This window comes from Sinorhizobium terangae (assembly GCF_029714365.1).
Taxonomy (GTDB): Bacteria; Pseudomonadota; Alphaproteobacteria; order Rhizobiales; family Rhizobiaceae; genus Sinorhizobium; species Sinorhizobium terangae.
Genome location: NZ_CP121660.1, coordinates 343,461 through 458,803, shown reverse-complemented (window position 1 = coordinate 458,803; position 115,343 = coordinate 343,461). Strand labels below are relative to the sequence as shown.

Annotated in this window: 102 protein-coding genes (2 of these 102 cut by a window edge); 63 read left to right on the top strand and 39 right to left on the bottom strand. The window is 60.9% G+C overall.

The annotated features are described in order from the left end of the window. Positions 1-238 carry the end of a hypothetical protein gene (locus tag QA637_RS20850; protein WP_153439848.1) on the top strand. The gene continues 455 nt to the left of window position 1, outside the view, so only the last 238 of its 693 coding nucleotides appear in the window; its start codon lies off the left edge, out of view; the stop codon is at positions 236-238. Positions 239-407: 169 nt separating this feature from the next. Here QA637_RS20850 and QA637_RS20845 read toward each other — a convergent pair whose 3' ends face one another. Beyond that, entirely contained in the window at positions 408-1,586 is a 1,179-nt protein-coding gene (locus QA637_RS20845) for a glycosyltransferase family 4 protein (protein ID WP_153439849.1), read from the bottom strand. 508 nt (positions 1,587-2,094) lie between these two features. Between QA637_RS20845 and QA637_RS20840 the strand changes: the two genes are divergently transcribed. After that, on the top strand, positions 2,095-2,937 hold the full coding sequence (locus tag QA637_RS20840; protein ID WP_283066639.1) for a sulfotransferase domain-containing protein: 843 nt from the start codon (positions 2,095-2,097) through the stop codon (positions 2,935-2,937). Between the two features lie 131 nt (positions 2,938-3,068). Here the strand turns inward: QA637_RS20840 and QA637_RS20835 are convergent, their stop codons facing one another. From QA637_RS20835 to QA637_RS20820, 4 genes are all read right to left on the bottom strand, one after another. Continuing rightward, complete coding sequence (locus QA637_RS20835) at positions 3,069-4,262, bottom strand: DegT/DnrJ/EryC1/StrS aminotransferase family protein (protein ID WP_283066638.1); 1,194 nt, start codon at positions 4,260-4,262, stop codon at positions 3,069-3,071. 98 nt (positions 4,263-4,360) lie between these two features. Continuing rightward, a complete protein-coding gene (locus tag QA637_RS20830; RefSeq protein WP_283066636.1) occupies positions 4,361-5,047 on the bottom strand; it encodes a PIG-L deacetylase family protein in 687 nt (228 codons plus the stop codon). 138 nt (positions 5,048-5,185) lie between these two features. Then, complete coding sequence (locus QA637_RS20825) at positions 5,186-5,875, bottom strand: sugar transferase (protein WP_283066634.1); 690 nt, start codon at positions 5,873-5,875, stop codon at positions 5,186-5,188. A gap of 55 nt (positions 5,876-5,930) precedes the next feature. Continuing rightward, entirely contained in the window at positions 5,931-7,184 is a 1,254-nt protein-coding gene (locus QA637_RS20820; protein ID WP_346283778.1) for a polysaccharide biosynthesis/export family protein, read from the bottom strand. Between the two features lie 304 nt (positions 7,185-7,488). On the opposite strand from QA637_RS20820, the gene QA637_RS20815 reads away from it, so the two are divergent. From QA637_RS20815 to QA637_RS20790, 6 genes are all read left to right on the top strand, one after another. Continuing rightward, the gene (locus QA637_RS20815; protein WP_283067290.1) at positions 7,489-8,829 is read left to right on the top strand and encodes a lipopolysaccharide biosynthesis protein; all 1,341 of its coding nucleotides are present in this window, start codon (positions 7,489-7,491) and stop codon (positions 8,827-8,829) included. 171 nt (positions 8,830-9,000) lie between these two features. Then, positions 9,001-9,204 (top strand): hypothetical protein, encoded by a 204-nt coding sequence (locus QA637_RS20810; protein WP_283066632.1) that lies wholly within the window; start codon positions 9,001-9,003, stop codon positions 9,202-9,204. 83 nt (positions 9,205-9,287) lie between these two features. Beyond that, the gene (locus tag QA637_RS20805; RefSeq protein WP_153439856.1) at positions 9,288-10,127 is read left to right on the top strand and encodes a sulfotransferase family protein; all 840 of its coding nucleotides are present in this window, start codon (positions 9,288-9,290) and stop codon (positions 10,125-10,127) included. Between the two features lie 459 nt (positions 10,128-10,586). Continuing rightward, positions 10,587-11,237, top strand: coding sequence for a response regulator transcription factor (locus QA637_RS20800; protein WP_283066630.1), 651 nt, complete (start codon positions 10,587-10,589; stop codon positions 11,235-11,237). A 186-nt stretch (positions 11,238-11,423) separates the two neighbouring features. Further along, positions 11,424-12,569: a glycosyltransferase family 4 protein gene (locus QA637_RS20795; protein WP_283066628.1), complete on the top strand. Its 1,146-nt coding sequence runs from the start codon at positions 11,424-11,426 to the stop codon at positions 12,567-12,569. 174 nt (positions 12,570-12,743) lie between these two features. Next, positions 12,744-13,689 (top strand): IS630 family transposase gene (locus QA637_RS20790; RefSeq protein WP_283064986.1). Its coding sequence is split into 2 segments (ribosomal slippage): positions 12,744-13,082 and positions 13,084-13,689, totalling 945 coding nucleotides; the frame shifts between segments, so codons are not numbered across the junction. Positions 13,690-13,863: 174 nt separating this feature from the next. Here the strand turns inward: QA637_RS20790 and QA637_RS20785 are convergent. Further along, positions 13,864-15,495, bottom strand: coding sequence for a hypothetical protein (locus QA637_RS20785; protein WP_283066626.1), 1,632 nt, complete (start codon positions 15,493-15,495; stop codon positions 13,864-13,866). Between the two features lie 564 nt (positions 15,496-16,059). On the opposite strand from QA637_RS20785, the gene rfbF reads away from it, so the two are divergent. The 7 genes from rfbF (at position 16,060) to QA637_RS20750 (ending at position 25,249) form a co-directional block, all read left to right on the top strand. After that, complete coding sequence (gene rfbF / locus QA637_RS20780) at positions 16,060-16,881, top strand: glucose-1-phosphate cytidylyltransferase (protein ID WP_153439860.1); 822 nt, start codon at positions 16,060-16,062, stop codon at positions 16,879-16,881. 14 nt (positions 16,882-16,895) lie between these two features. After that, on the top strand, positions 16,896-17,984 hold the full coding sequence (rfbG, locus tag QA637_RS20775) for a CDP-glucose 4,6-dehydratase (protein WP_283066625.1): 1,089 nt from the start codon (positions 16,896-16,898) through the stop codon (positions 17,982-17,984). A 21-nt stretch (positions 17,985-18,005) separates the two neighbouring features. After that, entirely contained in the window at positions 18,006-19,244 is a 1,239-nt protein-coding gene (locus tag QA637_RS20770; protein WP_153439861.1) for an aminotransferase class I/II-fold pyridoxal phosphate-dependent enzyme, read from the top strand. 222 nt (positions 19,245-19,466) lie between these two features. Further along, positions 19,467-20,468, top strand: a complete 1,002-nt coding sequence (locus QA637_RS20765) for an NAD-dependent epimerase/dehydratase family protein (RefSeq protein ID WP_153439862.1) — start codon at positions 19,467-19,469, stop codon at positions 20,466-20,468. Further along, on the top strand, positions 20,468-21,457 hold the full coding sequence (locus QA637_RS20760) for a glycosyltransferase family 2 protein (RefSeq protein WP_184108601.1): 990 nt from the start codon (positions 20,468-20,470) through the stop codon (positions 21,455-21,457). The genes QA637_RS20765 and QA637_RS20760 overlap by 1 nt, the downstream gene beginning before the upstream one ends. Further along, the gene (locus QA637_RS20755) at positions 21,457-21,858 is read left to right on the top strand and encodes a GtrA family protein (protein ID WP_153439863.1); all 402 of its coding nucleotides are present in this window, start codon (positions 21,457-21,459) and stop codon (positions 21,856-21,858) included. Before QA637_RS20760 ends, QA637_RS20755 begins: the two co-directional genes overlap by 1 nt. A gap of 175 nt (positions 21,859-22,033) precedes the next feature. Then, a complete protein-coding gene (locus QA637_RS20750; protein ID WP_283066605.1) occupies positions 22,034-25,249 on the top strand; it encodes a beta strand repeat-containing protein in 3,216 nt (1,071 codons plus the stop codon). A gap of 107 nt (positions 25,250-25,356) precedes the next feature. Here QA637_RS20750 and QA637_RS20745 read toward each other — a convergent pair whose 3' ends face one another. The 6 genes from QA637_RS20745 to QA637_RS20720 form a co-directional block, all read right to left on the bottom strand. After that, positions 25,357-26,208 (bottom strand): class I SAM-dependent methyltransferase, encoded by an 852-nt coding sequence (locus QA637_RS20745; protein ID WP_283066603.1) that lies wholly within the window; start codon positions 26,206-26,208, stop codon positions 25,357-25,359. A 249-nt stretch (positions 26,209-26,457) separates the two neighbouring features. Next, entirely contained in the window at positions 26,458-27,942 is a 1,485-nt protein-coding gene (locus QA637_RS20740; protein WP_283066601.1) for a pectate lyase, read from the bottom strand. Between the two features lie 99 nt (positions 27,943-28,041). Next, positions 28,042-28,965 (bottom strand): sulfotransferase family protein, encoded by a 924-nt coding sequence (locus QA637_RS20735; RefSeq protein ID WP_153439867.1) that lies wholly within the window; start codon positions 28,963-28,965, stop codon positions 28,042-28,044. Between the two features lie 404 nt (positions 28,966-29,369). Next, entirely contained in the window at positions 29,370-30,761 is a 1,392-nt protein-coding gene (locus tag QA637_RS20730; RefSeq protein WP_283066599.1) for an O-antigen ligase family protein, read from the bottom strand. A gap of 49 nt (positions 30,762-30,810) precedes the next feature. Next, positions 30,811-31,941, bottom strand: coding sequence for a glycosyltransferase family 4 protein (locus QA637_RS20725; protein ID WP_428843157.1), 1,131 nt, complete (start codon positions 31,939-31,941; stop codon positions 30,811-30,813). 272 nt (positions 31,942-32,213) lie between these two features. After that, positions 32,214-34,214: a GumC family protein gene (locus QA637_RS20720; protein WP_283066595.1), complete on the bottom strand. Its 2,001-nt coding sequence runs from the start codon at positions 34,212-34,214 to the stop codon at positions 32,214-32,216. A gap of 501 nt (positions 34,215-34,715) precedes the next feature. Between QA637_RS20720 and QA637_RS20715 the strand changes: the two genes are divergently transcribed. Next, positions 34,716-35,621 (top strand): methionyl-tRNA formyltransferase, encoded by a 906-nt coding sequence (locus tag QA637_RS20715; RefSeq protein WP_283066594.1) that lies wholly within the window; start codon positions 34,716-34,718, stop codon positions 35,619-35,621. A gap of 64 nt (positions 35,622-35,685) precedes the next feature. On the opposite strand, the gene QA637_RS20710 is transcribed toward QA637_RS20715, so the two are convergent. Continuing rightward, positions 35,686-37,017 (bottom strand): SGNH/GDSL hydrolase family protein, encoded by a 1,332-nt coding sequence (locus QA637_RS20710; RefSeq protein ID WP_283066593.1) that lies wholly within the window; start codon positions 37,015-37,017, stop codon positions 35,686-35,688. A 930-nt stretch (positions 37,018-37,947) separates the two neighbouring features. On the opposite strand from QA637_RS20710, the gene QA637_RS20705 reads away from it, so the two are divergent. The 9 genes from QA637_RS20705 (at position 37,948) to QA637_RS20665 (ending at position 49,565) form a co-directional block, all read left to right on the top strand. Continuing rightward, complete coding sequence (locus QA637_RS20705) at positions 37,948-39,303, top strand: hypothetical protein (RefSeq protein ID WP_283066592.1); 1,356 nt, start codon at positions 37,948-37,950, stop codon at positions 39,301-39,303. An 84-nt stretch (positions 39,304-39,387) separates the two neighbouring features. Beyond that, entirely contained in the window at positions 39,388-40,116 is a 729-nt protein-coding gene (locus tag QA637_RS20700) for a glycosyltransferase family 2 protein (RefSeq protein WP_153439874.1), read from the top strand. Positions 40,117-40,152: 36 nt separating this feature from the next. Continuing rightward, on the top strand, positions 40,153-41,292 hold the full coding sequence (locus tag QA637_RS20695; protein WP_153439875.1) for an NAD-dependent epimerase/dehydratase family protein: 1,140 nt from the start codon (positions 40,153-40,155) through the stop codon (positions 41,290-41,292). Between the two features lie 124 nt (positions 41,293-41,416). After that, a complete protein-coding gene (locus tag QA637_RS20690) occupies positions 41,417-42,418 on the top strand; it encodes a UDP-glucuronic acid decarboxylase family protein (protein WP_283067288.1) in 1,002 nt (333 codons plus the stop codon). An 85-nt stretch (positions 42,419-42,503) separates the two neighbouring features. Then, on the top strand, positions 42,504-42,971 hold the full coding sequence (locus tag QA637_RS20685; RefSeq protein WP_283066591.1) for a GtrA family protein: 468 nt from the start codon (positions 42,504-42,506) through the stop codon (positions 42,969-42,971). Between the two features lie 460 nt (positions 42,972-43,431). After that, the gene (locus tag QA637_RS20680) at positions 43,432-45,543 is read left to right on the top strand and encodes a polysaccharide biosynthesis protein (RefSeq protein WP_283067286.1); all 2,112 of its coding nucleotides are present in this window, start codon (positions 43,432-43,434) and stop codon (positions 45,541-45,543) included. 215 nt (positions 45,544-45,758) lie between these two features. Next, positions 45,759-46,985 (top strand): glycosyltransferase family 4 protein, encoded by a 1,227-nt coding sequence (locus QA637_RS20675; protein WP_283066590.1) that lies wholly within the window; start codon positions 45,759-45,761, stop codon positions 46,983-46,985. Between the two features lie 72 nt (positions 46,986-47,057). Beyond that, on the top strand, positions 47,058-48,140 hold the full coding sequence (locus QA637_RS20670; protein WP_283067285.1) for a glycosyltransferase: 1,083 nt from the start codon (positions 47,058-47,060) through the stop codon (positions 48,138-48,140). Between the two features lie 261 nt (positions 48,141-48,401). Then, on the top strand, positions 48,402-49,565 hold the full coding sequence (locus QA637_RS20665; RefSeq protein WP_283066589.1) for a calcium-binding protein: 1,164 nt from the start codon (positions 48,402-48,404) through the stop codon (positions 49,563-49,565). 137 nt (positions 49,566-49,702) lie between these two features. Here the strand turns inward: QA637_RS20665 and QA637_RS20660 are convergent, their stop codons facing one another. From QA637_RS20660 to QA637_RS20630, 7 genes are all read right to left on the bottom strand, one after another. Next, positions 49,703-50,638: an NAD-dependent epimerase/dehydratase family protein gene (locus QA637_RS20660; RefSeq protein WP_283066588.1), complete on the bottom strand. Its 936-nt coding sequence runs from the start codon at positions 50,636-50,638 to the stop codon at positions 49,703-49,705. 33 nt (positions 50,639-50,671) lie between these two features. Beyond that, positions 50,672-51,664, bottom strand: coding sequence for an ATP-grasp domain-containing protein (locus tag QA637_RS20655; protein WP_283066587.1), 993 nt, complete (start codon positions 51,662-51,664; stop codon positions 50,672-50,674). Then, entirely contained in the window at positions 51,661-52,401 is a 741-nt protein-coding gene (locus QA637_RS20650; RefSeq protein ID WP_283066586.1) for a PHP domain-containing protein, read from the bottom strand. Before QA637_RS20650 ends, QA637_RS20655 begins: the two co-directional genes overlap by 4 nt. An 84-nt stretch (positions 52,402-52,485) precedes the next feature. Beyond that, positions 52,486-53,295, bottom strand: a complete 810-nt coding sequence (gene cysQ, locus QA637_RS20645) for a 3'(2'),5'-bisphosphate nucleotidase CysQ (RefSeq protein ID WP_153439883.1) — start codon at positions 53,293-53,295, stop codon at positions 52,486-52,488. Next, on the bottom strand, positions 53,292-55,193 hold the full coding sequence (gene nodQ, locus QA637_RS20640; RefSeq protein WP_283066585.1) for a bifunctional sulfate adenylyltransferase/adenylyl-sulfate kinase NodQ: 1,902 nt from the start codon (positions 55,191-55,193) through the stop codon (positions 53,292-53,294). The genes cysQ and nodQ overlap by 4 nt, the downstream gene beginning before the upstream one ends. Next, positions 55,193-56,092 carry a sulfate adenylyltransferase subunit CysD gene (gene cysD / locus QA637_RS20635; RefSeq protein WP_153439885.1) on the bottom strand — a complete coding sequence of 300 codons (900 nt, stop codon included), beginning with the start codon at positions 56,090-56,092 and terminating at the stop codon, positions 55,193-55,195. Before cysD ends, nodQ begins: the two co-directional genes overlap by 1 nt. Positions 56,093-56,314: 222 nt before the next feature. Beyond that, the gene (locus QA637_RS20630; protein ID WP_283066584.1) at positions 56,315-57,544 is read right to left on the bottom strand and encodes an ROK family transcriptional regulator; all 1,230 of its coding nucleotides are present in this window, start codon (positions 57,542-57,544) and stop codon (positions 56,315-56,317) included. Positions 57,545-57,769: 225 nt separating this feature from the next. Between QA637_RS20630 and QA637_RS20625 the strand changes: the two genes are divergently transcribed. From QA637_RS20625 to QA637_RS20600, 6 genes are all read left to right on the top strand, one after another. Beyond that, the gene (locus QA637_RS20625; protein WP_283066583.1) at positions 57,770-59,008 is read left to right on the top strand and encodes an extracellular solute-binding protein; all 1,239 of its coding nucleotides are present in this window, start codon (positions 57,770-57,772) and stop codon (positions 59,006-59,008) included. A gap of 133 nt (positions 59,009-59,141) precedes the next feature. Continuing rightward, entirely contained in the window at positions 59,142-60,023 is an 882-nt protein-coding gene (locus QA637_RS20620) for a carbohydrate ABC transporter permease (protein ID WP_153439888.1), read from the top strand. Beyond that, positions 60,023-60,868 (top strand): carbohydrate ABC transporter permease, encoded by an 846-nt coding sequence (locus QA637_RS20615; RefSeq protein WP_283066582.1) that lies wholly within the window; start codon positions 60,023-60,025, stop codon positions 60,866-60,868. Before QA637_RS20620 ends, QA637_RS20615 begins: the two co-directional genes overlap by 1 nt. Then, positions 60,865-61,890 carry an SIS domain-containing protein gene (locus QA637_RS20610; RefSeq protein WP_283066581.1) on the top strand — a complete coding sequence of 342 codons (1,026 nt, stop codon included), beginning with the start codon at positions 60,865-60,867 and terminating at the stop codon, positions 61,888-61,890. Before QA637_RS20615 ends, QA637_RS20610 begins: the two co-directional genes overlap by 4 nt. Before the next feature lie 4 nt (positions 61,891-61,894). Beyond that, positions 61,895-62,830, top strand: a complete 936-nt coding sequence (locus QA637_RS20605; protein ID WP_283066580.1) for a carbohydrate kinase family protein — start codon at positions 61,895-61,897, stop codon at positions 62,828-62,830. Next, positions 62,827-63,903 (top strand): ABC transporter ATP-binding protein, encoded by a 1,077-nt coding sequence (locus QA637_RS20600; protein ID WP_283066579.1) that lies wholly within the window; start codon positions 62,827-62,829, stop codon positions 63,901-63,903. Before QA637_RS20605 ends, QA637_RS20600 begins: the two co-directional genes overlap by 4 nt. Before the next feature lie 58 nt (positions 63,904-63,961). Here the strand turns inward: QA637_RS20600 and QA637_RS20595 are convergent, their stop codons facing one another. The 6 genes from QA637_RS20595 to QA637_RS20570 form a co-directional block, all read right to left on the bottom strand. Beyond that, positions 63,962-64,783, bottom strand: coding sequence for an IclR family transcriptional regulator (locus tag QA637_RS20595; RefSeq protein WP_283066578.1), 822 nt, complete (start codon positions 64,781-64,783; stop codon positions 63,962-63,964). Between the two features lie 97 nt (positions 64,784-64,880). Continuing rightward, the gene (locus QA637_RS20590; protein ID WP_283066577.1) at positions 64,881-65,264 is read right to left on the bottom strand and encodes a RidA family protein; all 384 of its coding nucleotides are present in this window, start codon (positions 65,262-65,264) and stop codon (positions 64,881-64,883) included. A gap of 55 nt (positions 65,265-65,319) precedes the next feature. Continuing rightward, positions 65,320-66,090, bottom strand: coding sequence for an amino acid ABC transporter ATP-binding protein (locus tag QA637_RS20585; protein WP_153439894.1), 771 nt, complete (start codon positions 66,088-66,090; stop codon positions 65,320-65,322). 13 nt (positions 66,091-66,103) lie between these two features. Further along, positions 66,104-66,763, bottom strand: a complete 660-nt coding sequence (locus tag QA637_RS20580) for an amino acid ABC transporter permease (RefSeq protein ID WP_153439895.1) — start codon at positions 66,761-66,763, stop codon at positions 66,104-66,106. Positions 66,764-66,768: 5 nt separating this feature from the next. After that, entirely contained in the window at positions 66,769-67,431 is a 663-nt protein-coding gene (locus QA637_RS20575) for an amino acid ABC transporter permease (RefSeq protein WP_153439896.1), read from the bottom strand. 65 nt (positions 67,432-67,496) lie between these two features. Continuing rightward, entirely contained in the window at positions 67,497-68,339 is an 843-nt protein-coding gene (locus tag QA637_RS20570) for a transporter substrate-binding protein (RefSeq protein WP_283066574.1), read from the bottom strand. Between the two features lie 169 nt (positions 68,340-68,508). On the opposite strand from QA637_RS20570, the gene QA637_RS20565 reads away from it, so the two are divergent. Then, entirely contained in the window at positions 68,509-69,567 is a 1,059-nt protein-coding gene (locus tag QA637_RS20565) for a D-TA family PLP-dependent enzyme (protein WP_153439898.1), read from the top strand. A 31-nt stretch (positions 69,568-69,598) separates the two neighbouring features. Here QA637_RS20565 and QA637_RS20560 read toward each other — a convergent pair whose 3' ends face one another. Beyond that, the gene (locus QA637_RS20560) at positions 69,599-70,915 is read right to left on the bottom strand and encodes a hemolysin family protein (RefSeq protein WP_153439899.1); all 1,317 of its coding nucleotides are present in this window, start codon (positions 70,913-70,915) and stop codon (positions 69,599-69,601) included. Between the two features lie 264 nt (positions 70,916-71,179). Here QA637_RS20560 and QA637_RS20555 point away from each other — a divergent pair, with 264 nt between their 5' ends. The 7 genes from QA637_RS20555 to QA637_RS20525 all read left to right on the top strand — a co-directional run bounded on the left by QA637_RS20555 (position 71,180) and on the right by QA637_RS20525 (position 78,161). Continuing rightward, positions 71,180-72,103, top strand: coding sequence for a sugar kinase (locus QA637_RS20555; RefSeq protein WP_283066572.1), 924 nt, complete (start codon positions 71,180-71,182; stop codon positions 72,101-72,103). Positions 72,104-72,341: 238 nt separating this feature from the next. Beyond that, positions 72,342-73,367: a sulfate ABC transporter substrate-binding protein gene (locus tag QA637_RS20550; protein WP_153439901.1), complete on the top strand. Its 1,026-nt coding sequence runs from the start codon at positions 72,342-72,344 to the stop codon at positions 73,365-73,367. Between the two features lie 6 nt (positions 73,368-73,373). Further along, positions 73,374-74,231, top strand: a complete 858-nt coding sequence (cysT, locus tag QA637_RS20545) for a sulfate ABC transporter permease subunit CysT (RefSeq protein ID WP_283066570.1) — start codon at positions 73,374-73,376, stop codon at positions 74,229-74,231. Further along, positions 74,221-75,108 carry a sulfate ABC transporter permease subunit CysW gene (cysW, locus tag QA637_RS20540; RefSeq protein ID WP_283066569.1) on the top strand — a complete coding sequence of 296 codons (888 nt, stop codon included), beginning with the start codon at positions 74,221-74,223 and terminating at the stop codon, positions 75,106-75,108. Before cysT ends, cysW begins: the two co-directional genes overlap by 11 nt. Positions 75,109-75,123: 15 nt before the next feature. Next, on the top strand, positions 75,124-76,233 hold the full coding sequence (locus tag QA637_RS20535) for a sulfate/molybdate ABC transporter ATP-binding protein (protein WP_153439904.1): 1,110 nt from the start codon (positions 75,124-75,126) through the stop codon (positions 76,231-76,233). Continuing rightward, entirely contained in the window at positions 76,233-77,600 is a 1,368-nt protein-coding gene (locus QA637_RS20530) for an FAD-binding oxidoreductase (protein WP_283066568.1), read from the top strand. Before QA637_RS20535 ends, QA637_RS20530 begins: the two co-directional genes overlap by 1 nt. 39 nt (positions 77,601-77,639) lie before the next feature. Next, complete coding sequence (locus tag QA637_RS20525; protein WP_283066567.1) at positions 77,640-78,161, top strand: L-2-amino-thiazoline-4-carboxylic acid hydrolase; 522 nt, start codon at positions 77,640-77,642, stop codon at positions 78,159-78,161. 37 nt (positions 78,162-78,198) lie between these two features. Here QA637_RS20525 and QA637_RS20520 read toward each other — a convergent pair whose 3' ends face one another. Together QA637_RS20520 and QA637_RS20515 are read right to left on the bottom strand one after the other, a co-directional pair. Continuing rightward, on the bottom strand, positions 78,199-78,690 hold the full coding sequence (locus tag QA637_RS20520) for an RES family NAD+ phosphorylase (RefSeq protein ID WP_283067283.1): 492 nt from the start codon (positions 78,688-78,690) through the stop codon (positions 78,199-78,201). 77 nt (positions 78,691-78,767) lie between these two features. Continuing rightward, the gene (locus tag QA637_RS20515) at positions 78,768-79,139 is read right to left on the bottom strand and encodes a DUF2384 domain-containing protein (RefSeq protein ID WP_283066566.1); all 372 of its coding nucleotides are present in this window, start codon (positions 79,137-79,139) and stop codon (positions 78,768-78,770) included. Between QA637_RS20515 and QA637_RS20510 the strand changes: the two genes are divergently transcribed. After that, positions 79,138-79,299 carry a hypothetical protein gene (locus QA637_RS20510; protein ID WP_283066564.1) on the top strand — a complete coding sequence of 54 codons (162 nt, stop codon included), beginning with the start codon at positions 79,138-79,140 and terminating at the stop codon, positions 79,297-79,299. The genes QA637_RS20515 and QA637_RS20510 overlap by 2 nt on opposite strands. Before the next feature lie 24 nt (positions 79,300-79,323). On the opposite strand, the gene QA637_RS20505 is transcribed toward QA637_RS20510, so the two are convergent. The 7 genes from QA637_RS20505 to QA637_RS20475 all read right to left on the bottom strand — a co-directional run bounded on the left by QA637_RS20505 (position 79,324) and on the right by QA637_RS20475 (position 87,085). Beyond that, positions 79,324-80,106, bottom strand: a complete 783-nt coding sequence (locus tag QA637_RS20505) for a crotonase/enoyl-CoA hydratase family protein (RefSeq protein WP_283066563.1) — start codon at positions 80,104-80,106, stop codon at positions 79,324-79,326. Next, positions 80,103-80,972 (bottom strand): hydroxymethylglutaryl-CoA lyase, encoded by an 870-nt coding sequence (locus QA637_RS20500; protein ID WP_283066561.1) that lies wholly within the window; start codon positions 80,970-80,972, stop codon positions 80,103-80,105. Before QA637_RS20500 ends, QA637_RS20505 begins: the two co-directional genes overlap by 4 nt. After that, positions 80,969-82,957: an acetyl/propionyl/methylcrotonyl-CoA carboxylase subunit alpha gene (locus tag QA637_RS20495; RefSeq protein ID WP_283066559.1), complete on the bottom strand. Its 1,989-nt coding sequence runs from the start codon at positions 82,955-82,957 to the stop codon at positions 80,969-80,971. The genes QA637_RS20500 and QA637_RS20495 overlap by 4 nt, the downstream gene beginning before the upstream one ends. A 17-nt stretch (positions 82,958-82,974) precedes the next feature. Then, positions 82,975-83,358 (bottom strand): RidA family protein, encoded by a 384-nt coding sequence (locus tag QA637_RS20490; RefSeq protein WP_283066557.1) that lies wholly within the window; start codon positions 83,356-83,358, stop codon positions 82,975-82,977. 12 nt (positions 83,359-83,370) lie between these two features. Beyond that, positions 83,371-84,978 (bottom strand): carboxyl transferase domain-containing protein, encoded by a 1,608-nt coding sequence (locus QA637_RS20485; protein ID WP_283066556.1) that lies wholly within the window; start codon positions 84,976-84,978, stop codon positions 83,371-83,373. 58 nt (positions 84,979-85,036) lie between these two features. Then, positions 85,037-86,200: an isovaleryl-CoA dehydrogenase gene (locus QA637_RS20480; protein ID WP_283066555.1), complete on the bottom strand. Its 1,164-nt coding sequence runs from the start codon at positions 86,198-86,200 to the stop codon at positions 85,037-85,039. Positions 86,201-86,545: 345 nt separating this feature from the next. Then, positions 86,546-87,085, bottom strand: a complete 540-nt coding sequence (locus tag QA637_RS20475) for a gluconokinase (protein WP_153439914.1) — start codon at positions 87,083-87,085, stop codon at positions 86,546-86,548. Positions 87,086-87,260: 175 nt separating this feature from the next. On the opposite strand from QA637_RS20475, the gene QA637_RS20470 reads away from it, so the two are divergent. The 8 genes from QA637_RS20470 to QA637_RS20435 all read left to right on the top strand — a co-directional run bounded on the left by QA637_RS20470 (position 87,261) and on the right by QA637_RS20435 (position 93,568). Then, entirely contained in the window at positions 87,261-87,713 is a 453-nt protein-coding gene (locus tag QA637_RS20470) for an Lrp/AsnC family transcriptional regulator (RefSeq protein WP_283066554.1), read from the top strand. A gap of 2 nt (positions 87,714-87,715) precedes the next feature. Further along, a complete protein-coding gene (locus tag QA637_RS20465; RefSeq protein WP_283066553.1) occupies positions 87,716-88,339 on the top strand; it encodes a LysE family translocator in 624 nt (207 codons plus the stop codon). A gap of 177 nt (positions 88,340-88,516) precedes the next feature. Continuing rightward, positions 88,517-88,975: a helix-turn-helix domain-containing protein gene (locus QA637_RS20460; protein ID WP_153439916.1), complete on the top strand. Its 459-nt coding sequence runs from the start codon at positions 88,517-88,519 to the stop codon at positions 88,973-88,975. A 136-nt stretch (positions 88,976-89,111) separates the two neighbouring features. Continuing rightward, the gene (locus QA637_RS20455) at positions 89,112-90,980 is read left to right on the top strand and encodes an AfsR/SARP family transcriptional regulator (protein ID WP_283066552.1); all 1,869 of its coding nucleotides are present in this window, start codon (positions 89,112-89,114) and stop codon (positions 90,978-90,980) included. 38 nt (positions 90,981-91,018) lie between these two features. Then, positions 91,019-91,237: a hypothetical protein gene (locus tag QA637_RS20450; RefSeq protein ID WP_283066551.1), complete on the top strand. Its 219-nt coding sequence runs from the start codon at positions 91,019-91,021 to the stop codon at positions 91,235-91,237. 63 nt (positions 91,238-91,300) lie between these two features. Beyond that, entirely contained in the window at positions 91,301-92,494 is a 1,194-nt protein-coding gene (locus tag QA637_RS20445; RefSeq protein ID WP_283066549.1) for a YcaO-like family protein, read from the top strand. After that, positions 92,491-93,210, top strand: coding sequence for a TfuA-like protein (locus QA637_RS20440; RefSeq protein WP_283066548.1), 720 nt, complete (start codon positions 92,491-92,493; stop codon positions 93,208-93,210). The genes QA637_RS20445 and QA637_RS20440 overlap by 4 nt, the downstream gene beginning before the upstream one ends. 121 nt (positions 93,211-93,331) lie before the next feature. Further along, on the top strand, positions 93,332-93,568 hold the full coding sequence (locus tag QA637_RS20435; RefSeq protein ID WP_153439920.1) for a hypothetical protein: 237 nt from the start codon (positions 93,332-93,334) through the stop codon (positions 93,566-93,568). A 144-nt stretch (positions 93,569-93,712) separates the two neighbouring features. Here the strand turns inward: QA637_RS20435 and QA637_RS20430 are convergent, their stop codons facing one another. Beyond that, positions 93,713-94,669 (bottom strand): S1C family serine protease, encoded by a 957-nt coding sequence (locus QA637_RS20430; RefSeq protein ID WP_283066545.1) that lies wholly within the window; start codon positions 94,667-94,669, stop codon positions 93,713-93,715. A gap of 225 nt (positions 94,670-94,894) precedes the next feature. Between QA637_RS20430 and QA637_RS20425 the strand changes: the two genes are divergently transcribed. The 9 genes from QA637_RS20425 (at position 94,895) to QA637_RS20385 (ending at position 108,011) form a co-directional block, all read left to right on the top strand. Beyond that, positions 94,895-95,488 (top strand): ANTAR domain-containing response regulator, encoded by a 594-nt coding sequence (locus tag QA637_RS20425; RefSeq protein WP_283066543.1) that lies wholly within the window; start codon positions 94,895-94,897, stop codon positions 95,486-95,488. Then, positions 95,489-96,709 (top strand): CmpA/NrtA family ABC transporter substrate-binding protein, encoded by a 1,221-nt coding sequence (locus tag QA637_RS20420; RefSeq protein ID WP_283066542.1) that lies wholly within the window; start codon positions 95,489-95,491, stop codon positions 96,707-96,709. A gap of 339 nt (positions 96,710-97,048) precedes the next feature. Beyond that, a complete protein-coding gene (locus QA637_RS20415; protein WP_283066541.1) occupies positions 97,049-98,446 on the top strand; it encodes a CmpA/NrtA family ABC transporter substrate-binding protein in 1,398 nt (465 codons plus the stop codon). A 73-nt stretch (positions 98,447-98,519) separates the two neighbouring features. Continuing rightward, the gene (locus tag QA637_RS20410) at positions 98,520-99,593 is read left to right on the top strand and encodes an ABC transporter permease (RefSeq protein WP_283066540.1); all 1,074 of its coding nucleotides are present in this window, start codon (positions 98,520-98,522) and stop codon (positions 99,591-99,593) included. A 10-nt stretch (positions 99,594-99,603) separates the two neighbouring features. Further along, positions 99,604-101,382 carry an ABC transporter ATP-binding protein gene (locus tag QA637_RS20405; RefSeq protein ID WP_283066539.1) on the top strand — a complete coding sequence of 593 codons (1,779 nt, stop codon included), beginning with the start codon at positions 99,604-99,606 and terminating at the stop codon, positions 101,380-101,382. 4 nt (positions 101,383-101,386) lie between these two features. Continuing rightward, complete coding sequence (nirB, locus tag QA637_RS20400) at positions 101,387-103,837, top strand: nitrite reductase large subunit NirB (RefSeq protein ID WP_283066537.1); 2,451 nt, start codon at positions 101,387-101,389, stop codon at positions 103,835-103,837. 4 nt (positions 103,838-103,841) lie between these two features. Continuing rightward, on the top strand, positions 103,842-104,180 hold the full coding sequence (gene nirD, locus QA637_RS20395) for a nitrite reductase small subunit NirD (RefSeq protein WP_153439928.1): 339 nt from the start codon (positions 103,842-103,844) through the stop codon (positions 104,178-104,180). Positions 104,181-104,182: 2 nt separating this feature from the next. After that, entirely contained in the window at positions 104,183-106,840 is a 2,658-nt protein-coding gene (locus tag QA637_RS20390; RefSeq protein ID WP_283066535.1) for a nitrate reductase, read from the top strand. Next, entirely contained in the window at positions 106,812-108,011 is a 1,200-nt protein-coding gene (locus QA637_RS20385; RefSeq protein WP_283066533.1) for a siroheme synthase family protein, read from the top strand. The genes QA637_RS20390 and QA637_RS20385 overlap by 29 nt, the downstream gene beginning before the upstream one ends. A gap of 30 nt (positions 108,012-108,041) precedes the next feature. Here QA637_RS20385 and QA637_RS20380 read toward each other — a convergent pair whose 3' ends face one another. Further along, a complete protein-coding gene (locus QA637_RS20380) occupies positions 108,042-108,506 on the bottom strand; it encodes an NUDIX hydrolase (RefSeq protein ID WP_283066531.1) in 465 nt (154 codons plus the stop codon). A 108-nt stretch (positions 108,507-108,614) separates the two neighbouring features. Between QA637_RS20380 and QA637_RS20375 the strand changes: the two genes are divergently transcribed. Beyond that, positions 108,615-109,598, top strand: a complete 984-nt coding sequence (locus QA637_RS20375) for a zinc-dependent alcohol dehydrogenase family protein (RefSeq protein WP_283066530.1) — start codon at positions 108,615-108,617, stop codon at positions 109,596-109,598. On the opposite strand, the gene QA637_RS20370 is transcribed toward QA637_RS20375, so the two are convergent. Next, complete coding sequence (locus tag QA637_RS20370) at positions 109,595-110,263, bottom strand: TetR/AcrR family transcriptional regulator (RefSeq protein ID WP_283066528.1); 669 nt, start codon at positions 110,261-110,263, stop codon at positions 109,595-109,597. The genes QA637_RS20375 and QA637_RS20370 overlap by 4 nt on opposite strands. Positions 110,264-110,645: 382 nt before the next feature. Here QA637_RS20370 and QA637_RS20365 point away from each other — a divergent pair, with 382 nt between their 5' ends. The 5 genes from QA637_RS20365 to QA637_RS20345 all read left to right on the top strand — a co-directional run. Then, positions 110,646-111,209, top strand: a complete 564-nt coding sequence (locus QA637_RS20365) for a TRAP transporter small permease (protein WP_283066527.1) — start codon at positions 110,646-110,648, stop codon at positions 111,207-111,209. Between the two features lie 10 nt (positions 111,210-111,219). Then, positions 111,220-112,500 carry a TRAP transporter large permease gene (locus QA637_RS20360; protein WP_283066526.1) on the top strand — a complete coding sequence of 427 codons (1,281 nt, stop codon included), beginning with the start codon at positions 111,220-111,222 and terminating at the stop codon, positions 112,498-112,500. Positions 112,501-112,565: 65 nt separating this feature from the next. Next, the gene (locus QA637_RS20355; RefSeq protein WP_283066524.1) at positions 112,566-113,582 is read left to right on the top strand and encodes a TRAP transporter substrate-binding protein; all 1,017 of its coding nucleotides are present in this window, start codon (positions 112,566-112,568) and stop codon (positions 113,580-113,582) included. A 97-nt stretch (positions 113,583-113,679) separates the two neighbouring features. Next, positions 113,680-114,540 (top strand): shikimate dehydrogenase, encoded by an 861-nt coding sequence (locus tag QA637_RS20350; protein ID WP_283067281.1) that lies wholly within the window; start codon positions 113,680-113,682, stop codon positions 114,538-114,540. A gap of 44 nt (positions 114,541-114,584) precedes the next feature. After that, positions 114,585-115,343, top strand: the beginning of a protein-coding gene (locus QA637_RS20345) for a bifunctional sugar phosphate isomerase/epimerase/4-hydroxyphenylpyruvate dioxygenase family protein (RefSeq protein WP_283066522.1). Its footprint extends 1,131 nt past the window's final position; 759 of the gene's 1,890 nt are visible here — the first part of the coding sequence; the start codon lies at positions 114,585-114,587; the stop codon falls past the right edge of the window.

Below are 115,343 nucleotides of genomic sequence, written 5' to 3'. Positions count from 1 at the left end.
TCAACCCGATTGCGACAAAGGGCAATTCGATCTTGCCGACTGGACGATTCCGGTACCGACGCTCGGCGATGACAAAGCATCCCTTCACCAACGCTTCGGCAATGCTCCGGAGAGCGGCCTGGTTCGCTACGCTCATGAAGGAGCCAGCGCAGATGCGCAGATATCGCAGTCGCTGGTCTATCGCTTGAAGGACGGCAAGATCGATGCCGTCGCATTCACGCAGATCAAATCGAAATAGTCGCAATCAGCCGCGGCGCGATCACCCTCGCTCGATCGCGTCTCGTAAGGCCGACCGGCCGCCAGCAGGGCCGTTGCTTATTGCGGATGTGTGCCCAGAAGACTTCAGGTATTCGGGCCTCCAGGTTTGCAGACCTGCGCCGCGCAGTAGCCACGACAGGGCACCCCGATCAGACGACGTTATCAGGCACCGGCAGGTGCACCTTCGACGCCCGCTTCAGCGCGCAGGAGACGAGCCCATCCCATTTGGCGAGTATCTGCTCGGGCATGTACTTTTTGGCGCTCGCCTCCGCCCTTGCCCCCAGCCGTTCCCTAAGGTCACGATCCGCCATTACTCTTTCGAGTGACTCCGCAAGGGCTTCGACATCCTCCCTCGGGACCAATATGCCGTCGCTGCCATGCGTTATCATGGCGCGCGGCCCCCAATCGCATTCGTAGGAAACGACGGGCAAGCCCGCAGCCATCGCCTCCAGCAGGACAATCCCCCACCCCTCGTAGCGTGAAGACAGGACAAAGACGTCTGCGTTTTCGATCCAAAGCCCCGGCCGTTTGGTCAACCCCGGCATTTCCACTCGCTCTTGCAGGCCGAGGGCGTCTCGCAATGCCTCCAGGCTGCGCCTTTGATCGCCTTCGCCCCAAATCACCAATTTCCATTCCGGATGGCTGGCAGCAACCTTTGAGAATGCCTCCAACAAAAGGTCGAACCCCTTTTGGCGTGTCAGGCGGCCAACCGCGGTCAGAATGTTTTTTCCACGTCTCTTCTGCCAACCGTTAGGCAAATCGACAAAATTGGCGATCACCCATCCATTGCGGCGTATTCTCGCCGGAAAATGGTCGAGCGCACCCTGGGTCATCGTGACCAGGCCGAATGCTCGCGGATACAGGCATCTTTGGAGCCACCTCCAAAACGGCCCGAGCGGCTGCAGAGTCGGATTGTTGCGCTCGGAAACAATGACCGGAGCCGCAAAGCCGATTGTGGCCAGGAGCGTCAGGACATTCGTTCGCGTCAGAAAACTTATGACGAGGTCCGGCCGCGAGCGACGGATCGCGGCCCGAAGGCGTTGAAATCGCTGAAGCACGAGGAAGCTGGACCGCATCTTCGTAGCTCTGCGAGGAGGCACACCCAGGCGCACAACGGCAATCCTGGGATCGAAGTCGTAATAGGGCCGCGCATCCGGCGGTTCCAGTGTGATAAGCGTCACCTTACAGCCGAGCCCATTCCAGTGGTTACTGACGACGTTCACCACGTGCTCCGTGCCGCCCGCTCCAAGACCTGGAACGACAATCGTTATTCGCGCGCCGGCGAATGCCGCCAATCCAAAGGTCCGGGAATCCGCACTCTCATTCATATCGAAATGCCCTCCCCCGACTGTCCCAAGGATCGGGGCGACCTCGTCGCTTCGTGCAGACTCCATTGACCACAGTCCCCGCAGACAGGTTTTCGGCGTCGGCACGGACTCGCTCCCAGGTGCAAGTGGCGAGTGCGCTATTGGCAGGATGCAAGTTTTTCATTTCAAAATCAACTAACGGAATTGATTTTCAGAACTCTTGCTAATAGGCTCTAACTCGTTTTTGGACAGTATTTAGCGATTTTCGTAGAATCAATTTTATTTTTACCGACGCCTTCCGGCGATGGAAAAGTATCGCCTGCAGCAATGTCATAACGTATCGAATCATGCCGCAAAAGTACGGGACGAATGTTTTTCCTTTTGCGGATTGCTCCGCCCAATCCGGCAATACGCCGCTACACAAAGCTGAAATTCAAGTAAAATAGACTACATAACATTTATGGTCCCGCTTCAATCTTGGAAAGATACTTTCTCTCTTTTGGTTAAAATGCGGACTGTGGAGGACGTGATGGCTAGCATTTTCAGGCGAGTATGGCGTCGGGTGGAGAAGCGGGTACGGCTTACCGCACATGCGGCTCGAGCCGACAGTTTCCTGATTTCCTATCCGAAATCGGGCCGCACGTGGTTCCGCTATGTTCTTTCCCACTATCTCGCTGCGATCGCCGGTATTCCCGAGCCTGTAACCCTTCACAACATGTTTTCGATCGTGCCAAATTTCGACCTCGACCCGGTGCGCGGAATTCCCGGTTACCGTTTCCCTGGGGGAAAGAGCGGGATCCCGACGGTCCTTGTCAGCCATCTCGACTACAGCACAAGCCTCTTCCTCAAACGTCCGGTGATCATGATGGTCCGGGACCCGCGTGACGTGATCGTTTCGGCCTACTTCCACGCGAGCCGCCATAAGCACCGTTTCGCAGGCAGCCTTTCGGATTTCATAGCGGACCGTGACCAGGGGACGCCGGCGATGATCGACTATCTGAACCATTGGGCCGACGGTTTATCCAACCGCGCTCACTTCGTTCTGAGTTACGAGGGTCTCTCTGCCGATACAGAGCGGCAAACCGAAGCGGTCCTTGAATTTCTCGGCTGCCCGATAGATCGAAAGGCGCTAAGAGCATCAGTCGAGGCTGGACGTTTCGAGGCTATGCAGGCTCGGGAACGTGCGGAAGGCATTCCCGCTCATGACTATGACCGAAACGATGTCGAAAGCCTGCGCATGCGGCGCGGCAAGGCAGGCGGGTTCAGAGACTATCTGAACGATGCGCAAGTGGCGGAAATCGAGCGCTTGTGCGCAGCGAATCTAACGACAGCTGCCAAGCGCCTTGTCGGCCGCACCGGACTGCAGGTCTGATCGCGGCAACAGCGCGCGCATCGCGGCTCAAGCGGAACCGCTGGAAACCGAACTCTTCGCGAGACCCAGCGCTACAGCGCCTCTTTTTTGCATTCATTTGAACGCGCGGCTGTTGTGGCGGTTTCTGCAAGCTACGACGTTCGTGCGGCGTAACGCGCTTCCTTGGCGTGGCTCGCACTCGCAAGCACATCACGCATCACGTGTGCCGCCTCCTCCATCGCGGCCATATCAAGGGACGGGTCGACGAGAAACGCCAAGCTCGTCTCCCCGAGTTCCCGGGCGTTCGGCAGTCGCTCGGCCGAGCCCATGCCGATATCCGTAAATGCCTTCTCCAGATAAATCTCCGAGCAGCTGCCGCTGAAACACACGACCCCCGCCCGGTTGATCTCCGTTACGATCCGGTCCCTGCTCCAGTCCGACTTCAGGAGTTCCGGCCTAAGAAAGGTGTAGAACCGGTACCACGCATGCCGAATGCCCGAGGGCGGCAGAGGCGTACGCAGAGCGTCGATCTCCTCGGCGGCGCTTGCGAGAATGGCTGCATTATGCGCCCTGATGCCGCGCCATTGCTCAAGGCGCTGTAGTTGGCGCGATCCCAATACCGCCTGGATGGACATCATGCGCCAGTTCGTCCCGATGGATTCATGCAGCCAGCGGAAACCCGGTGGATGATGCCTGTTGTAAACGGCATCATAGGACTTGCCGTGGTCCTTGCGGCTCCAGGCCTTCTTCCACAATTCGTCATCGCTCATGGCCACCAGTCCGCCCTCGCCTCCGGTGGTGATGATCTTGTCCTGACAGAATGAGAAAGCCGCAATATCGGCGAAGCTGCCGACCGGCCGGCCATCGATTTCGGCACCATGTGCCTGCGCGCAGTCTTCGATGACCCACAGTCCCTTCTCGCGGGCGAACGCCATGATCGCCGGCATGTCGCAGGGCCAGCCGGCGAGGTGCACGGCGATGATGCCCTTGGTGCGCGAGGTCAGCTTCGCCCTGATGGTTTCGACGGTGATGTTCTGGCTGTCACGATCGACATCCGCGAAGACCGCAACCCCGCCCGCCATCGGCACAGTCGAGGCCGAAGCGATGAAGCTTCGCGGGGTAACGATCACCTCGTCGCCGGGCTGGAGCCCAAGCGCAAAGAGCGCGAGGTCGAGCGCCACCGTTCCGTTTGCAACGGCTACCGCATGCTCGACACCAAGATAGCGCTCATATGCGGCCTCGAAGTCACGGACATGCGGCCCTGTCCAGGCATTCACCTCGCCCGATCTTAGGACGGACACGACATCCTCGATTTGCTCCTCGTCGTAAACCGGCCAGCGTCCCATTCATCCCTCCAGCTCTGTATTTAATCGGTCTCCGGCCACATGCCGAAGGAGCATCGGATCGTCGGGCCAGCTATCGCGCCGGCCGGCTCCCACAAAGCTCAAATCACATGCCTAACCAGGACGAACGCTTCGGCCGCCTGGCGCATCACGGTCGCACCGCGCAGTGTGGCGAGCGCGCGCAGTGTCGCTATGGAACGCTCGTGCGGGGCTTCGCGCAGCTGCGATGCGAACATCTGCATTGCCTTCACCTTCACGTCGAGGTGCTCGGTAATGTCGACAAAAACATTTGGAAGAAATCCTGGTGATAGATACGGAGCATTCCAGTTCGTTTCCGAGAGCGTTTCGTAGGCGAGGATCAGCTTCGGATACTCTGTCTGGTGTGGTCGGCAAGCAACCAGCGCTGAAGTGAAGGTCAGCTGATGATCCATGTGCATGTCGCCCACGAACGGCACGAGCACGGTTCGGGGCGACAGGCGGCGAACGACGTCGAGCAGCGTGCTGTTGACGGTCGCGTGCGCCGTCTCCGCAAGCTGGGCGGCAGGCAAACGCAGCCACAGGGTTTCTCGCACGCCCAAAGCCCGGTGCGCCTCCCTCGCCTCGGCCTGCGTCCTGGCGATGGTCGCCGGGTCGAAAGCCGGCGGCTTTCCCTCGGTTACAACCGCTACGAAGACCTCCTCGCCCTGCGAGGCTAGCTTCGCGATCGTCCCGCCGGCGCCGAGAACCTCGTCATCGGGATGTGGAGCGACGACCAAAGTGCGCCCAAAAGAAATATGCGAAACATCCATGGGACCCCCAAAAGACCTTGCCGCCACGTATGCGCTCCCGCCTGGCGAAGAAAACATATGCCCTGGCTTTGTTAGCGGCCCGTTGTGTCCGGGGTGCCTCTGACCCCTCCGGCACCTCACCAGCTGCCGACACGCGCACTATCGCATCATCATTCGCGGCTGCTGCCCGCGAGAATGATACAAAAGGAATTCCTTAGCAACTTTTAGATGTAAATAGTTAATCCGTTCTCCGAAAACGAGTGTCTTTAGTGTCAACAAAAAAATTCGAGCATCGAGCCAAACGCCAGCGTGTCCAACATACCAAAGATCGAGCGCGATCTTCTCCTCATCCGTAAGCAGCGTATTGCCATTCACCTGAGCCCATCCCGTCATGCCGGGAGCAACCTTCGAGCGTACGCGGCCAAGCTCACCAAAGCCTGCAATAGTCGCCAAAGGAAGCGGGCGCGGCCCCACCATCGACATGTCGCCTGCGAGCACGGCAAGCAGTTGCGGCAACTCATCAAAGCGAAGTCTGCGCAACATCGCGGTCGCAGCGGTCTGTCGCATTTGGTCCGGCAACAGTGCGCCGTCCGGTCCGCGCGCGTCCGTCATCGTGCGAAATTTGGCGACGGTGATGACACGCATGCCCGCGCCGACGCGTGCCTGGGTGAAGAACAACGGCGAACCAAGGTTCGCCCAAACGACGACCGCCGTTACCGCCATCAGCGGCAGGCAGAGGACGAAAAGCATTCCGCCAAGTGCGCAATCAAGCACGCGCTTGAGATAGTATGATCCCGAGGAGGTAGGCAAACTAAAAGCGAAGAAGGCGTGCTCTCGATTTGGCTTCAAGTCAATGTCCCTTTGGCGCACGGAGCGGACTTTTCAGTATAACTTGCCGACAATCCTACATGCCCGCGATAGCCACGACGACCACGTCGCCCGGCAGCAATTCTGTCACGAGGGACGCCTGTAAACTGGTCGGTTTGCCGCCAACGGGGCTTCGACGGATCTCATAGGTATATGAGACCTGATTTTTTTTCGTTTCATCTTCGGCCACGGCGGCCATAAGCAGCATTTGCTCTTCAGCGGAGTGTTGGCTCGAAATCAGCTTCTTGATGGCAATTTCACGCTGTTGGAGCTGGGTCAAAATCTCCTTCTTCCTGTCGGCTGCGAGTTTTGCAAGTTGAAGCTTCAACTCGCTCAACTCCTGACGTGTCCGCGCAAGGGTGGCGAAGGTTTGCAGGAGCTGGGCCTTCTCGGCCGACGCGTTGTTCTCCGCGCGAGAGAGCTCGCTTTCAGTGTTCAGCCCGCGTTTTCGAAGCGCACCAACGCGCGCCACATCTTCCACGCTGTTTGCAACCACATCCCGTTGCTGCTGCACAAGCTCGTTCAGGATCTCTATTCCACCCTCGGCTTGCGCAATCCCTTCGGTGAGAATTTGCGTCTGCGATTTGTTGGCGGCGAGATCCTCTTTCAAGATTTTCGTCTCAAGCTCAATGACGCCATCAAGCGGCACGCCTTCGACATATGTGCGGGCGAACTCCGGAACGTCGCTCAGTTCGATCTTCTCGCTGGATTTCAACTGCGCCGCGAGTCTTGCCGTATAGACGGCTTCATGAACGATTTCGGCTTTTGCGGCGTCTATTTCCGAGCGGAGGCGGGCACGCGCGATAAGCCGGTCGGACGCGTTTACCGCGACGACCTGCATGCCACCTGCCAGGCCGATAGCTTGCTCGACCGTCACGCCATTATAAAAGGGAAACGAACCGGGATTCCTGACCTCGCCTAGTACGAGTATAGGCCGGAAGGTCGAAATATTGAGGGACAGCTTTGGATCGACGAGGATCTCGTGGCTCCGGTATTCCTGGCGCAGCTTATCCAAAGTCTCCGTTATCGTCAGACCCACCACCTTAACCCCGCCAATGAGGGGGAACTGTGCTTCGCCGTTGCCGGAAACAGCCACGGTTACGGGCAATTCGGCATCGTCGAGGAAGTCAAACGTCAGTACATCGCCCGTATTGAGCCGGTAGTCATCTGCATTCGCATGCGACACCAGCCCTATTGATAGTCCGACTGCCAACAGCACGACCGCAAAAACATATGCCCCCCAGGCCCGCAGAGGCAAGCTCATGGCCGCTAGCGCAGGTAATATCCCCATCGCAACCGCACCCCAAAAAGCATTAAAGAAAAGGCTGTCAAAATATATTGCGCGACTATATTCTCCCTCGCACTGTCACGTCAAAGGATTTTAGCTATTTTTTTGCGCCGGGGCTGTGATCGATAAGGCGACACTCCTCGAGGCTCATACACCAGATTGTGCGTACGGTCGCGGCAGGTGTTCTTGCCCGATGAAACCACCCCGGCAGACCAAAGATTTAACAAGGGCATCAACCACGTGTGCCACGGCCGTAGGGCGGCGTCTCTTTTCTCAGCTGGCCTCGTTGGGGGGCAGGAGGTATCGTTTGGCGATCGGGAAAAAACTGGCTAAAAATTTTAACGGTCTCAACAAGATATTCGCTGGGGAAAAAAGCCTGAGAGGCCGCCTGGGAAATATCGGGCATCTACTCACTGGGAATGCGCTCACTTCGCTATTAGGCCTCGTCGGTTTCGCCTTGACGGCGAGGGCGCTCGGTCCGTCCGATTATGGCGTCCTGGCGCTCTGCTTCACCTATACGAATGCGGTGGAACGTCTCGTAAACTTCCAGTCCTGGCAGCCGCTGATCAAATTCGGTGCGCAATCCGAGAGCACGGAAACGCTCAAATCGTTGCTCAAGTTCGGCCTCCTGCTTGACGTTTCCGCCGCAGCGACCGGATGCGCGATTGCCGTGGCGCTGGTGTGGGTCTTCGGTCCATGGTTCGGGATTTCGCCCGAGATGTCGGGGCTCGTCACCCTCTATTGCGCCATTTTGCCGTTTCAGATCTCCGGCATGCCGATGGCCGTGCTGCGCCTTTCCGGCAAGTTTCGGTCCATCGCCTATGGCCAAGTCGGTTCGAGCATTTTCCGCATAATATTGTGCGCGATTGGCTTTGCCTTCGGCGGCACTTTGCGTGATTTCGTGCTGATATGGATGGCAGCCCAGATCGTCGGCTCGCTGACCCTCGTCGGCCTTGCGCTTGCAGAGCTGCGAAAGCAGGGAATGTTGGGGGGCATGCTTACTGCGTCCGTTCGCGGTATTACCTCCCACTTTCCAGGTCTCTGGAAATTCGCAATTTCGACGAACCTGTCGCTGACGCTACGTTCGAGTGCCAACCAGCTTGACACCCTTCTCGTCGGCTACCTGGCTGACCCGACCGCCGCGGGTCTCTATCACATCGCCAAACGCATCGGCCGCATGGCACTGCAGATCGGTGACCATGTCCAGGCCGTGCTCTACCCGGATTTGGCTCGGGCCTGGGCCTCGAACGCGTTCAAGGAGTTTCATCGGGCCGTCGTACAAATGCGGACGCTCCTTCTCGGCTTCGGATTATTGCTGATTGGCGGGGTGTATTTGACGATCGATCCGGTGCTGAGACTGGCTGTCGGTTCGGAATTCGAGGCGGCGGCCCCGTTGGTCGTCGTTCAATCCATTGCCGTGAGCATGACGTTGTACGGGACAGTTACCCGCTCGGCACTCCTGGCCATGGGGCGGGAAGACCGTGTCTTGAAGGGCGTGTTCGTCGCAACGATTGCGTTTCATGCCACGGCGCTGATGCTGATCCCGCGGGTCGGCCCGATGGGCGCCAATATCGCTCATATCGTCATGGCCTTCATCTGGCTCTCGATGATGGCGGTCGCTTATCGCCAGACCTCGGCGATACGGTAGAGCTCTATGATGCGTTGCCGCGCAATTCCTGAGCACTCGCGGTCACGGCTTGCTCAACTTGCACACGTTTATTATCATGAGCTCACATTCTCTGTAATCCTTGATGCACTTTGTCCATTTCGATCGTGAGAGTTTTTTCCGCACCGCTTTTGAGTAGAAGGACGTACTTAAGTGGCTTACATCATTGATGCTGAGGAAGAAGGTCTTCTTCCTGGTCCCGGAAAAAGTGTCATAACCTTTCCCTTTGCGTGCGATCAACTGCGCGACAGCCGTTTGTTTGCGGCCGGCGTGATGCTCGCCTCTGCTCACGGGCCCACCCGAGCGCGTCGCCAGCTGCGCGCAAGAGAATTGCGAATTTCGAGCCGATCCAAATGAAGAGCGTTCGCGGCGCGTGATCTGTCGCGCTCGGCTGTGGACGCGTATCTTCAGCCCTGCGCGGGCGCTGTGAGGGGGACAACATGAAGTTGCAGGACATCGATTTCCTGATCATTGGCGCGACCAAGAGCGCCACGACATGGCTCCAGCAATCACTGCAGCAGGACCCGAACATATACATGCCGGCTCCGGAATTGCATTATTTCAGTCGTTACTATGATCGTGGAGACGAGTGGTACCTATCAAACTTCGAAGGATCGAAGGATCAACGTCTCGTCGGCGAAAAGTCCAACTCCTATTTGGACACCGAGGGCGCGGCTGAACGGATAAAACAAAAACTTCCGAAGGCGCTGCTGATCGCGCAACTACGCAACCCCATCGAGCGCGCCTACTCTGACTACTGCATGCTGTACCGCAGGGGCGAGGTCGACCGCGACATTGCGAGATATCTTGACCCGCGCAGCGGTGCCGGCGGACGCTTCCTCAACGGCGGGCTGTATTTTCAGCAATTGCAGGCCTATCTCGATCGGTTCCCGGCCGAGCAGATTCTCGTCGTTCTTTACGAGGACATGAAGATTGACGCGAGTGCACAGCTCGATCGCGTCCGAAAATTCATGAAGATAGCCAATGACCTGCCGCTTCGGCCCCTGGACAAGAAGGTCAAGGACAAGGCCGAGCCGGTGATCAACCCGACGTTGCGCCGTCTGCTGCGCCCGTTCAAGCCGATGGTGGCCCCTTTCAGGAAAAGCGCGGGCTTCAAAAAGCTGCGGTCGATCGCCGCCGCCGAAGTGCAGTACGCACCGTTGAGCGGCGAGTTGCGCGCGCGCATGAGCGATTTCTACGCCACGGAGATAGAGAAACTCGGCACGATCGTCGGCAGGGATCTGAATGGATGGCTAAGAAATGGAAGCGTTCAGCAATGACGGATGGCCAATTTTGCTGGGCGTGCATGCGGCCCATCTCTTTCGCGTGACGACTACTGCCGGCGCCTCGTAAAGTTGACGCATCGGAACTATCTGTTATGCTCAAACGTAAAGCACAATGCATGACTTTCATTTATTGTTTTCCCGGTCGCCAGCACCGATGACTGTTAATCAGCGGATTGCTTGGCGGCAAACCTTTGGTTGAACTTATTTTTTATGTCTTGGCGGAGTAACTTTTGTCATGACGAACTCACAAGGCAATTTCCCCTTGGTAAAACATCCGCTGGTGACCGTACGATTGCAGCAAATGCAACGTTGTCTCGTCGCTTTCGCCGACGTGCAAGGATCATGGGTGCAATGGGGAGGCACCCTGATGGTCGACGCTCGAGTCCGGCGACGCACCCAGCCTACGGTGCCCGTGCAATTCTCCCCGCCTGCGCAGCAGGAAGGAGCGCCAGCATGAAGCCGCCCATCCGCACAGTTATTGTCGATGATCACCCGCTGGTGATTGCGGGTGCGCGAGCCCTGATCGAGACATCCGGGGACATTCTCTGCGTCGGCGAAGCCAGGACCGGCGCCGAAGCCATGATTCAGATCAGTCAGGCCAAGCCGGATGTCGCGGTACTCGACGTGTCACTGCCGGACATCAGCGGTCTCGAACTGGCCGCAAAGGTCATAGCTAACGGTCACGCCGCTCACGTGGTGATAATGACCCCCTACCATGACCGCTCCTATGTTCAGCAAGCGCTGCAGGTTGGCGCCAAGGGATTTGTCCAGAAATGTTCGGCGGCGGAGAATCTGTTGCTGGCGATACGTTCGGTGATGCTCGGCGGACTCTTCTTCGACTCCCTGACTGCGCGCGAGGTGGCGAATTCACCCGCCGAGCGGAGCCCCGCAGCGATGGGTGCGCTGGGACTGACCGCCCGCGAACAGGCGGTCCTTCGACTGGTCGCGCTCGGATATTCGAACAAGGAGATCGGCGCCCACGCGAATATCAGCGTCAAGTCGATCGAGACCTACAAGGCGCGCGCCACCGAAAAGCTCAACTTGCGTTCGCGGGCGCAAATCGTGCACTTCGCCTTGACCCACGGCTGGATGAGCGTCAATTGATGCCAGCAAATTCACCGACCGGCAGGATCAAGGGTGTGCCAGAGGTAAACCGGAATTGGCCGCAATGCGGTTGGCCACTACTCTACAGTAAGTCCACATTGCTCACTCGGCCAAGCGATCCGACCTGAACTGTCCCCGGCAAAGTCCTTTGCGGGAGGGCCGTAGCGCAAAGCATTGGAGGTTGTCGTGCGCATAGCATTCGTCCTCTCGGGGCTCGGCGCGGGCGGCGCGGAGAAAATCGTCAATCTCCTTGCGCACCATCGCCATGCACAAGGCGATACCGTACACGTTCTCGCAGTCAACGCTGATGGCCCGAAATCCTATTTTCCCTACCACAGTGCCGTAAAGATCGAAGCGCTCGGAGTTTCGGCTCGCGCCATCCCACGCATTGCACAGGCAGCACTACGGCTGTCGAGGCTTCGACGTCGGCTGGCGGCGCTCAAGCCGGATCTTGTCATATCCTTCCTGACAAAGGTCAATGTCATGGTCGGCCTGGCTACCCGCGGGCTCAATACGCGGATCATCATGTCGGAGCGCAACAACTTCACGTCTCAGGAGACGCATTTCCTGTGGCGGCTCGCTCAGCCGGTTGCTGTCAAAAGCGCAGCGCGCTTGGTTATGCAAACTCAGGATGCCTTTCAATCGCTGCCGCCGAGCTTGCGCGGGAAAGCGGAGATTATACCCAACCCGGTCACGCTGCCGCCCGATGTTGCACGCGTTCCGAGCCAAGGCACCCGCGTCGTAGCCGTCGGTCGCCTGGAAAGGCAGAAAGGCTTCGATTTGCTGCTCGAAGCGTTCAGCCACGTGGCACGATCCGTTCCGACGGCCCAGTTGACCATATTTGGCGACGGGTCTCAGCGCGGCGCTCTCGAGCACCTCGCCCGAGAACTCGGCATTGGCGACAATGTCAAGATGCCAGGTATTACCAAGTTTCCACTCGAATGGGTTGGAGCGGGCGACATCTTCGTGCTGAGCTCGCGCTTCGAGGGCTTCCCGAACGTGCTTCTGGAGGCGATGACTGCGGGGCTACCGTCAATCGCATTCGATTGTTCGTGGGGACCGTCGGAAATTCTCAGCAGTCCGGATGCCGGTTTGCTTGTCCCCCCGGGCGATGTCGGGCAACTGAGTGAAGCCATTCTCTCTCTCATGGCCGACCCGACCCTCAGAAATAAGCTTTCCACCTACGGGTCGGCAGCCGCCTCGGCGCGGTATGCGACCTCATCTATCCTGCAGCAATGGGATAATGTGATCGCCAGATCCGTTAAACCGCCGTCGCTCAAATCGACCTATGGCGAAAGCGCTGCTCCCCCTCGTGCGGAACGCCATGCCTAGCGCATCGGCCCGAAAGTCGGATCCGATTTTCAGAAAGCACGATGCGTAGACTCAAAGAGTTAGAGCGTCCTTTGTGCGTCCTAGAGTCGGTCAGCGTTAAGCTGAATCGAAACAGGATTCCCTTTTTGTTGGGATTGTGATTCAAGATCATTGCTGGTGAGGAGGCCAGCAATGATGGCGCGACCTCTTTCTTTTGATTTACGCCAGCGCGTCGCCGCCGCTTTGGCCGGAGGCATGACCGTGCGGGCGGCCGCCTTGCGCTTTGGGATATCGGCGGCGACGGCGGTGCGGATCGGCCAGCTCGACCGGTCCGGCCGCGGTTTGGCGCCGGCCAAGATGGGGGGCCATGTCAAACCCATGCTGCGGGGCGCGGCGGCCGATGAGGTTCACCGCCGACTGGCGGCCAAAACCGATTGGACGGTGCGGGCGCTTGCCGCCGATCTGAAGGCGGCCGGGATCGATGTCTCGCATGACACCGTTTGGCGGTTCCTGCGCCGCGAAGGCAAGACATTTAAAAAAAACGCTGATCGCCAGCGAGCAGGACAGGCCGAAGGTGGCGCGCTTCCGAAGCCGCTGGAAGACCCATCAACATCGACTTGATCCGCGCCGCCTGGTGTTCGTTGACGAAACCTGGGTCAAAACCAACATGACGCGCAGCCGCGGCTGGTGTCAGCGCGGCCAGCCGCTGATCGCCAGAATACCGCATGGCCATTGGAAGACGCTGACCTTCCTCGCCGGGCTGCGTCACGACCGCATCGTCGCACCCTTCGTGCTCGACGGCCCGATCAACGGCATTGCCTTCACCGCCTGGGTCGAGCAATGCCTGGCGCCAACCCTCAACCCCGGGGATATCGTCATCCTCGACAATCTCGGCAGCCACAAGGGCAAGCCGGCGCGCAGCGCCATCCGCGACGCCGGCGCCCATCTGTTCTTCCTGCCGCCCTACAGCCCCGACCTCAATCCGATCGAGATGATGTTCGCCAAACTCAAGACCCTGCTGCGCAAGGCCGACGAGCGTAGCGTCGAGGCGACATGGCGGCGCGTCGGCGAAGTTCTCAAGGCGTTCAGCCCGCACGAATGCGCCGCCTATTTCAGGCATGCAGGATACGTTTCAACGTAGGTCTGACAGACTCTAAAGGATGCACGGCGCTGTAAGCGCGTTGCGTTCAATCGCACTCATGCGACGCCCTTTAAGTCATTGCTCTTATGCATGTCGTTGTCCCAAAACGCTGCACACTTTTGGGCGACATCCATTACAGCGCCGCGCGTCCAATCGGACGCGCGGCGCTGTAGGTCATTGCGGCGACGGCTTCAGATAAAGAACCGGGCTGCCATATCGATCCTTGAAGCCAAGGTCGGTTGAAGGCAGATAGCCATTTCGCCGCGCATAATCGAGCATCGGCCGCTCAAGCACCTCGTCGAACCCCAGCAGCAGCGCGGCCGGCGGGTCAGCCTCGAATATGGCCGTGATGCGGCCCGGCGACGTCATCCTGTACCAGGCTGCAAGCGCCGGTTCGGTGAAATCTGCGGTCCGATAGGCGAAAGGCCCTGTCGCCAGTTCCGGATAGACCTCCAGATGACCCTCAAGCGGATAGATCGGCGACAGCGTGGCCACCTTTCCTTGCGCGCGCGCCACCGCTATCCGCTGCGACATGGCGACACCAACCTCGTGAACCCGCGTCACCGTCCACCGGTCCGCCCGGAAAGCTGTTCCGACATACTGGGCAAGACGCGGCGCCTCTATCGCCAGAACCACCATCGTCGCGGCAACAAACACTGGCTGGAAGCGTGTGCGCGTCTCGGGCTCAAGGCTTCCGAAAAGCAGAGCGAGCCCCAAGGGGAGACAGATCAGCGGCGGCGCGAAATATTGGGGGAAGCTCGGCGTGGGCAAGAGGCTCATGGCGGCGCTGCAAAGGAACGCGCCGGCGACAACGAGAAGCGGCCCGTTTACGATGCGGGAAAGCCGCGCTCGCCCACCGCTATCCGGTGCCTGGAGCGCCGTCAGAAAAAGTGCGACGAGAACGGAAATCACCACGGCGCAGGTCGCGGAGAACCATATGCCCTGCGCGAGCAACAGCTTCGCCACCAGCGATAAAGCCTGCTCTTCCCCAGGTGTATTTGCTGTTCGCCAATACTGCAGATGCGGACCTGTGTGATATTGCACAACATGGGCAAGGAACCTCTGCGGCGCCAGGAGCAAGGGTATGAGAATCGGTATGCCCCCCACCAGCCCTCCTGCAGCAAGCGGCGCAACGACGCGCAGAAGGCGATCCTTGAAGCGGTAAGCGCGCGGCAGCAGGAAAGCTGCGATTGCCACCGGCGGGATAAAGGCCACGGCACTGATCTTGAAGGCAGCGGCAAGTGACAGGCAGAGGCCCGCAATCGCAAACAGGAAAGGCTTGGGATGGCTCTCTCTGACGGCGAGCACGAACAGCCCGAGCCCGATGAACGCGAAAGGCAGCGGTAGAAAATTATTCGTCGCCGCCATGCCTGTCTGCGTCAGGAAGAGATCGTTCGCAACGGTGAGGACGACAACGCACCAGCTGACCAGTCCGGATCGCGTCAGCGCGTAGGTGATGGCTCCGATCGCCGCCAGCAACAACATCCATGCAAGAAACACGGAGAGCCGGCCACTGAACAGCAGATGATCCGAGCCGACGATCGCACCGACCCAATGGAAGAACCACGCCGAGCCCGGCGGATGATTGTAGAAGAAGTCCTCATAGAGGCGATGGTGATCGAGCAGCGCGATTGGCGGCACGTACAGCTGCTCGTCCTTGCGCATTTCGTAGTTCATCACGCGCAGCAGCAGGGCGAAAAGAAGCAGCGCCGAAAGAATGAAGATTGCCGCCCGATAGAGCAGTGCCCTCAGATCTGCCGAGGGGATTGCGACCTGTGATGGAGTGACCTCTTTAACATCCGTCATTCAGATTTCCCCCGACCGCAAAGACAGTCCAGTACTTGGGACATCGATCACATTTGCCGCCGGCCGCCCGCAGCCACCGCTCGCCTTAAGGAAGCACGGTCAAAGGTCTCGAGGCCCCATGGCATCCTTTTCTGTATCGAAAGCGATTCCTCGGCACCATCCCGGGTTATTCCCTACAAGGCCCTAGGGATTATCCTGACACCGCGCAGCTTGCGGATTTACGGAAGGATGGATAGCATGACCTTAAATAATGTATATTTCGAATAATCTTGGACAAGTGTAGCTTAATTACAGTCGTTTTAGTACTGAAATCTTCGTGCCCGATCGGCTTGTTCGCTTTTTTCATTCACGCCCGGGCGGATGCTTTCACAGGTTCGCTATGCGCACCCGTTTACTTCTATGATTCCTGAGGCTGGCCTTGGTTTAAGGCGAAGCGACGCAGCAAACATAACCTTGCGACCTTGCGCGTCCAAAAGGATGCAAAGGGCGCCGCCGTAGACGCGTGCACGAGACCGATTGGATGATCCGATCGGATATCCGTCGCTAAAATTGTTGGAGGCCGTCATGAAGGTCGTGCTTTTCGCAGGAGGTCTCGGATCCCGCCTCGCCGAGGAGACCGTACGCATTCCGAAGCCCATGGTGGAGGTCGGCGGCAAGCCCATCATTCTTCACGTGATGGACATATACAGCCATTGGGGCTTCAACGACTTCGTCGTCGCCGGCGGCTACAAATGCATGTTCATCAAGAACTTCTTCCACAATTTCCACTTGTCGACTGCGGATTTCACGGTCGCGCTTGGAAACGGCTCCATGGTGCTGCGCCCGGTCCATCCCCTCGACTGGAACGTGTCGGTGGTCGACACCGGCCTTTCGACGATGACTGGTGGCCGATTGCTTCGGCTGCGTGACTGGCTCGACGGCGAGACCTTCATGGCCACCTATTCGGATGGGGTCGGCAACATCGATATCCAGGCGCTGCTCGAGTTCCACCGCTCGCACGGTCGCCTGGCCACTGTCACCGCCGTGCAGCCGCCGGCGCGCTTCGGCAACCTGGAGATCGAGGGCGACAAGGTCGTCGAGTTCACGGAAAAGGTGCGCAAGCACGAGACCTGGATCAATGGTGGCTTCTTCGTCTTTGAACCAGGCGTACTGGATTACATCTCTGGGCCGTCGGATCCGTTGGAGATGGCGCCGCTGACGAATCTCGCTCGGGACGGTGAACTCTTTGCCTACAAGCACAAGGGCTTCTGGCATCCGATGGATACGGTGCGGGACCGTGATTATCTCAACGGCCTTGCGGAAACCGACGATCCGCCGTGGATGCAGTTTGACCCAAGGCCAACATCTCAGTCTGCCGCGGCTGAGTTACCGCTGGCACGATTCTAGGCGGAGCGAGAAACGTGAACGAGACGGATCTCTCGCAGATTCTACGCGGCCGCCGCGTTCTGGTCACCGGCCACACCGGTTTCAAGGGCGGATGGCTTTCGCTTTGGCTTCGCCGTCTTGGCGCGCATGTGGTTGGTATTGCCCTGCCGGCGGTCGCCCCCTCGTTCTGCTCCGCCGTTGACCTTGAGGGCCTCGTCGACGGGCGCGTCGGCGACATTCGCAGCGAGGCAGGCTTCGGGGAGAGCATTGGCGGGCAGGACTTTGACCTCGTCATTCACATGGCAGCGCAGGCCGTGGTGCGGACCTCATACGAGATGCCGGTCGACACCTATATGACCAACGTCATCGGAACGGCCGTGGTGCTCGAGGCGGCGCGCCGCATGCCGTCGTTGCGTGGCATCGTCGTTGTCACGAGCGACAAATGTTACGAAAACCGGGAATGGGTGTGGGGATACCGAGAGAGCGACCCCATGGGTGGTCGCGACCCGTACAGTTCGTCGAAAGGATGCGCGGAACTGGTTGCCGCGGCCTATCGCTCCTCTTTCTTCAGCGATCCAGGGGGTCCGCAACTTGCCACGGTGCGGGCTGGCAACGTGATCGGAGGCGGCGACTGGGGCGCCGACCGGTTGATTCCGGACCTGGTGCGTGCTGCCGAAACCGGAATACCGGCGCGCCTCAGGAACCCGAAAAACGTAAGACCATGGCAGCATGTTCTTGAGCCGCTTCGCGGCTACCTGATGTTGGCGGCCGGCCTCGTCGATGCCGGCGCGCGCTTCGCGGGGGGCTGGAATTTCGGCCCCGAAAAGGACGCAACGGTGAATGTCGGTGAGCTCGCGGAACTGGTCGTCTCTCAATGGGGCGGCCGACCGCCCGAATATATCGCCGAACGCCGGGTCGACGAACCGGCCGAGTCGGTCGTTCTGCGCCTCGACAGTACGAAGTCGCATGTCGAGCTCGGCTGGAAGCCCTTGCTCCGGCTGGACGAGGCCGTCGCAATGACCGTCGCCTGGCACCGCAGATACATGGAAGATCCGACAGACATGCGCCGGTTCTCACAACAGCAACTTGACGGATACGCAGCAGACTGGGGCCGAGCGGCCTGAACCGCAGATGGGGAGCATCACATGCGTGTCAATTATGGGCAGGCCGTTTACGGAGAAAAGGAAATAGCAGCCGTTGTCGATGCCATGCGGACGTCGACCCAGATGGGCCGCGCGGTGAGAGGAATGGAGGAGCGTGTTGCGGCGCTCTTCGCCAAGCGGCACGGCATCATGGTCAATTCCGGATCTTCGGCCAATTACCTGGCCGTGGAGATGCTGCAGTTGCCGCAAGGCGCGGAAGTCATCACCCCCGCCCTGACCTTCGCAACAACCGTCGCACCTATCGTCAGGGCGGGTCTCGTACCGGCATTCGTCGATGCGGCGGAGGCGACCTACAACATCGATGTCGACGCGATCGAACGGATGATCTCGCCCAAAACCCGGGCTGTGATGATCCCGTCACTGATCGGCAATCTTCCGGATTGGGATCGCATTCGTGCGATTGCCGATGCGCATGGGCTATTCGTCGTCGAAGACAGTTGCGATACGCTCGGCGCCACCATCAAAGGCGCCAGCACCGGCAAGCGCTCCGATATCAGCACGACCAGCTTCTACGGCTCGCATGTGATTACGGCGGCCGGAAACGGCGGCATGCTCTGCGTCAATGACGATGAGCTGGCGCGCCGCGCCAGATTGATGCGGTCCTGGGGCCGCACCTCGTCACTGTTCGTCGATTCCGAGTCGGTCGAAAATCGTTTCAACGTCGACATCGACGGCTTCTCCTATGACGCGAAATTCGTGTTCGAGGCGCTCGGCTTCAATTTGGAGCCCTCCGAGATGGGTGCCGCCTTCGGGCTTGTCCAGCTTGATAGGCTCGAAGAGAACATTGCCGCCCGGGAGCGCAACTTTGCCGCCCAGTTGGCCTTCTTCAAACAATACGAGGACTGGTTCATCCTGCCGCGGCAATTGCCCGAATCCCGTACCGGCTGGCTTGCCTTCCCGCTTACGGTGCGGCCGGACGCGCCGTTTACCAGGCGCGATATGCAGATCTTCCTCGAACGCAGGGATATTCAGACTCGCCCCGTGTTCACCGGCAACATCCTGCGCCAACCGGCAATGCAAGGCGTCAACCGCCGGGTCTCGCAGGAAGGCTACCCTGTCGCGGACGCGGTGATGCGCGGCGGGATACTGCTCGCCTGTCATCACGGTCTCACGTCAGAGCAACTCGACCATATCCATTCGTCGTTCTGCGAGTTCGCCGACAGTTTCTCGGCGAAGCCGAAGGTGCGAATACCGCTGCAGGCGGGTGCTACTGGAATCTAATGGAGCGAGGTGAGCAAGGAATATGCACAGGATTCCGCCCGCCTCTCAACTATCGGAGACAACCCCGTTCATTAGCTCGGGGCGACTCCGCGATGGCGATCCCGGCGGCACCGGAACATGGGTGAGGCGCTCAAGGAGGGCGGTAATGCTTCGCAGTTCCTGAGCGGCACGCAGGTTTCGCTCTCATGATCAAGGCGCAACAAAGCAGGCTGGTCCAAGTCGATGGCGCGTATTCTCATAACCGGTGGCGCAGGCTTCGTCGGCTCGCATCTTGCGAGGGCTTGCCTTGAGGCCGGCCACCAGGTTCACCTCATCGTCCGACCCGGCTCCGACGACAGCCGGATCCAGGACCTGCGTGTCGGTGTCATCCGACACAATTTTGACCTGCAATCAGAGACAGCGCTCAAACATTGTCTTTCTGACGCAGAGCCCGAGTGCATCTTTCACCTCGCGGCCCGTCCGCGTCGGCCGGAAGCTCCCGACTTCTCCGACGCCAGGGATGCGATGCGAGAGCAGGTGCAAGTGCTGGTCGGCTTGCTGAGCGCAGCCGCAGCCGCGCCCCGTCCTCCAAGAGCGATGATCCGGACCGGCTCGCTCGCCGAATATGGCTCCGCACAGGCGCCCTTTCAGGAGGAGACACGCGAAATGCCGGTCAACGCCTACGGCGCCGAACTCGTGGCTGCCACACACTTGGTCGGCGCTCTTCAGCGTCGCCTTCCGTTCCCGGTCATCACCGCCCGCCTCGCCCTGGTCTACGGCTCCTGGCAGTCGACCGCCTATCTCCTGCCATGGCTCGTTACCCGATGCCTGGCCGGAGAGACCTCGATGGTCCGACATCCGGAGGATCGGCGTGATCTGATCTATATCGACGACGCTGTGGGCGGGCTCCTCCGCGTGGCAGCGGCGCAGCTGCCTGGCGGCACGGTCATCAATATCGGCACCGGTTTTGCTCCGACGATGCGCGACGTCGCCCGGCTGATCATTGCCGAAACGGGCGCCGATCCGACACGCGTTGAATACGGTCCGGCGGACGGTTCGTCCGGCATTCCGGATTTCCGCGCCGTCACCGCCTTGGCCCGAAACCTGCTCGGGTGGAGCGCATCCACTCCGCTGGCGGAGGGGCTCGTGCGGACCGTCGCCTGGTATCGCGAGCACCTGCGCTTGCAGGAGCCGCAGAATCAATTGGCGGGCACATCACGCCGGGAACGAACGGGAGCTCCATAGTGGCCGACAAGAAGCCGTTGATTTCTGTCCTTGTACCAGCGTTCAACGAGGAGGCGAACGTCCGGCGAGCCTATGCCGCCATCGTGGATGCGTTCGGCGAAATGCCCGGCTACGGCTATGAGATTATCTTCACTGACAATCATTCATCGGACCGTACCTTCCAGATCCTCCAGGAGATTGCGCGCGAGGATCGCCGTGTCCGCGTCATCCGTTTCAGCCGCAATGTCGGATATCAGCGCTCGCTCCTCGTTGCGTACAAGGCGGCGACTGGCGATTGCGCCGTTCAGATCGATTGCGATCTCCAGGATCCGCCGAACCGCATACCTCAGATGGCGGCGCTATGGCGGCAGGGACATCAGGTCGTCTACGGAATTCGCCGCTCGCTCACGGATGACTGGTTCACCGCCTTCCTGAGGCGTGCTTTCTACCGATGCATCAACGCCTTGAGCGAAGACGACCTCCCCCTGAACGTCGGTGAATTCCGCCTGGTCGACAGGCGCATCCTGGATGAGTTGCGCCGGGTCGACGACACGTCGCCCTATTTGCGCGGGCTGATCAGCGCAATGGGCTTCTCCCAAATCGGTTTCGAATATGACCGCGAGGCGCGGGTGGCGGGTGAAAGCAAGTTTCCGTTCAGGGCCATGTTCTCGCTGGCCGTCGACGGCATTCTCAACCATTCGCTGACGCCGCTGCGGATTGCCTCGATGACCAGCCTGATCATGGGAACAGCAACCTTCCTGCTGCTCATCGGCTACGTCATCGGCAAACTGGTTTTCGGCCAGGAATGGCCTGCAGGTTTTGCGACGACAACGATCCTGATCCTGCTCTCCATCACGCTGAACGCGATCTTCCTTGGGATTATTGGCGAATATATCGGACGGATATTCATGCAATCCAAGCGACGTCCGACACCGATAATCGAGGCGAGCTTGAACGACGAATTCCACAGCCAGCCAGAGCATGCGCCGTCGAGAGTGGGGTCAGCCTGATGCGCAATCTTCTCGTCCGCTACACCTTCGGCCGGCAAGAAAGCATCGACAGGTTGCTGCGCTTTGCCACTGTTGGTGCGGTCACTACGACGATCGATTTCGGTCTCTTCACGGGTCTATTTGCCGCCGGCGCCGCACCAGGCCACGCTAACATCCTATCCTATTCCTGCGGCATTCTCGTAAGTTATGTTCTCAACCGGTCGTGGACTTTCCGCGCACGGCACAGTCAGATTCAGGCGTTGAAGTTCGTCCTCGGCACGCTTACCGGCCTCGTGATCTCGACCTTTTTGGTCGCGCTGCTGGCGACGTTCATCCCACCGCCTCTTGCTAAAATTCTGAGCGTTCCTGTGGTCTTCGCCTGGAACTATCTCGTCGCACTCCTGTGGGTCTTTCGGGCCTGATGGACACGCCGAAACGCGCGATGGTTTTGCGTCAATGACATGCGCGGCAAGAAAATGAACGGTGCACGAGCGCATCGCACTGAAGCATTGAGGCATTAGAGAATTAGAGCAATAGAGCGAACCCCTGCCCCCGCCCATTGCGGCTTTCAAGGGATTCCGAACGGGAGGATTTTCCATGGCAACGATCACCGGCACATCCGGAAACAACACCCTGATCGGCACGGATCAAGACGACACGATTATCGGCGCGGGCGGTGACGATCTCATTCAGGGACTGGAAGGGGCGGACGTCATCGACGGCGGCGCGGGCATCGACACGGCCGACTATCGGGAGAAGACGGCAGGGATCACCGTCACGCTCAACGGGATCAATGATGCGGTAGTGACGGTCGGCGGTGTTGCCGAGGACATTCTACGCAAGATAGAAAACATCTATGGCGGCTCGGGTGACGACACCATCACCGGCGACGCGCAAAACAACCTTTTTAGAGGCGGGGGCGGTAGCGACGTGCTTGACGGCGGCGCCGGCAACGACACGGTCGACTATACCGACAAGACGACGTCGGTCGTGGTCACCTTGGGGGGCGCGACACCTACCACGGTGTTCGTCAACGGTCTCGCCGAGGACACCATCAGCAACTTCGAGAACGCTTATGGCGGCTCGGGCGATGACATCCTGACCGGCAATGGTCAGGCCAACACCTTACGCGGCGAGGCCGGAAACGACACCCTTGACGGCGGCGGTGGCGACGATTCCCTCTTCGGCGGCGCCGGCAACGACACGGTCGACGGCGGCGCCGGGGTCGACACTTTTGATCTCCGGGAGAAGACGGATGCGATCGTCCTGACGCTCGACGGCGCCAATGACTCCACTGTCTTTGTTGGCGGTGTTGCGGAGGATACGATCCGCAACATCGAGAACATCGTCGGCGGATCGGCGGGCGACACGCTCACGGGCGATGCCGGCGCCAACAAGCTTTCGGGCGCGCGCGGCAATGATTGGCTGCGGGGCGGCGACGGGGCCGATATCCTGGACGGCGGCGAGGACATCGACACCGCCGATTACAGCGACAAGACAGCCGCCATCGCCGTGACGTTGAACGGCAGCGGTCTGGCCACTGTAACCGTAGGCGGAGTCGCCGAGGACACGATTGCGAAAATCGAAAGCATCGTCGGCGGATCGGCGGGCGACACGCTCACGGGCGATACTGCCGCCAACACGTTCCGCGGGGGTCTCGGTGCCGACGTGTTGGATGGCGGTGACGGCAGCGACACCGCCGATTTCAGCGACAAGACTCAATCCGTTGTCATCTCACTCAACGGTGCTACCAACGCCGTCGCGACTATTGGCGGAACGGCAGAGGACACGGTCCGCAACATCGAGAACATCATCAGCGGATCGGGCAACGATCAACTCACCGGCGATGCGGCCGCGAACACCTTCCGCGGCGGCCTCGGTGCAGACGTATTGGATGGTGGTGCCGGCGTCGATACGGCCGATTATAGCGACAAAACGGCGTCCGTGGTCGTCAGTTTGGCCGGCGCGAACGCCGTCACGGTGTCCGTCGGCGGCGTTGCGGAGGATACGCTTCGCAACATTGAGAACATCATCGGCGGCTCGGGTAACGACGTCCTCGCAGGCGACGGTTCTGCGAACGTACTCGATGGGGCGGGCGGCAGCGACACCGTGGATTATTCCGCGTCGACCAAGCAGATCGCGGTCACGCTCAACGGCTCCAACAACTCAACAGTCCTCGTCGGCGGTATCGCAGAGGACACCATCCGCAACATCGAGAATGTAACAGGTGGCGCCGTCTCAGACGTCATCACCGGCGACGCGCAAGCGAACGTCATCAATGGCGGCGCGGGCGGCGACCTTCTCAAGGGTGCAGGTGGCCTCGACGTCATCGACGGAGGTATTGGTTCCGATACGATCGATTTCAGTGACAAGACCGCCGCGGTGGTCCTGGCGCTGGCGGGGACGGCCAACGCCATCGCAACAGTCGGCGGCGTTGCCGAGGACACGGTGCGCAACATCGAGAACGTATTCGGGGGTGCCGGCGCAGACGTCCTGACGGGCGACGCCGGCAGCAATACGCTGCGCGGTGGCGGGGGCACCGATAGTCTCGACGGCGGAGCGGGTATCGACACAGCCGACTATAGGGACAAGACGAAGTCCATAGCTGTTACGCTCGACGGCGCCAACGCCGTGACCGTCAAGGTCAACGGCGTGATCGAAGACACGATCCAGAACTTCGAGAATATCTCCGGTGGCTCCGCCGGTGATACACTCACCGGTGACAGCCAGGCCAATGCACTGCTCGGCAATGATGGCGGCGACACCCTGAAGGGCGGCCTGGGCAAGGACGTGCTGGACGGCGGCGACGGCGCGGATACGGCCGACTACCTGGAGAAGACCGATGCAATCAACGTCAGTCTCAACGGCACGGCCAATGCGAGCGTCTTCGTCGGCGGCATAGCCGAGGACACCGTCAGAGGCATCGAGAATATTTTATCGGGATCCGGCAACGACACGCTCGTCGGCGATGCCGCAAACAATCTGTTCCGGGGCGCGCTTGGATCTGATTTCATCGACGGTGGCGCGGGCGCCGACACCGCAGACTATCGCGAGAAGAGCGCCGCAGTCCGGGTGACCCTCAACGGATCGAGCGACAGTTTTGTTTTCGTTGGGAACACCGCTGAAGACACCATCCGCAACATCGAGAACGTGTTTGGTGGTAAGGGCAATGACACGCTGACTGGTGACGATCTCGCTAACCGGCTCGACGGCAATGACAACAAGGACCTGCTCACAGGTGGCGGCGGAGTGGACACGCTCGATGGCGGCGCGGGCGTCGACACGGCAAGCTATCGCGACAAGAGCGCGTCGGTCTCCGTCACCCTCAATGGCGCCACGACTGCGACCGTCACGGTTGGAGGCGTGGCCGAGGATACGGTCCGCAACATCGAGAATGTCTGGGGCGGGACCGGCAACGACACTCTCAATGGCGACGGGACCGCCAATCTCCTTTCGGGCGGCGGCGGAAGCGATGCCCTGTTCGGGGGCTCGGGGGCCGACACCTTCCAGTTCGATTTCGCCCTGGGAGCGACGAATGTGGACACGATCTCGGATTTTGCCCCGGAGGATACGCTCGCCCTGTCCGCAAGCGTCTTCACGGCGCTGAACCCCGGCTTTCTCGCCAGCGCGCAATTCTACGCCGCGGCCGGGGCAACCACGGCGCAGGATACGAACACCAGGATCATCTATGATACGGTCACCGGCTCGCTCTATTACGATGCCGACGGCAGTCTTTCCGGTGCCACAGCCGTGAAGTTCGCCGCACTGTCGACGCATCCGGGCCTGACATCAGGAGATATACTCGTCGTGTAACGAGCGCTGCTGGACCCATGCGTCAGAGGCGGAGTTTATTTTTCGATCCGTGCTGGCGCGGCAAAACGGGGCGGAGCAAACAGCCATTGCTGCAGACGTGCCTAAGTTCAGGAGGCGCGGAAATCCAGCACGAGCTTTTCGATCTCTGATCCCCCGCCCACGCGCTCCAGTACGGCGAACGAGCCGTCCTCCTTGAGTTCAAACAGCGTGCCGGCATTCTCCTGCGCGCGGTTCGTGCGCGCAATCATGACCAAGGCACCCGGACCGCGGAGATAGGAATGGATATTCCCAATTGCGGTCCGGATCTGATCCGGGGAAAAATAGTTTGTATTCAGAATGTTGGCGGCACGCACCAGATCAAACCGCCGGACAAAGTGCTGTGACCGACGCATGATATCATTTTCTTCGAATTCTATTTCCCCATTCGATGGCAATGATCGGGTAATCATTTTCACTGGCCTGCTCATCCCGGCCCTTATGCGCGAACGCAGGCGCGGGCGAAGCAGCTTGCGGCCAAGGACAAGTGGAATGAAAGCCAGCGTCACGTAGTCCAGCCTTCGGACCCATGGACGAATTATGATGCCCGAGACGTCATATTGCAGCGGCCACCCCTCCGGATCGCACAGAATTTTAAGGCCCGGCCCCAGTTCAACGATGTGCGCCTCGATGAAGAGATCCGTTGCCGTGATGCGGGCAGCAGCGCCACACCCCTTCAAGAAGCTGGCGAGTTCCACAGTCGTCAACCCCGTGGAAACCCCCACATCCAGCACTTCGTGAAGCGAGCGCGTGCGCTGCTCGATAAGCGGCCGAAACGCGACTTCCAGCTCACGAAAGCGCGAAGGCCGCGTCAGCTTAAAGGTGCCGTTTCGCATCTTCAGCTTGGCGAAGAAGGCAGATTCCGACGCCGAATCGATCGTATCGGCGCTTGATGAATAGAACTTGCTGGCACTCACGGTCATGGCTTGCTAATCCGTCTTCAGGACAAAATCATGCAGCAATTCAAAGTACTACAGCGGCCTTTGCGCGTCCGATTGGACGCGCGGTTCTGTAGATATCATCACCTGTACTCATAAGCGTCTCCGCGCGCCCTCAACGCGCCTTTTCAAACATTTGCGTATACCAAGATCCACTGCAGCATAATCGGAAAATCACTGTCAGAAAGGGCGATGTTGCAGCGAATAAGGAGAGGATCTTAGGCCGCAACCAAATCATTCTTCATCCAAGGGCAATTTGACGTCGCCGCCTCCGCTATCACCGGCCATGAAATGGAGAAACTCCTCCAGGTTTGTCCATCCGTCATTGTCCGCATCTTGCGGGCCATCATTGGCATCTGCCGCATCCATGCCATTCTTGACTTCCCAATCGTCTGAAATGCCGTCCATATCACTGTCTTGGTAAGGCACCCCAGCGGCAAGGTCCGGCCATCCCCCGACGTCCTCCGGATCTGTTTCGAGCAATCGTCCGCGGCGATTTTTGACGTCCTCAATAATGCGTCGGTCGACGGCATCGCGTTCCGGCTTTGTCGCGCCGGCATTCGCCAGGACATCTTCGTAGGCACTCATCGGCGCGGAGGTGCGGATCTGGGGCGCGTCGAATGGTGCCGCCACAACAAATCGCCTCTGGCCCTCGGCCAAAACCAAGCTGTCATCCTGCCCGGATTCAGTCCGGTAGGGTTCGTCATAGTTGTCCTTGACGTAAATCGAGTGACCAAGCCCGCTTTCATTGAAGAGATGCACCATGTGGTCGTTTCGCAACTTCTCTCCTGCGATCTTGTAATTGCCGACGACGTTCGCCTGGATATGCGCCCATTCATCGCCAAAGCTCACGACGTACTGCCACTCTGGCGAGAAAAATACATTATTCACAACATCGGCAACCGCTCCGGCATTTTTCATTTTGATCTGCGGATTTCTGTATTTGCCGAGAGCAAAAAGCGAGTGGTGCACAGAGACGTTGCCACCCTTGGTAAACAACATATTGCGCGCGCGATTCTCTTTCCCCGGCCCACCTATCAGGAGCGGCTCGCTCGTAATTCCCCACTGCCACGTGAAATTGCTGGCATCTTCTGAATCGATCGTCTCATCCGATCCCCAACTGGCAGAGATATGATCGAGCATGATGTTTCTCGCCGCCTCGGTGTACATTCCGAGGCTCCCGGAACAGCAGGCTTTACGCGTATGTGGACCAGCGCGCAGGCGAACGTGTCTTATGATCACGTCGTTGGTCACGATTTCGATTGAAGGACGTATTTGTGTCCGACCGTTGCGGATCGCGATGCCTCCGCCCGGTGCCGTCTCTCCGGCAATGGTCAAAAATGGATTTCGAACAACCAATGATCGCTCGCGGAGAACAATGGTACCGCCCGTGCGAAAGATGCAAATGCGCGGCCCGGACGCTTCGATGCAGTCACGCAGGGAACCTGGACCGGATTCTTTCGTGTTGACGACATAGATCACCTTCCCCCCTCGGCCGCCAAGGGAGCCGGCACCGAAGCCTTCGGCCGTGGGAAAGGCGCGTTGTCTACCGTCGGGAAGCTTGGGTGAAAGAGGCCCCTCGAGCGCCGTTGCGGTCTGGGCAACAGCCTCCCCTGGATGCCCGATACACAATGCGCAGAGCAGCCCCGCCAACATCAAGAAGCGGGCGACCGTGAAAGGAAATACGCTTACACTACGCGACCGAATATTTACCTTCATGCTCTCATGCCACCAAATCGAAGCTGAAATTCAATCTTGCCCGAGTGCAATTGCCAGCGCAGGGGCGATGACTTTCGCCGAAGACATAATCCGCATTTCTCAAAGATAGCCGTAGCGCCTGAGCATCCAACCGCCCAATCGCTGAAAGGAAGCTTGCTGACCGGATGGCATGCGTGTTCGCCACGTCTCATCTTTATTGAGTGCGATCGATGCATTCATGCGTAATCGGTTCCCTGCGACTTGGTGTCCTGGCCCCATGGAACCGCCGCTTTGAAGAGTTGAACCGATCTGGCTTAGATCAAGCTCAAGAAATGTCCCGATTTGCTGCATGATCCCGACAGGATCAGATGCAAAATCCTCGTATCTTACTCGCATGACCTTTTGTGGGCCCAGTTTTCGCAGGAGGTATTCGACTGCGAGATTCACGATGCTCCATCGCAAAGCGGTCCTGAATACCGACTTTGGCTTGATTTCCTTCTGCAATCCTGATTTTTCGTCACGCTGATAGCCCTTGAGCAGCGACCAAGCCACACCGCGCCCGTCGCGCACCAGGTGGATGACGCGCATGTCAACTCCCGGGATCTGCGCAAGCGCCATCGCTCTCCCCGGCAACTTCGAAGAGTCGACAACCATCTGCTTGCCCGACGACGACAGCATCTCATCAAATAGACGCTTTGTATGAAGTGCATATGGCGAAAACTGCCTTCCGAGACCAATGCCACTAAGTACTTTAAAGAATACCGGCAAGCCTTCAAATTTCTTTTGAAGTGCGCAATATTCTGACATGAACGTCGGATCGCTATCCTTCGACCACTTTTGCAAGACTGTGCTCCAGACGGCACAATCGCGAATTGGATGGCCGCACGCACAATATTCATTCCGGCGCCACACGTGCCGCGTGAGACACGTTATCTCCCCCGCGCCCACCACCACAGGATGTTGTCCCAAGGCAATATCGAGAAGGGTTGACCCGCTACGTCCGTAACCTGCGATATAAACGATGCGCGTTGCTTGCGTGGGCATCCTATAAGCCTTCCATCTCCTAGTGCTTTATCTTGAGGTTGAGTCTGGCTTTCGTCTTGTGCGGGTGTGTATGCGCGGTGGAACAAGGGTCACGCTCGCCAACTAATCACTGCTCCGGCGAACTGCCCAACAACCCAATATGCTTGGCCATTGACCTCCGGTATCGAAGGAAGATCCCTATCATTGTCACTAACGATCCAGGACATCGACTGTCCTCCCAATCGTTACGCCCGGCGCTGTCCCGCATTAAGTTGGCAGGAACAAAGTGATCACAACCTCGTTTGACAATCGGATCAACGCCTGAACGACGGCCCCGAGCGGCCGCGATGAAATAAGAAAAAACATCTCAATAATAAACGCTTGATCGTCAGCAACAGTCCGAGTTACCGCGACTATGGGCGAGGTTACTTCATTCTCCTGTCTTCGCCAACCTTAGAGATGCGGTGAAGGACGCTTTTCTGCCCGACTTTAGTGGCGGAGCGGATCGGTGTTTGTGTCTTGTGCTGAACGTATCTTGCCCGCGACCCGCCGGGGCGCGTGGGTATAGCCCGCCGCAGTTGTGCAAGGCCGAGTCCAAGGCACAAAAAAACTGGTATTGTCCAATATCTCGCATACATGTGCGGATTGAACAAAGCGATCGTGAGAAAGACAATGACAGTTGTCACCATCGCGGCAAGTACGTGTTTATCTCCACCGTCTCTTCGGATTCCCACCGCAAGCAGTACAGCGACACCCGAAAACAACATCCAGCCGACAAGCGCGAGCAATCCGCCTTCAACCCAAAGAAGAAGATAAAGGTTGTGAACGGGCGCAGTTTGCACACTTCTCTCTCGGAATTGGTCGGCTCCAACTCCTACGAACCAAATCTGCTCATCGGAGATCATCTGAACAGCTTCTTCCATAAGTGCTGCTCTTGAAACGAAGGTTCCGGCTTCTGAGATGTCGCCGGAGGAAATAGCGTCCAAAACGCGCGTTTGGAACGCTCGGGGCAGCATATCTTTGCTGCCAAATAGCGCCAACGCTCCAAGAAGAATGGCCGCTCCAAGTGTCAGGCGTAACAGCAATCGAGGGGTTGAAATGAACGCAACGAAAACGGTCAAGCAAATCGCCATCACAAACAGCCCGCTGTTGGAGCTTGTCAGAACAACTGTAACGATGAACAGTGCAACTATCGGCAAGGCCAAGTAAGACTTGAGTCGGCCTGAAGACCAGAAAAAGAGAAGAATTGGCATTGTCAGCCCGTTCATCGCCGCGGCCAGATTCGGATTTCGCAGCACGGTCGCCAGGCGCTTCCCGCCCGTCACCACGCCCCTTCCTTCTCCTGGTACATACCCGACCGCGTAGAATGTAAATATACCATGAATATCGATGAGAATTATGCTTGCCAGGAAGATCGCGGCCAGCCGATACGCTTCCTTTGGATCGTTTCGGACCAGGATCATCATCAAAAACAGGTAGGCGAAGAGATACTGCGCCGTCACAATCAGTCCTCGATCAGGACTGTTATGGAAAAGGCTGCCAATCATCATCCCGACGAACAGAAGCATGAACGCGACAAGCCAAAGTGTCGTTGCCTGCTCGAGCGGTTTGTTTAAGATCCGTCCGCTGATCAATAGAAGGAAAAGGCTCAAGCAAAAGAAGAAATCGCTAAACGTAAAGAAAAGATCAGAAAACCGCAACGTCGCGTACGGCGCCAAAAAAACAGCCACGTAGACGACAGCGCGCTCAATCGCCGCCAAGCGAATGTGCAAATTGCGGGAATGGCCCCCGGTATATGGTTGAGCGGCCTCTGTCACGCCTCCCTCCGACGCTGTAACTGTCGCTTCGTACAAGATACCCGATCGATCACGGATTATCGACCTGCGCTCGCGAAGCGCTGAATCCATTGATACCTATGAGTTCCTCGTAGACTGATGTAATTGCATGCACGTGCCGCTCGACACTGAAGCGCGCCCGCGCTTCGACGCGTGCTGTCTCCACGATGTGTTCGTGGCAGGCAGAATTGTTGAACAGAGTTAAACAGGCTTTGGCGAACTCATCCGGATCATCCGGGCGAACGAGCATGCCGGTCTCGCCATCTTCGACGACTTCTGGATTTCCACCTGAGTCGGCCGCAATCACTGGTGTGCCCAGCAACATCGCTTCGACAAGAGTTCTTCCCAGAGGTTCGTTGACGGCTGTTACCAGAAGGGCATCGAGCCCCGCGATCCAGGGTTCGCTCGGATACCGAAAGCCCATAAAGTGAATGCAATCCGCAACTCCAAGTGCTTCGGCTCGCGATCTTGCAGCGTCGTCGAGCCCATTAAGTGCGTTCCCGAAAAACAGTCCTGCAAACTTCACTTGCGGCGCCAACCGCTTTAGGGCAGCCAAAGCTTCTACAAACAAGATAGGCCGCTTGCGGTCCACCAGGGTTCCCACATATCCGAGGAGCTTTGTCTCGGGCGAACAACCAATTGCCGCTACAACATTGCTCCGAGCGGCTTCGCGTTCGACGCAGACCATCTTCATCACGTCGAATGGGCTATGAACGACACTGCACTTGCCTGCTGCCGAAAAAAGGCCAGGTCGAGGCGACGCAAATTTTGATACAGCCACGACACGACTGGGGAGCCAGGGAGCGACGCGTCGCAATCCGAACGAATATGCATCGCCGCGGTGATGCCAGAGATGCTTGGATCCTGCGAGTCGTGCTGCAAGTCCCCAGACGAGATGCGCACGGCCGTCATTTGTATGCACTATTGCGGCATTTCTCGCTCTCAGAAAGCTCACAAGCGCAGGAAGGCTTCGCGCGACGTTCACGGCTGCGGCGCCATTGCGCGCGCCCGCCCGCTCCAAACGGTTTATGACGGGAGCGGCTTCAAAGTCGATCCCCTCGCGGCGAAAAAGTTCTGCAACTGGCCCGTCCACATCATGAAGAACAACCAACGGCAAAAAACGGGAATCGGGAAGATTTCGTATCAATCCAAGTGCGGACATATGGCTTCCGCCGACAAAATCTCCTATGAAGGGGAAACATACAACTGCCTTCTGGCCGCATTTCGTCATGCTAATCATTCTCCATGCGAGCACTTCTCAAATGCAAGGTGATTATGGAAGTAAGGTTCTTTTCTTTTCTTTCCTAATGGCCTTAATATATTTTTAGATATTTCTGCGCGCATTCGCACCGGCTCACCTGCCCCATCGTCCCCAAGCTATGCGGCCTGCTATCGGCCGATCAAAGGCGAGACCAAATTCTTGTGAGAACGGTTCTAACGGACGTGCGATGAAGAATTGAGCGAGTCTCGCGCCGGAGGCGTGGGAGCGGTGTTCACTTCTAATTCTGTATCGGCGCCACTGAAAGTTTCGCCATTTCTGCGACGATTTTGAATCCAACCGCCGGCCGCCGGAATGCGTTTGGAAGTTATGACAAAGCCTCCGTAGTGATGGCTCTTGTGAACTTCGGGATTGACCTGGTGAATTACAGTGCCGATCAAAGGCGCATGATTCATCCGGAGCTGCGACACACTATCGAGCAACTGCTCTTCTGTAGTCTTGCCCCAAGACACCAGCAAAATCACCCCATCAACAAAAGGCGAGAGCCAGTTTGCATCCCCAGAGGTGAGGACCGGCGGAGCGTGAAGCACAATGAATTCGTACCCGTTCTGTCTGAGGGCCAATATCAGCTCACAGAGTTTTTCGGAGTCTAGCGATCTGAATGGCTCCATCATTACGGGCGTCGCGTCAATGAAGCCAAAAGCAGGCAAAGTCGGAATTGTCTGCACCACGTCCGCCAGGGAAGCTTCATTTCTAAGATAGCGTTCAATCAATTCCGGCGAGCGTTCCACGCTTTTCAGATACGGAACGTTGTGTTGATGGAAATCGAGATTGACGAACACGGTAGGGCGCCCGTCTGCTGCAGCGGCAGTTGCGATACCCCAAGCCGTCGAGGCGTTCGCAACGTCCTGAAGGCAAGAGGTCACCATGACAACGCGATGCGGTTGTTTCACCTCAGAATAGCGGCAGGCCATATAGACTGACCGCTCTGCCTCGGCACACGTAAAGTTGCTCCAGTCTGGAATGCACGAGGACCGCTTGGTGCCGGGCAGATGCTTCGGAACCTTTGGTATGTAGCCCAGGTTGGGCAACCGCAAAAGTTGCGAGGTTCGTTGCCCGCTCCGGATTCGCGTGTCGGCTGTCTCCAAAAGGAGCGCGAGCAAAAAGGCCAGCAAAGTGGATCCGGTAAATGCCGCCGGGATAATAATATTGGGCTTAGGAAATGATGGTGAATTTGGAACCTCCGCCGCTGACACAATCCGTGCACTCGGCTTTAGAGATTCGGCCTCGAGGTCCGACAAAATACGCTGAACCTCGTCTTCGATCATATTGCGAACACCCGCGATTTGCGAATCTGCATCGATCATCTGAGGATGGTTCTTGCCAAACTTGGCGGCGAGCTCGGCTCGATTCTGCTGTAACCGGGCCTCTTCATTCCGCAACGTTATCAAGAGCGGTTGCGTCATGCTCTGACGAAGAAAAGCAACGGCGCCACCGGTGTTTAGCGCACGTTCCTTGTCTGCAATCCGCTCATACTGCTTGAATTCGAGCGACGCTTCGACGTAGAGGCTGGCAATCGTATTTGCGAGTTCTTGAGCAACTTTAGGATTGTTGTTTGTTACAGTGATTCTTACGGCGAGGCTCTCGCCAGTCCGGCTGACAGTAAACTGGGACAGTACCGCGGAGATCGCGCGATCCCGTTGCGTTCTTTCATCCGGCGGAGGCCTAACGGAATCACGCGGCCTCTGGGCTCCGATGATCCCCGCGAAATATCTGGCCAGCCGGTCGCCGAGGCTTTCCGGCCTTTTGCCGCTGCGGGCAAACGGGTTGAAGTTCGGATCATCGATGAGATTCAATCGATCGACAATACGACCGGCAAATTCCCGTGATTGCAGAACGTCCATCTCGGTTTCAGCCGCCGAGCGATCGCGCTCAAGCGACGTCAAGGATGCGTCGGTGGCAAACGGCCGAACATCTTTCCGTTCCAGCACCACTTCTGAACTGGCGGTATAGGTTTCGGGAAGCGTGTACGATGCAATCGCAGCCAGCAAAGTGCAGAAGAGAACCACTGACGCGATAAGCCAAATACGCCTCTTGATCAGGGCCCAAACATCTAAAAGGCCTATCGTATGCCCACTCCTCTGAGCGGCAAATTCAACACTTTCTCGGTAATGAGCGCGAGCAGATAGGCTGCCATCCGGAACGAATGTCGTCATGGAAACCTTCAAAAATAAAATTTTTCTCTATTCGGTTAGCTTAGTAAAATATTCAATACGGCGCAATAACTCAGTTTGAAGTTGTTAGCATCGCATTTTACGACATCGGTGTCACGCCTAATCGGCTTCACGTCCGGCGTCCTGTGCGGCGAAGGGCTTAAAGGCGCTCCCGTGACGGCCTCAGAATAGCGCGCGGCGCATTATTCGCAAGGATTGACTTGAGCTGTCTCTCCATTGCTGACGGCTTCGAATGGCACTGCTGCGGTCTGCCGCCCCGCAAGCCGACGCTCTTCGCACAGCAGATACCTGGTCACCAGCTGCGGCAAAGCTAGTCGACAGGGAAAGGAGTTCGAGGAGTTCCGATCGCGAAGAAACTGGGCACTTCTGCGCTGGACAGCGCTGTTCTTACAGTGTTCAATGACTTAATTGTACATCACGTTGCATATTGCCCGTCCGGTTAGGACGTCCCGCGTTGTTCATTACTTTGGCCATTCTCGGATCATGCGTATCGTTTTCGTTGGTTCCGTCGAAAGCTCCAAAATCGCTTTAGAAGCGCTCATCCAGGCTGGGCGGGTTCCTGTGCTTGTGATTACGCTGCCCCCCGAGGCGGCAGGACGCCATTCCGATTTTGCCGATATAGGAAATCTGGCGCGGGCGGCCGGAAGCGCGGTTTGCTACACCACAGACATCAACAGTCCTGCAGTCCTGGAGACAATGGCATCGGTCGAGCCTGATCTCACGCTTGTCATTGGCTGGTCGCAAGTCTGCCGGCAGCCTTTTCGGGACCTTGCGCGGGAGGGCACCATCGGGTTCCATCCGGCGGCGTTGCCACGTCTGCGTGGTCGGGCGGTCATTCCCTGGACGATAATAAGGGATGAAGATGTGACCGGCTCGACGCTGTTCTGGTTGGATGAAGGGGTCGACTCTGGTCCCATTCTGCTTCAGAGGCTGTTCGCGGTCGCGGCCGACGAAACCGCACGCAGCCTCTATGCCAGGCACACAGCAAATCTCGCCGAGATGGTAGTCGAGGCGGTTGCGCTGGTTGAGACCGGTAACGCACCGCACACGAAGCAGGACCATGAGCAGGCAAGCTACTGTGCGAAGCGTACAGCAGAGGACGGCCTGATCGACTGGAATGCTTCAGCCGCCTCGGTGCTCCGCCTTATCCGTGCAGTTGGCGCCCCTTACCCCGGCGCGTTTTGCGTTTATAACGGCGAGAGGATCCGCATCGACACAGCCGTAAAGATTGAAAGCGCCGGTCGCTTTATCGGACTGGCAGGCCAGGTTCAATGCCATTCGGAACGCGGTTTCGTCGTCTTATGTGGCGATGGTGAATGCATCGATGTCCTGGCTTGGGCCTCGGCCACCGGCAAGCGTCCGCCGGTACACAGCAAACTCCGAGGATAAGCGCCTTGATGACACAGGCTCGGCGCCGGCAATAAACGCTGGAACGCTTCGCGCGATCCGCAGGTCACTTGTTCTCTACCGTTTTCTGCGTGTCTTGCGGCATCGGCGCCATGCGACGAATGATCTCCTTAGCTGCGAACCTGGCCCCATCACGGCTGAAATGGGCATCTGGCGCATACATGAGAAGCGGTTCGGGGTGGGCGCGAAGGGCCTCGAGGATATCAATAGTCATGATGCCTTCGGCCGCGGCAGCATCGAGGACCTCCCTCCTCAGCGGGTCGAAGGGCCCGTCCGACGAAAAGGGTCCGATGAAACGGTCGATCCTGGGTACGTAGACGAGTGTAAAGGAGCCGCCCCAGCTCTCGGTGAGTGCTTTCGCTCGATGCAATATTCGTCTGAAATCCGGGTTACTTGGGGTAATCTTTGGATAGACCAACCCTAGCCTCGTGAGAGTTTGTTGCAGGGCGACAAAATTGCGAAGCAAGGCCGTTTTCGTGAAGAGCTGGACACTCGTCACAGGGCTGCTCTGGCGCTCCGCCAAAATGTTTCGGGCCTGGCGCATGGTTTCTTGCGCGGTCGTCTGCGAACCATAGTCCGCATCCGGCGATATCGCCGTGCGAAGCCACGGCACTGCAAGTTCGCGCTCCAAATTCTCCCAGTCATTTCCTTCGAAGAAGACCATCATCACCTGACGGGGTCGAAAAATTTTGCCAAAACGGCCGAGCGTTGCAAGTTCGACCAGGGGACCGCTTCCTCTAATACCTATGCTCGCGGTGCTAAGGCCGCCCGCCCGCAATCTCGACGCAAGGTCCTCGCCCGGGGGCAAGCAGAAGCCCTCGACGAACGAATCTCCGAGCAGCATCAGGTCCAGCGGATGGTTATACACGTCGTCGGGATTATTGAAGCCGTACCGGTCTGCGGTATAGCTGACGACGCCGCTTTCGGACGTGCACAGCACCACTTGCGTCGACGGAAAGCCCGACAACAGCGCCTCGGAAAGTTGGTCGGTGCCGGAAAGCCGGTTCAGTCCACGAAGTGTGAAGCCCGGAACCACGTTCTTGTTGCGCTTGAGCGTTTCGGCCTGCGCTTCGCTCAGTTGGCCAAGCATACCCAACCGGACGGACACGACCGAGACCGTATGCATCGCCTCGAAGAGGAAGAGGGCTAGCAACACGCTCGAGCCACAGATACCGACAAGTGAGGAAAAGCGCGGCTTCGCAAACAGGCCCACGGCGAAGAAGGCTGCCGCCAGCAGGCCCGGGGTCAGCACGTAACGGATGAAATGCGGGGTCTCAGCTGCGAACAGTTGGTAATGCAGCAGAGCGTAGATGGGACTGGACAACAGGTACAGACCCAGAAGCGCACACACCACAAGTCCGAAATGCCGCTTTATCATGACGCCTTGTCCCCTCTCGCAAACCGTTCAGTAAGAGGCGCGCTTGCCGATCGCCGCAATCAGGCGGCGGATTTGGTCGTCTATGTTCTGACGGCTTCGGCTGATAAGAGTTTATCTCTGTACATGAATTCACATAAAATGACTGAGAATAAGATTTAGTATGGGAATTTTCTTGCGCAGCAAAATATAGCGAGTTTTGTCGATGGAGTCTCCCGAAATTGGGGAAGCCCAAGCATGATCGACGGCCTGCCCAGCAACTGCACAGTGAAACAATGGCGCGAAGCTTTCCTGAGCACACGCCGCAGCTGCTGTCGAACCACAGCCTCGGCTAGGATATATTGGGTCGTCCATTAGGCCGTCGAATATTAGGTAGTCGACATTGCCTCATGACTATGCGATTATCAAACCCGTTGAGCGGGCACTTTAGAGCCGCGCCTGTGTAATTGCATAACAAAATCGCTTTCAAGGACTGATTTACGCGCTTGGCCAATGGAGCGCCAGTATTTTTTAAGTTCGCGGGCATATCACGTGCATGACGGGGGCTTAGCGAAGATTTCGATCGATGGCTGTCACTCTGCCTGACCGGGGTTCCGGTTGTGGCAAAGAACAAAGTCCTTTGCGGGGTGAATTCTACCCCCTGTCAGCATGTTGAAGCCAAACGAACGCACCAGAAATGGGAGCGGCGGCTACATGAAGCGAGAACAACAACTGCGAGTGCAATCCGGTTCGGCGGCAACCGCCAACGATGCACTGGCTCCCGTCCATGCGAGGGCGCAACTCGTCGCGGCTATCGTCCTTTCATTGGCAGTCTCCGTGCTGTTCCTTGCAACGACGTCACGCGGAATAGGAATTCTGCCCGACTCGGTCGCATACATGCGCGTTGGAAGCGCGCGTCATTTCGCTCCTCTCTATACATGGATACTGCAATTCATGTCGCTTGCTCACGTCGATATCGTGGCGGCGGCCTGGTGGCTCAACTGGTTTCTTTATGTCGTCAATACGGTGTTGGTTCTCCGATTGCTGCTTCTCGCGCAGTTGACCCCGATCTGGGCTGCATTGGGAACGGCCCTGATCGTTGGCCATCCGGTCTTCGTCGAATTTCACTCGGTGGCAATGACGGAGCCGTTGTTTATCGCATTGACCCTCGCCTCCGCCCTCGTGTTTTTCAGGGCGATGCAAGACAACCGCGTCGCAACTGCCGCACTTGTGGGGGCGATTGTGGGCCTCGCGATGCTGACGCGGTTTGCTGCCGCTCCCCTCCTGCTGACTTTTGCAATCTTGAGGCTCTGCGCCGGCGGCGGGAGCCTTGCGAAACGGCTGGTCGATTGCGCTGTGATGGCCGGAGCGTGCGGTGCCGTTTTCGGATCATGGCTGGTCGCGAGTGAGTTGACGTCCGGGGATTCGACTGGACGTTCGTTGGAACTGCTGGGCAACACCGATCTGGCGTACTGGATTCGGACGGTGGGCGCCCTAGCGACGATGCTCCTGCCATCCGCGGCCGGGCCGGTCATTCGCCTCTTGTTCCTTGCGTTCGCCAGTGTTGTCGTCGTCTTCGTTGCCGTGAACTACGCACTCGCATGGTTGCGCCTATCCTACGCCCAACGCGCACGACCGCATGCGCTTGTGCCCGTCGTATTCAGTCTCCTTTCGATCTTGTATCTGCTGTTCCTGATACAGTCCGTCATGATTCAGTATCGACTGAGCCTCACCGGACGGTTTCTCCTGCCGCTCTATGTTTTCCTCGCACTCGCTGCCATGACTTCCTTCGGAGCGAGCAGGTCTGGTGTTGTGCGCCACCGCAAACTCGGAATTGTCCTTGCCGGGCTCGCAGCTGTGATCGGGGCCTCGAACCTCGTCCGAACGACAGTGTTCACTGCGGCAACTTATGAATCGGGCCAAGGATACGCTCACAAAATGTGGTCCACGTCGCCCGTGCTTACATCCGTGGCAAAATTGCCTGCGACTGCTGCAATCTATTCGAACGCGCCGGACCTGATCGAATTCCGCTTGAGGCACAGCGCGGCGTACCTACCCCGCCGCTTCAATCATCTTTCTGGCCGGGACGAGGCAAGCATGCCTTTTGCGCAACAGATGGACGCCATGCGTCGCCGTCTTGCGGAAGGCAACGCCTACGTCGTCTTCATCTATGGCGTGGACTGGCGAGACTACCTGATCAGCGAGAACGACCTTCTTAAGTCCATTCCGCTGATCGAGGAAGAAACTCTTGCTGACGGGCGGATCTATCGCTCGGCAGGCCGCGCAACCGAGTTGCAGGTTTCGCCGTGAAGAGCCGGCCGAGCATGGCCGAAATTGGACATTGGCTTACAGGATTGGTGCACCGAAAGGAATGTAACGGGAGTACGGACCGTCATGTTTGAGAAGAAAATTTTTATTGTTATCCCCGCATATCAGGCTGCTCTGACACTCGAAAGCGTGTTTGAGAGAATCCCGAGGGAAATTTACGAGAAAGACGTCCGAATTGTCGTCGTCAATGACGGCAGCTCCGACGGCACTGGCGACATCGCACGCAGAATTGCTCGTTCACGGCCAAACGTCGAAGTAATCGACCATCCTCAGAACAAGGGCTACGCCCAGGCGCAGAAGACCGGTTTTTCTCACGCATTGGATCAAGGTGCGGATATCGCGGCGCTCCTGCACGCCGATGGGCAATATGCACCGGAGCTGCTGCCACGTTTGCTTGCGCCCCTGGAACGGGACGAGGCTGACGTCGTTATCGGTTCGCGCATGCTCGAGCGTGGCGCTCTGAAGGGCGGCATGCCGATGTACAAGTACATCGCCAACAAAGCGCTGACTGCGATAGAAAATCTCGCTTACGGCCTTCGGGTAAGTGAATACCACAGCGGTTACATGCTCTATTCCCGCCGGTGCCTGGAAGCTATTCCCTTCGTTCGCCTCAGCGATACATTCCATTTTGATGGTGAAATGATCATGATGGCGGGTAAGCGCAAGTTACGTATCAAGGAAATCGCGATACCGACACGATACGCTGATGAAAAATCGCACCTGAAACCGGTACAGTACGGTTTTGATGTACTGAAGATCGTATGGCAGAATTACCGAGGCAAATACGAATTTTAGAGATAGCAATTTTCTTTAAACATAGGGAGCGATGTCATGAAGATACTCGTCACAGGGGGTGCAGGCTTTGTCGGCTCATTCTTATGCGAGAACCTTCACAAATCCGGACACGACATACGAATTTTTGATAATTACGAACCCCAAGTTCATTCTGGATCCCGAGGCAACCTTGACTCCCTGTTGCAGCCGAGCGGATTACCTGTGAAGGGAGTCGAGATCATTTTCGGTGACACTCGCAACCCTGCCCAACTCGACGCTGCTTTGAAGGACGTTGACGCCGTTGTCCATCTCGCCGCGCAGGTGGGGGTCGGCCAGTCGATGTACGAGATCCATCGTTATGTCGATCACAATACGGTTGGAACCGCGGTCCTTCTGGAACTGCTGGCCTCCCGCAAGCACAGCGTAAAGAAGCTGGTCGTTGCGTCGTCGATGTCGATTTACGGCGAAGGTGGAGCACGGTGCAGCCATTGCGGCGATATCACGCCGACTCTTCGTGAGGGGGAGCAAATGCGGCGTGGCGATTGGGAGGTGCGGTGTCCGATCTGTGATCGAACCGCAACGCCGATACCGACCAGCGAGACGAAGCCGGTCCTGCCGACGTCGATCTACGCCATTTCCAAGAGGGATCAGGAGGAAATGTGCTTGGTCGTCGGCAGAGCCTACGACATTCCCGCAGTGGCGCTGCGCTTCTTCAACATCTACGGTCCTCGACAGTCGCTGGGCAATCCCTATACCGGGGTCGCTGCGATCTTCTCTTCCCGTCTGCTGAACAACAATAGTCCGGTCGTTTTCGAAGATGGCAACCAGACGCGAGATTTCGTGCATGTAAAGGACATCGTACAGGCTATTTCGCTTGCCCTGGCAAAGGACGAGGCGAATGGCCATGTCTTCAATGTGGGCACCGGTCGCCCGACGTCGATTAAGGACGTCGCGATCATCCTCGCCCGGAACATGCGGCGCGATATCGCTCCCCAGATCGAGAACAAGTTCAGGGAGGGGGACGTCCGGCATTGCTACGCCGACATAAGCAAGATCCAGCGATGCCTCGGCTACAAGCCTACCGTCGAGCTCGAATCCGGCATCGAGGATCTGATCGCCTGGGCAGAAGAGCAGAAGGCGGACGACCGGTTCGAGCATGCAGCCGCCGAGTTGGCGAAAAGAGGGTTGGCCCGGTGATGGGCTCCATGAAGCTTTAGAGCGCGTTTGCGTTGGGGCGTGGATGTGGGCTCAGACTTTCGGTCGCTGGCAGGAGCCTGGTACTGCAATCCCGCTGCAAGCCGCTTCAGATGAGGTAAGCGTAATGGCGCGTCAATTTACTAATCGCGTATTGGTGACTGGAGGGTGCGGCTTCATCGGGTCGCATCTTTGCGAGCGATTGATCGAAGGCGGAGCGGACGTTCTGTGCGTCGACAATTTCTTTACCGGGTCGCGCGCGAACGTGGAGGAACTCCTTTCCCATCCGCGCTTCGAGCTGCTGAGGCACGATGTGACGATGCCCCTCTATGTGGAGGTGGACAAGATCTTCAATCTTGCCTGCCCGGCTTCCCCGGTGCACTACCAGTTCGACCCGGTGAAGACCACGCGGACGAGCGTGCAAGGGGCGATAAACATGCTCGGCCTCGCCAAGCGGCTGAAGATCAATGTTCTTCAGGCCTCCACGTCGGAAGTCTATGGAGACCCCTCCGTTCACCCGCAGACCGAGGATTACTGGGGCAACGTCAATCCTATCGGGCCTCGGTCTTGCTACGATGAAGGCAAACGTTGCGCCGAAGCCCTATTCTTCGATTACAGGCGGCAGCACCAAACGGCGATCAAAGTTGCGCGCATCTTCAATACCTATGGGCCTCGGACGCATCCGAGTGATGGCCGCGTTGTTTCGAGCTTCATCGTCCAGGCACTGCTCGATGCCGACATAACCGTCCACGGGAACGGCTCGCAGACCCGGTCCTTCTGTTACGTCGACGACACCGTTGCCGCCTTGCTGCGTTTGATGGATTCGCCGTTTGATGTGACCGGCCCCATCAATATCGGCAACCCCAACGAAATTTCCATGCGCGAACTGGCGGAACTGATCATCGATCTTACCGGATCCAGGTCGCGCATCGTGTACCGGCCATTGCCCCAGGACGATCCTTGCAGACGGCGCCCGGATATCTCGCGAGCAAAAGAACAGCTCGAATGGGCACCCAAGATCGGCCTGAAGGAGGGCCTGCTGAAAACGATCAACCACTTCAACGAGCTCCTGATGCGCCCCAGTTCCCGCACGGATCTCGGTGCCCTGTACGAGGCACATCATGCTTAGCAGACGGAGCCTGCCTGACGTCGCGGAATTGCGCGACTGCGCCTCGGACGAAGGGGCGCCACCGCCGGGTTCTCGGCTGCAATCGATGGGCCACCGGTCTGGTGAACCTCATGCCAGCGCAACACCTCGCCTTGGGCCCGACATCATGCGGCAATTATCTCTTTTGACGGGGTTTCTGAGAGCTGTTTTTGCCGTGCGCGTGCTGAGATACGCGCTTGTCGGGGGTTGCGCGGCGCTGCTGCAAGTGTGCCTGCTCACCTTGTTCATAGAACTGGCCGATATGAACGCCGTGGTGGCGTCAACGTTGGCGCTCTCGATCTCGGTCATGGTCAACTATAGTCTTCAGCACCGTGTGACATTCAGGTCGAAATCGAAGCACACCGTGGCGGCGCCACGTTTTGTCGTGCTGGCGCTCTGCACGCTGGCGGCGAACGCCGTTCTCTTCAACAGCCTTTTGGCTGTGCTGCCCTATATCGCGGCCCAGATCGTCACGCTCGGAGCGATCTTCCCCGTCAACTACTATTTGAATCGAACGTTGACATTTCGCATCTGACCGCCAATGCGGGGCTTTGCCGTTTCTTGCGAGCCGTTCGCCTGGAGGGAAACGACCAAACACCCAGCGAGCCGTTTGTCAGAAAACTATAATTGGAGGGATCCGTCCTAGACTATTTACAACCAGTTAATTACATGCTTTTTTATTACAGAATTCGAATATGCCAAGGACATTTTGCACCGTGACCTAATTAGTCGCGGTCGCTTATATTTTGTTGAAGTTAATTTATCTAGCCTCCCGAGCCAGTCAACGGGACAAGACCAATAGACCGCAACCTTCGGCCACCATCTAGTTTGTGGGGGAAAGGTGCAGGTCGTTGAGCCGGACGGTGAGGCTGACAGTTTTTCAGGAAGGGGCCTTCATGCTGCGTATACACACCGCTGCTAAGGCAGTTCGCGATCGTTTCTTGATGCTGCCATCGAAATTGCGGAGAGAAGAGGCGGGAAAAAGCACCGCCAAGATGCTGTTGGCGGTATGGGGTGCGGCGGTCGACATAGGCAGTCGACGCATCCGCGGCGCTGTTCGCAGCGTTCACAAATGTTCTACCCTGTACCTCGCCGATCTCGGATCAGCGGCCATTGCGCTCGCCGTGGCCCTGTTGTTGCGCTACGGCGTGGCCGAGCTCAAGACGAGACCGGAAACCGCCTCCGTCCTGTTATGGTCGGGCGCACAGTACCTCATCATCTGCGCACTCGTTTTTCCCTTGTCCGGACTCTACAGCCGAAACTGGAAGTACGGTTCCATTTCTGACCTTTTCATCATACTTCGCGCGGTACTCCTGACATCCCTGCTGCTTGTTTCGCTCCTATTCTTCTCCACGAGGCTGACTGACATTCCACGGACCGTCGTGCCGATGCAGTCACTGCTACTGATCGCATTCCTTGCCGCAGCACGGCTGAGTTTTCGCGCTGAGGAGATCCCGCTGGCGCGGCCCGTTTTCAGGAACGGACGCAACAAAGGGGCAGATAACGATCACCGCATACCGTTGTTGCTCGTCGGCGCCGGCGACGCGGCCGACCTCTATTTGCGGGCGCTCGCACGCGATCCCAACGCCACCTATGTGCCGGTTGCCTGCCTTGACAGGAATGAGGACCAGATCGGCATGAGCCTGCGCGGCGTACCGATTGCGGGACGCATCGAGGATTTCGAGCAGGTGGTGGCGGATTTGCAGCAGCTCAACAGGCAGCCGCGTCACGTAGTCTTCACGGAAGCCCCCGCGGCGTTCGGCGAGGAGGCATCGGATAACCTCCTGCGGTCCGCCGAAAGACTTGGGATCGCTGTCTCGCGCCTGTCGCAGATGACCGAACTCAAGCGCGCAAAGGGCGACAACCCCTACGAGCTGCGGTCCATCGAACTGACCGACCTCCTGGAGCGGCCCCAGGCGTCGCTCGACCGCGAGGCAATCGGGCGCCTCGTTCGCGGCCGGCGCGTGCTCATCACCGGGGCAGGAGGTTCGATCGGCAGCGAACTGACGACGCAGGTCGCCGCCTGCGAACCGGCGGAACTCGTGCTGATCGACAACACAGAATACAATCTTTACGCGATCGACATGGCCCTGAACGAGAACTTCCCGGCCGTATCCCGGTGGAGTTACCTCTGCAGTGTCCGCCGCAGTCAGAGGGTCGAGGAGATCTTCGCTCAGCATCGACCCGAGCTGGTCTTTCATGCAGCGGCGCTGAAACATGTGCCCATGGTGCAGTTGAATCCCTGCGAGGGCGTACTCACCAATGTCATCGGCACCATGAACGTCGCCAATGCAGCGAAGAAATACGGCACGCTCGCCATGGTTCAGATCTCGACCGACAAGGTCGTCAATTCGACGAGCGTCATGGGCGCGACAAAACGCCTGGCGGAACTCTATTGCCAAGCGCTCGACCTGAACGGTCTCGAGACCGGCCGGGGGCCGCGTTTCATGACGGTTCGTTTCGGGAACGTGCTGGGGTCGAGCGGTTCGCTGATCCCGCTCTTCAAGCGCCAGTTGGCCAGGGGCGGGCCGCTGACGGTAACCGATCCGAACATGACACGCTTCTTCATGACGATCCGCGAGGCCGTCGAATTGACTTTGCAGGCTTCCGCTTACGGTTTCGAGAAACAGCTCGGACAGGGCGAGATCTTCGTCCTCGACATGGGCGAGCCGATCAAGATCATCAATATCGCCCGCCGCATGATCCGGCTGGCCGGTTTCACGCCGGATCAGGATATCGAAATCAAGATCATCGGTTGCCGCCCGGGCGAAAAGCTCTTCGAAGAGCTGTTCGACGAAACCGACAAGCGCATCAACTCGCCGGTCCCGGGTGTCCTCGGAGCCGTTCCGGAGCCTATCCCATTGCCGACGCTGAGGGACGCCTTCGCACGCCTGCAGCGCCATTCGGAGCGGGGCAACGAGGCGGACGTCGTGGCGGTCATGCGCGAGCTGCTCCCACGATATGTGCACGATGCTGATCGCAAGCCCGCGGCCGCGAGTAAGCGCCTGCCGCGGCGGCCGAAGGACCACATCAAGGCCAAGGCGCGCGGATCGCGATCCGGCTGCCGCAAGGGCACCCGCGCAGAGTTCCGCTCTCCGGGCAGTTAAGGGATAACGGGCGCGATTGGTCAGGGCGGATCGTGCAATTGAGATGTGGTGCCTGCGATGCTGCCTTGCTCAGAAACGATGTCGCGGTCAGATTTTGCAGGCCGGGACGCGCACCACTCCCCTGGCTGCGAATACGGCCACGCCGCGAAGCAGGAGAGCCAGGCGCGGATACTCGTCTCAATGCTCGAGGTGGAGTCGAATCCGGGAGGTAGGTCTTGAACCTTGTTGAGCAGGTTTCGCGCACCGCAACCGAACAAATTGCGGGCCAGTCGGCAAGACCCGCCGACGCAGCATACCCGCCCCGGCAGAAACGCGTGATTGCCGTCGTCGCCAGCTTGACGGCATCTCTCGTGATCTTTCGGCTCGAATTGCTGAGACGGATGGTCGCCGCCGGCCATGACGTCATCGCCTTCGCTCCCGAAAACGACCAGCGAGTGGAGCGGGAGCTCGCTGAAATCGGTGTTCGCTTCGTTCGCATTCCGATGGCCCGGACCGGTCTTAACCCGCTTGAAGACATCCGCACCTTTTGGTCGCTGCGGCAACACTTCAAGCGGCTGAAGCCGGACATGGTCCTTCCCTATACGATGAAGCCGATCATCTATGCGGGCCTCGCCGCCCGGACGCTCGGAATCAAGGAGCGGTGTTTCCTCGTCACGGGTCTCGGCCACGTCTTCTCCGACGCCGGCGGTCGCTCGTTCAAAGCTTTGGCCGTTCGCCAGCTATGCGTCCGGCTATATCGATCGGCGCTCAAGCGCGCGAGGGTTGTGTTTGTCTATAACGACGCCGATGCCGAGGACATTCGCCGCTACCGGATGCTTGGAGACGGCATATCACCGACGATGATTTCAGGGTCCGGCGTCGATTTGAAGCATTTCGCCTACGCGCGAGCGCCCCGCGGCGGGCCTGTCTTCCTCATGATTGCACGGTTGCTGCGCGACAAAGGCGTCGTCGAATATATCGAAGCCGCGCGGATCGTGCGGCGCACTTTTCCTGAAGCCAGGTTCCAGCTGCTCGGCCATTTCGATTGCAATCCGACGGCAATCTCGCGCGAGGAAATCGAAGGCTGGGTGGGCGAAGGGATCCTCGAATATCTCGGCACCACCAATGACGTGCGGCCCTGTCTGTCAGCCTGCAATGTTTTCGTCCTGCCTTCCTACTACCGGGAAGGTATTCCCCGGAGCATCCTCGAGGCGCTGGCGATCGGAAGGCCGGTGATTACGACGGACCTGCCGGGCTGCCGCGACACGGTGCAGCCGGGTGTGAACGGCATGACGGTGAAGCCGCTCGACATCGTCGCGCTCGCCGATGCGATGGCGTCCTTTGCCCGCGATCCGGACTTGGCGGAAAAGATGGGCAAGCGCTCGCGGGAGCTCGCAGAGACCAAATTCGACGTGCACATGATCAATCGGACGCTGTTCGCCGGCATGCGCTTAACCGAGTGACGCGAGTTCCATGACGCAGTTGATCTACCCGTTGAGAGACGCATGGGCATCGCCGAACACAGAGCCGCCGCGATGATGATGCATGTCATTACCAACTTCACCGCCAGCGCCGGCGCCGAGACCATGCTGGCGCGTCTCCTGCGCGGTGCGACCGACGAGCGCATCATCGTCGTTTCGCTCATCGGCGTGTCGGATCGCAATCGCAATCTCGCCAACAATCCGAGAGTTATCTATGTGCCGCTGGCGGCCGGCTCCCTCGCCGCCCTTCCGGGCGCAGTCCTCACGCTCGCGCAACTCATCCGCAAGGAGCGGCCCGACGCAATCCTGTGCTGGATGTACCACGCGATGATCGCCGGCATGATCGCCGCGCGCATGGCCAGGTGTGAAGCACCGGTTTACTGGAACATTCGCCAGTCCCTGGATGATCCCGCTTCGCTTACGCGCAGTTCACGCCTCGCAATTGCGGGCGCAAAGCTGCTGTCGAACCAACCGGCCGGCATCATCTACAACAGCACGCGCGCCCTGGAGCTACATCGGGCTTACGGCTATGTAAACCGGAACATGGTTGTCATTCCGAACGGCTTCGAGTTGCCGCGGATCGGTCCCCCAGAGGCGACAACCGCCCGCCGGATCGGCATCGTCGGTCGATTTCATCCGCAGAAGGATCACGGCACATTCTTCAAAGCCGTGGCCGCTGTTCGCGACACGCATCCGCACGCACTCTTTTCTGCGGCGGGCAATGGGGTTTCCCGCGACAACCGCGCTGTCGTCGACCTGATGGCGGAAGCGGGTTTGCCGGAACATGCCGTCGATCTCAAGGGTGAGATCTCCGACATGCCTTCCTACTACCGCAGCATCGACGCCTTGGTGCTGTCTTCGAGGACCGAGGGTTTTCCCAACGTGATTGCAGAAGCGATGAGCTATGCCAAGCCGATCGTCACGACGGACGTCGGCGATGCCGCCGCCGTCGCGGGAAAGGCCGGCATTGCCGTACCTGCACGCAACCCCGAGGCACTCGCCAAGGCGATCCGCGAAATCCTTGACCTCTCGCCGACCGAATATGCCCGCTATGCGCGCACCGCCCGAGAGCGGGTCGAAAACGAGTATGCGATCAATGCGATCAGGGAAAAATATGCAGAGTTTCTAATGCATTAAAGCAGACTCTCGCATGCAATCATCGTCCATCGATTCATTGCATTTCCCGGTAAAATTGCTGAATCTTAAAGAAATGATGTTCGCTTTTCCCGTCTTGAGCGCAGTTGAGGAGCGTTGAAATATTCTAAGATAAGTAGTATCATTAACTTTTCCACTGTAAAATACTGCGTCTTCTGCGTCGATGGGCGTCTTTGAGGCTGGGATCACTTTTGCGCCCCATTCTCAAATTATCGGCCCTCCTGCAACAGCTAGGAGATGATGATGATTTTTAAAGGAACCAGTCTGTCCGACACGATCCGCGGCGCTCTCAGCGACGACGAGCTTTGGGGCTATGCCGGCGATGACTATCTCGACGGCGGAGCAGGCAACGACAAGATCTTCGGCGGCCTTGGTAACGATTACATTGTCGGCGGCGACGGCGACGACTATGCCGACGGTGACGACGGAAACGATCGCTTTGCCGGCGGCTTGGGTAACGACACACTCAAGGGCGGACTAGGAAACGACATCTTTGACGGCGGCGATGGCAGCGACATCCTGGATGGCGGCGACGGCCATGACCAGATCCTTGGCGGTCGCGGACACGACAAGATCTTTGGCGGCGCAGGCGAGGAATACATCGATGCGGGCGAGGGTGATGATATCATCTACGCCGGCTCAGGAAATGACGGGTTCAACAATCGCGTAAATCCGGCGACCGGAAAGGTCACGCAGCAGGCGGTCGGCGGCGGCGCCGGCAATGACAAGATCTACGGTGAAGAGGGCAACGACGTTCTCAAAGGCCAGTCCGGCAATGACCGGGTCGATGGCGGCATCGGCGATGACATCGTTGATGGTGGCGATGGGAACAACTACCTGGACGGCGGGGACGGGAATGACATTCTCGACTCGGAAACCGGCATAGACGAGGCCCATGGCGGAGCCGGCGCTGACAGGATCGAGGTCGGCGCCGGGAACGATCTCGCGTACGGGGACGCCGGCAATGATGCCATCTCGGGCGAAGCCGGGGACGACGTCCTCGACGGTGGCATCGGCAACGACACCGTTTTTGGTGGTGATGGCAACGACACGGTTCGCGGCGATGCGGGGAGCGACGTTCTCCTTGGCGAAGCTGGAAGCGATATCCTATGGGGCGGAGCGGATTCCGACCGCTTCGTCTTCAAGGCGACGCCGGCGCTTAGTGGCCAAGACACCGTCATGGATTTCCAGGATGGCGTCGATTTCCTGGTTATCGAAAAACTCGGGGTTACCCAGTATTCCAGCTCCGGCGCCAATGGGACCGTGTATGCCTACGACACCTCCGGCGGCGACGTGCTGATAAAGGGTCACGACTCTGCCGGTCACGCGTTTTCGATTCTCGTGGACGACCCCAACGGCACCCTCAGCGCCGCCAATTTTTCGAGAAGCGACTTCCTCTTCGCCTGATGCAGATCGGCAGGAAGCTCTGAACAACAGGAAAATTCGGAAAAAGCGGTACGCTTGAACGGGAAGTCGCCACACGGCGACTTCCCGTTCGCCGTTCAGGGCCTCACCCGGTCCTCGCCTCAGCTTCGAGCGGAGCACTATTCTTGACTGCTGGCGCTCTGGAAGTCCGAAAACCCTGTCTCTGCTTTCCATGCTTCAATGCCTTGGCGGAAAGAGCGCGGGATGTATCCTAACTGGTCAACCGCCTTTGCCACGTTCAAAGCAGCAAAACCCATCATGGTCTCATCCGACCTCGCGCCTTCAACGTTGACGAGATCCGGGTCCGCTCCAAGCGCGTCGGCGATGATTTCTGCCGCTTCCAGCGACCTGCAGGCCTGGCCGCTGCCCGCATTAAATATCCCCGCCTGTTCCTTCTCGACCGCCGCCAGAGCAAGCGAGATGACGTCGTCGACGTAGACAAGATCGACGCGATATCGTCCCCCATCCCGTATGGCCACAGGGCGCCCACTCCCGAGCGTGCGGATGAACGTCGGTATCATCCCCGAGCCATGCATACCGGGACCATAAACGGATGCGAGGCGAAGCACCGTTACCGGCATGGTGTTTGCCGTTCCGAAAGCCAGCAGGCAAATTTCCGCCGAGAGCTTGCTCGCCAGGTAATAACTGGCGCGATGCACGGGAAAGGCGGCGCTTGTCTCCGACGCCGACTCGGAAGCGGGCGTGTAAACCTGTCCCGATCCGAAAAACACAAACCGCTTCACGCCCTGCGAGGCGGCATCCATCGCGAACCGCAAGGCACCGTTGGTGTTGACCTCGAAGCATCTCGCGGCCTGACGCGGATCGCTGAAATCGGCTGGAATATAAGCGGCAAGATGGAAAACCGCGTCCGCTTGCGTCACCGCCGGCAATGGGTCACCAATCGACCATTTCTCGATCTGCAAACGAGAGCTTTTTCTCCACGTCACACGATCCGGGTCGCGCGCAAGGGCGATGACCTGGTACCCTTTTGAAAGTGCCTGACCGATCAGTCTCGAAGCGATAAAGCCTGTCGCGCCGGTAACAACGAGCTGCATCTGTGTCGAACCTCGCCTTCCCGTGCTGGCCGCCTAGACTTCTTCCTGCAGCCGCCCGGTGGCCGTGATCAATTCGCCGGGTCTTACGACGGTCTCCGACCAGTGCCGCAATATCGTCACCGGCATGATGTCCGGCTGCTCGACTGGCTCGCCAAAAAGGATATGCCGGATCGACATCTCCACCTCGTTGAACCCTGCATGGATCCGGACTGCCGTGGTGCCCGAAAACCGCGCATTGATCTCGAAAATGCGGGGAAAGCCATCGTCCAGACGAAACTGAAAGTTCGCCGGACCATAGGCGCCAAGAGCGTCGGCTGCCTCTGCCATTGCCTTGTTCAAGGCGGGAAAGGGCTCGGCAAAGGCCCTGTAGGTGTTGCCGTCCCGAAGGTCTCTTCGCATGACGATTGTCGCGCGGCATTTTCCATCGAAGGTCAGCGTGCCGGCGGTATACTCGGTCGCATCCGAGCCGACATATTTCTGGATAACGATGTCGGGCTGCTCGGCTATGGCTCGCCTCAATTGCTCCCGGTTGCGTACGACGCTGAAGCCGATTGACCTGGCGCCGACCCGGGGCTTGACGACGAGGGGAAAGCCGCACCGTTCGATCAGCGTCTCCTCATCACCCGGCAAACACGAAGGAACGAACCCCAGTCTCCGCTCCCGGAGGAACTCGGAGGTGAGCCATTTGTCGTTCGCGATCGAGACCACATGCGGCGAACTGATGATCACCTTGGTTCCGTAGGCCCTCTCGATCATCTCGCGGTTCGCTGCAAGGATTGGCAGCTCCACATCGGTTCCGGGGATGAGGATGTCGGGCCGCTCGGCACGCAGCAGCTCGCCCAGGCTGTCCAGATATTCAGGGTCCTTCGCCATCGGGACGAGGTAGGCGACATCGCCCCAGTACAGGCCGGCCGAGAGCGGGCTCGGGTCGCCGACGATTATCGTCGCCTTCAGGGTCGAACGCCGCAAGGCGCGAATGATGCCTTGCCCAAGGAGGGCGCCTGCACCCGTGATGAACACCTTCATGATCGCCCTACCCCCAGTTCAATGAGCTGATCCCTGCAGCGGCCCAATTCGCTCAACTTGTGCGCATCAGAACCGATCGAAACAAACGGGTTGACCTCTTCGCACAAGGCCAGAAATGCCGGCATATCGACGAGATACGAGGAGTTGATCTCGATCGCGATCCCCCGCTCGAGCGTCGCCGTCATCAACGCGCGAAAATATGACTCCGGAAACCGGCCATGCCGCCTCAGGCTCATGCCACCCGGGTGACCAAGCACGTCGATCGGCGCACTTGCGATCATTCCCATCGACAGCCGGAATTCGATTTCGGACGTCTCATCGAATGACAGTTGTTTGAAATCCAGATAACCGCCGTGGCCGTCCGGGAATCGGTGAACGACGCCGAGAACGATGTCGCACGCGTCAAGCACGGACTGCGACACATCCAGCCGGCCATTGTCGTCCATGGCTTTCGTTTCACAGCCGACATAGACGCGCAAATCATCAAACCGGCGCGCAGCGGAGAGAATCTCGGCCTTGAAGTCAGGAAACCACGAGGTGTCTTCTCGGACGTGCTCCGTGAAGGCAAGCTCAGCGAGACCGCGTTGCTTGGCCGTTTGCAGGATCTCAAGCGCCGTCGCCTGCCCATCGGTCCAGCTGGTGTGGACCTGCAGCTCGACATTCAAGTGCTCTCGGCTGAGATCCCGAAAACGACAGAACACAGGCTTGCCAGTGCGCGTTTTCCCTTGCCCGTCCATGCTTTACCGTGCCCTTCGCCAAATATTCCCGGTGGACGTACCAACTGTCGATTCTCCGGCCAAATACGTGAGGGCCATGGGCCTTCAGCATTGGACAGGCGGAGCGGTGGACATGTCCGCCCAGGCGATGAAATGCGGGTTTGCAAAGTCGCTATCGCTGTCCTGCCTCGTCTTGCCATAGAGCAGGCGCGAGCCATCCAACCGCACCACCGATCCGCCCGCGGCCTTCAGCACCGCATCGCCGGCCGCCGTGTCCCACTCCATCGTTCGGCCAAAGCGCGGATAGACGTCGGCCTTGCCTTCGGCGAGCAGGCAGAACTTCAGCGAAGACCCGACCGACGCAAAGTCGGTCACGCCGTGACCGGCTAGGAACGCCTCGGTCTCGAAACTTCCGTGCGAGCGGCTGGCAACGGCCGTCAGCGCGGCGCCGCGCGTCCGCACCCGGATCGCCTGCCTCTGCTCGACCTTCCAATCTTGGCAAAGGAGAAGCTTTTGCGCCCGGCCAGCATCGGCGACATAGGCGCAGCGCTGCGCAGGCGCATAGACTATGCCCGCGATCGGCACATTCCCCTCGATGAGAGCGATGTTGACGGTGAAGTCGTTGCGTCGGTTGATGAACTCCTTCGTCCCGTCGAGCGGGTCGACCAGAAAGAAGCAGCCGCTGCTGATGTCGGGAACGCGACCCGACGCCACCGCCTCTTCGGCAACGACGGGAGTGTGCGGAAAGGCGGCCGCCAGCCTGTCGAGGATGATGGCTTCGGCTCGTTCGTCCGCCTCGGTGACGGGCGACTGGTCGTCCTTGTAGGAAACATTGGGGCCGGCGTCATAAACATCGAGAATCGCCGCTCCGGCGTCGAGCGCAATGCGTTCAAGCACTTCGCAAAGGGGCGTCATTTGTCCTCCATCAGCCGGTCGAGGAATTCCTCGATCTCAAGCGCCAGATCGATCGGCTCATGGCCGACCGTCCGCAGATGCAATTCCGGATTCTCCGGGGCCTCATAGGGCGAGGACACGCCGGTGAAGTTCGCGATCTTGCCGGCGAGTGCCTTCTCGTAGAGCCCTTTCGGATCGCGCCGCGCACACTCATCGAGCGGGGTATCGACGAATATCTCGATGAACTCGCGCTCGTCCATCAGTTCTCGCGCCATGCGGCGTTCGTCGCGGAACGGAGAAATGAAGGAGACGAGCACGATCAGGCCGGCATCGGCCATGAGTTTGGCGACCTCGGCCACGCGACGGATGTTCTCGACGCGATCCTCCTCGGTAAAGCCGAGGTCCCGATTGAGCCCGTGGCGCACGTTGTCGCCGTCGAGCAGATAGGTGTGCTTGCCGCGCGCATGCAGGATCCGGTCCAGCGTGTTCGCGATCGTCGACTTGCCGGAACCGGAAAGGCCGGTGAACCAAAGCACGGCAGGGCGCTGGTTCTTCATCGCGCTGCGCGCGCCCTTGTTCACCTCGAGCGCATGCCAATGGACGTTGTCGGCGCGGCGCAGCGGGAAGTCGATCATCCCGGCGCCGACGGTTGCGTTCGTCACCCGATCGACGAAGATGAAATTGCCTGTCGACCGGTTGTCATTGTAGGCATCGAAGGCGATCGGCGTCTGCGTCGAGATGTTGCACACGCCCACTTCGTTCATCTGCAGCGACTTCGCCGCCTCGCGGATGAAGCTGTTGATGTTGACCTGGTGCTTGAGCGTCGTGACGGTCGCGCTGACGCTGTCCGTCTCGGTCCTGAGGATATAGCTGCGCCCGGGCATCATCGCATTGGCGTCGAACCAGATAACATGCGCCTGGAACTGGTCCGCCACGAATGGTCGCGAGCCGGGGGCGACGAGCATGTTGCCGCGCGAGGCGTCGACTTCGTCCGAAAGCATGAGCGTTACAGCCTCGCCCTCCCCCGCCGTCTTGAGGTTGCCGTCATAGGTGACGATCGCCTTGACCGATGAGCGTTGCCCGGATTTCGCGACGACCACCGGATCGCCGACCGAGATCCTGCCGGACGCAACCTGTCCGGCATAGCCGCGGAAATCCGCATTCGGCCGCATGACCATTTGGACCGGGAAACGGAACGGCTTCTCCCGATCGGTCGGGTCGAGTTCAACCGTCTCCAGATAATCAAGCAGAGCCGGCCCCTTGTACCAGGGCGTGTTCGCGGAAGCCGAGATGACATTGTCGCCGTAACGGGCGGAAATCGGGATCGGCCGGATACTGGCAAAGCCGAGTTCCTTGGCAAAGACCAGGTAGTCTTCGACGATCTCGTCGAATACCTGCTGGCGGAAATCGACCAGGTCGATCTTGTTGACCGCCAGCACGACATGCCGGATGCCGAGCAGCGACGCGATATATGAATGGCGCCGTGTCTGCTGCAGAATACCCTGGCGGCTGTCGATCAGGATGATGGCGAGATCCGCGGTCGAAGCGCCGGTCACCATGTTGCGCGTATATTCCTCGTGGCCGGGCGTATCGGCGACGATGAACTTGCGCTTCGACGTGGCGAAATAGCGGTAGGCGACATCAATTGTGATGCCCTGTTCACGCTCGGCCTCGAGCCCATCGAGAAGCAGGGCCAGATCGATCTCCTTCCCGTTGGCGGCGCCTGGACTGCCGACGCGGCCGAGATTTGCCAACTGATCCTCGAAGATCAGCTTCGCATCGTAAAGCAAGCGTCCGATCAGGGTCGACTTGCCGTCGTCGACAGAGCCGCAGGTGATGAATCTCAGGATCGACTTGTTGTCGTGCTCGGCCAGATGCGCCTCGATGTCATGCGGCGGCATGGTTTGAAGATACGACATCAGAAGTACCCCTCCCGCTTCTTTTTCTCCATCGCCCCGACCTCGTCCGTGTCGATCAGGCGACTCTGCCGTTCGGACGTGCGCACCGTGAGCATTTCCCGCAATATGTCCGGAAGCGTGGCAGCCTCGGATTCAACCGCCCCGGTCAGTGGGTAGCAGCCAAGCGTGCGGAAACGCACCAGGCGCTCCTCGACCGCCTCGTCGGGCTGGATCGGCATGCGGTGATCATCCACCATGATCAGCATGCCGTCGCGCTTCACCACCGGCCGCCGGGCTGCGAAATAGAGCGGCACGATCGGTATGTTCTCGCGCAGGATATACTGCCAGATGTCGAACTCGGTCCAATTGGAAAGCGGGAAGACCCGCATCGTCTCGCCCTGGCCGACCCGCGTGTTGTAGGTCTTCCACATCTCGGGGCGCTGGCGCTTGGGGTCCCAGCCGTGCTGGGCGCTGCGGATGGAGAAGATGCGCTCCTTGGCCCGCGACTTCTCCTCGTCGCGCCGTGCTCCTGCGAGCGCCGCGTCGAACCCGTATTTCTCCAGCGCCTGCCTGAGCGCCATCGTCTTCATGACGTGGGTATGGATATTGGATCCGTGCGTGAACGGCCCAATGCCCTGATCGATCCCGTCCTGATTGACATGCACCAGAAGGTTGAACCCAAGCTCGCGTGCCATCCGGTCGCGAAACTCGATCATCTCCCGGAACTTCCATTTGGTGTCCACATGGAGAAAGGGAAAGGGCGGCTTGGCCGGATAGAACGCCTTCATCGCCAAGTGCAGCAAGACCGATGAGTCCTTGCCAATGGAGTAAAGCACGACCGGGTTGGAAAACGTTGCAACGACTTCTCGAATAACATGAATTGCTTCGGCTTCAAGCCGCCGAAGATGGGGAAGAGACATGTCGCAATCCCTCTGATTTTAAATAATATAAATTCTTGTATGCGATAAAAAAGTTGCCGCCGCCACGGGTTTGCAGGCGCGACCAAATAATGAGTCCAGCAGATAAACATTGTCCCGCCGACTAGGCGGCATTTAAGCGCCATATTGCTATTATTTCAAGTAATAATAGCAATCCTGCTCTTCGCGAGGCGGGTGCGAGACGTCGGCCTCGTCCTATTCCAGTCAGACCGCACCCGCCGTGCGTGTCTTCAGGATCGCGGAAAAACGAGGATCGAAAGTCCGGCTGATCGGCTCGGCAGCGGCACCGATGGCCACCGCCCAGGGATCCGTAAAGCCCAGTTGCAGGCGCGGCATGTTGCGTGCGCGATGCTCGGCGATCGAAGGCAGCAACGGATGGATGGCCTCGATCAGCAGGCGGGCGAGGCCCGGCGGCATGCCGCCACACAGGATGATGGTTTGCGGATCAAAAATGCTCTCCAGCGCCTGAACAGCCGCCCGCAGCTCGAAGGACACGTCGCCGACCCATGCGGTGACGCGTGCGTCCGGTGCGCCGGCGCTCTCGTCGATCCGGCGATAAAGATCGGGATCGGCGGGATCGAGACCAAGGATCTTGCTGAGCGATGCAATCGAAGCGCGGTGTTCGAGCGGGGCACGCTCAATGCCGGAAGCCGCGCGCGGCTGGCTCAAGATCATGCCGATCTCGCCGGCATTGCCGTTGGCGCCGCGATAGAGCTCGCCGTTGAGGATCAGCCCGGCCCCGAGGCCATAGCCAAGATAGATGCAGATCGCCTGATCGACCCCGTGCGCCGCGCCAACCATCTTCTCGGCCGTCGCGGCCGCGGCTGCATCGTTCTGCAAGCGCACGTCAAGACCGGTGCCAACTGACAGTGTTTCCAGGAGAGGGAAATTCTGCCAGGCCGCCATCATCCAGGGATCGTCAGCGTCCGCATCGATGCCGAACGGCCCGGGCATCGCCACGCCGAGGCCGACGAAGCGATCCTCGGATTCAGGCGCGATCGCCGCCAGGTCACGACGGGTCCTGGCGATCAAATCCAGGATGGTCTTAACTCCCGTCTCCGGGCCACCGGCAGGCAGGTTCGCCTCGCCCCGCGCGAGCACGGTGCCGACCAGATCGACCGCGATCGTACGCGTGACGTGCCGGTCGATCTGCAGGCCGATCGCGAAGGCGCCTTCGGGGACCAGACGATAGGGCGTTGACGGCTGCCCCCGGCCCCTGCGCACGGCGGCGAGGGACGTAACCAGGCCGTCGCTTTCGAGCTCCTCGATGATGTTTGAAACGGTCTGCTTGGTAAGCGCCGTCGCCCGCGCCAGATCGGCGCGCGACAATTGCCCATTCAACCGCAAGGCATCGATCATCACGCGGCGATTGTGCGCGCTGGTCCCCTCCTGATTGGTCCCGCTCTTGGCCCGGATGGAGCGCATCTCGTTCATCCACAAATCCCGCTTGACACTGTTAGAATATTGGCGAAGAAATAAGTCAAGACAATTGACTTAATAGGAGGTCGCAAGAAACCTCGGGGGAACGAAGGCGGCGGTGCTATGCTGCCGCAAACGCTCCGATTGATTTGTCGACGGCCGCCGCGTTCGCGGCGGGGTTCACCGCATCCGGCGCGCCGATGAGCGCCCGGAGCTGAAAGATCGGTTATGGAGGCAACAATGTTGAAATCCACGCGCAACGCATTGCTTGGCGCCGCCCTTGTCGGAATATCCTTCAGCGACCAGGCCTATGCGGAAACGACGCTGAACGCGCTATTCATGGCTCAGGCCGCCTATAGCGAGGCCGATGTCCGCGCCATGACGGAGGCCTTCACCAAGGCGAATCCGGATATAAAGGTCAACCTCGAATTCGTCCCCTATGAAGGGCTGCATGACAAGACCGTGCTGGCGCAGGGCTCCGGCGGCGGTTACGACGTCGTTCTCTTTGATGTCATCTGGCCGGCCGAATACGCCACCAACAAGGTGCTCGTCGATGTCACCGACCGCATCACCGACGAGATGAAGAAAGGCGTCCTGCCGGGCGCCTGGACCACGGTCGAATATGATGGCAAGCGCTATGGCATGCCGTGGATCCTCGACACCAAATATCTCTTCTACAACAAGGAGATCCTGGAAAAGGCCGGCATCACCGCACCACCGAAGACCTGGGACGAGCTTGCCGAACAGGCAAAGACGATCAAGGACAAGGGACTGCTCGCAACACCGATCGCCTGGAGCTGGTCGCAAGCCGAAGCCGCGATCTGCGATTACACGACGCTGGTCAGCGCCTATGGCGGCAAGTTCATCGACGGCGGCAAGCCCGCCTTTACCACCGGCGGCGGTCTCGATGCGCTGAACTACATGGTGACGAGCTACACCTCCGGGCTCACAAATCCGAACTCCAAGGAATTCCTTGAGGAGGATGTGCGCAAGGTGTTCCAGAACGGCGAGGCCGCCTTCGCGCTCAACTGGACCTATATGTACAACCTTGCCAACGATCCCAAGGAAAGCAAGGTGGCCGGCAAGGTCGGCGTCGTGCCGGCTCCGGGCGTCGCCGGCAAGAGCGAGGTTTCGGCCGTCAACGGTTCGATGGGCCTCGGCATCACCTCGACCAGCCAGCATCCGGAAGAGGCATGGAAATACATCGTCCACATGACCTCGCAGCCGACGCAGAACGCGTATGCGAAGCTCAGCCTGCCGATCTGGGCCTCGTCCTACGAGGACGCCAGCGTGACGAAAGGCCAGGAAGAGCTGATCGCGGCGGCCAAGCTTGGCCTCGCGGCCATGTATCCGCGGCCGACGACGCCGAAGTATCAGGAGCTTTCGACTGCCCTGCAACAGGCAATCCAGGAGGCGCTGCTCGGCCAGACTTCCGCCGAAGACGCCTTGAAGACGGCTGCCGAGAACAGCGGCCTCTGAGAAGGCCAGCGTCACGTTCCGGGCCGGTCGCTCGGAACGTGACCTACACCTGCGGCCTCTTGGAAGCCCTCGGCACAACCGAAACATATGAATCGCATGAAACGGCCCTGACGGCCGCAAGGGTCTTCATCCGATGCCCGGTACCTGGATAACAACACGCGCGTGGCTCCTGATGCTGCCGCTGCTCGTGGTCATGATCGCCGTCATCGGCTGGCCATTGGTCGATACGGTGCGGCTCTCCTTCACCGATGCGAAACTCGTCGGCACTGCTGGCGGTTTCGTCGGCCTCGACAACTACGCAAAAATGGTCGGCGGGTCGAACTTCCAGCGGGCGCTGATCACAACCACATGGTTTGCGGTCGTGTCCGTCGCCGCCGAAATGGTGCTGGGCGTGCTCGCCGCGCTCCTGCTCAACCAGCAATTTCGCGGACGCACGGCGCTCAGAGCCTTGATGATCCTGCCTTGGGCGCTGCCGACGGTGGTCAACGCCACGCTCTGGCGGTTGATTTACAATCCGGAATACGGCGCCCTCAATGCGGCGCTCACGCAGCTCGGCCTTCTCGACAGCTATCGCTCGTGGCTCGGCGAGCCAGGTCTGGCATTGGCGGCGCTGATCGTCGCCGATTGCTGGAAGAATTTTCCGCTGGTGGCGCTGATCGCGCTCGCTGCACTTCAGGCGGTCCCCCGCGACATCGCTGCGGCTGCACTTGTCGACGGCGCGGGCCCGCTCAATCGCTTTCGCTACGTGATCATGCCCTATCTCGCAGGCCCGCTGCTGGTGGCGCTGGTGCTGCGCACGATCGAGGCCTTCAAGGTCTTCGACATCATCTGGGTGATGACGCGCGGCGGACCGGCAAACAGCACGCGCACGCTCTCGATCCTCGTCTATCAGGAGGCCTTCTCCTTCCAACGGGCGGGTTCCGGCGCATCGCTCGCGCTCATCGTCACGCTGCTCGTGACCATTCTCGCGGTTGCCTATGCGGCGCTGCTTCGCAAGGCGGCGGGAGCATCGTGATGGAACGCCAGAACCGGCTCTTCATCGCCTTCGTCTATCTGAGCGCGCTGCTGCTTACGATCGTCATCCTGGCGCCACTCGCCTGGCTCTTCGTCATGAGCATCTCGTCGGCCGCCGACCTTGCCGCCAAGCCGCTCAACTGGTGGCCGGACGAGATCGATCTTTCGCGCTACCGCGCCCTGCTGTCGACGATCGAGAACAGCGCCGGCGCCGCCTTCGTCGCCTCGCTGCTCAACAGCCTGAAGGTCGCCGGCATGGCGACACTCGCCGCGGTTACCGTCGCCATTCCCGCCGCCTGGGCGGTGTCGCGCACGGCCACGGTCTCCTGGTCACTCTATGCGGTGATCGCCACCTATATGTTGCCGCCCGTCGCGCTCGCGGTGCCGCTCTATATGGGGCTTGCCTATTTCGGCCTGCTCAACTCGGTGTTCGGATTGGCGCTCGTCTATCTCACCATCCTCGCACCCTTCACCACCTGGCTCTTGAAATCGGGCTTCGATTCGATACCGAGGGAGATTGAAAGCGCCGCCATGATCGACGGCGCACGGCTCGACCAGATCCTCAGGCTACTGACACTGCCGCTTGCCGCCCCGGTGATGGCGACCTCCGCGCTCTTTGCCTTCCTACTCGCCTGGGACGAATTCTTCTACGCGCTGCTCTTCACCTCCGACCTGCGCGCCAAGACGCTGACTGTCGCCATAGCGGACCTCGCCGGCGGCCGTGTCTCCGACTACGGATTGATCGCCACCGCCGGTGTGCTTGCCGCCCTGCCCCCGGTGCTGATCGGTCTTGTCATGCAACGGGCCCTGATTTCCGGGCTCACCAGCGGCGGCGTCAAAGGATGATCATGAAGGCTTCCAAGCAAAGGCCCGCCGGGCTCATCGCGATCGACAAGGAAATGGCGCGCCAGCATGCCGATGCCATCGCCTCCTATGAACAGTCGGCTGCTCTGGCGCGGAAAATTGCCGCGTCGCTGAGATCGACAGGCCGCCTCCTGCTCCTGGGGATGGGCGGCTCGCATGCGGTCGGGCGCGCCGTCGAGCCGCTCTATCGGGCACTCGGCATCGAAGCCGTGGCGATCCCGCTTTCCGAACAGCTCGGCCAGCCGTTGCCAATCGAGGGGAAGACCGTCCTGATCACCTCTCAATCGGGCGAAAGCGCCGAGGTGCTGCGCTGGTTCAAGGAGACCAATGGCGGCACGGCCGATACGTTCGGACTGACGCTGGAAGGCAATTCCTTTCTGGCGCGCACCGCGCCATCGCTGATCGGCGCCGGCGGCACGGAGCAGGCGTTTGCCGCGACCCGCAGCCTGACGATCAGTTTCGCGCTGCATCTTTCAGTCCTGGCCGCCCTCGGGGATGACCCGGCCGGCGCGCTTCACGCACTTCGCGAGCCGGAAGCCCCGGCGATCGACGAAGCGCTTGCCGCACTCGCCGGCGCGCGCGCGGTGGTCACCTCCGGCCGCAGGTTGCAGGGCCTTGCCGAGGCGATCGCGCTCGGACTTACCGAGCTGTCGCGCCTTCCCTGCTTCTCGCTAGAAGGCGGACAGCTTCGCCACGGCCCGATGGAGATGCTCGGCCCATCTGTCGGGGTCGTACTCTTCCGCGCCAGCGACCCAACGGCAGGTCTCGTGGCCGCGATGGCGAGCTCCGCTGCAGAAGCGGGCTCTCCCGTGATCGTCTTCGATGCGTCCGGCGAACCGCTGGTCGAAGGGGTCACGACCATCCGTTTCGAGCGCGCCGCAGGCCTGGCGGCGGTCTTTGCCATGTTGCCGGTTGCACAGTCGTTGATGCTCGCCTTCGCGGATGCGCGCGTCGACAATGCCGGCACGCCGGTGCGCTCCACCAAGATCACCCGGAGCGAATGACGCCATGCGCCCGCTTGCAGTCATCGGCAACGTCAACATCGACCTGATCCTCGGGCCGGCCGAGCCGTGGCCGAAGGCTGGCACGGAGATCATCGTCGATCATGACGAGCTGCGCGTCGGCGGCTGCGCCGGCAATAGCGCACTTGCCTGGGACTCGCTCGGCGTCGGCTACGCGATTGCCGCGAATGTCGGCAATGACCAGTTCGGCACCTGGCTGAAGGAGGCCTTCGGCGTGCGCGCGCGGGAATGGCCGGTCGAAACCGTGGGCACGACGCTATCGGTGGGGATTACCCACCCGGACGGCGAGCGCACGTTCTTCACCACGCGCGGCCACCTGCCGCTCTTCAGCTTCGACGAAGTTCGCACGATGCTTGACGGCGAGCGCCTTCGCGGCGGCTTTGCGCTGCTTGCGGGCTCGTTCCTGACCGACGCCCTGACACACGCCTATGACGAATTATTTGACTGGGCGGATGCGCATGACATTGCGGTCGCGCTCGACACTGGCTGGCCGCTCGGCGGCTGGACCGAGGCGAACGAGCGCAAGACCCTCGACTGGCTGAAGCGCTGCCATTGCGCGCTCTTCAACGAGGTCGAGACGACCACGCTGACCGGCGAGACTGACCCCCGCGAGGCCGCCCGTCAGCTGAAGGCAGAGATGCCGTCCGAAGCGATCGTCGTCGTCAAGCGGGGGGCCCATGGTGCGCTTGCCCTCGACAAGACCGGCGCGGAATATTCGGTTCCCGCGCCTCGTGTCGACGTCGTCGACACGATCGGCGCCGGCGATGTCTTCAATGCCGGCTTCCTGGCCGCGCTTGCCGCCGATTTGCCGCTCGAAACCTGCCTGAGGGTCGGCGTCACCGTCGCCTCCGAGGCTATCTCCACGCTGCCGCGCAGCTATGGCAAACCCCTTTCGGCCTTCGTTGAGGAGACCAGGAAATGAGCGCACTCGAAATCCGCGACATCCACAAGCGCTACGGCGAGGTGGAGACGCTGAAAGGCATCGACATCGCGCTTGAAAGCGGCGAGTTCCTGGTGCTCCTCGGCTCCTCCGGCTGCGGCAAGTCCACCCTCCTGAACATCATCGCCGGGCTTGCAGAGCCAAGCCGCGGCGACATCCGCATCGGCGAACGCTCGATCCTGGGCCTGCATCCAAAGGACAGGGACATCGCCATGGTGTTCCAGTCCTACGCGCTCTATCCGAACTTGAGCGTCGCCCGCAACATCGGCTTCGGCCTTGAGATGCGCAAGGTGCCGGCGGCCGAGCGCGAAACGGCGGTGCGCGAGACGGCACGGCTTCTTCAGATCGAAAATCTTCTCGACCGCAAGCCGAGCCAGCTTTCCGGCGGCCAGCGCCAGCGCGTTGCAATCGGGCGGGCGCTGGTGCGCAATCCGCAGGTCTTTCTTTTCGACGAGCCGCTGTCGAACCTCGACGCAAAGCTGCGCATGGAGATGCGCACCGAACTGAAGCGGCTGCATCAGATGCTGAAGACGACCATCGTCTACGTGACCCACGACCAGATCGAGGCGATGACGCTTGCGACCCGCATTGCCGTCATGCGCGACGGCCGCATCGAACAACTCGGCACGCCCGAGGAAATCTACGACCGGCCGGCATCGCTCTACGTCGCCGGTTTCGTCGGTTCGCCGCCGATGAACATTCTCGACGCGGAAGTGGCTGACAAGGCTCTGAAGATAAGCGGCTCCGAGGAGATGCTTCCGCTGCCCGCAGTTCTCAGAAGTGCCGCGGCGGCGGGCCGGCGCGTCAAGATCGGCATACGGCCGGAGGCGCTGCGGCTCGCAAGCGCCGACGCGCCGGGCGTCCACTTCAAGGCGCACGTCGAGGTCATGGAACTGACGGGACCGGAGCTGGTCACGACGGCAAAGCTCGGCGAACAGACGATCACCGCCTGCCTTCCGCCGCGCACGCGTTTTGGCGCCGGGTCACAGCAACTCTTCTCCTTCGATGAGGCGGCGCTGCATCTCTTCGATCCCGAAACGGGCGCTCGTTGCTGACGGCGTGAGAACCGCCGAGACCGTCGGCAATAATGGCGGTCTGCAACGAACCTGGACTTTAATAGCCAGTGGCTGCCCGGGTTGCTATCCGAACCGGCGGTCCGTCCTGGCTATAGCCAAGCTTCTCGGAAAGTTCCGCCGCCGCACCGATCAATACGCGAAGATAAGCATCACGATTGCGCAAGCCGTCTTCCTTGGGAGCGACGAGGCAGAGCGTCGCGATGCAAATTCCTTCAGCGTCGTACACCGGCACGGCAAAGCAATGGGTAAAGCTGTCGACGATGCTGTTGAAGGTGAAATAGCCGTCCTTCTTGGCTTCCCGGACCTGGCCGATGAAATCGGATGGATCGAGGCGCTTGCCCGTCGGCAGCACGAAATCTTCGGCCGGAATGAAATCCAGTATCTGCTCGTCGCTCATGTGGTCGACCAGCAGACGACCAGACGCGGTCCACGGAATGGCGACCGGCTCGCCGATATTGGTGGAGATGCGGAAGGGGCGGCTTCCCTCGTTCATCAGAACGACGGCATATTTGTTGCCTTCCAGTTGGCACATCTGCGCGGTCTCCCGCGTCTCCTCGGCGATCCTCGCCAACAGATGTTCGCACTCGCGCATAAGATCGAATTGCTCGGCGTAGGCCGCACCGAGGAAATAGAGCTTGCGCCCGAGAAAGACACGGCCATCTTCGCCCCGATACTCGATTACGCCCTGCCGGATCAGCAGGTTGACGAGCTCGTAGACGGAAGAGCGCGGGGCGCCGATACCCTGGGCGATTTCGTTCGGGCGCAGGGGCTGGCGTTGCAGGCGCAAAAAGTCGAGGATTTCGAATGCCCGGTCGAGACCCCGTGCCCTCCGGTTGACCGTATCTACCGCATCAGCCATAGCCATTCTCCTGCGGTGCCGGAGCACGAGTGAAAACCATGCGGGCAGAAATCCGCACTCACTTCACCCGCTCCGCAAACCCGACGCCAAGTTCACCTCATTTAGCCTTGTAGGCGACGCAGTCAACTTCGACCTTACAGTCGACCATCATGCGTGACTGTACGCAGGCGCGTGCCGGCGGGTTCTCACCGAAGTATTGCGCGTAGATCCCATTAAAGCTCCAGAAGTCGCGCGGGTCATCGAGCCAGACGCCGACACGCACGACGTCTTCAACGCCGTAGCCCGCCTCATGCAGGATCGCGATCATGTTTTCGATCGCCTTGCGGCTTTCGGCAATGATGCCGCCGTCGATGATCTCGCCGGCCTCCATGGCGACCTGTCCCGAGACGTATAGCCAACCGTCTGCCTCGACGGCGCGTGCAAATGGCAAAGCCTGCTTTCCCGCACCGGTTTCGCCCGTTCCATAACGCTTAATCGTCACAGCACTTCACTCCAATTCTGCATTTCGATTATCGGTCTCCGGTTGAACCGGCCCTTCAGTTGAACGATGAAGTTTTCAGAAAATCTGTCAGGCGCTCGGTCTTCGGTTTCAGGAACATCTCGCGCGGATTGCCTTCTTCGCCGATGCGGCCCTGATTCATGAAGATTACCCGCGACGAAACCTCGTAGGCGAAGCGCATCTCATGGGTGACGAGGAGCATGCTCATCCCGTCCTCGGCGAGCCCCTTGATCACTTGCAGCACTTCGTTGACCAATTCAGGGTCCAGCGCCGAAGTGACCTCGTCGAAGAGCATCAGCTTCGGGTTCATCGCGATGGCGCGAGCGATTGCTACGCGCTGCTGCTGGCCGCCGGAAAGCTGACCAGGATAATGATCCTTGCGCGACAGCAGCCCGACGCGGTCAAGCCACTTCTCCGCGATCGCCTTCGCCTCGTCACGGCTCATCCTCTTGACCTTGACGAGGCCGAGCGCGACGTTGCCGGCGGCAGTCATATGCGGGAAAAGGTTGAACTGTTGAAAGGCCATACCGGTGAGTGCGCGTTGGCGTGCGATATCCTTTTCCCGCTTGCGGCGGCGGACGCCGTTGACCATCTCATAGCCGATTTCCTCGCCGTCGATGCTGATCGTCCCGCCCTGGAACTCCTCCAGCATGTTGATGCAGCGAAGCATTGTCGTTTTGCCGGAGCCGCTCGAGCCGATGATGCTGATCACCTCACCCTGCCGCATGGTGCAGTCGACGCCCTTCAGTACTTCAACCGTGCCGTAGCGCTTGTGAAGGTCGCGGATTTCAAGAAGATTGTTGGTCATCGGATGCGAAGCCTCACGACGGAACAGCGGTCTTGCGCTCGACATAGCGACCGAAGCGCTCGATGCTGTAGTTGATGACAAAATAGAGAAAGCCCGCGAAAAAATAGAATTCGAGGCTCATGAAAGTGCGAGAGATTAGCTCCTGCGTACGCAGCAGCAATTCGCCGACGCCGATGATCGAGAGCAGCGTCGACGCCTTGACCATCTCGGCTGCCGTATTGACCCAGGCAGGCAGCGCCTGGCGCAATGCCTGGGGCCCAAGCACATAAGCGAAGGTCTGCGAGAACGTGAGCCCGATCGCTTTTGCAGCCTCCGTCTGTCCCTTGGGAATCGACTGCAATGCACCGCGCACCAGCTCGCCAACATGCGAACTGCAGAAGACGGCGAGCGCAAGGATGCCCGCCTGGAACGGTCCGAGTTCAACGCCGACGGTGCTCAGCACGTAATAGCTCGCCAGCACCAGTACCAGGACCGGCGTGCCGCGGATGAAGTCGGTATAGCCGCGCACCAGCCATTGCATCGGCTTGTAGCCATAGGTCAGCGCCAGCCCGACGAAAATGCCGAGCACAGTGCCGACCGCGATCGACAGGAACGATATGGAAATCGACACGCCGAGCCCCTTGATGAGCGGCAGCCGGGCAAGCCAGAGTTGATCGAGAAATGCGAAATCCATGATGGTCACCTCGGAACGGCCAGACGCCGCTCGACGACACGCATCAGCGCGGCAAGGAGCGAACAAGTTGCGACATAGAGGCAACTCGCCACGATCCAGGTCTCGATGACCCGAAAGGTCTCGACATTGATCTTGCGTGCCTCGAACGTGAGTTCCGGTACGGCGATTGCCGCAGCGAGCGAGGTGTCCTTGAAAAGCGAGATCATGGTGCTGCCAAGCGACGGCAGGACGTTGCGCAGCATCAGGGGGATGATGATCGAGGTGCGGATCTGCATCTCCGTCAGCCCAATCGCAAGGCCCGCCTCGCGCTGGCCGGGCGGCACGGCGATGAGGCCCCCACGGAACACCTCGGCAAGATAGGCGCCGGAGTAGATCGCCAGCGTCAACACAAAGCTTTCGATCTTGCCGAGGCGGACACCAAGTTCCGGAAGAGCGAAATAGCTGAAAAGAACGAGGACGAGGATCGGCGTGTTACGGATGATCGTGACATAGAGTCCGGCAGGTTTGCGCAACGCGACAGTCTTGGAAACGAGCCCGAAAGCCGCAATCAATCCGATGACGCAACCGGCAAGGATTGCCGCGAAGGCGAGGCCGAGACTGAGCGCAAGTCCTTCCAGAAGAAGGTCGAACGAGCGCCAGACGGCCGCGAAATTCAGTGAGTAAGTCATGCGCGCCAGCCATTATTGAAAGCAGGGCGAGAGGCAGCCCCGCTGGGGCCGCCTCGGCGAAGGGTTCATTTGTATTCGACCGGGAAACCGATCTGCGGCGTGGTCAGATCCTTGCCGAACCAGGTCTTGAACGACTTGGCATAGAAGTCGAATTCGACACCTGTCATCGCCTCGTGCAATGCCGTGTTGACGAAGTTCAACCAGTCTTGGTCGCCGCGCTTGACGCCACAGGCGTAGGTCTGCGGATTCCAGCCATAACCGGCATCCTTATAGCGCTCCGGGTTCTGGGTCATGTACCAGGCAAGCGAGGACTGGTCGGTGGCGGCAGCATCGGCACGTCCCGATTCAAGCGCCTGATAGATCAGGTCAACAGATTCATACTGATCGACCGTTGCCTCCGGCAGGGCGGCGTGGACCATATCCTCGGCATAGACGTTCTGCAGCACCGAAATCGTGACCGAGGAACCAGCCTCCTTGAGCGCCTTGTAGTCGGCATACTTGCCGTCCGCCTTCAGCATCAGGCCCACGCCTTCGCGATAATAAGGAATGGTGAAGGCGATCTGCTGGGCGCGCTCGCCCGTGACCGTCATGAATTGGCAGGTGATGTCGACCTTGTTGGTGGTGATGTTCGGAATACGGGCATCGGACGACTGATTGACGAATTCGATCTTCTCCGGATCCCCGAACAGCGCCTTGGCGATAATGCGGCCCATATCGACGTCGAAGCCCTGCAGCTTGTCGTCGGCGCTTTTGAAGTGCCAAGGCGCATTCGTGCTGCCGGTTCCGAGCACCAGATGGCCGCGCGCAAGCACTTCGTCGAGTTTGCTTGTCGGCTGCTGCGCGAAGCCCGGCGCCGCTGCCAGTGTGGCGATTATGAGGCCCGCAGTCGCATGAAATGTCTTGATCATCGGAGATCTCCCCTTTGTCAGTTCCCGGTGATTTTCTGTTATCCAATATAATGGACATGCGTCCTGAATACCGGATTGACCTATCAAATGCCTTGGGTCATAACTTGTCAAGCCGGATCGGCTAAGTTCGCCGCCCATCCGCCGTTGTCTGAGAGAGGAAGCCAGCCGTATGACCCTGCCGATCGAAACGCCCGCGGTGCTGGTCGATATCGAGATCGCCCGCCGCAATATTCGCGCGTTCCAGGACTACGCGAATCGCCACGGCATTCGGGTGCGGCCGCACATAAAGACGCACAAGCTTCCGCAGATGGCCGAACTGCAGCTTGAGGCCGGAGCGATCGGCATAACCTGCCAGAAAGTCACCGAGGCGGAGGCGATGGTCGAGGGCAGCGCGCAGATCAAAGATGTGCTGATCACCTACAACATCCTCGGAGCGGAGAAGCTCGCGCGCCTCGCTGAGCTCAACAAACGCGTCATCCTCAGCGTGGTCGCCGACAACCCGACCGTAATCGACGGCCTGTCGGCCCGCTTCGCCCGCGAAAACGAACCGCTGACCGTGCTTGTCGAATGCAACACCGGCGCCGATCGTTGCGGCGTGGCGACACCGGCCGAGGCCGCGAGCCTCGCCCGGCGCATAGCCGATGCACCCGGATTGCACTTCGGCGGGCTGATGACCTATCCGCCAGTCGGCGGAACGGAGCGCGTTCAAGCCTTCATGAGCGAGGCGAAGCGGCTGATCGAAGCGGACGGCATCGACGTGCCGACCGTCACATCCGGCGGCACACCGAACATGATGGAGGCGGCCGGCGCGTCGGTCGCGACCGAGCACCGTCCGGGAACCTACATCTACAACGATCGCTCGCTCGTTGCCCGCGGTGTCGCGACGTGGGACAATTGCGCGCTGACGGTGCTTGCAACGGTGGTCTCGGTTCCCGCCGAAAACAGGGCGATCATCGACGCCGGCAGCAAGGTCCTGACCTCCGACCTTCTCGGTCTTTCCGGCTACGGCCACGTTCTCGGGCGCGATGACATCAGGATCGACCAGCTTTCGGAAGAGCACGGCAGGCTCGTCTCCGACGGTCCGATCAGCTTGAAGGTCGGCGACAAGTTGCGCATCGTCCCGAACCACGCCTGCGTGGTGACCAACATGGTCGACGCGGTGCATATCGTCGAAGGCAATGAGGTGAAGTCGATCTGGCCCATCGTCGCGCGCGGCCGCGTTCTCTGAGCGTTCGCGGCGTGCCCGCCCAAGAGGCCTGTCAGCCAATTCGCGACGCGAGAAGCTTGTCGATGCGCATGCCGTCCATGTCGACGACTTCGAAGCGCCAGCCCTCGAAATCGAAGCTCTCGCCCACATGCGGGAGATGGCCGAGCACCTGAAGCGCAAAGCCGGCGATCGTGTGGAAGTCGCCCTCCGGCCGATCGTGGAATCCCAGCCTCTCGAAAGCGTCATGAGCGGCCATCATGCCCTCGATCAGCATGCTGCCGTCCTCGCGCACGATGATATCCGGCTCGACGGCTTCCGTGTCCGGCAGGTCGCCGGCAATCGCCTCCAGCAGGTCGGTCTGGGTGACAATCCCCTCGAGGCTCCCGTACTCGTCAATGATCGCGGCCAACCGGACGGGGGCGCTCTTGAACTTCTCGAGCACACGGAAGACGGCTGTCGACTCATGCAGGATCAACGGCTCCCGAATAATGCTGAGGACGTCAAGCGGTTGCTGATCGAGCAACTGGTCAAGCAGGTCCTTCTTGAGCACCATGCCCAACGGATAGTCGATGTTGCCCCGGCCGATCAGGAGCTGCTCGTGGTGACATTCCCTGATCGTCCTCAGGATCTCTTCCTGGCTGTCGTCGGCGTCGATCCAGTCGACCTCGATCCGCGGCGTCATGATGTCGGAAATCCTTCGGTCGCCGATGCTGAATATCCGCTCCACCAGTTCCTGCTGGGCGGCATCGAGAAGTCCGGCCTCCTGGCTTTCGGCGACAAGGAGCTTCAGCTCCGTCGGGGAATGCAGCGATGCCTCGCCGGCACCTGGTCGCAGACCGATCAATCGAAGCACGAGATTGCCGAGGCCGTTGAGGGCGAGGATCGCGGGGCGCAGCAGGAAGAGAAACAGCGCGAGCGGGCGGACGACGGCGAGCGCCGTGCCCTCGCTTCGCTGCAAGGCGAGGCTCTTCGGTGCCAGTTCGCCGAGCACGATATGCAGCGCAGTGATGATGACGAACGAAACCGCGACGGAAATGGCGTGTGATCCGACTGATGCCCAGGCCGCGGGCAAGACCGTCAGCAACGGCTCGACCAGATGGGCGAGCGCCGGTTCACCGACCCATCCCAGTGCCAGGGACGATATCGTGATCCCAAGCTGGGTGGCCGCCAGGTTGGCATCGAGATTTTCGACGGCATGCTGGAGCGCGCTCGCATTCATGCGCTTTTGCGCTACCAGTTCAGCCACGCGGCTGCGGCGGACGGAAACGAGCGAAAACTCGGCAGCGACGAAGAAGCCGTTCGCACCGACAAGCAGAAACACGGCCAATACCCCGAGAAAATCGAGAATACTGCCATCGGAACCGGACATGATCTCCCTTCGGGCGGTAACGCCTCGGACTGTTGAAGGTCACCAAGCGTATCACGCTCTTGCCGCCGGAGGCAGACGAGATATCCGCGTGTCGTGGGTTTGGATGGATGGACGAACGCGGCCAAAAACACCCGGGCCGCGCACGGGCATCCCTTTCGATTTCACACTAGATTTGCACCCGGGAACTTTTCTAGGATACATGGACGGCCGCTTCGCGCCTTATCATCACCGATACCTGCCTCCCCACTCATGGGACACTACCCGATGCCAAAGACATTTCTCTCGATCGGCGAATGCATGATCGAACTTTCACAGGCCGGCGACGGCCATCTCAAGAAGGGTTTCGCGGGCGATAGCTTCAATACGGCGTGGTATGCCCGCGCCTTTCTCGGCAACGACTGGCGGGTAAGCTACTTCACGGCACTTGGAACAGACAGGCTTTCCGACGAAATGCTCTCCTTCATGAACGGCGCCGGCATCGCCAGCGATCATGTGCGCCGCATCGAGGGGCGCAATCCCGGCATGTACATGATCCACCTGAAGGACGGCGAGCGCAGCTTTCAATACTGGCGGGACACATCGGCGGCAAAGCTGCTGGCCGAAGATGGAGACCGACTGCGCGCGGCAATCGATGACGCCGCGCTCGTCTATTTCTCCGGCATCACACTTGCGATCCTCTCGCCCGGCGATCGGAGCCGCCTGCTTGCGGAGATCCGCCGGGCGCGCGAGTTGGGAAAGACCGTCGCGTTCGATCCGAATCTGCGGCCACGGCTTTGGGAAAACACCGAGACGATGTGTGCTGCGGTTTCCGACGGCGCTCGCGTGGCAACAATGATCTTCCCGAGCTTCGACGACGAGCACAGTCATTTTGGGGACGCCAATCCCGAAGCAACGGCGAAGCGCTACCGCGATCTCGGAGCGGAGCTTGTCGCGGTCAAGGACGGCGAGAACGGGATTAGGATCATGAGCGCCGGCCCGGTCACGCATGTTCCTGCCCATCCTGCAAACCCTGTCAGGGACACGACCAGCGCCGGCGACAGCTTCAACGGGGCGTTTTTGGCTATGCACCTCAGGGGACAGCCCTGTCGCGACGCCGCGGCCTTCGCCGCAAAGGTCGCTGCACGCGTCATCGAGCAGCCCGGCGCCCTCATCGGATCGGACCATCTACCGCAACCAGACGCTGCCTGATCTGCGATAGCCTGGCGGCGGAGGCGAATCCGGCGGCTTTGGATATATGGCACCTTCCTAATATGCTGTGCTATTTTGCGGCCGCGCCCAACCGCAGGAGAACCAAGCGAGAAAAGAATTTCCGCAAAGACCCGATTGACGACAGGACATTTCACGAAAGGGGGACAGAGCGTCATAAGTTTGCGTTGAGATAGTCGATTAAATTGATAGTTTTATTTGGTAAAGGATGGAGGGCAATATGGGCTCGAATAGACTTACCGGAATAGTAAAACTAGCGCTTGTGGTCGGCAGTCTGCAGCTTGGCTCCGTTGGCCTCGCTCAAGCGGACACAACGATCCTGAACGTGTCCTATGATCCCACGCGGGAGCTCTACAAGGAATTCAATGCGGCGTTCGCCGAAAAATGGCAGGCCGATACCGGCGAGACGGTGACGATCCAGACTTCCCACGGCGGCTCTGGCAAGCAGGCTCGGTCCGTGATCGACGGCCTCGAGGCGGACGTCGTTACGCTGGCGCTTGAAGCCGATATCGACGCGATCGCCAAGGAGAGCGGAAAAATTCCGGCCGACTGGAAGACCCGCTTCGAAAACAACAGCTCTCCCTACACCTCGACCATCGTTTTCCTCGTTCGCAAGGGCAATCCCAAGGGCATCAAGGATTGGGGCGATCTCGTCAAGGAAGATATCCAGGTGATCACCCCCAACCCGAAGACCTCGGGTGGTGCGCGCTGGAACTTCCTTGCAGCCTGGGCCTGGGCACGAGCTGCCAATGGCGGCGACGATGGCAAGGCCCAGGAGTACGTCGCGCAGTTGTTCAAGCACGTGCCGGTCCTCGACACCGGCGCACGCGGCGCGACGACGACCTTCGTCCAGCGGGGCCTCGGCGACGTGTTGCTCGCCTGGGAAAACGAAGCCTATCTCTCGCTGGAGGAACTCGGGCCTGACAATTTCGAGATCGTAACGCCATCGATCTCGATCAAGGCCGAGCCGCCGGTCGCACTTGTGGACGGCAATGTCGACAGCAAGGGCACGCGGAAGGTGGCGGAAGCCTATCTGAACTATCTCTACAGCGACGTCGGCCAGAAACTGGCAGCCAAGCACTACTACCGGCCCTTCAAGCCGGAGCTGGCCGACCCCAAGGACACGGCGCGCTTCGCCGATGTGAAGCTGGTCACTATTGACGAATTCGGCGGTTGGAAGGAAGCTCAGCCGAAATTCTTCGCCGACGGCGGAATTTTCGACCAGATCTACAAGCCGGGACAATAATATTTCATGGCCTTTCGCAGCAGCAGGCGATGGCAGTTTCGGCAGCCGAGCGTCATTCCGGGTTTCGGATTGGCGCTCGGCGTCACCCTGTCATGGCTCACCCTCATCGTACTCATTCCGCTTTCCGGCCTCATCTGGCGCTCAAGCGGCCTCGGCTGGTCGAAATTCTTCGCGCTCGCCTCTGACGAGCGCACCGTCAATGCCTTGACGATCAGCTTCGGCACGGCCTTCGTGGCCGCCGTCATCAATCTCGTTTTCGGTGTCGTGCTTGCCTGGGTGCTCGTGCGCTACCAATTTCCCGGAAAGCGCGTCATCGACGCCATGGTCGATCTGCCGTTCGCGCTGCCGACCGCGGTTGCCGGCATTGCGCTGACGGCGCTCTATGCGCCGAACGGCTGGATCGGTTCGCTTCTCGAACCCCTTGGCATCAAGATCGCCTTCACGCCTGCCGGCATTGTCGTGGCCCTCGTCTTCGTCGGCCTGCCCTTCGTCGTCAGAACGGTTCAGCCGATCATGGAGGAAATCGACAAGGAGGTGGAGGAAGCAGCCGCAACGCTTGGCGCCAGCCGCTATCAGACCATCAGCCGCGTCCTGCTCCCGGGCCTTCTTCCGGCCGGGCTGACGGGCTTCGCGCTCGCCTTCGCGCGTGGCGTCGGCGAATACGGCTCCGTCATATTCATCGCCGGCAACCTGCCTTACGTCTCGGAGATCGCACCGCTCCTGATCATCATTCGCCTGGAGGAGTTCAACTACCCGGCGGCAACCGCGATCGCCGCGGTGATGCTGGTCCTTTCGTTCATCATGCTGCTGGTCATCAACACGATCCAGTCCTGGAGCAGACGGAGATACGGCTATGGCGCATGATGTCGGTTCCGCGTCGATTACGGCGCCGTCAACACTGGTCAAGTCAGCAACCTCGGAGACCCGGCTCGCACGTACGATCCTGATCGTGGTTGCACTCGGTTTCGTGGCGCTGTTCCTGCTGCTGCCGCTTGCCACGGTGTTTATCGAGGCGTTCCGCAAGGGACCGGCAGAGTTCGTCTCGGCGCTACGTGATGCGGAGACGTTTTCCGCCATCCGGTTGACGCTGCTGGTCGCTGCGATCGCCGTGCCGCTCAATCTCGTCTTCGGGGTGGCGGCCGCTTGGGCGATCGCCAAGTTCGAGTTCAAGGGCAAGGCGTTCCTGACGACGTTGATCGACCTGCCCTTCTCGGTGTCGCCAGTGATTTCGGGCCTTGTCTTCGTGCTGCTCTTCGGGTCGCACAGTCTGCTCGGCCCTATCCTGCAGAGGTATGGCATCCAGATCCTCTTTGCCGTGCCCGGGCTGGTGCTCGCAACTGTCTTCGTCACCTTCCCCTTCGTCGCGCGCGAACTGATCCCGCTGATGCAGGAACAGGGCACCAGCGACGAGGAAGCGGCATTGTCGCTTGGCGCCACGGGCTGGCAAACCTTCTGGCATGTGACGCTGCCCAACATCAAATGGGGCCTGCTTTACGGCGTGCTTCTCTGCAACGCCCGCGCCATGGGAGAGTTCGGTGCGGTCTCGGTCGTGTCGGGGCACATTCGCGGACAAACGAACACCATGCCGTTGCAAGTGGAAATCCTCTATAATGAGTACAATTTCGTCGCCGCCTTTGCAGTGGCGGCACTCCTTGCGCTCCTGGCGCTGGTAACGCTCGTCTTGAAGACGGCACTTGAACTTCGATACAGCGACGAGATCGCTGCCAGCCGCAGGCATTGAAAGGTCCAGACATCCATGGAAGTCCGCGTCCAGAAAATACGCAAGGAATTCGGCCGCTTCCCGGCGCTCGACGACGTCTCGCTCGATATCCGGTCCGGCGAACTGATCGCCTTGCTTGGCCCGTCCGGCTCGGGGAAGACCACGTTGCTGCGCCTCGTCGCCGGGCTCGAGAGCCCGACCGAGGGCATGATCTTCTTCGGCGACGAGGATGCGTCGAAGAAAACGGTGCAGCAACGAAACATCGGCTTCGTCTTCCAGCACTACGCCCTTTTCCGGCACATGACGGTGCTCGACAACGTCTCCTTCGGGCTCAAGGTACGGCCGGCCAACAGGCGGCCGCCAGCGGCCGAAATCCGCCGCCGGGCCCTTGATCTTCTCGATCTGGTACAGCTCTCCGGTCTCGAACGGCGCTATCCGGCCCAGCTTTCCGGCGGCCAGCGCCAGCGCGTGGCGCTCGCGCGCGCCATGGCGGTCGAGCCTAACGTGCTGCTGCTCGATGAGCCCTTCGGAGCGCTCGACGCGCAGGTACGTAAGGAACTCAGACGCTGGCTCAGGGAAATCCACGATCGAACCGGTCACACCACGATCTTCGTCACGCACGACCAGGAGGAGGCCCTCGAACTCGCCGACCGTATCGTCGTCATGAGCAAGGGCGCGATCGAGCAGGTCGGTACGCCGGACGAAATCTATGATCGTCCAGTCTCGCCCTTCGTCTACGGATTCATTGGCCAGTCGAACAGCCTCAACGTAACGCTTGCGAACGGTGAAATCTGGTTCGAGGACCGGCCGATCGGCCTGCGCGCCGCCGACGAACCGGACGGAGAGGCGACGCTCTACTTCCGCCCGCATGACGTCGAGCTCATCGATGGCTGCGGCGGCTGTCTGGCTGGCCTCGTGACGGGCAGCCGCCGCGTGGCCGGAACGCGCCATCTCGAGCTAGACCTTGGGCGGACGCAGCCCTCGGTGGAAATCGAACTGCCGCCGGAACGCGCGACTTCCACCGACCACACCCGCGTCGCCTTCCGGCCGACGAAGTGGAAGCTCTTCCGCAAGGAGGAGAAGCTGCCTGAGGTTCAAAGGACCGTCGCGACACAGACCGCCGAGCTGGCGCGCACCGGCACGTAATGTCCGTCATCGAAGAGCTCATCCGAACCCTCGGCGATGCCGTGCTGATCGGCGACCGGATCACCGAACGCCATCGCAGCGACGCGAGCCTTACCGGGCGAAGCCTCCCAAGCGCCGTGGTTCGCCCGGCGAGCACGGCCGACGTCGCGACCGCGCTCAGTATATGCAACACGCATCGTCAAAGCGTGGTGCCGCAGGGTGGCATGACAGGGCTCGCCGGCGGCGCAAACCCCGACTGCGGCGACATCGTCATTTCGATGGAGCGGCTTTCCGGTATTGAGGAGATCGATACGGCGGCCGCGACGATGACGGTGCTTGCCGGAACACCGCTTGAAGTCGCGCAACGCGCGGCCGAGGACGCGGGCTTCCTGCTGCCGATCGATCTCGGCGCGCGCGGCTCATGCCAGATCGGCGGCAACCTCGCCACCAATGCCGGCGGTATCCGTGTCATCCGCAACGGCGTCGCGCGCGACAATGTCCTCGGCCTCGAGGTCGTGCTCGCCGACGGCACGGTAGTCTCTTCGCTCAACAAGATGATCAAGAACAATACCGGCTACGACCTCAGTCAATTCTTCGTCGGGTCGGAGGGCACGCTCGGCATCATCACCCGCGCCGTGCTGCGCCTGCGCCCCTTGCCGGCCGGGCGGCTGACGGCACTCTGCGCGCTCGACAGCTACGCGGACGTCGTCGCCTTCCTGAAACGCGCTCAGCGGGCGCTTTCCGGTCTATCCGCATTCGAGGCGATGTGGGAAAGCTATTTCCGCTTCAATTGCGAGGCGGAAGGACGACAATTCTTCGAAACCGCTCCAGCTTTCGCCGCGATCATCGAGCAGGACATCCGCGGACATGACGGCGAGCGCGAGCAGTTCGAAGCTGTCCTGGGACAGGCCCTTGAAGACGGATTGATCAGCGATGCGCTGATCGCCCAGTCGGAGAAGGAGGCCCAGAGCTTCTGGCGCGTGCGCGAAGGCCATGCCATGGACAGGTTGCTGCCTTCCCTCGTCAATCTCGATGTCAGCTTGCCGATCGGCGATATCGGCCGCTTCGCCGAGGAATGCGGCAAGGTGCTTTCCGCCCGGTTTCCGTCGGCACATGTTTCCTTCTTCGGCCATGTCGGCGACAGCAATCTCCATATCGCCTTTTCCGTTCCGGACGCGGATCAAGAAACCGCGCATCAGGTCGATGGCGTCGTCTACCCGCTTGTCGCCGCGTATCACGGGTCCATTTCCGCGGAACACGGCATCGGCACGCTGAAGCGCGACTTCCTCGATCAGTCCCGCAGCCCGGCCGAACTGGACGTCATGCGCCGAATCAAGAATGCCCTCGACCCGAACGGCGTCCTCAATCCCGGAAAGGTGCTTCGCTAACGCAAGAGGCGGCGCCTGCACCAGTGAAAGGACCTGCACATGACCGACAAACAAAGCGACTCAAGATCGGCAATGGACGGAGAGCTCGGCATTCTTGCCAGACGCAAGATCGAGGCGGGGATCATCGCGCCGATCTATGAGGTCATGCGGGAGAAGATCGGTGAGGAACTCGCCCAATCCATTATCGATACAGCGATCACGCGCGCTGCCATCGACGCCGGAAAGGCCTTTGCCGCAAAAACGCCCGGCGGAACCAGCCTGCGGACGTTTCAGGAACTGCAGGATCTCTGGACTCAGGACGACGCGCTGACGATCGAGGTCGTCAAGGCGACGGACGAAGAGTTCCACTACAATGTGCTGCGTTGTCGTTATGCCGAGACCTATCGGGAAATGGGTCTGGGACATATCGGGCATCTTTTGTCCTGCAACCGCGACGGCGTATTCTGCACCGGCTATGACCCGCGCATCGCGCTTGAGCGGACGCAGACGGTGATGCAGGGCGCATCCCATTGCGACTTCAAATATCGCCTGAACAAGACCGCCGATCCGTCCTCCAAGTAAGCGTTGCGCGGACGCGGGATGCGGGTGGCTAATCCCTCTAAAGCCAGGAGGCTGGCGATTTCGGCAGCCTGCCTTCTGGATCGATGACCTCAAGGCGTGGCGCACCCGCGCCGTTCCAGCGCCAGAGCGCGACGCAGGTGCCGCCGGGCGACATGAAAGACGGGTAGATCACGCCGTGAAATTCGCGGGCCAGGAGATCGGCCTGCAGCTTGTGGGTCTGCGGCACTGCGCCTTTGTCGAGGTCGTCCCGCCATTCGCATCGGTGGATGGCATCCGTCAGGCCAAGCTCCTCAAGAACATGGGCGTCCGTGAGATCAGCCAGCCGCGCATCGTAAAGCTCGAGCCGTACGATCAGCGCCGGATGCTGCACGAAACCCTGGTTGTATTCGGCCCAGGCGGTCGAAAGTTCGCGCGCGGCGTAGATGGTCGGCATGCCGACCGGATTCCATCGGCCGCCGAAGCGCGCCGCACCCTCGCCGGAAAGCGGGACATGAGCCCAGCGCGGCACGAAGGCGCGCCAGAGTGGCATCGGCCCGGCAGGCGGCGGCTGCTCTAAGTTGGAGCGGGATGCGGACGGAAAACCGCTCACACTTTCCTCATCCGGCTCTAGGCGTAGACGCCGGCGCGAACAGCTTCCAGATAAGCGAGCACCTTGTCGGCCTTGCCTTCACCGACGAGATCGAACGCCGTCTTTCCGGCCCAGCCGGGGATCGGCTGATGCTTGAACCAGATGACGGCGCGGGCCTCGTCGCCCGCCATTTCGGACGCCATGGCGAGGATGCGGACGACCCTGCTCAGGGCGCTATCGACCTTGCGGGCGCCGCTCTTGGCTGTCAGCGTGTTCCGCGCGACGCCAATCAGCTTGGCGAGTTCGGCGAGCGTTATGCCCAGACGGTCGGCGACAAGGCGCGCCGACAGGAACGGGGAATGATCCTCCCCGAAGCGGGCGGCGGGAATGTCCAGGTTGAGGGCGACCATGGCAAAACTCGATCCTGTTTTGATCAGCGCAGGGATAAAGTATGCTCAATCCGCGATCATTTCAAGCGCAAGCTTACTGCACGTTTCCTTGAATCGTGGCCGATTCAAGCATAAAAACATGCAGCAATTCAAAGTGCTACAGCACCCTTTGCGCGTCTGATAAGACGCGCGATGCAGTAGCTCATCACGGCCAGGAGGGCGCCCGCCGGTCGAAGAAGGCGGAGACCCCTTCCCGGGCTTCCTCCGTTTCCCAGATGTCGGCAAGCTGCTCGATCGTCGCTGCGATGACGGCATCAGTGATGGGCATGCCAAGCGATCGCGCCAGGCGTTTGGCCCTTCCGACCGCTTGCGGCGCGGCGGCAAGATAGGGTGCGATTTCCGCATCGACAGCGGCATCAAGGTGCCCGCCATCGACCACGACCGTCGCAAGACCGGCGGCAAGCGCCTCCTCCGCGCCGAAAAGCCGTGCCGACATGAACAGCGGTCGCGCCCTTCCCTCGCCGATCCTGGCAACGACATAGGGACTGATCGTAGCCGGGATCAGCCCGAGCCTTGCCTCCGTCAGGCCGAACTTTGCGCCCGCCGCCACAACGACGGCGTCGCAAACGCTCATCAGCCCGATCCCGCCGCCAAAGGCATTGCCATGCACGCGGGCGATCAGCGGCTTCGGCATTTCGTTCAGCGCCTTGAACATCATCGCCAGCCGCGTCGCCTCGGCAATCCGCTCCTGCCGGTCGGCGTCGAACTGCTGGCGCATCCAGTCGAGATCGCCGCCTGCACAAAAGCTCTTCCCCTCGCCGGCGAGGATGACGACACGGACCGCCTTGTCATCGCCAAGCCGGACCGCAGCATCCGTGAGTTCGCCGATCATCGCGGCGGAAAGCGCGTTGTGCTTTTCCGGACGGGCGAGCGTCAGCCGGGCGATGCCCCGTTCGTCGACAGTGCACCGGATCGTTTGCTCAGTCATGCTGCACTCCTCAAGGATCGGGCGAAGGTCGCCGCGCGATCGAGCTTTGCAGTGTCGAGGCAGGTCGAATATCCTTTCGTCTGCAGGAAGGCATTCACCGCAAGCGTATCGACGTTACCGGCGGCGCCCGGGGCATAGGGGCAACCGCCGAGCCCTCCGGTCGAGGCGTCGAACACCCGCAGGCCGCGATCAAGGCCGACCGCGATATTTTCCAGCGCCCGGCTGGACGTGTCGTGGAAATGCCCCGCAAGCTTCGCCGCGTCGACGTCGCCAAGCACCGTCGCCAGCATGATATCGACGGCTTCGGGCGTGCCGCGCCCGATCGTGTCGCCGAGACTGATCTCGTAGCAGCCGAGCTCGGAAAGAAGGCGTGCGACGCGGGCAGTGGCCTCCGGCGCGATCGGTCCCTCGTAAGGGCACTCGACGACACAGCTGACATAGCCGCGCATCGGAATTCCATGGTGCCGGCTTGCCTCCGCGACCGGGCGGAAGCGCTCGATGCTCTCGGCAATCGAGCAGTTGATGTTCTTCTCGGAGAAAGTTTCGGAGGCGGAGGCAAAGACCGCCACCTCGTCAGCGCGGGCGGCGAGTGCGGCATCGAAGCCCCTGATGTTCGGCGTCAACGCCGCGTAGCGAACGCCGGGGCGCCGCGCAATGCCGGCCATGACCGCCGGGGCATCTGCCATCTGCGGCACCCATCTCGGGCTGACGAAGCTCGTCACCTCGATACGCTCGAAGCCGCAATCGGAGAGCAGGTCGACGAGCCGGATCTTGTCATCGGTATCGACAAGCCGCGGCTCGTTCTGGAGGCCGTCGCGCGGCGCCATCTCGACGATCGTGACATGCTGGCTTGCCGAGGATGTCATTGTGCGGCCTCCTCACTGAGCGTTACAAGGACGGTGCCTTCGCTGACCTGCGTGCCCTCGGCCACGTGCACGCTCGCGACCGTTCCCTGCCGCGAAGCCGAAAGCGTAAGTTCCATCTTCATCGCCTCCATCACCACCAGCGGCTGGCCCTTGGCGACGGTCTCCCCGGCGGCGACACGGACCATCTTGACGAGCCCAGGCATCGGCGCGACGAGTTCATCGTCGGCAATCTCCCCGCCATGTCCGCCGGACAACGCATCCGGCAGGTGAAACACAAGGTTCCGGCCATCGAGAAACAATGTCAGCATCTCGCCCTGCTGGAGGAAGCGAAGCGTTCGCCTCTGCCCGGCCACTTCCAGCCGCGCACCGTTTTCGAAGCGTTCGAGCACGAGCACCGGCAAGGTGCTCGTCCCGGCACGAACGGCGAACTGATCGCGTCCGCGCGACGCGAGCGTGACGGCCGCGCGCCCGTTCGCGTGGTCGATGGAAACCGTCCGGTGGGCGTCGCCCCAGATCTGCCAGTAGCCGAGCGAGGCCCACGGATCGCTGGAGGTCATTGGTCGGAGGACGCCGGTGGAGACGATTGCGGCCAGCGCCAATGCTTCGTCGCCCGGGTCGCTCGGCGCCACCAACCGCTCGACCGTCCGGTCGATCAGTCCCGTGTCCGGCCTGCCGGCGCGAAAATCCTGTTCGTCCGTCAGCCTGATGAGAAAATCGAGATTGGTAACAGTTCCGCCGATCTGGACCTCCTTCAAGGCCGCCTTCAGCCGGGCGAGCGCTGCCGACCGTGTCCCCGCATGCACGATCAGCTTGGCAATCAGCGGATCGTAAAAGGGCGTTATCGAGTCCCCCTGCTGCACGCCGGAGTCGATGCGCGTGTTGCTGTCCGGAAAGCTCAAGTGCGCCAGCCGGCCGGTCGCCGGCAGGAAGCCGCGGGTGGGATCCTCGGCATAGATTCGTGCCTCAAAGGACCAACCGTCTATGCTGATCTCGCCCTGCTTTTTCGGCAGCGGCTCGCCGGCTGCGACGCGCAACTGCCATTCGACCAGATCGAGCCCGGTGACCGCCTCGGTGACCGGATGTTCGACCTGCAGCCGCGTATTCATTTCCATGAAATAGAAATGGTCCGGCCAGAGGCCGTTGGTCACGTCGGCTATGAATTCGACTGTGCCGGCGCCGACATAGCCGATCGCATGCGCGGCCCTGACCGCGGCGTCACCCATGGCGCGGCGCACTTCGGCGGTCATGCCCGGGGCCGGCGCCTCCTCGATCACCTTCTGGTGCCGCCGCTGCAACGAGCAGTCGCGTTCGAAAAGATGAACGATGTTGCCGTGCCGATCCCCGAAAATCTGAACCTCGATGTGGCGGGGGCGGTTCAGATATTTCTCGATCAGGACCCCGCCGTCGCCGAAGGAGGCCTGCGCTTCCCGCTGCGCGGATTCCAGCGCCGAAGCGAAATCCTCTCGCCGCTCCACGCGCCGCATGCCCTTGCCGCCGCCGCCGGCGCGCGCCTTGATCAGCACCGGATAGCCGATTTCCGCAGCCTGGGCTGCCAGGAACTCGGGGTCCTGATGGTCGCCGTGATAACCCGGCACGACGGGCACGCCGGACTGCTCCATCAGCGCCTTGGCCGCATCTTTGAGCCCCATGGCCCGGATCGCTTCCGGTGGCGGCCCCACGAAAGCTATTCCGGCGGCTTCGACCGCCTCGGCAAAATCGGCGTTCTCGGAGAGGAAGCCATAGCCGGGATGGATGGCGTCAGCGCCGACGGCCCTTGCGGCCTCGATGACGCGGTCGATCGCAAGATAGCTTTCGGCGGCATTCGCGGGGCCGATCCGCACCGCCTCGTCGGCGAGCATCACATGAAGCGCGTCGCCATCCGCATCGGAATAGACGGCAACGGTGCGGATGCCGAGCCGCCGGGCGGTGCGAATGATGCGGCAGGCGATCTCGCCGCGATTGGCAATCAGGAGTTTGGAAAACATGCCCCTCGGTTCCGCTTCTATTCTGCCGCTACCACGTCGACTTCCAGGAGCCAGCCGGAATCGAAGAGCCCGGCTATCACAAGCGTCATCGCCGGTGCCAATGCACCGAGGTAGTCGCTGCGGACCTCGCGGTTTGCGAGGACATGGCTCCTGTCGGCGAGGTAGGTCGTCACCTTGACGATATTGTCCTTGGTCATGCCGGCGGCCTTGAGCTGAGCTTCAATGTTCAGCCAGACCTGGCGTGCCTGCGCCTCGAAGCCTTCCGGCAGGACGCCATCGGAGGTCATCGGAATCTGGCCGCTGACGAAGAGCAGGCGTTGGAAATTTTCGACACTGACGGCCTGCGAGTAGCCGCCACGCGGCTGCGGTGCATTGATCGCGTTGATATTGTCGCGTTTCATGGCCCACCTCCCCTACATCCTGAACAATCCGAAACGTGTGTCCTCGATCGGGGCGTTGAGTGCCGCCGACAGCGACAATGCGAGCACGTCCCGGCTTTTGCGCGGATCGACGACGCCGTCATCCCAAAGACGCGCCGAGGCATAGAGCGGATGGCTTTGCCGCTCGAAAAGATCGAGCACCGGTTGGCGGAAACGCGCCTCCTCCTCCTCGTTCCACGGCGTGCCCGCGCGCCGCAAGGCTTCGCCGCGCACCGTCGAGAGCACGCCCGCCGCCTGTTCGCCGCCCATCACCGAAATGCGGCTGTTCGGCCAGGTCCAGAGGAAGCGCGGTGAAAAGGCTCGCCCGCACATCCCGTAGTTGCCTGCCCCGAACGATCCGCCGACCAGCATGGTGACCTTTGGCACCTTCACTGTGGCCACCGCCGTCACGAGTTTGGCGCCATGCTTGGCGATGCCTTCGGTCTCGTATTTGCGGCCGACCATGAAGCCGGTGATGTTCTGCAGGAAAACGAGCGGGATCCTGCGCTGCGCGCAGAGTTCGACGAAATGGCTTCCCTTCAGCGCCGACTCTGAAAACAGCACGCCGTTGTTGGCGATGATGCCGACCGGTATGCCATGAATGTGGGCGAAGCCGCAGACGAGCGAGGTTCCGAAACGCGCCTTGAATTCGTCGAAACGGGAGCCGTCGACAATCCGGGCGATCACCTCGCGGATCTCATAGGGCGTTCTGAGGTCGGCCGGCACGATCCCGGCGATTTCCTCCGGATCGTAGAGGGGCGGCTCCGGCGTGCGAAGCTCGACCGACATTGGTTTTTCACGGTTCAAGCCCGATACGGTGCGCCGCGCCAAGGCCAGTGCATGCGCATCGTCGCGCGCCAGATGATCGGCAACGCCCGACAGTCGCGTGTGGACGTCGGCGCCGCCGAGGTCCTCTGCCGAGACCACTTCGCCGGTCGCCGCCCGCACCAGCGGAGGGCCGGCCAGGAAGATCGTGCCCTGCCCCTCGACGATGATCGCCTCGTCGGACATGGCCGGCACGTAGGCGCCGCCCGCCGTGCACGAACCCATGACGACGGCGATCTGCGGGATGCCGGCAGCCGACATGTTCGCCTGGTTGTAGAAGATCCGGCCGAAATGCTCGCGATCGGGAAAAACCTCGTCCTGGTTCGGCAGGTTGGCACCGCCGGAATCGACCAGGTAGACGCAGGGAAGCCGGTTTTCGGCGGCAATTTCCTGCGCCCTCAGATGCTTCTTGACGGTCATCGGGTAATAGGTGCCGCCTTTGACGGTCGGATCGTTGCAGACGATCATGCATTCGCGCCCGGCGATCCGGCCGATGCCGGTAATGAGCCCGGCACCCGGCGCGTCGCCGTTGTACATACCGTGCGCGGCCGTGGCGCCGACCTCCAGAAAGGGCGTGCCAGGATCGATCAGGGAAGCGACCCTGTCGCGCGGCAGCAGCTTGCCGCGACTGACATGGCGCTCCCGCGCCTTCTCGCCGCCGCCGCTGACGGCGAGCCGCACCGCCTCCTCGACCGTCGCGATGGCATCCGTCATCGCTGCGTAGTTGCTCTGGTAGAGGTCGGAGGATGCCGAGATATGCGATCTCAAGATTGTCATGAAGCCCTCAGGCACGGGATTTGACCAAGATGCGCGACGAACGGCAGTCGCCGTTCGTCTATTTCGTTTCCGCGAACAGCTCGCGCCCGATCAGCATCCGGCGGATCTCGCTCGTGCCGGCGCCGATCTCGTAGAGCTTGGCGTCACGCAGCAGGCGGCCGGCCGGGTAGTCGTTGGTGTAGCCGTTGCCCCCAAGCGCCTGGATCGCCTCGAGCGCCAGTGCGGTCGCCTTTTCCGCCGCATAGAGGATGCAGCCGGCGGCATCCTTGCGCGCGGTTTCGCCGCGGTCGCACGCTGCCGCCACCGCATAGACATAGGCGCGCGCCGCATTCATCGTCACGTACATGTCGGCAAGCTTTCCCTGCATCAACTGGAACTCGCCGATCGGCTGGCCGAACTGCTTGCGTTCATGGAGATAGGGGACGACGACATCGAGGCAAGCCGCCATGATGCCGAGCGGCCCGGCCGACAGCACCACGCGCTCATAGTCGAGGCCGGACATCAGGACGTTGACACCGCGGCCTTCCGCGCCGAGCACGTTTTCCTCCGGCACCTGGCAGTCCCTGAATATGAGTTCGCAGGTGTTGGAGCCGCGCATGCCGAGCTTGTCGAGCTTCTGGCCGGTCGAGAAGCCGGCGAAACCCCTTTCGACGAGGAAGGCGGTGATGCCGCGCGGGCCGGCGGCCGGATCGGTCTTGGCATAGACCACCAGTACATCGGCGTCCGGGCCATTGGTGATCCACATCTTGTTGCCGTTCAGCACGTAGCGGTCGCCACGCTTGTCGGCCTTGAGCGTCATCGAGACCACGTCGGAGCCGGCACCCGGTTCGGACATGGCGAGCGCACCGACATGTTCGCCGGAAATGAGCTTCGGCAGATATTTGGCCTTTTGCGCGGGGCTGCCGTTGCGATTGATCTGGTTGACGCAGAGATTGGAGTGGGCGCCGTAGCTTAGGCCGACGGAGGCCGATGCGCGGCTGATTTCCTCCATCGCGACGCAATGGGCGAGGTATCCCATGCCGGCACCACCATAGGCCTCGTCGGCGGTGATGCCGAGCACGCCGAGCTCTCCCATCTCCCGCCAGAGGGGCGCGGGAAACGCATTGCTCCGGTCCGTCTCTTCCGCGAGTGGCGCGATCCGTTCGCTCGCAAACCGGCGTACGCTGTCGCGCAGCGCGTCGATGTCATCGCCGAGGGCGAAACTCAGTCCACCTTGATACATGTCTTTTCTCCTCCGCATGCCTCCGGCGGCGATCTCCTCATCGCCGGCAGAAACAGGCCTCGCGGGCATCCTCCTCGATGCACGATCGCCGACAGCGCCGCGCGTCTTTCCTGACGCGCTTTGGTTCATGAATCACCGCATCGTAACGCCGCACGGCCATTGCCGCGAACGATAACATCGCGCTCGGCTAATTTCCTTCCAAAGAGCTTGGCAGCCAAGCACGATTTGAAAAGGGGAAGGCTCACCTACGGCAGATCGATGCTTTGCACCCGGCATGGGTCGCGCCCACGCGATGCCGCTATTCGAGACGGATGATGGCATCGAATCCCGAGCAATGAGCGCGCGCTACATCCTGCCGAGGGCGCCAAGCGCCTCATCGACGATTGCGTCCAGCGACTGGTCGATGTCGACCGTCACGGTCTTCGCCTCGCCGGTCGGATCTTCCAGGGTTGCGAGCTGGGTCTTCAACAAGGACGCAGGCATGAAGTGGCCGGTGCGGTGCTGCATCCGTTCCGCCAGCACCGCCTCGCTTCCATGGAGATGGACGAAGGCCAACCCCTCCGGTGCGCATTCACGCAGCTTCTGACGATAACTCACTTTGAGCGCCGAGCAGGCAACGACGGCCGGCCCCGCATTTTCCGCGAGCTTACGGCCGATCGCCGCAAGCCATGGCCAGCGGTCATCGTCGGTCAGCGGAATGCCCTCGGACATTTTCTTGATGTTCTCGGGCGGATGCAGAGCGTCCCCTTCGATGAAGGGATAGCCATAGGCCTTCGCAATCCGTTCGCCCACAGATGATTTTCCGCTTCCCGACACACCCATCACGATGATCGAGCCTGGAAATCGGTGCTCCGACACCGTGTCTTTCTGTCTCTTCTCGATCATTGTCCTGGACCTGTCTTCCCTGTCTGCTGGCGAGCAATTGCGCTTCCGCTCATAGCTTCCGCGCCGCCGGTGGGCAAGCGGCACGGCCGATCGGCGGGAGGACTGCCGCGATGCCAGAGAGGACCGCGCCAAGGAAACACTTGAATTCCTCCAAAGTTCCACGTATTTTTCTGAAATGGACGAGACGGACAGAAAAATCATTGGAATTCTTGCGGACGACGCTCGCACGTCGCTGACCGATATAGGTGCGGCGATCGACCTCTCGCCGTCCGCGGTCAACGAACGCATCCGCCGTCTGGTCGCAAGTGGCACGATCCGCCGCTTTACGCTCGACGTGGATCATCGCGCCCTTGGCCTCGAAGTTCTGGCCTTCGTCTGGATCGCCCTTTCGGCCGATGCCGATGAAGCCGAATTCCGTGCCTTCATGGCGGCGCACCCGGTCGTCGCCGAATGCCATCACGTGACCGGCTCGTGGTCCTATTGCGTCAAGATCCGCATGCCGACGCTCGGCGACATTGAGCCGTTTCTCTCGGAGCTGAAGGCACGGCGATATCTCGCCCGCAGCGAAACCGTCATCGCGCTTTCGACCGTTGCCGATAACCTCTTCACAGGACCGGAGGTCCGCTAGAGATGTCCGTATTGCTCTTCGGCAAAGGCCTCCTGCTCGGCCTAGCCATTGCCGCGCCGGTCGGGCCGATCGGCGCGCTTTGCATCAGCCGCACGCTGACGCGCGGCTTTTGGGCCGGCGTCGCCGGCGGCCTCGGAACCGCGCTCGCAGACGCCACCTACGCGATGCTTGCTGCGGTCGGGTTTGCGGCATTCGCTGCCGCGCTTTCCGTGATCGCAACGCCACTCGGCATTGTGGGAGGCCTGTTCATGATCTGGCTCGGCTGGCGCGGATTGGCGCCGAAACCCGTTGCCGCGGCCGCCGAGATCGACGCGCGCGATCTCTTTCACACGACGACCGCGACCTTCTTCCTGACGATCGCCAACCCGACGACCATCCTCTCCTTCGCCGCCATCTTTGCGGGGCTCGGGCTTTCGACGGTCGGCGAAGGAGCAAAAGGCGCAATTGTTGTCTCGGGCGTCTTTCTCGGTTCGCTCGCCTGGTGGTTTTTCCTGAGCGGCGGCGTCGCGCTTGCCAAGACGCGGCTCCCGGACGGTTTCGCCACCTGGGCGTCGCGCCTTTCCGGGCTTCTGCTTATCGGATTCGGCGCAACCGCGATCGCTTCGACGGCAATCCGGTTTGTCTGACGCCTTCGCAGTCAGCCGGCGCAGCGCATATGCCTTGTGCGCGACATAATCACGACGCAACACAATCACAAAATGTGTTTCAGCTCCCGGTTTCTGGCGCGCGCTGATTGCATCACGTCATTTATTCGAGCAAACTTATATGGACGAGGTCGAACCGTTCCGAGGAGAATCACTGCGATGAATAAAAAGGATCCCAACCCGATAGATACCTTTGTCGGTTCTCGTGTCCGAATGCGCAGACTGATGGTCGGGCTGAGCCAGGAGAAGCTGGCCGACGGCTTGGGCATCACGTTCCAGCAGGTACAGAAATACGAAAAGGGCACAAACCGCATCGGCGCGAGCCGCCTGCAGGCGATCGCCGATATCCTGGGTGTCCACCCGAGCTTCTTCTTCCAACGCGAAGACGACAAGCCGTCGGGACGGGACAGCGCCGGGGACATGCATGAATCGAACGAGATTTCTTCCTTCGTGGCCTCGAAGGAAGGGATCGCGCTCAACAGGGCTTTCCTGAAGATCGCCGATCCGGTGTTGCGCAAGAAGATCATCTCGCTCGTTGCCGCCATGGCCCAGGCACCGGATATGGAGTCGACGAGCGCGATCTCCGGGGCGCGTCGCACCGAGCCTCTGCACGGCTAGAGACCACGGCGCTGCGCGTCTTATCAGACGCGCAAAGAGCGCTGTAGCGCTTTGAATTGCTGCATGTTTTCTTAAATCGGTCGCGATTTAAGAAAACATGCAGTACAGATAACCTTACCGTCAGCGAGGGGGCCGCATGACCTATAGGTTGCAGACGCTGGGACGATTGCGCCTACTAAATGAAGCGGGGCGCGAAGTCGCCTTTCCCGAGAAGGGTCTGCTCATCCTGTGTCTCGCGATTGCCAACGGCTGTCGCGAACAATCCCGGGCGGAAATCGCCAGGCTGCTCTGGGACGGGGTCGAGTCGAGCCAGGCCTATGTCAACCTGCGCAAGACAATTTCCCGCATCACCGCGCAACAGATGGAGCTCGGTCGAACCTTCCTGACCTTTTCGCAGTCGTCGATCCTGCTCAATCCCGGAAGCTTGACGAGCGATCTCGATGCCGTGACCGACGACGGCGACGACGCCGTCGCTCGCTTCTGCCGCATTGCCACTGTGCTGCGCGACGACTTCCTGAAGGACGCGAAATCGCACGGGAGGGCGCTTGATGCCTGGATCAACCGCCAGCGCGAGACGCATATGTCCCTGCTCAGGGAGAGCCTGCTTGCCGCGGCGCCCGCCGCCGCGGGCAAGCATCGCGAACTGCTGAAGTCGGCGGCAATGCGATTGCTCGAACGCAGCCCGTCGGACGAGGAAGTCCGCAAAGTCTTGAAGGCTGCGTTGGAGTCGGATGGACGGCACCATGATGCGCAGGTCATCTTCGACAGCGTCAGCCGGTCGGTGCCGATCATCGGCAACCAACCGTCCGCGCCCGTCGAGATCCTCCCCCGGGACGACTCTCACCAGAGAAAGCCGCCGCGGCTCGTGCTGCTGCCGCCCAACTCCGAGCGTGGAGACAGCACCGCGGCGATCTTTGCAAGTTCGCTCATCGAGGACGTGACGATCGGCCTATGCGCCCTTCGCTCCGTCAGTGTCATCGCGCCCTATACCGCGGCGCAGATCGGCCTTCAGGCCGACAAGGCCAACACCTACGAACGGCATGCCATCAGCTATATCCTCGACACACGATTGACCGACGAGGGTGACCGCCAGAGCCTCTTTGCCCAGCTGATCTTCTTCGCCAACGACGAGGTCATCTGGGCCGACCGGTTCAATCTCATCGGCGATGGGCTGATGCAGTCGCGCAGGGGCATTGCGCATCGGATCGCTGCGGCTATTGCCAGTCAGATTGAACAGAACGAGGCCGTTCGTGGCTCCTATGAGGGTCACGCGGATTCCTATCGAAGCTATCTTCTCGGCCAGCGACACCTGAAGGACCTCAACCTTCCCGAGATCCGCCGCGCCCGCAAGAGCTTCAGGCAGGCACTGGGCCAACAGGCGGGTTTCGCACCCGCGATGGGCGGACTGGCCCGGACCTATTTCTTCGAATGGCTGCTGACAGCACGCAATGATCGTGAGCTGCTGAGGCTGGCCGAGCGACATGCCCGGGAGGCCGTGGTCGCCGACGAAACACTCGCCTCCGGCTATCTGGAACTCGGCGTGGTCAAGCTCTACATGCGCCAATTCGACGAGAGCGTTGAGTTCCTCGACAGGGCGGAAGCGTTGAGCCCGCACTACGCCAATGTCCTCGCCAGCTACGGCGACACCCTCGTGCAGGCGTCACGCCCAGCGGAGGGACTTCAAAAGATCAAGACGGCGATCGATCTCAATCCGATCTCACCCGACACCTATTTTTGGGCGGCGGCTGGTGCCAGCTATTCCCTTGGCCAATACGAAGAGGCCCTCGGTTACATTGATCGGATGCGGGACAGAGCGCCCGCCGACCGACTATCGGCGGCAAGCTGGGGCATGCTCGGCGACCGCAGAAAGGCGCGCCAGTTCGTGCGCAAGACATTCGATGTCCACCCGGATTTCGATCTCGACAGATGGATGGCGATCGTGCCCTTCCGCGAGGAGTGGCAGAGGGAGCATTACCGCGAGGGCTTGAAGAAGGCAGGCTTTTGAGGCGCAATTCCGCGCGAGAGCAAGAGGGGATGAAATGAATGGCTGAAGTTGTTGTTTTCGGCATTGCGGGAGAGGATCATTTGTGGCTTGCGGACCTCAAGGCGGGGACCGTCACCAGGATCGATCCGCCAAAGCAGGGCGCGCTGGCCGACGCCGACACATTGCGCAAGTCCGGGTCCACGGTTGTCAAAACAGTCAATCTGGCAGCTGCGGCAAGTTCCGCCGACGCCGTCTTCGGTGGCTACATGGACGGCTAGCCGCCGGCCATGTGCGACGGGCGGTAGACCAAGGGGGTTCCGCCCGCACGTCTCTTCAAAACCATGTCCAGCTCAATTCGCTATTCCGATCGACTCTGCCCCGCCGAAACGACCTTCGGCCGTATCGAGCCGCTTTTGCCGGAGTTCGGCATCACGCGGCTCGCGCGCCTGACCGGACTGGATTGCATCGGCATACCCGTCTGGAATGCCGTGTCTCCGAACTCAAAGTCCCTGGTCATCAATCAGGGCAAGGGCATAACGGACATCGAAGCAAAAGTTTCGGCGGCCATGGAGGCGATCGAGCGCGCCGTCGCATGCGCGCCGCGCGTGCCGGCGAGAGTTGCGAGCCGCAGCGACCTGTTGGCCGAAGGCAATCAAGCCCTGTCTCTGCCGGGGTTGATCGCGAGCGGCCAGCCGGACCTTGCCGACAACGAGCCTATCCGCTGGGTTCTCGGCCGCAACCTCGACGGCGGAGCGCCGACATGGGTTCCGCTGGAGGCCATCCTGCTCGACCGGACGGTGGAGAACTGCCGGTACTGGCAATCCTCCGATGGTCTCGCCTCCGGCAACAGTGAAACCGAAGCGGTATTGCATGGGCTCCTCGAACGGATCGAACGCGATGCGGAGGTGCTGTGGCGCATCACGCCAATAGCCTCGAGGCTTCGAAGCTGCGTTTTACCCCAGGCGCTCGGCGATGCGGTGCTTGCTGCGATGGCCGGGAAGATTGCCGCGGCCGACCTGGAGCTGCGCCTTTTCGACATCACCAGCGATGTCGGCATACCCTGCTTCACCGCCGTCATAGCCGGGAAAGACATCCTCACCGCGAAGGCGCCGCTTTTCCACCATGTCACGGTTGGACACGGCGCACATCCGAATGCAGTGAGAGCGGCAATCCGCGCCGTGACCGAGGCGGCCCAATCGAGGCTCACCTATATCAGCGGCGCGCGCGACGACGTCTATCCAGAGACATTCGTTCGCTCTTTGCCGCAGCAGACGCAAAAACTGTTCGAGGCTGTGCCGCAAGAGCGGACACGCGTCCACGCCGGACAAGAGGGGGGACCGGATGCGCTCTTGTCTTTCGTCCTGCAACGGCTGCGCAATGCCGGCATCGGTCCGGTCGTCTCCGTGCCGTTGCTTGGCGACGACCTGCCCTTTGGGGTTGTCAAAGTGTTCGTTCCGGAGCTGGAAAACCCGGAAGGCGAGCGCAAGCGCCGCTTCGGCACGCGGGCGCTCTCCTGGGCACTGGAGGCGGCGTGAAGATCGTCTTCGTCGGCCCGACCGTCCCCGATGCGCCCGAACGCGCCGGTGCGGCCTTCACGGTCCGGCCGCCGGCGATGCAGGGAGACATCTTGCGCGCCGTACGCGCCGGCGCGACGATCATCGGCCTTGTCGACGGTAGTTTCGAACATGTGGCTCCTGTCTGGCACAAGGAGATCCTGCTCGCCCTTTCAGAAGGCGTACAGGTCTTTGGTGCGGCGAGCATGGGCGCCTTGCGCGCCGCCGAATGCGCGCGCTTCGGAATGGTCGGGATCGGGGAAATATACCGCCAATATGCCGCGGGCGAGCTCGCGGACGACTCGGATGTGGCGCTGCTTCACGCTCCCGCCGAGCTCGGCTATGCGCCGCTCACGGTCCCGCTGGTCAATGTGCGCGCGACGCTTGCACGCCTCAGGCAGGGTGGCTCGATCACCGCAGCGGATGCAGCACGGATCGAGGCGGCAGCCGGGCAGATATTCTACAAGCGGCGCACATGGGCAGCGATCGTTGCCGACGCAGACCTTCCAGCGGATGGCGATCGCGTCGCGTTGGCGGCAAGGCTGCAACAGGAGATGGTTGACCAGAAGCGCGCCGATGCCCTCGCGCTTTTCGACGCGGTCCGGGCTCAGCCGGACGAACGGCGCGGCGAAAGACCCGGCTGGGCGTTCAATTCGACAACTATGTGGAAGGTTTTGCTTAATCAACCGGAGACGTAGGACGGGTCGCTTTTCCCATTCAGCGTGTGTCACGCTCGTGTCACGCCCACGGCCCGGAAGTCACGCTATATTGCTGACGAAAGCGGGTCGCAGTGACCCCCGAGTGGCACTGGGGAAAATCATGAAGCAATCCATCAAGTTACCTACCGACGTGGAAGACAGGGAGAAGGAACTTCTGGCCCTTGCCCGCCTCGTCAGCTACGCGCGAGACTCCGCCAAGACATTGAACGTCGAAGGCGTGCAGTATTGCCTGGAACTGGCTTTGGCCTCCCTGCTCCAGGAAGTCGAATACATGACCGACAAGAACGTTCTTCCGACAGTCGACCTGATGGCACTGGGCAGCCTGGGCCGCTGCTGAAATAGGGACAAACGTAGTTTCAAAGAGTTAAATCGTTCACTGTTTCAATGAGACAATGAAATGATCCGGAGAGGGGCGAGGAGCATCGAGCGGTTTCCACCGGGATCCCGCTCCATGCTCCTCGGACTCGTTGGCGTCGCCCCCTCATGATCGGGCGATGGGCACCAGGGTCCTCTTTTCGATCTTGCCCGCCACCGAAAAGATCAGGAATTCGGTCGCCTGGCCGATCCTCTCACCGTCCATCAGCCTGACGACATCGTCCACGCCGCCGACAGGCTTGCCGTCGATCGACAGGATATAGTCGCCTTCCCGAAGACCACCGCGCTCGGCCGGGCCGCCGGGTTCCAGCCGCCTCAGCCGCACCGACGTCGTCCGGTCGGTTCCGGCCGCCAGTGCGATCCTGCGCGGCAGTTCTATGGTGTCGCCGGCAATGCCGATATACGCCCGCCGGACATGGCCGTATCGGAGGATCTCGGAGATCACGAAGTTCGCCGTGTTCGAGGCGACTGCAAAGGCGATGCTCTGTGCGCCCTGGATCACGGCCGTATTGACCCCAATCACTTCGCCGCCCGACGAGACCAGCGGCCCTCCCGAATTTCCGGGATTGAGGGCCGCATCCGTCTGGATGACGTCCTCCATCAGACGCCCGTTCGCCGCCCGCATGGTGCGGCCAAGCGCCGAGACGATGCCGGCCGTGACAGTCCATTCGAAGCCCAGCGGATTGCCGATGGCGATTGCAATTTGCCCTCGTCGCAACCGCTTCGAATCCCCCAACCGCGCCCACGCGCCGACGCCCGAGTTCGCCCGTATGAGCGCGATGTCGGTGTCGACGTCGCGACCAAGCACACGACCTTCCGTCGCGAAGCCGTCCGGTGTCGTGACGCGAACGGCCTTGGAATCCCCGACGACGTGATTGTTCGTCACGATCAGCCCGTCGGAAGAAACCGCAAAGCCCGAGCCATGACCGGCCCTGCCGCCAACCCGCTCGATGCGGCTGACCGCCGGGCCGACCACATCGACCGCGCCGGCAATTGCATGCGAATAGGCATCCGTCAGCGCGCCGTCCTCGACGGGCGCTATTTCCTTGTCGATGAAACCCATGATCTCATCCTCAAACGGCGGCCACCATCGCCGCCGAACCAACGGACCGAAACAATTTGGTACTGTTGTTCAAAATAGATGGAGAGGCCTGCAGATCGGTTCAAGCCTTGGCTGGATCTGGGCACTTCGCCCACCACAATGCCTTAAATTCATGCATTTCATGACGCCGCAAAATTTTTAGGCAAACATATTGCGAAATTTGCTGCGCTGCATCATGATCGCCGCATGACCCGCCGCGACCTGATCATTCTTGTGATTGACGAGAACGCCATCCGCGCCTCGATCATCGAGGAAGGCTTGCGCGATGCCGGCCACAGCCGCGTGAGCATCGTGCACGATGTCCATGGCGTCGGGCGGGTGATCGAACGGTTGCAACCGGACGTGATCGTCATCGATCTCGAAAATCCCAACCGCGATTTGCTGGAGAGCATGTTCCAGCTCTCCCGCTCGGTAAAGCGCCCGATCGCCATGTTCGTTGACCGATCCGACAGCAGCATGATCGAAGCGGCAATCGACGCCGGCGTCTCGGCCTATGTCGTCGACGGACTGCGGCAGGAACGCGTGAAGTCGATCCTCGATATGGCGATCAGCCGTTTCAACGCCTTTTCACGCATGGAGCGTGAGTTGGCGGAAGCGCGCAGCGAGCTTGCAGACCGCAAGGTGATCGACCGGGCCAAGGGCATCCTGATGAAGTCGCGCGGCATCAGCGAAGAAGAGGCCTACAAGCTCCTGCGCACGACCGCGATGAACCAGAACCGCAAGATAGCCGAAATCGCACAGAGCCTGGTGCTCGCGGCAGGATTGCTGGAGGACCTGTAAATGGCTGCCACCGCCGACATCACCCTCGGCTTCATGCCGCTCTTCGACAGCGCCGTGCTCATTGCCGCCAGCGAAAAGGGCTTCGTCGCCGACGAGGGCCTCACGGTGCAGCTCGTCCGGGAAACCTCCTGGGCCAATATCCGCGATCGGATCGCCGTCGGCCATTTCCAGGCGGCCCACATGCTGGCGCCAATGCCGATTGCAGCCAATCTCGGCCTCACGCCCCTGTCGCTGGACCTCGTGGCGCCCTTTGCGCTCGGACTTGGCGGCAATGCGGTGACGGTGTCACGCGGTCTCTGGGAAGGCATGGTCGCTGAGGGCGCCAGGCCCGGCACCGACCCGGGCACCAACGGCGCAGCCTTGAGGCGCGTCGTCGAACGCCGCCGCGCAGCCGGCGAACCGCCGCTGCGTTTTGCCGTCGTCCACCCCTTCTCCGGCCATAACTACGAGTTGCGCTATTGGCTCGCGGGCTGCGGCATCGATCCGGAAAGCCACGTCGAGATTGTCGTCGTTCCCCCGCCGCTGATGGCCGATGCACTGTCGACCGGCGCGATCGACGGGTTCTGCGTCGGCGAACCGTGGAACAGCGTCGCGGTCGCACGCCATGCCGGACGCATTGTCACCACCAAGGCGTCGATCTGGCGGCTGAGCCCTGAAAAGGTGCTCGGTGTGTCAGCCCGGTTCGCCTCCGAGAACCGCCCCGCGCTGAACGCGCTGCTGCGCGCGCTCTACCGAAGCTCGATGTGGTGCGGCGAAAGCGCAAATCACGAAGAACTCGCGGCGCTGATGAGCAGCCCTGCCTATCTCGACCTTCCGCGCAAGATGCTGATGCCGATCCTCACGGGCCGACTGACGCTCGGCGACGGCGCGACCGGCGACATTCCCGAATTCTTTGTCCCGCATGCCAAGGGAGCGACCTTTCCCTGGCAGAGCCACGCCCTCTGGTTCTACAGCCAAATGGTGCGCTGGGGACACACGCCGCATTCGGCAGCACTTGCCGAGCGTGCGCGTGACACCTATCGGCCGGACATCTACAGACAGGCGCTGAAGCCGATCGCTGCGCCGATGCCCGGCGCCAACATGAAGGTCGAGGGCGCCCTGACCGTGGCGGCACCGGTCGGCGCTTCGGAAAAAGGGCTTATTCTCGGTCCCGACGGCTTTTTCGACGGCCGGATCTTCGACCCGGACCGCCTCGAGGGCTACCTGGCGAGCCAGCGCTGACGACCTGCTCGATTATTGTGCACTGCGCAAAATTTATTCAAGAGACAGCTTAATCGCCTCTCACCAGCGCACTGCGCTTTGGGCCCAATCACCGAAAAATCATGAGAATCCGTCCGTCCACGAAACTGGCACGGTTCCTGCATCGTGGAGAGCGTAGGGCCCTTGGGGTCCGCTCGAAATAATCGGCGTCCAATGAAGGGCGCAGAAGGCAAGGCTGCCAAACCGGGAACGCGCTCTGAACGAGGCAGAGCGTCGGACTGCGGTTTGGCAGCCTTTTTATTTGCCCCGAACGTCGCAACCGCAGGCGAGCCTCCCATCGCCGGCACACAGGAGAAAAACATGACGAGGCCTTCCACCGGAAAATTCGCGAAGTGTTCGCTCGCCGCCTGGGCGGCCGCACTCTATGTCGGCGCCGGCTCTTTCGCGTCTGCCGAGATGCTCGTGCCCGAGAAAGACGAACTCAAGCTCGGTTTCATAAAGCTCACCGACATGGCGCCTCTCGCGATCGCCTATGAGAAGGGCTTCTTCGAGGAAGAGGGGCTGTTCGTCACGCTCGAACCGCAGGCCAACTGGAAGGTGCTGCTCGACCGCGTGATAACAGGCGAACTGGACGGCGCGCATATGCTCGCCGGTCAGCCGCTCGCCGCCACCATCGGCTTCGGCACCAAGGCGCATATCGTGACGCCCTTCTCCATGGACCTCAACGGCAACGGCATCACCGTTTCGAATGACGTCTGGGCGATGATGAAGGAGAATATTCCGCTCGGCGCGGACGGCAAGCCGGCCCACCCCATCAAGGCCGACGCGCTGAAGCCCGTCGTCGATGCATTCAAGGCCGAGGGCAAGCCATTCAATCTCGGCATGGTGTTTCCGGTTTCCACTCACAACTACGAGCTTCGTTACTGGCTGGCCGCCGGCGGCATTCATCCGGGTTTCTATTCGCCGGAAAACGTCACGGGACAGATCAGGGCGGACGCGCTTCTTTCCGTGACGCCGCCGCCACAGATGCCCGCCACGCTCGAAGCCGGCACGATTGTCGGCTACAGCGTCGGCGAGCCCTGGAACCAGGCCGCCGTCTTCAAGGGCATCGGCGTTCCGGTGGTGACCGACTACGAAATCTGGAAGAACAATCCGGAGAAGGTCTTCGGGCTGACCAAGGAATTCACCGAGAAGTATCCGAACACGACCCTTGCGCTGACAAAGGCGCTCATCCGCGCCGCCAAATGGCTGGACGAAAACAACAACGCCAACAGGGCCGAGGCAGTCGAAATCCTGTCGCGCAGCGAATATGTCGGCGCCGACGCGGACGTGATCGCCAACTCGATGACCGGCACGTTCGAATACGAGCGGGGCGACAAGCGCGACGTTCCCGACTTCAACGTCTTCTTCCGCCACAACGCGACCTATCCGTTCTACTCCGATGCCATCTGGTACCTGACGCAGATGCGCCGCTGGGGTCAGATCGCCGAGCACAAGGACGACGCCTGGTACGCGGAAACGGCGAAGTCCGTCTATCTGCCCGACATCTACATGAAAGCGGCAGGGATGCTGGTCGAAGAGGGCAAGGCGGACAAGGGCGACTTCCCCTTCGGCACCGACGGCTACAAGGCGCCGACCTCCGACTTCATCGACGGCGTCACCTTCGATGCCAAGGCGCCGAACGCCTACATCGACTCCCTCAAGATCGGGCTGAAGAACGAACAGACGATATCCGGGTCGGATGTCGTTGGCGGCTGAACATCGGGCTGGCGGCGCGAAAACACCGAGGCCGCCTGTTCTCTACCAAACTTTCAACAGATGAGACAAATCGATGACTCAAGCGATCACCGTGGCTGACCCGAAACTCGCACGACGAGAGCGTCTGTTTCAGCGGATCAATAAAGCCGCCGGCTGGCTCAACGCGCTTGGCCTCGGCTGGGTGACCCCGATCCTGCGCATGGCAGCCGGCGACAATGTCGCCGAGCAGATGTCCGAGATTCGCAAGGTGCTGCTGGTGCCGCTCGCGGGCATCCTGTGCTTCCTCGCGCTTTGGGGCTTTCTTGCGCCGAAGGTTCAAACCTCGCTTGGCGCCATTCCCGGGCCTGCGGCCGTCTTCGGCCAGGCCAACGTGCTTCTGCAGGATCATTTCGTGGAACGGAGCAAGGCAACGGCTTTCTATGCCCGGCAGGACGAACGCAACGCCAAGCTCGTTGCCGATGGCAAGGCCGATCAGGTGAAGCATCGCGTGTTCACCGGCAAGCCGACCTATATCGACCAGATCACGACCTCGCTGATGACGGTCGGGCTCGGCTTCGTGATCGCGACGCTGGTCGCCGTGCCGCTCGGGATAGCCTCCGGTCTCTCCAAGACGATCAACGGTGCCATCAACCCGCTGATCCAGATCTTCAAGCCCGTCTCGCCGCTGGCATGGCTGCCGATCGTAACAATGGTCGTCTCGGCGCTTTATGTCGATCCGTCGAGCCTGCTGCCGAAGTCACTGGTGATCTCGGCCGTTACCGTGACCCTCTGTTCGCTGTGGCCGACGCTGATCAATACGGCGCTCGGCGTGGCTTCGATCGACAAGGACCTGGTGAACGTCGGCAAGGTGCTTCAGCTTTCGACCGCGACGACGATCCGCAAGCTGGTTTTGCCTTCCGCCCTTCCGTTGATCTTCACCGGGCTGAGACTCTCGCTCGGTGTGGGCTGGATGGTGCTGATCGCGGCCGAAATGCTCGCCCAGAATCCGGGTCTCGGAAAGTTCGTCTGGGACGAATTCCAGAACGGCTCTTCAGACTCGCTCGCCCGCATCATGGTTGCGGTGCTGACGATCGGTATCATCGGCTTCGTTCTGGACCGGGTCATGTATGCTCTCCAGTCCGCCTTCACCTTCTCGTCGAACCGGTAGGAGGCGCCCCATGACCGTTCTTGGCGGGACAATTCTTCAACTGAGCGATGTCTCGAAGTCCTTCGGCGAGGGAAAATCGCGCAATGACGTCCTTTCAGGCGTCAACCTCAAGGTCGAGGAAGGCGAGTTCATTGCCATCGTCGGTTTTTCCGGCTCAGGCAAATCGACGCTGATTTCCCTCCTCGCCGGCCTGACGATGCCGGATCGCGGTGCGGTGCTCTTCCGCGACAAGGAAGTGTCGGGTCCGGGGCCGGAGCGCGGCGTCGTCTTCCAATCCTATTCGCTGATGCCCTGGCTGTCGGTCCGCGCCAATGTCGCCCTTGCCGTCGATGCGGTGCATTCCGCCAAGAGCAAAGCCGAAAGGGCGAGCCTCGTTCAGTACTATATCGAGATGGTCGGTCTCGCCCACGCGACAGAGCGCCGGCCTGCGGAGCTCTCGGGCGGCATGCGCCAGCGCGTGGCCGTGGCAAGAGCGCTCGCGATGCAGCCCGACGTGCTCCTGCTCGACGAGCCGCTCTCGGCACTCGACGCGCTCACCCGCTCGAAGCTTCAGGACGAATTCGCCGAGATCTCGTCGAAGGAAAAGAAGACCATCATCCTCATCACCAACGACGTCGATGAGGCGATCCTGCTTGCCGACAGGATTGTCCCCTTGACGCCCGGTCCGAATGCCTCGCTCGGTCCCAGCTTCGAGGTGAACCTGCCGCGACCGCGCGACCGTGCGGAAATGAACTCGAACGCCGAGTTCATCCGTCTTCGCGGCGCCGTCACCGAATATCTGATGGATCTGGGCGCCGGACGAACCACCGCAGAAAGCGGCGCCGTCGCCTTGCCCAACGTCGTGCCGATCACCCAGAAACTTGCCGGCACCAAGCTGCCCGACGCCTATGCGCGAAAGGCGCGCTCCGCGATCGAAAAGAGCTACGTCGAGTTTTTCGAGGTCCGAAAGGTCTATCCGACGCCGAAAGGTGCGTTGACAGTGGTCGATGGCTTCAACCTCAAGATGAATAGAGGCGAGTTCATCTCGATCATCGGCCATTCGGGATGCGGCAAGTCGACCGTTCTGTCGATGATGGCCGGCCTCAATCCGATCTCGTCCGGCGGCATCATCCTCGATGGACGGGAAATTTCCGGCGCCGGTCCGGATCGGGCGGTGGTTTTCCAGGCTCCATCGCTGCTTCCCTGGCTGACCGCCCGCGAAAACGTCGCGCTCGGCGTCGACCGGGTCTATCCGGACGCGACGCCCGCCGAGCGCCGCGACGTCGTCGAGTATTACCTCCAACGTGTCGGCCTCGGCGATGCGATGCACCGGCTTGCCGCGGACCTCTCGAACGGCATGAAGCAGCGCGTCGGCATCGCCCGGGCGTTCGCGCTGTCACCGAAGCTGCTGCTGCTCGACGAGCCTTTCGGCATGCTCGACAGCCTCACCCGCTGGGAGCTGCAGGAAGTCCTGATGGACGTGTGGAAGCGGACCCAGGTGACGGCGATCTGCGTCACGCATGACGTCGACGAGGCGATCCTGCTCGCCGATCGGGTGGTGATGATGTCTAACGGCCCCAATGCGCGGATCGGCAACATCATGGAGGTGAACCTGCCGCGGCCTCGCTCGCGCAAGGAACTCCTGTCGCACCCCGACTACTACGCCTACCGCGAGGAACTCCTGGACTTCCTGGAAGCCTACGAAGGCGGGGCCAGCCCCGCTCCCGAACATCTCGAAGCGATCCGGGCGAAGCGCGCCGCCCGAACGATGTTGTCCGCCCAGACCCTCAAGAAACAAGCCGCGGAGTAATGGAATGACCGAGAAACTGGTGATCGTTGGCAACGGCATGGCGCCGGGCCGCATGCTGGAAGAGCTCTTCGAGAAGGCGCCCGGGCGCTATGAAGTAACGATCTTCAACGCCGAGCCGCGTGTCAATTACGACCGCATCATGCTCTCGCCGGTACTTTCCGGCGAGAAGGATTACGAAGAGATCATCATCCATGGCGACGGTTGGTACATCAAGCACGGCATCACGCTGTACAAGGGCCACAAGATCATCGCCATCGACCGGAATGCCAAGACGGTCACCTCCGACCATGGTGTGACGGAAAGCTACGACAAGCTGGTGATCGCCACCGGTTCCGTGCCCTTCATCATTCCGGTGCCCGGCAAGGACCTGCGCGGCGTCATCACCTATCGCGATCTCGACGACGTGCAGGCGATGCTGCTCGCGGCGCAGTCGCGCGAAACGGCTGTCGTCATCGGCGGCGGTCTGCTCGGTCTGGAAGCGGCTGCGGGCCTGAAAGCCCGCGGCATGGATGTCACCGTGCTGCACGTCATGCCGACACTGATGGAGCGCCAGCTCGACCCGGCCGCCGGCTACCTTTTGCAGAAGGCGGTCGAAGAACGGGGGATCAAGGTCATCACCAAGGCAAATACCAAACGGATCCTTGGCGAGGAGAAGGTCGAGGGCATCGAGCTCGACGACGGCCGCATCATCCCGGCGACACTTGTCGTGATGGCGGTCGGCATCAGGCCGAATGCCACCCTCGCCAAGGAAGCCGGGCTCGCCGTCAACCGCGGTATCGTCGTTGACGCCGGCATGCAGACCTCCGACGGAGACATCATGGCACTCGGCGAATGCGCCGAGGTTGACGGCATGGTCTACGGCCTGGTGGCGCCGCTCTACGAGATGGCGCGGGTTGCCGCACGCCACCTGACCGGTGATCGCAGCGCCGCCTTCGCCCATTCCGATACGCCGACAAAACTGAAGGTGACCGGCATCAACCTCTATTCGGTCGGCGATTTCGCCGATGGCGACGGCCGCGAGGAAATCGTGCTGCGCGACGCCACCGCCGGCATCTACAAGCGGCTGGTCTTGAAGGACAACCGCATTATCGGCACGGTGCTCTATGGGGACACCGGGGACGGCGCCTGGTTCAACGACCTGTTGAAGCGCGGCACCGACATTACCGAAATGCGCGACACGTTGATCTTCGGCCAGGCCTATCAAGGAGGGTCCCCGCTGGACCCTATGGCGGCCGTTGCAGCCTTGCCGGATGATGCGGAAATCTGCGGCTGCAACGGCGTCTGCAAGGGCAAGATCGTCTCGACGATCACCGGAAAGGGCCTGACGTCGCTCGACGACGTGCGTGCCCACACCAAGGCTTCGGCCTCCTGTGGTTCATGCACCGGCCTCGTCGAGCAACTGATGTCGCTCACCCTCGGCGACGCCTACAATCCGGCCGCCGTGCAGCCGATGTGCGGCTGTACCGAACTCGGCCACGACGACGTGCGTCGTCTCATCAAGGCGAAGAAACTGAAGACCATTCCGGCCGTCATGCAGGAGCTCGAGTGGAAGACCTCCTGCGGCTGCGCGAAATGCCGGCCGGCGCTCAATTATTACCTCGTCTGCGACTGGCCGGACGAATATGCCGACGATTACCAGTCGCGCTTCATCAACGAACGCGTCCACGCCAATATCCAGAAGGATGGCACCTATTCGGTGGTGCCACGGATGTGGGGTGGCGTGACCAATTCGAAGGAACTGCGCGCCATCGCCGACGTCGTCGACAAGTTCGATGTTCCGCTTGTCAAGGTCACCGGCGGCCAGCGCATCGACCTGCTCGGCATCCAGAAGGAAGACCTGCCGGCCGTCTGGGCCGATCTCGGCAAGGCCGGCTTTGTCTCGGGCCAGGCCTATGCCAAGGGCTTGCGGACGGTGAAGACCTGCGTCGGCTCTGATTGGTGCCGCTTCGGCACGCAGGATTCGACGGGGCTCGGCATCCGCATCGAGAAGTTCATGTGGGGCTCGTGGACTCCCGCCAAGGTGAAGATGGCCGTCTCCGGCTGTCCAAGGAATTGCGCCGAGGCCACCTGCAAGGACGTCGGCGTCATTTGCGTCGACTCCGGCTTCGAGATCCATTTCGCCGGCGCCGCGGGCCTCGACATCAAGGGCACCGAGGTCCTGGGGCTCGTCAAGACCGAGGACGAGGCGCTGGAGCACATCGTTGCCCTGACGCAGATGTATCGCGAGCAGGCCCGCTATCTCGAACGCATCTACAAATGGGCAAAACGCATCGGCCTCGACGAGATCCGCCGCCAAATCATGAACGATGCGGAGAAGCGCAAGGCCTATTTCGACCGCTTCGTCTTCAGCCAGAAATTCGCCCAGGTCGACCCCTGGTCGGAGCGCGTCTCCGGCAAGGACAAGCATGAGTTCCGGCCGATGGCGACGGTCGGTTTCAATCAGGCAGCGGAGTGAGGTGATGGAAATGAACTGGATCGCAATCGGCAATGTTTCCGATATCCCTCTGCGCGGCGCGCGTTGCGTGAGAACGCCGCAGGGCAAGATCGCCGTCTTCCGGACCGCGGAGAACGAGGTCTTCGCGATCGAGGACCACTGCCCGCACAAGGGCGGGCCGCTCAGCCAAGGGATCGTCCACGGCACCGCCGTGACTTGCCCGCTGCACAACTGGGTGATCTCGCTCGAAACCGGCAAGGCGCTCGGCGCCGACGAGGGCGAGGTCCGCACGGTCCCGGTGAAAAACGACAACGGCGCGCTTTTCATCGCGCTCGAGAGCCTGGCGCTGGCAGCGGCGGAGTAGGCATGGCGCGCGAGGTCAAGACCACCTGCGCCTATTGCGGCGTCGGCTGCGGCGTCATCGCCCGCGTGGACGATGAGGGCGCCGTCAGCGTCAAGGGCGATCCTGAGCATCCGGCCAATTTCGGCCGGCTCTGTTCCAAAGGCTCGGCACTTGCCGAAACCCTCGATCTCCACGGTCGCCTTCTCCATCCGGAGATCGGTGGCCGCCGCGCAGGCTGGGACGAAGCGCTCGATCTCGTCGCCAGCCGCTTCGCGCAAACCATTGCCGAGCACGGCCCGGATTCGGTCGCCTTCTATGTCTCCGGCCAATTGCTGACCGAGGACTATTACATCGCCAACAAGCTGATGAAGGGTTTTATCGGTTCGGCGAACATCGACACGAACTCGCGCCTGTGCATGTCGTCCTCCGTTGCCGGTCACCGCCGCGCCTTCGGGTCCGACACGGTTCCGGGCGCCTATGAAGACCTTGAGCTTGCCGATCTCGTCGTGCTCACCGGCTCCAATCTCGCCTGGTGCCACCCGGTCCTTTACCAGCGCCTTGCCGCGGCCAAGGCAAACCGCCCCGAGATGAAGGTCGTCGTCATCGATCCACGCCGCACGATGACCGCCGACATCGCCGACATGCATCTGGCGCTTGCCCCGGACAGCGACGTTCCGCTTTTCAACGGGCTGTTTGCCCATCTGGCGGCGAGCGGCGCCGTCGATCAAAACTATATCTCGGCGCACACAAAGGGCTTCGCCGAGGCCTTTGCGGCCGCTTCGGCGCTGGACCTCGCGGAACTTTCGGCGCTGACCGGACTTTCGCAGGCGCAATTGCGCGATTTCTTCCGCCTGTTCGAAACGACCGAGAAGGTCGTCACCTGTTACAGCCAGGGCGTCAACCAGTCGGCTTGCGGCACGGACAAGGTCAACGCCATCATCAACTGCCATCTCGCGACCGGCCGGATCGGCCGGCCGGGCATGGGTCCCTTCTCGCTGACGGGCCAGCCAAACGCCATGGGCGGACGCGAGGTCGGCGGGCTGGCCAACATGCTCGCCGCCCATCTCGACATCGAGAAAGCCGCTGACCGTGATCTCGTCCGGCGCTTCTGGGGCGCACCCGCGCTCGCAGGCAAGCCGGGCCTCAAGGCCGTGGACATGTTCCGCGCCGTCGCCGACGGCCGGATCAAGGCGCTCTGGATCATGGCGACGAATCCGGTTGTCTCGATGCCCGACGCTAACGCGGTCGAGGCCGCGATCAAGGCCTGTCCCTTCGTCGTCGTCTCCGACATCCTTAGTGAGACCGATACCGCGCGCCATGCCCACGTGTTGCTTCCTTCGCTCGGCTGGGGCGAGAAAGACGGCACCGTCACCAATTCCGAACGGCGCATCTCCCGCCAGCGCGTCTTCCTCCATGCTCCCGGCGAGGCCCGCGCCGACTGGTGGCAAATGGCGCAGGTCGGGCGGCGCATGGGCTTTGCGCAAGCCTTCGCCCATGCCTCCGCCGCCGAAGTCTTCGCCGAACATGGCGCGCTTTCCGGTTTTGAAAACGATGGCCGCCGCGATTTCGACATCAGTGCTCACGCGATGATCGACAAGGCGAGCTATGACGATCTCAAGCCTTTCCAGTGGCCGCAGCCGCAAGGCACGCGGCCTCGGGAGAGGCGGTTTTTCGCCGAGGGCGGGTTCTACCATGCGGACGGGCGCGCCAGTTTCATAACCGTCGACGTGTCCCCCTCCAAACGGGCAAACGATGCCTATCCTTTCACGCTCAATACGGGTCGGGTGCGCGATCATTGGCACACGATGACCCGGACCGGGAAGAGCGCCCGGCTCTCCGCCCATATCGCCGAACCTTTCGTCGAAATTCATCCGCGCGATGCCGAGAGGCTTGCCGTCGCGGACGCCGATCTGGTGACGATCGAGAGCGTCTACGGACAAGCGATCGTCCGCGCGCTCCTCACCGAGCGCCAAGCGGAGGGAAGCCTTTTCGTGCCGATGCACTGGAACGATCAGTTCGCCTCGAAGGGCCGCATCGACGCGCTGGTGCCGCCGATCACGGACCCCGTTTCCGGCCAGCCGGCGTCGAAGAACGTGGCGGTAAAGGCTACGCGCTTGGACGCCCGGGCCTATGGTTTCGCGGTCTCCGCCGAAAAACCGCAAGGTATTGATGCTGCTTACTGGGCGATCGCCAAGGCCGACGGCGGCTGGCGCCTGGAACTTGCCTTCTCCGAGCCGCAAGCAGACTGGATCGGCTGGTGCCGGCGGGCCTTTTCCATCCCGGCCGGAATCGAGCCGATCGGCTATACTGATCGTCAGTCCGGCGAACTCCGCCTCGCCTTCTTCGACAGCGACAGGCTGCTTGCCGCCCTGTTCCTTGCGTCCCGCCCCGTGGCGGTCGCCCGCAACTGGGCGGTCTCTCAGCTTCTTGCCTCGCATACCGACCTCGGCACGCGCTTCGCCGTGGCGGCGGGTCGTCCCGGCGCCGGCAGAGAGGACCCGGGCGCAACGGTCTGCTCCTGCTTCAGCGTCGGCGTCAATCAGATCACGGCCGCCATTCGCGACGGCTGCCACAGTGTCCAGGCGATCGGCGAGAGGCTTAGCGCCGGCACCAATTGCGGCTCCTGCCGCGCAGAGATAAGGGGGATCATCGATGGATGCCTTGCCGCTGCCGCTGAATGACCGGACCGCAAGGCCGTCGCAGCAACGTGTCGCTCCGCTCGCCACCCTGCCGCTGTTCTGGACTTTGAAAAAGAAGCGCGTCGTCGTCGCCGGCGGCAGCGACGCCGCCGCCTGGAAGGCGGAATTGCTGGCAGCCTGCGGCGCGGAGGTTCATCTTCATGCGCCACGCACGGAGCTTAGCAATGTCTTCCTCGATCTCTTGAGGCGCGGCGCCGCCCACGAAGACGGCCGCCTCGTCCATCACGACGAGATATGGCACTCCGGCGTCTTTTCCGGGGCCACGCTTGCGATTGCCGATTGCGACGACGACGCAGAAGCGGAGGCATTCTTCAATGCGGCGCGTGTCGCCGGCGTTCCCGTCAACGTCATCGACAAGCTGGCCTTCTGCCAGTTCCAGTTCGGCTCGATCGTCAATCGCTCGCCGGTCGTCGTGTCGATTTCGACCGACGGCGCCGCGCCGATCCTCGCGCAAGCGATCCGCCGTCGGATCGAGGCCTTGCTGCCGCCGGCAATCAAGGGCTGGGCAACGATCGCGCAGGCGATCCGCGAAAGGGTCAACGCACGACTGAAACCGGGCGCGGCGCGCCGCACCTTCTGGGAGCGGTTCGTCGATCGCGCCTTTCTGGAGACACCGGAGGAGGGTGTCGAGACGCGGCTGATGGAGGAGCTGGGTTGCCTTTCCGCGACCCGCTCTGCCATCGGCCGCGTCACGATCGTCGGCGCGGGTCCGGGCGATGCTGAACTCTTGACGTTGAAGGCCGTTCGTGCCCTGCAGGCCGCCGATGTCATTGTCTTCGACGAACCGATCTCAAACGACGTGCTCGAACTTTCCCGCCGGGAAGCAAGGCGGCAATTCGTCGGCCGGCCGGATAGCCGGGTCTCAGATGGCCGGGGCGATATCCACAATGCCATGGTTGAGCTGGTCCTGGCCGGCAAGCGCGTGGTGCGCCTCAAATCCGGTGACCCCACCGCTTCCATCGGAATGCGTGAGGAAATCCGACTGCTGGAAATCGAAGGCATTTCCGTCGAGATCGTGCCGGGGGTACAGGCCGAGCGCCGTCGCTCACGAACGGAGGTCCCGGACGAAATCGGCGGGCTCGCCAATGTCGGTATTGCGGCCGGCCTGGCCGACGCAGCCGCGACGCAGGTCGCCCACATCGCCAATCATTGACCGTGCGAGCCTTCGCCGACTTTCCGAAAGCTATTTGGGTGACAACGAGGCCTCGAGGCGATCAAGAAAAGCACGCTGGGACGCGTTTATTTTCTCCCGCGCTTCCGGCAGGCTGAACCATCCGGCGCGATCGACTTCTGGAAAGGCCTGTGTCTGGCCGCTGTGTGGCGGCCATTCCATTTCGAACATATTGCTGCGGATATCGGTGATGTCGAGATCGCTCTCGCCGGCGAAGGCGGTGACGAACTTCCCGCCTTTCTGCCGCAGCTCGCCAAGGTTCACCAAGGTCCCGTTCATCGCGACGCCGGTTTCCTCAAGGAACTCGCGCCGCGCAGCAGCCTCTGGCTCTTCATCCGAGTCATATTCCCCCTTTGGGATCGACCACGCCCCAGCATCCCTGTTGCTCCAGAAGGGACCGCCGGGGTGAACCAAGAGGACGAGAATTCCCTCGCCGTCGTATTTGTAGAGCAGGATGCCTGCGCTTCTTTTCGGCATTTGCGATCCTTTCGACGTCCGTGGCCCAAAAGGATATCATTGCTGAGCCGCATTTCGAACAGAGCGAGCGGCAATCGGGCTTATGCAACTTCAAGGAGGCTAGAGCCGATGCGCGCGATGGTCCTTGAAAGGATCGGTGAACCATTGAAAGGGGTGGAGCGGCCGCTCCCGGAGCCGCTTGCCGGCGAGATCCGCCTGCGCGTCGAGGCCTGCGCCGTCTGCCGCACCGATCTGCACGTGGTCGACGGCGACCTCCCGCGGCCGAAACTGCCGCTCGTTCCGGGCCACGAGATCGTCGGCATCATCGAAGCGGTAGGCTCCGGCGTCGATCCGGCGCGCATCGGCCGGCGCGCCGGGGTCCCCTGGCTCGGCCATACCTGCCAGCACTGCCTCTACTGCCGGTCGGGCGCAGAAAACCTTTGCGACGATCCGCTGTTCACCGGCTATACCCGCGACGGTGGCTTCGCCACCGATGTCATTGCGGATGCCGACTATGCTTTCGATCTCGATCGCGACGGCGATCCCGTGGCGCTTGCGCCCCTCCTCTGCGCCGGGCTCATCGGCTGGCGGTCACTAAAACGCGCCGGCGACGGCAAGAGGATCGGGATCTATGGCTTTGGCGCCGCCGCGCATATCATCGCCCAGATCTGCGTCTGGCAGGGCCGGCAGGTCTACGCCTTCACCCGCCCGGACGATGTGCCGGCACAGCGCTTCGCCCTCGACCTTGGCGCGCTCTGGGCCGGCGGTTCGCACGAGCCGCCGCCGGAGCCGCTCGACGCTGCGATCATCTTCGCGCCGGTCGGAAATCTCGTGCCTGCAGCACTGAAAGCAGTGCGCAAGGGCGGGCGGGTGGTGTGCGGCGGCATCCACATGAGCGATATTCCCGCTATGCCCTATGCCGTGCTTTGGGGCGAACGCGAACTGGTTTCGGTCGCCAACCTCACGCGCCGGGATGGCCGCGAGTTTTTTGCCATCGCGGCGGAAGCAGGTGTCAAGACGCACACGATCGTCTATCCGCTTGATGAGGCCAACCGTGCCCTTGCCGACCTTCGCGCCGGTGGGCTGAGCGGCGCAGCCGTACTCGTTCCCTAAGTGGGCCGGGTGGACGCAGGCCCGCCTTCCGATTTCAGGTAGCTGATGACCGCATCCGCGATCATCGAGCGGTGTCGTTCGATTGTCGCCTTTTCCGAGAGATCCCGGCGGAAGATCGTGCCGAACGTATAGCGGTTCGACACACGGAAGAAGCAGAAGGCGCTGATCAGCATGTGAACATCGATCGGATCGGCCTTGCGGCGAAAGGTGCCGTCGGCGAGACCGCGCGCGATGATCGCCTCGATCATCTGAATGACCGAGACATTGAGCTCACGGATCGCCTCCGAACGCAGCATATGCGCCGCGTGGTGGATGTTCTCGATGCTGACCAGACGGACGAAATCCGGATTGGCCTCATCGTGATCGAAGGTTGTTTCGATCAAGGTCCTCAGCGCCTTTTCCGGCGGCAGGTTGGCGAGTTCGAGATCGGCTTCGAGCGTGCGGATCCTGCGATAGGAGCGCTCGAGCACGGCGAGATAGAGCCCCTCCTTGCTGCCGAAATAGTAATAGATCATCCGCTTCGAGGTGCGCGTGCGCTCAGCGATCGCATCCACCCTGGCACCGGCCAGCCCATGCGTCGAAAACTCTTCCGTCGCTACCGCAAGGATATCCTCCTGCGTCCTTTGCGGATCGTTCTTTCTGCCATTCCCCTGCCGCTCCGCCATTTCCGCACTGCTTCCCGGCCCCGACAGGCCATTGAATCATCATGCCTATTTCCTGCGGGTCCCACGGCGCCTCGATGGACACCTGAAACGCCTCGTCTCGCGATCCGAGACCGCCAACGTCATCGAAGATGGCTGCCGATTTTCGACCCTTAGCTGTGCCCCGCAAGAGCAATTCCTCAAGTCATATTCACGTTATCATCCTCTTTCAATAGCACAGCACTTGACATTCGAACTAGTTAGTACATTTTATAAATCCATTGCCGAACCGCGCTGAGGAGCGTGGTGGCCGCCGGCGAACCGCCGCGCGTTGGAGGAGGAGGCCTGCCACTGGCGCGTCGTCGCGACGTGCCGCCGGTACGCCCTATCGCTTTGGGAGGAGCGAATGGCCCGCATCATCGATTTCTATTTCTTCGTGCTGAAGGTGACGATCGCCCTGCTGCTCGCCGGCATGGTCGTGCTCGTCTTCGGCAATGTCGTCCTGCGCTACGCCTTCAACCAGGGCATCACCGTTTCCGAGGAGCTGTCGCGGATGTTCTTCGTCTGGCTCACCTTTCTCGGCGCCGTCGTTGCCATGCGCGAGCATGGCCATCTTGGCGTGGACTCCCTGATCAAGCGCTTGCCGCCGCCTGCCGCAAAGGTGGCCGTGCTTTGCGGCCATGCACTGATGCTCTATGCCACATGGCTGGTGATCAGCGGCAGTTGGACGCAGACGCTGATCAACCTCCATGTCGGCGCGCCGGCCACCGGCATCCCGATGGCGTTTTTCTATGGCGCGGGTCTCGCCTTCGGCGTTCCGGCCTTCCTGATCCTCCTTTCGGACGCCTTCGCGATCGCGACCGGCCGCATCGACGTGTCTACAGCCGATTTGGTGCGCGAGAGCGAGGATGAGGCAGTCCTCGACGATCTGCCCGAGCCCGTGCTCGGTCAGCTCTCGCCGAAGCATTGAGGAGGCGACGATGACGGTCACCATCTTTCTCGGCGCGCTTCTCGGACCCATGGCACTCGGCGTGCCGATCGCCTTCGCGCTGATCTTGAGCGGCGTGGCACTGATGCTTTACCTCGGACTCTTCGACGCCCAGATCGTCGCCCAGAACGTCCTGAACGGCGCCGACAGCTTCCCGCTGATGGCTGTGCCCTTCTTCCTGCTCGCCGGCGAGGTCATGAACACCGGCGGCCTTTCCCGCCGCATCGTAGCGCTGGCAATGGCGATGGTCGGTCATATTCGCGGCGGCCTCGGCTTCGTCGCGATCTTCGCGGCCTGCATCCTTTCGAGCCTGTCGGGTTCGGCCGTCGCGGACGCGGCCGCCCTTGGCGCCCTTCTCCTGCCGATGATGCTGAAAAGCGGCCATGATCCGGCGCGCGCCGGCGGACTGCTGGCATCGGCCTCGATCATCGGGCCAATCGTTCCGCCGTCGATCGGCTTCATCCTCTACGGCGTGGTCGGCGGCGTCTCGATCACCAAGCTCTTCCTCGCCGGCATATTCCCCGGGCTGATGATCGCTGCCGCCCTTTGCATCACCTGGCTCCTCGTTGCCCGCAAGGAGCAGTTCGACCTGCCGCCGAGAGAGAGCGGCGCGGTGCGCCTCAAGGCCTTCGTCGACAGCTTCTGGGCGCTCATGCTGCCGGTGATCATCATCGTCGGGCTGAAGTTCGGCGTCTTCACGCCGACCGAAGCGGGCGTGGTCGCGGCTGTCTACTCGCTCTTCGTTTCGATGGTCATCTATCGCGAACTTCCGCCGACGCAGCTCTTCCACGTCTTCGTCGCGGCCGCCAAGATCACGGCCGTCGTCATGTTCCTGGTCGCCTGCGCGGCGGTCTCGGCCTGGCTGATCACGGTCGCCGACGTACCGGGTGCGCTCGCCGCCCTCGTCGAGCCGCTCATGGACAATCAGACCGCCCTGCTCGTGGCGATCATGGTCCTGATCGTCGTCGTCGGCACAGCCATGGACATGACGCCAACGATCCTGGTCATGACGCCGGTGCTGATGCCGGTCATCAAGCAGGCGGGCATAGACCCGGTCTATTTTGGCGTGCTCTTTATCATCAACAATTCGATCGGCCTCATCACCCCGCCCGTCGGCACGGTCCTGAACGTCATTTGCGGCGTTTCGAAACTGTCGATGGAGGACCTGATGAAGGGCGTCATGCCGTTCATGATCGCCGAGCTGATCGTTCTTTTCCTGCTCGTCCTGTTCCCTCAGTTGGTGACCGTTCCGGTCTCCTGGTTCGGGCACTGACGGGCTTGGCTTCACGCATTGTCAACACGGCCGGCCTGAACACCGGTCCAACCTGGGAGGAAAACATGTTGAACAGATTGACGAAACTGGCGCTCGGGCTTGCCCTGCCCCTGGCGCTGCTCACGGCCGGATCGGCGCTCGCGGAGATCCGCGACCAGACCATAAAATTCGCCTCGGCGAACAATAAGGGCCATCCGCAGGTGACGGGCATGGAGAAGTTCGCAGAGCTCGTGAAGGAGAAGAGCGGCGGCAAGATCGCGGTGAAACTCTTCCCCGGCGGCACACTCGGCGGCGACGTCCAGACCGTCTCGGCGTTGCAGGGCGGCGTGATCGAGATGACCGTGCTGAATGCCGGCATTCTCGCAAGCAACGTCAAGGAATTCGGCGCCGTCGACCTTCCCTTCCTGTTCAACAGCGGCGAGGAGGCCGACAAGGTGATGGACGGCCCATTCGGCACCGGCCTGATCGAGCGCCTGCCCGACACCGGGCTCGTCGGCCTTGCCTATTGGGAGCTCGGCTTTCGCAACCTCACCAACAACCGCCATCCGGTCACCAAGCTCGAGGACATCAAGGGCCTGAAGATCCGCACGATCCAGTCGCCGATCCCCGTCGAGCTCTTCAACGCGCTCGGCGCCAATGCCGTACCGCTCCCCTACACCGAGCTCTATACCGCGCTCGAAACGGGAACCGTCGACGGCCAGGAGAACCCGGCCGCGAACATCCTCAACGCCAAGTTCTACGAGGTGCAGAAATACATGACGCTCACCCGTCACCAGTACAACCCGCAGATCGTGCTGATCTCGAAGAAGTTCTGGGACGGCCTCAATGACGAGGAGAAGGCGGTCCTGCAGCAGGCCGCGGTCGAAGCGCGCGACTTCCAGCGCAAGGTGTCGCGCGAGCAGGATGCCGCCGCACTCGAGGAAATCCGCAAGACCGGCATGGAGGTCAAAGAACTCAGCCCCGAGGAGACCCAACGCCTGCGCGACGCCGTCAAGCCGATGATCGAGAAGTTCAGTGCCGACATCGGCCAGGAGACGGTGCAGACCCTCTTCAAGGAAATCGGCGCCGTGCGCGGCCAGTAACGAAGAAAGCCGCCGGCCCGCCTGCTTGCGAAAGGTGGGCCGGCTTCAGCTGCGCCGCGGATGCCGTCCGCGCGGAAAACACATGGAACGGGAAACCATGACCGATACGCTCGTAAGATCTTTGAAGGCCGGCTTGATTGGCTCCGGCATCCAGGCCTCGCTGACACCGGCGATGCATATGGCGGAGGGCGCAGCACAAGGGCTCCGTTACGAATACGAGCTGATCGATCTCAATGCGCTCGGTGCAACGGAGAATGACTTGCCACATCTTATCGCCGATGCCGAGCGGCGTGGCCTTGCCGGGCTCAACATCACCCATCCCTGCAAGCAGGCGATCATTTCCTTTCTCGATGAGCTCGCCCCCGATGCGCGGCGGCTCGGCGCCGTCAATACCGTCGTACTCAAGGGCGGCCGGCGCTACGGCCACAACACAGACTGGTGGGGTTTCGCCGAAGGCTTCCGGCGCGGCCTGCCGGATGCGGACCTCGGTTCGGCCGTGCAGCTCGGCGCCGGCGGCGCAGGTGTCGCGACGGCCTACGCCGCGCTTTCGCTCGGTCTGCGGCGGCTTACGGTCTTCGACCGCGAGCCGGAGCGCGCGCATTCGCTTGCCGAGATGCTTTCGCCCATTTTTCCCGAGGCCGACATCGTGGCCGGCACGAATCTTGCCGCCGCGATGCGGGACGCATCGGGCCTCATCCACGCCACGCCGACCGGGATGACGAAATATCCGGGGCTGCCGCTCGATGCCGAGCTCCTCGACGAGCGCCATTGGGTCGCCGAGATCGTCTATTTCCCGCTGGAAACGGCATTGCTCCGGGAAGCGAGAAGGCGCGGCTGCCGCACGCTCGACGGCGGCGGCATGGCCGTGTTCCAGGCAGTCGGCGCCTTTCGCCTATTCACCGGGCTCGAACCGGACGCGGCACGGATGCTCGGCCATTTCAGAGCGCTGACCGGCTGACGATCTCATCGCCGCCATTGCAACAGAGAAGCGAGGACAGGACGATGAAGACCTCCATAGCCACCGTCTCGATCAGCGGCGATCTCAAGGACAAGCTTCAGGCAATCGCGAAGGCCGGCTTCGACGGCGTGGAAATCTTCGAGAACGATTTCCTCGCTTTCGACGAAGGCCCGCGGGAGGTCGGCCGCATAGCGCGCGACTTCGGCCTCGATATCACCTTGTTTCAGCCGTTCCGGGATTTCGAGGGCATGCCGGAACCGCTTCGCACGCGGACCTTCGACCGCGCCGAACGCAAGTTCGACGTCATGCAGGAGCTTGGCACGGATCTCGTGCTCGTCTGCTCCAATGTATCGCCTGCCGCTCAGGGCGGCATCGACCGTGCGGCCGCCGATTTCCGCGAGCTCGGTGAGCGGGCGGCGAAGCGAAACCTCAGGGTCGGCTACGAGGCGCTCGCCTGGGGCCGGCACATCAACGATCATCGCGACGCCTGGGAGATCGTCCGGCGCGCCGACCACCCCAATGTCGGCCTCATCCTCGACAGTTTCCACACGCTTTCCCGCAAGATCGAAGTCAATTCGATCCGGTCGATCCCGAAGGAGAAAATCTTCATCATCCAGCTCGCCGATGCGCCGCTGATCGACATGGACCTGCTCTACTGGAGCCGGCACTTCCGCAACATGCCCGGCGAAGGTGATCTTCCGGTCACCGACTTCATGCGCGCCGTCGCCGCCACCGGGTACGACGGCTATCTGTCGCTGGAAATTTTCAACGACCAGTTCCGCGGCGGCAATGCCGGGGCCATC

Coding starts and splice junctions, on each gene's coding strand:
- QA637_RS20460 (WP_153439916.1), top strand. CDS start 88,517: ATGAATAAAAAGGATCCCAACCCGATAGATACCTTTGTCGGTTCTCGT.
- QA637_RS20650 (WP_283066586.1), bottom strand. CDS start 52,401: ATGGACGGGCAAGGGAAAACGCGCACTGGCAAGCCTGTGTTCTGTCGT.
- QA637_RS20470 (WP_283066554.1), top strand. CDS start 87,261: ATGGACGAGACGGACAGAAAAATCATTGGAATTCTTGCGGACGACGCT.
- QA637_RS20785 (WP_283066626.1), bottom strand. CDS start 15,495: ATGACGGATGTTAAAGAGGTCACTCCATCACAGGTCGCAATCCCCTCG.
- QA637_RS20560 (WP_153439899.1), bottom strand. CDS start 70,915: ATGTCCGGTTCCGATGGCAGTATTCTCGATTTTCTCGGGGTATTGGCC.
- cysQ (WP_153439883.1), bottom strand. CDS start 53,295: ATGACGCCCCTTTGCGAAGTGCTTGAACGCATTGCGCTCGACGCCGGA.
- QA637_RS20550 (WP_153439901.1), top strand. CDS start 72,342: ATGGGCTCGAATAGACTTACCGGAATAGTAAAACTAGCGCTTGTGGTC.
- nodQ (WP_283066585.1), bottom strand. CDS start 55,193: ATGTCGTATCTTCAAACCATGCCGCCGCATGACATCGAGGCGCATCTG.
- QA637_RS20765 (WP_153439862.1), top strand. CDS start 19,467: ATGGCGCGTATTCTCATAACCGGTGGCGCAGGCTTCGTCGGCTCGCAT.
- cysW (WP_283066569.1), top strand. CDS start 74,221: ATGGCGCATGATGTCGGTTCCGCGTCGATTACGGCGCCGTCAACACTG.
- QA637_RS20660 (WP_283066588.1), bottom strand. CDS start 50,638: ATGCAGCTCGTTGTTACCGGCGCGACAGGCTTTATCGCTTCGAGACTG.
- QA637_RS20710 (WP_283066593.1), bottom strand. CDS start 37,017: ATGATAAAGCGGCATTTCGGACTTGTGGTGTGTGCGCTTCTGGGTCTG.
- QA637_RS20350 (WP_283067281.1), top strand. CDS start 113,680: ATGACCGATACGCTCGTAAGATCTTTGAAGGCCGGCTTGATTGGCTCC.
- QA637_RS20485 (WP_283066556.1), bottom strand. CDS start 84,978: ATGACAATCTTGAGATCGCATATCTCGGCATCCTCCGACCTCTACCAG.
- QA637_RS20670 (WP_283067285.1), top strand. CDS start 47,058: ATGATGATGCATGTCATTACCAACTTCACCGCCAGCGCCGGCGCCGAG.
- QA637_RS20430 (WP_283066545.1), bottom strand. CDS start 94,669: ATGGGTTTCATCGACAAGGAAATAGCGCCCGTCGAGGACGGCGCGCTG.
- QA637_RS20625 (WP_283066583.1), top strand. CDS start 57,770: ATGTTGAAATCCACGCGCAACGCATTGCTTGGCGCCGCCCTTGTCGGA.
- QA637_RS20745 (WP_283066603.1), bottom strand. CDS start 26,208: ATGACCGTGAGTGCCAGCAAGTTCTATTCATCAAGCGCCGATACGATC.
- QA637_RS20355 (WP_283066524.1), top strand. CDS start 112,566: ATGTTGAACAGATTGACGAAACTGGCGCTCGGGCTTGCCCTGCCCCTG.
- QA637_RS20435 (WP_153439920.1), top strand. CDS start 93,332: ATGAAGCAATCCATCAAGTTACCTACCGACGTGGAAGACAGGGAGAAG.
- QA637_RS20570 (WP_283066574.1), bottom strand. CDS start 68,339: ATGATCAAGACATTTCATGCGACTGCGGGCCTCATAATCGCCACACTG.
- QA637_RS20425 (WP_283066543.1), top strand. CDS start 94,895: ATGACCCGCCGCGACCTGATCATTCTTGTGATTGACGAGAACGCCATC.
- QA637_RS20820 (WP_346283778.1), bottom strand. CDS start 7,184: ATGGGGATATTACCTGCGCTAGCGGCCATGAGCTTGCCTCTGCGGGCC.
- QA637_RS20510 (WP_283066564.1), top strand. CDS start 79,138: ATGGCAAAACTCGATCCTGTTTTGATCAGCGCAGGGATAAAGTATGCT.
- QA637_RS20835 (WP_283066638.1), bottom strand. CDS start 4,262: ATGGGACGCTGGCCGGTTTACGACGAGGAGCAAATCGAGGATGTCGTG.
- QA637_RS20490 (WP_283066557.1), bottom strand. CDS start 83,358: ATGAAACGCGACAATATCAACGCGATCAATGCACCGCAGCCGCGTGGC.
- QA637_RS20845 (WP_153439849.1), bottom strand. CDS start 1,586: ATGAATGAGAGTGCGGATTCCCGGACCTTTGGATTGGCGGCATTCGCC.
- cysT (WP_283066570.1), top strand. CDS start 73,374: ATGGCCTTTCGCAGCAGCAGGCGATGGCAGTTTCGGCAGCCGAGCGTC.
- QA637_RS20690 (WP_283067288.1), top strand. CDS start 41,417: ATGGCGCGTCAATTTACTAATCGCGTATTGGTGACTGGAGGGTGCGGC.
- QA637_RS20465 (WP_283066553.1), top strand. CDS start 87,716: ATGTCCGTATTGCTCTTCGGCAAAGGCCTCCTGCTCGGCCTAGCCATT.
- QA637_RS20530 (WP_283066568.1), top strand. CDS start 76,233: ATGTCCGTCATCGAAGAGCTCATCCGAACCCTCGGCGATGCCGTGCTG.
- QA637_RS20715 (WP_283066594.1), top strand. CDS start 34,716: ATGCGTATCGTTTTCGTTGGTTCCGTCGAAAGCTCCAAAATCGCTTTA.
- QA637_RS20685 (WP_283066591.1), top strand. CDS start 42,504: ATGGGCCACCGGTCTGGTGAACCTCATGCCAGCGCAACACCTCGCCTT.
- QA637_RS20475 (WP_153439914.1), bottom strand. CDS start 87,085: ATGATCGAGAAGAGACAGAAAGACACGGTGTCGGAGCACCGATTTCCA.
- QA637_RS20500 (WP_283066561.1), bottom strand. CDS start 80,972: ATGACATCCTCGGCAAGCCAGCATGTCACGATCGTCGAGATGGCGCCG.
- QA637_RS20665 (WP_283066589.1), top strand. CDS start 48,402: ATGATTTTTAAAGGAACCAGTCTGTCCGACACGATCCGCGGCGCTCTC.
- QA637_RS20755 (WP_153439863.1), top strand. CDS start 21,457: ATGCGCAATCTTCTCGTCCGCTACACCTTCGGCCGGCAAGAAAGCATC.
- QA637_RS20455 (WP_283066552.1), top strand. CDS start 89,112: ATGACCTATAGGTTGCAGACGCTGGGACGATTGCGCCTACTAAATGAA.
- QA637_RS20655 (WP_283066587.1), bottom strand. CDS start 51,664: ATGAAGGTGTTCATCACGGGTGCAGGCGCCCTCCTTGGGCAAGGCATC.
- QA637_RS20735 (WP_153439867.1), bottom strand. CDS start 28,965: ATGCCCACGCAAGCAACGCGCATCGTTTATATCGCAGGTTACGGACGT.
- QA637_RS20705 (WP_283066592.1), top strand. CDS start 37,948: ATGTCGCTTGCTCACGTCGATATCGTGGCGGCGGCCTGGTGGCTCAAC.
- QA637_RS20555 (WP_283066572.1), top strand. CDS start 71,180: ATGCCAAAGACATTTCTCTCGATCGGCGAATGCATGATCGAACTTTCA.
- QA637_RS20620 (WP_153439888.1), top strand. CDS start 59,142: ATGCCCGGTACCTGGATAACAACACGCGCGTGGCTCCTGATGCTGCCG.
- QA637_RS20840 (WP_283066639.1), top strand. CDS start 2,095: ATGGCTAGCATTTTCAGGCGAGTATGGCGTCGGGTGGAGAAGCGGGTA.
- QA637_RS20535 (WP_153439904.1), top strand. CDS start 75,124: ATGGAAGTCCGCGTCCAGAAAATACGCAAGGAATTCGGCCGCTTCCCG.
- QA637_RS20370 (WP_283066528.1), bottom strand. CDS start 110,263: ATGGCGGAGCGGCAGGGGAATGGCAGAAAGAACGATCCGCAAAGGACG.
- QA637_RS20360 (WP_283066526.1), top strand. CDS start 111,220: ATGACGGTCACCATCTTTCTCGGCGCGCTTCTCGGACCCATGGCACTC.
- nirD (WP_153439928.1), top strand. CDS start 103,842: ATGGAAATGAACTGGATCGCAATCGGCAATGTTTCCGATATCCCTCTG.
- QA637_RS20750 (WP_283066605.1), top strand. CDS start 22,034: ATGGCAACGATCACCGGCACATCCGGAAACAACACCCTGATCGGCACG.
- QA637_RS20580 (WP_153439895.1), bottom strand. CDS start 66,763: ATGGATTTCGCATTTCTCGATCAACTCTGGCTTGCCCGGCTGCCGCTC.
- QA637_RS20410 (WP_283066540.1), top strand. CDS start 98,520: ATGACTCAAGCGATCACCGTGGCTGACCCGAAACTCGCACGACGAGAG.
- QA637_RS20605 (WP_283066580.1), top strand. CDS start 61,895: ATGCGCCCGCTTGCAGTCATCGGCAACGTCAACATCGACCTGATCCTC.
- QA637_RS20725 (WP_428843157.1), bottom strand. CDS start 31,941: ATGTCCGCACTTGGATTGATACGAAATCTTCCCGATTCCCGTTTTTTG.
- QA637_RS20575 (WP_153439896.1), bottom strand. CDS start 67,431: ATGACTTACTCACTGAATTTCGCGGCCGTCTGGCGCTCGTTCGACCTT.
- QA637_RS20700 (WP_153439874.1), top strand. CDS start 39,388: ATGTTTGAGAAGAAAATTTTTATTGTTATCCCCGCATATCAGGCTGCT.
- QA637_RS20495 (WP_283066559.1), bottom strand. CDS start 82,957: ATGTTTTCCAAACTCCTGATTGCCAATCGCGGCGAGATCGCCTGCCGC.
- QA637_RS20450 (WP_283066551.1), top strand. CDS start 91,019: ATGGCTGAAGTTGTTGTTTTCGGCATTGCGGGAGAGGATCATTTGTGG.
- rfbF (WP_153439860.1), top strand. CDS start 16,060: ATGAAGGTCGTGCTTTTCGCAGGAGGTCTCGGATCCCGCCTCGCCGAG.
- cysD (WP_153439885.1), bottom strand. CDS start 56,092: ATGTCTCTTCCCCATCTTCGGCGGCTTGAAGCCGAAGCAATTCATGTT.
- QA637_RS20375 (WP_283066530.1), top strand. CDS start 108,615: ATGCGCGCGATGGTCCTTGAAAGGATCGGTGAACCATTGAAAGGGGTG.
- QA637_RS20515 (WP_283066566.1), bottom strand. CDS start 79,139: ATGGTCGCCCTCAACCTGGACATTCCCGCCGCCCGCTTCGGGGAGGAT.
- QA637_RS20365 (WP_283066527.1), top strand. CDS start 110,646: ATGGCCCGCATCATCGATTTCTATTTCTTCGTGCTGAAGGTGACGATC.
- QA637_RS20420 (WP_283066542.1), top strand. CDS start 95,489: ATGGCTGCCACCGCCGACATCACCCTCGGCTTCATGCCGCTCTTCGAC.
- QA637_RS20445 (WP_283066549.1), top strand. CDS start 91,301: ATGTCCAGCTCAATTCGCTATTCCGATCGACTCTGCCCCGCCGAAACG.
- QA637_RS20830 (WP_283066636.1), bottom strand. CDS start 5,047: ATGGATGTTTCGCATATTTCTTTTGGGCGCACTTTGGTCGTCGCTCCA.
- QA637_RS20595 (WP_283066578.1), bottom strand. CDS start 64,783: ATGGCTGATGCGGTAGATACGGTCAACCGGAGGGCACGGGGTCTCGAC.
- QA637_RS20520 (WP_283067283.1), bottom strand. CDS start 78,690: ATGCCACTCTGGCGCGCCTTCGTGCCGCGCTGGGCTCATGTCCCGCTT.
- QA637_RS20480 (WP_283066555.1), bottom strand. CDS start 86,200: ATGTATCAAGGTGGACTGAGTTTCGCCCTCGGCGATGACATCGACGCG.
- QA637_RS20385 (WP_283066533.1), top strand. CDS start 106,812: ATGGATGCCTTGCCGCTGCCGCTGAATGACCGGACCGCAAGGCCGTCG.
- QA637_RS20680 (WP_283067286.1), top strand. CDS start 43,432: ATGCTGTTGGCGGTATGGGGTGCGGCGGTCGACATAGGCAGTCGACGC.
- QA637_RS20415 (WP_283066541.1), top strand. CDS start 97,049: ATGACGAGGCCTTCCACCGGAAAATTCGCGAAGTGTTCGCTCGCCGCC.
- QA637_RS20585 (WP_153439894.1), bottom strand. CDS start 66,090: ATGACCAACAATCTTCTTGAAATCCGCGACCTTCACAAGCGCTACGGC.
- QA637_RS20600 (WP_283066579.1), top strand. CDS start 62,827: ATGAGCGCACTCGAAATCCGCGACATCCACAAGCGCTACGGCGAGGTG.
- QA637_RS20800 (WP_283066630.1), top strand. CDS start 10,587: ATGAAGCCGCCCATCCGCACAGTTATTGTCGATGATCACCCGCTGGTG.
- QA637_RS20695 (WP_153439875.1), top strand. CDS start 40,153: ATGAAGATACTCGTCACAGGGGGTGCAGGCTTTGTCGGCTCATTCTTA.
- nirB (WP_283066537.1), top strand. CDS start 101,387: ATGACCGAGAAACTGGTGATCGTTGGCAACGGCATGGCGCCGGGCCGC.
- QA637_RS20390 (WP_283066535.1), top strand. CDS start 104,183: ATGGCGCGCGAGGTCAAGACCACCTGCGCCTATTGCGGCGTCGGCTGC.
- QA637_RS20805 (WP_153439856.1), top strand. CDS start 9,288: ATGAAGTTGCAGGACATCGATTTCCTGATCATTGGCGCGACCAAGAGC.
- QA637_RS20630 (WP_283066584.1), bottom strand. CDS start 57,544: ATGAACGAGATGCGCTCCATCCGGGCCAAGAGCGGGACCAATCAGGAG.
- QA637_RS20610 (WP_283066581.1), top strand. CDS start 60,865: ATGATCATGAAGGCTTCCAAGCAAAGGCCCGCCGGGCTCATCGCGATC.
- QA637_RS20505 (WP_283066563.1), bottom strand. CDS start 80,106: ATGACTGAGCAAACGATCCGGTGCACTGTCGACGAACGGGGCATCGCC.
- QA637_RS20525 (WP_283066567.1), top strand. CDS start 77,640: ATGACCGACAAACAAAGCGACTCAAGATCGGCAATGGACGGAGAGCTC.
- QA637_RS20770 (WP_153439861.1), top strand. CDS start 18,006: ATGCGTGTCAATTATGGGCAGGCCGTTTACGGAGAAAAGGAAATAGCA.
- QA637_RS20615 (WP_283066582.1), top strand. CDS start 60,023: ATGGAACGCCAGAACCGGCTCTTCATCGCCTTCGTCTATCTGAGCGCG.
- QA637_RS20740 (WP_283066601.1), bottom strand. CDS start 27,942: ATGAAGGTAAATATTCGGTCGCGTAGTGTAAGCGTATTTCCTTTCACG.
- QA637_RS20720 (WP_283066595.1), bottom strand. CDS start 34,214: ATGACGACATTCGTTCCGGATGGCAGCCTATCTGCTCGCGCTCATTAC.
- QA637_RS20405 (WP_283066539.1), top strand. CDS start 99,604: ATGACCGTTCTTGGCGGGACAATTCTTCAACTGAGCGATGTCTCGAAG.
- QA637_RS20565 (WP_153439898.1), top strand. CDS start 68,509: ATGACCCTGCCGATCGAAACGCCCGCGGTGCTGGTCGATATCGAGATC.
- QA637_RS20380 (WP_283066531.1), bottom strand. CDS start 108,506: ATGCCGAAAAGAAGCGCAGGCATCCTGCTCTACAAATACGACGGCGAG.